This is a genomic window from Yersinia kristensenii (genome assembly GCF_900460525.1).
Classification (GTDB): Bacteria; Pseudomonadota; Gammaproteobacteria; order Enterobacterales; family Enterobacteriaceae; genus Yersinia; species Yersinia kristensenii.
The window spans coordinates 2478082-2593424 of sequence record NZ_UHIY01000001.1 but is presented as its reverse complement, the minus strand read 5'-3'; the positions used below and the strand labels follow the sequence as shown (position 1 = coordinate 2593424).

Sequence of the window (115343 nt, the reverse complement as noted above, 5' to 3'; positions counted from 1 at the left end):
ACGCCAGCTATCACGGCAGAATGGATAGACAAACAAGGCCAAGAGTGCCAATGCAATGACAATAACAACCTGCCCGATAACGTCATCTACCAAGCGAAGTGGGCTTTTTTCCCCCAAGGCAGACCAGAAGATAACGGGCAGCAATGCAACGCCCAAACGCACCATTTGACGTCGATAATGCGCACATCGGTCAGCCACTATCATAAAGTGCCGCTCAGTGATGCCGCCAGGCGATAGCATGCGATATGTCAGGTCAAATACCAGCCAGAATAGGGCCAGACGTTGGAAGAAGGTCCAGAATAAATCGCTGAGATTGAAGTCTGAACGTAAACACCAATAACCTACGCCCAAAATGACCAAAGCCCCAGGCAACACCTTCAGCAAGGTGAGTAGAATGGCTTTAGGCGTGTGCATTTGGCTATCATGCTTTAATTGCCCGACGTCAGAGGCCAACCTATCTAAATATTTATTAATCATGTTGTAGCGAGATCGGATCACCCCCACCACAATCAGCATCGGTATCAGGAATACCAACGACTTAATTAAACCGGCTAATACGTCATCCCATGATAGGGTGAAGTGAAAACTACTCAGTTCAGCTTTTAATGCACTCGGCAAAGCTTTCAGCCAAGACCAATCCATGGGTTTATTGCTACTGACCCAAAATATTTGTTGTGTCAACGTATGCTGCAGTGACTCATTGACACTCAATAATTGCTGCTGATTAATTTGCAGATTAATCGCCAGTGTCAGTTGGTTACCTAGCTGCTTATTCAGCTGGTCCAGGAGTTCACGTCGAATATCAACTATCTGCCCCAACGCGTCTTCTACATCAGGGCTGACTTTCTCTTTACTGTCCGTCATCAAGGATTGAATGTAGTCATCCCCTTGAAATAACTGATCTCGCTGCTGATTAATTTCAAATTGTTCGAGGCGCAAATCGGCAATGCGCGGCCCCATATTGGTAATTAAACCGGAGGTCGGCAAATTGAGCTGCTGCTGGTAGAGGATACGAGAAAGCAGCAAGCTGCCGCGTAAAACGGTAATTTGCTCCTTTAAATTGCGTTCAGACTGCAGAGCACGATCCAGCCAGTTTTTAACTCTGATATTCTGTTGTACCAGTGTGTTGCCTTCTTTAGTGGCATTAATCAACTGCTGGCTCAACTCTTTATTAATCGCCAATTCGCGGCTGACTAATGGATCATTCTGAATATCAGTTGCATCATCGGGGACTTGCGCTTCTTTGGCTGTCTTCTCTGAAAGAATTAAGCGTTTTCCGCTGACTACCTCTTGCAGTATTTGGACATAACGCTCCAGTTGGTTAATGTGCGCAGTGGTGTAATCGCGTTGTTTTTGCAGCAAATCTTGTAACGTCGTGTTAGCTTCCAGATTTTTACGTTGCAGATCCAGCTGCGCGTTTAGCATGACTTGCTCAGTCAATAGCGCTTGCTGTTGGGCTGGCCGCAAAACTTCTTGATTCGGAGCCAATCCATTGAGTTGATTGCGAATCTGCATTAAACGCATCGATGCGTTATACATCGCACTTTGCACGCGTTCTGGTTGAGTTTGCAGGGAAATTAGCTGGCTGTTATAAGCTGAAAGGTCTTCTTGGGCGGATTGTAAGTCATCCAGAGTTTCATTGAGACGTGATTCCAACTGGCGCAATGAATAGTTTGCCAAGGACTCTCGAGTCAGCGTATCTGCTGAATTGTTCTTAAGCGCATCCAACCCTTCCGTTGCCTGCCGTAACTTCGCCGGGGCCTGTGCTAATTGTTGTCTAAGTTGGCTCGCTTCCTGCTTAGTACGCTCAATAATATCAAGGTATTCCAGCGTTTTAGTCAGATCCTGTTGCGATAACTTTTCAGCTGGCGACAGTATTTTTTGCTTTGATAATGCATCTAGTTGGCTCAGCACGTCATTGCGCGTCGGCACATCTATATTCATTCCAGCAGCGAAAAGTGACGGCGAAAATAGCAATGCAATTATAAGCAGGGTAATGATTATTTGTAGACGTAATAAAAACGCGCCTGTTGACAAAGAAACCGGCAAAGAAAAGGGTAAAGAATATGGATGGTGAAATCTGCTGCTCATATTTGAACTTCATTTCAACAGAGAGGCTGAAATCGTATCACGTTCAGCCGCGAGTCATAATAAGAAAAGTCTTTCAGAGCGTGAATAGCTGTAGTAATGCGGGCAGCTACGCACTTACGTGTGAAATGTAACAACCCAAAATAGCGGTTGATCAGATTATTTAATGGGTATCTTTCTTTTGCTGTTCAAAACGTCAGAATTTTCTCGGCCGCCAGTGTCCATTGAGCCAGTTCAACCAAAGTCCCAATCTCTACGCCATCAACCAAGGCTAACTCACTAATACCACGGGCATCCGCACAGGTTTTACACAGTTTAACCGGGACATTTTGTGCCGTAAGGATTTCCAGCATCTGCTGTAAGTTATAACCCTCTCGGGGTTGCTGCCCATTAAGGCCGGCAATAACCGCATCAGACATTAAAAATAAGCGCAAATCGAGGTCTGTCTGCTGTTCTTTCAATGCGATGGATAGACGCAGCGCGTTAAATAACGATTCATTGCCATAGGCTGCTCCATTGGCAATAAAAACCATTGAATTCGTTTTCTCGCTCATATAAACATCTCCAGTTAGTCCTATATCTTTTTTAGCAATGAAACCCCATGGCTTAACATCTCCAGATAAGCATCAATTAATACCGGTGCCTCTTGTTTTATATCAAAACTTTCTGGCATAAAAAGCCAGTTTTCCATCAAACCTGTAATATAGGCTCTCATGATAATCGCAGCACGGCGGGTATCAAGATTGACGGGCAGCTGATTAGCATCAATACAGCCTTGCAAAACCGACTCAATTCGCTCATAACTAGCTAAATCAAGGACTTTACGTGCATCGTGGAAAGAGGTCATCTCCCCGACAAATTCGCATTTATGGAACACAATTTCCATCAATGCGCGTCGCCGGCAATCCTCTCGCGTAGAAACAAGCACATAAATGAGTATTTCACGCAGAATACGGAGTGGATTATCAGGATATTTTGCCTGATACTCTAATTCGAGCAGATCAACTTTAGACCCTGATAACTCCCAGACTTCGTTAAATAGGTCTACCTTATTCTTGAAGTGCCAGTAAATTGCGCCTCGGGTGACACCTGCGGCGACAGCAATATCAGTAAGTGAAGTACCTGAAACGCCGTGCGCAGAAAATTCCCGCACTGCGGCATCTAGAATGTGTTGCCGGGTCTCTTCGGCTTGCTGTTTGGTTTTTCGTGCCATAGAGTTGTTTTTTCGAGGGGGTGCGATTTACATACATTCACGAATGTATGTACCATAGCACGCACATATAACTTACGCAGCAATGGGTTTTAAAGCTTGTGATCCATTGAATTAAATTAAAAATCGGACACTTGAGGTTTATCTATGAGCAAAAACAGAGGGGTAATGCCTCTGGCTGCAATTCTGGTACTTTCAGGCAGCTTAGTACTTATAGGATGTAATGACAAAGATGCGGCGCAAGCCCATGCTCAACAGGCACCTGAAGTCGGCATTGTGACATTAAAAGCAGCACCACTGAATATCACAACCGAATTGCCTGGCCGCACGTCCGCATTTCGTGTTGCAGAAGTTCGTCCGCAAGTTAGCGGTATTATTCTTAAACGTAACTACGTTGAAGGCAGTGATGTCACCGCCGGAACATCCCTTTATCAAATTGACCCAGCCACTTATCAGGCTGCTTATGACAGCGCCAAAGGTGACTTAGCTAAAGCACAAGCTGCGGCTGAAATCGCTCGTCTGACAGTTAATCGCTATAAACCATTGCTGGGTACTAACTACATCAGTAAACAAGAGTATGACCAGGCGGTATCTAATTCTATGCAAGCTAATGCTTCCGTTCTGGCAGCAAAAGCAGCGGTAGAAAGTGCCCGTATTAACCTGGCTTATACTCAGGTGACCTCGCCAATCAGTGGTCGTACCGGTAAATCTTCAGTGACTGAAGGTGCTTTGGTGACCAGTGGCCAGGCAACCGCGTTGACCACAGTCCAACAACTTGACCCGATGTACGTTGATGTGACTCAGTCAAGTGATGAGTTCCTGCGCCTGAAAAAAGAGCTGGCTGATGGCACTCTGAAACAGGAAAACGGTAAAGCTAAAGTTCGCTTGTTACTGGAAAACGGCTCTGAGTATGCCGAAACCGGTACCTTGGAATTCTCTGGTGTGACCGTGGATGAAACCACCGGTTCTATCACGATCCGCGCTATCTTCCCGAACCCGAATGAAGCGCTGTTACCAGGGATGTTTGTCCGCGCCCGTCTGGATGAAGGTGTCCGCCCTGATGCACTGTTAGTGCCTCAACAAGGTGTGACGCGCAACCCACGCGGTGAAGCAACGGCCATGGTTGTTGGTGCTGATGACAAAGTTGAATTGCGTACACTGGTTGCTAATCAAGCCATTGGTAATAAATGGTTGGTGACTGACGGATTGAAAGCAGGCGATCGTCTTATTGTATCCGGCTTGCAAAAAATCAGACCGGGTGTGCAGGTAAAAGTGCAGGAAGTTACTGACCCGGCGCAAAAAGCAGCCCCGGCTGATACAGAGAAGAAGTCTTAAAAGGAGCCGGTAATTCATGGCTAAGTTCTTTATAGATCGCCCTATTTTCGCTTGGGTTATCGCTATCATAATCATGTTAGCGGGTACCCTTGCGATCATGAAATTACCTGTTGCGCAATATCCGACCATTGCGCCACCGGCAATTACAATCTCCGCCAACTATCCTGGCGCCGATGCGACAACTGTGCAGAATACAGTTACGCAGGTTATCGAACAGAACATGAACGGTATCGATAACCTGCTGTATATGTCTTCCAGCAGTGACTCCTCCGGTAACGTTCAGTTGACGTTGACCTTTAACTCAGGCACTGACCCCGATATCGCGCAGGTTCAGGTCCAGAACAAACTGCAATTAGCCATGCCATTACTGCCGCAAGAAGTGCAGCAGCAAGGTGTGAGCGTTGAAAAGTCTAGTAGTAGCTTCCTGATGGTTGCCGGCTTTATTTCTGAAGACGGTACCATGCAACAAGAAGATATCGCTGACTATGTGGGTTCTAACGTTAAAGATCCGATCAGCCGTACCGCAGGCGTAGGCGATGTTCAGTTGTTCGGCTCCCAATACGCGATGCGTATCTGGATGGATCCGCACAAACTGAATAACTACGGTTTGACGCCGGTTGATGTGATCAACGCGATTAAAGTACAGAATAACCAGGTTGCCGCAGGGCAATTAGGGGGCACGCCACCAGTACCGGGTCAAGAACTGAACTCCTCCATTATTGCTCAGACCCGTCTGACCAATGCGGAAGAATTCAGCCAGATCATGCTGAAAGTCAATACAGATGGCTCGCAGGTTCGCCTGAAAGATGTGGCTATCGTTCAACTGGGTGCTGAAAGCTATAACATCATTGCTCGTTACAATGGTAAGCCAGCGGCAGGTATCGGTATTAAGCTGGCGACAGGGGCTAACGCCCTGAACACCTCTGCTGCGGTAAAAGCGGAACTGGCAAAATTACAGCCGTTTTTCCCCGCAGGACTGAAAGTGGTTTACCCGTATGACACCACACCGTTCGTTAAAATCTCCATTAACGAAGTGGTTAAAACGTTGGTCGAAGCTATCATCCTGGTGTTCTTGGTCATGTATCTGTTCTTGCAAAACTTCCGCGCAACGTTGATTCCAACCATTGCGGTACCGGTCGTATTGTTGGGGACGTTCGCTATTCTTTCCGCCTTTGGCTTTTCGATAAACACCCTCACGATGTTCGGGATGGTGTTGGCGATAGGGCTATTGGTGGATGACGCCATCGTCGTGGTCGAGAACGTCGAACGTGTGATGCAAGAGGAAGGGCTACCACCGAAAGAAGCCACCAAGAAATCCATGGAGCAAATCCAGGGTGCATTGGTGGGGATCGCGTTGGTGCTTTCTGCCGTATTTGTTCCGATGGCCTTCTTCGGCGGCGCAACCGGGGCGATTTATCGTCAGTTCTCTATTACCATCGTTTCGGCTATGGTGCTCTCGGTTCTGGTGGCATTAATTCTGACCCCAGCACTGTGCGCCACCATGCTGAAACCTATCGCCAAAGGTGATCATGGCCCGAAAACCGGCTTCTTCGGTTGGTTTAACCGCATGTTCGAGAAAAGCACCCACCACTATACCGACAGTGTTGCCAATATCCTGCGCAGCACCGGTCGTTATTTGGTTATCTATCTGGCCATAGTGATTGGTATGGGCGTGCTGTTCCTGCGCTTACCTTCTTCATTCTTGCCAGAAGAAGACCAAGGTGTGTTCCTGACCATGGTGCAAATGCCTGCGGGTGCGACCCAAGAACGAACTCAGAAAGTCCTGAATCAGGTCACTGACTATTATCTCGACAAAGAAAAAGATGTGGTTAACTCAGTATTTACCGTTAACGGCTTCGGTTTCAGTGGTCAGGGTCAGAATACCGGTCTGGCATTCGTGAGTTTGAAAAACTGGGATGAACGCCCTGGTGAGCAAAACAAAGTTCCGGCCATTGTCGGGCGTGCCTCCGCTGCTTTCTCACAAATTAAAGATGGTTTAGTCTTCGCCTTTAACTTGCCTGCGATTGTGGAATTAGGTACCGCTACCGGCTTTGACTTCCAGTTAATTGACCAAGGTAACGTGGGGCATCAGAAGTTAACGGAAGCCCGTAACCAACTGCTAGGCATGGCGGCGCAACATCCGGATATGCTGGTAGGAATGCGACCTAATGGACTGGAAGATACACCTCAGTTCAAAATCGAAGTGGATCAGGAAAAAGCACAAGCGCTGGGCGTAGCAATTTCTGATATCAATACCACCCTGGGTTCCGCCATGGGCGGCAGCTATGTAAACGACTTCATCGACCGCGGTCGTGTGAAGAAAGTTTACGTGCAGGCGGATGCGCCATTCCGTATGTTACCGGGTGATATTGATAAGTGGTATGTGCGTAACAACGCGGGTCAGATGGTGTCATTTGCCACTTTCTCCACCGCCAAATGGGAATACGGCTCACCGCGACTGGAACGTTATAACGGCTTACCCTCCATGGAAATTCTGGGTCAGGCCGCACCGGGTAAAAGTACCGGTGAAGCTATGGATCTGATGCAAGAATTGGCCGCTAAATTACCAAGTGGCGTGGGTTATGACTGGACGGGTATGTCCTATCAGGAACGTTTGTCGGGTAACCAAGCACCCGCGCTATATGCCATCTCGCTGATTGTGGTCTTCTTGTGTCTGGCTGCGTTATATGAAAGCTGGTCAATTCCATTCTCTGTCATGTTGGTGGTGCCACTGGGTGTGGTCGGTGCGTTATTAGCCGCCTCTCTGCGTGGGCTGGAAAATGACGTTTACTTCCAGGTGGGGTTATTGACCACCATAGGGCTATCGGCCAAGAACGCCATCTTGATTGTTGAGTTCGCTAAGGATTTGATGGACAAAGAAGGCAAAGGTTTGGTGGAGTCAACTTTAGAAGCGGTGCGTATGCGTCTGCGTCCAATCTTGATGACCTCACTGGCCTTTATCCTTGGGGTTCTGCCGCTAGTTATCAGTAGCGGTGCAGGTTCTGGTGCACAGAATGCGGTTGGTACCGGTGTAATGGGCGGTATGATAACTGCAACAGTACTGGCTATCTTCTTTGTTCCGGTGTTCTTCGTGGTGGTTCGCCGCCGCTTTAGCCGGAAAAATGAAGATGTAGAACATGCCCATGCGGTTGACCATAAGGTGAAATAAACCTTATTCGCAATAAATAACGTCATACTAACAAGGCCGCTCAGTGTAAACTCAGCGGCCTTTTTTATCATTGGCCTGCACCCAAGATTGGGCCAGTAGAAAAAAGGGTATAAACACCACCTTAAAGCAGTCAATTCCGTCAAAGCGTTTATATTGTGATCAATATATCAAATAGCGAGTTGAACATTTGCAGCCAGGTAATAAATTACTATGATGTAAATATTCATAAAAATGAAGATAATGAACCAATGGAAACGAGATTAAAAATTTTATATGACGCGCAGGTTATTGATTCTGCGGTCTACTTCGGGATGCTCAATGTTCTCACTCGTTTGGAACACCACTGGCAATTATCTATTCGTCATCCCCAAGGAGAAATGCTGATTACTCACATGGCCAATGCGCTGATGCGGGCAAGTCAGGGACAGGTTATTCCGGCTATCGACGATGAAATATTAAAAGAGATCGAAGCCACAGCAATTTTTGCCAATATCAGGGAAATTAATAACGACTTACTCTCACTGTTTGTCTTTGAAGTCCCCAATCACGAATTAGGATACTTATTAGCAAACTTATATGGCCTGCATCTGGCCCAACAGACGGAGAGCAAATAATTTAGATAGTTATTAAATATTCAAAAAAATGAAAAATAAAAATATCATTTTACTCTAAATAGTTCGAGTTGCATGAAGCCGGTCAACACACATGCAGCTTGAAGTATGACGAGTATATTTAGGGATAAAATATGCTACTAAAAGCATTACAAAAACAGAACCCAGCGCTCATAGAAGCGGCACTTTTACTTTTGCAACAAGGGGTTATTAAACCTGATAGCTATGTTATTGATGTTGACCAGGTCAAACAAAATGCGCGTTTATTGCTGGAAACAGCAACACGTCATGGAATCACTCTTTATCTGATGAGCAAACAGTTTGGCCGAAATCCTCTGCTGTGTAAGATCCTGCTGGAATGTGGCTATCATGGTATTGTCGCGGTAGATTTCAAAGAGGCGCGCCAACTCTATCAACATAATTTGCCAGTGGCCCACATCGGCCATTTAGTCCAAATCCCCAGCGGGATGGTGGATGAAGTTGTATCCCATCACCCCGAAGTGATTACCGTTTACAGTGTCGCCAAAGCACGAGAAATTGCCGCTGCCGCTGTACGTCAGAATACAGAACAAGCACTGTTATTAAAGGTTTGGCATCACGCTGACCTTATTTACCCTGGGCAAGAAGCAGGATTCTCACTGGATGAGCTACCCAATATTATCAAAGAAATAAAAACAATCTCTGGTATTCGTTTGGTGGGTGTTACCCATTTTCCTTGTATGCTTTTTGATAGTGAAAAAGGCAAGACATTACCCAGCCCGAATCTCAATACCCTGATTGAAGCAAAAAACATCCTGAAGCAGCACGGCATACAGGTTGAACAGGTCAATGGCCCTTCTGCAACTAGCATTGAAAGCTTGCCACAACTGGCTAAGTGGGGCGTCACGCACGCCGAACCGGGCCACTCATTGACTGGAACTATGCCCTCTAACCAACAGGGTAACCAGCCCGAACATATTGCCATGCTATATCTGACAGAAGTTTCCCATTGCCATCAAGGTAAAAGTTATTGCTATGGTGGCGGTTACTATCGGCGCGGTCATTTGAGTCATGCACTGGTGTATGACCAACAATGGCATGCCAGTAAGGTACTGACTCCAGACCATGACAGTATCGACTATACCGTGAGTCTTACTCAACCCTTCGCCGTCGGTAGCCCAGTGGTGATGTGCTTTCGTACACAGATTTTCGTCACCCGCAGTGACGTGGTTCTGGTCGGCGGGATCCATTCTGGTCAGCCCACATTACTCGGGATTTATGATAGCCAAGGGAATACTATTCCAACGCCACCGGGCAGGAGAGGTTATGAGTAAGTTTATCGTGCTGGTCATTGACAGCTTTGGCGTAGGGGCTATGCCCGATGTCGCTGAAGTTCGTCCACAAGATATAGAGGCAAATACCTGCGCCCATATTTTGCAAACCTACCCCGAATTGCGTTTACCTAATCTAGAGAAAATGGGGCTCATCAATGCACTCCATATTGGCTCACCGGATTTTCACGCCAGTGTGATGCAAGACAACCCCGAGGCCAGTTTTGGTGTCGCGCTGTTGCAACATGAAGGCGGCGACACCTTTATGGGCCATCAGGAGATCATGGGCACCCTCCCCCGCTCACCTTTAAGCATGCCATTCTCCAGTGTAAAAACGCGTGTGGCTGATGCATTACGCCAGCAAGGTTATCAAGTTGAAGAGCACAGTGCGCCTAATGATAGCAGCAATTTACAATTTCTATGGGTCAATAACTGCGTCGCAATTGGTGATAATCTTGAAGCAGATTTAGGCCAAGTATTTAATATTTGTGCTAATTTAGATGCCATTAATTTTGAGCAGGTCGAAAAGATAGGTCGGATAGTGCGGGGTTGTGTAGAAGTGAACCGCGTCATCGCCTATGGGGGGGTGCTGATGAATAGTCACGCAATCATCAGTGCAGCTGAAGTTAAGCAGCAACATTATATTGGCATTAACAGCCCGAAATCAGGTGTTTACGATAATGGTTTTCAGGTTATTCACCTCGGTTATGGTGTTGATGCTGATGTTCAGGTACCTCATCAGCTTGAAAAAGTGAATATTCCCACAGTTCTGGTGGGCAAAGTCGCTGATATCGTTGCCAATCCGGCAGGACGAAGCTACCAACAATTAGTTGATTCACAAACAATTTTAGATATTACATTGGAAGAAGTGCAACGTGCGGGCAGTGCTTTCATCTGCACTAATATTCAGGAAACTGACCTGGCGGGCCATGGGCAGGATGTTGCGCGCTATGCAGAACGCCTGCAATTGGTCGATAACATGCTAGGCAAAATAACTGCCGCTATGGTGCAAGGTGATTGTCTGGTCGTGATGGCAGATCACGGCAACGACCCGACAATCGGCCATAGCAAACACACCCGGGAACAGGTGCCATTGCTGGTCTATCATGCGGGAATGGCGCAATCACCGCAAAAGGCCATTCGTCTGGGAACCCGGGAAACAATGTCAGATGTTGGTGCGACAGTCTGTGAGTTTTTTGCGGCAATCGCACCCCAAAACGGCCACTCTTTCTGGCGGCAGCTCACTGACGCCAGTAAATAATGGGATATATTCAGGTACTTAAGGGGAAGTAAGAATGCTTAAAATCGCTATTGGTGGGCAACTGAATAAAAACGAAATACGAGATTGTTTAGCTAAATATGGCGCAGATAAAATTTCCTGTGAAATATTTACCGACATGGATGCCGCAATGAAAGTCAAAAATGGCAGTTTCGACTATTACGTGGGCGCTTGCCAAAGCGGTGCAGGCGGTGCTCTTGCTATGGCTTATGCTCTGATTGGCCGCGATAAGTGCGCCACAATAGCGAATGCTCTGACACAGCCCTCGGAGGCCAGTATCAGCCAATTGATAGATCAGGGTAAAAAAGCATTTGGCTTCACCAATGATCGCGTTGAAAACTCTGTTAAAGCCTTATGTGCCGTTTTATTGGCAGACAAATAACGCTGCAAATATTTGGCGGTAAGTCACTTTGTCATATATCCCCAAGAAAGTTGAAGTTGCAGATAGGTTGCAAGCGAATAAATCCCGATGAGCTTACATCAAGTCAGTGATTCGGGTGTGTGAGTGTAGCTAGCCCCCTGCAACTTCAAATACGAAGGGTATAACAACAATAATAAACAAATTAGTCTGGGGCCTATTGGCCCCGATGGGGTCGTGATATGGAATCGTTTAATTTAGTTAAGATTATTCTTTTCTCTCTAATGGGGGGATATGCCACTTTTCTTGCCAACAAGTCTATCGCGGTTTATCACGATGGATTGCGGCCTATTATGCCGGAGTTTATGAACGGCAATATGAGCCGAAAAGAGCTAGCGGGTATCTCTTTTGCTATCAGTATTGGGTTCATTACCGGTTTCGCCATGCCAATTACGTTGGCAACTGGGATTATTGTTATTCATATTGTTTTGCTGACAGCAGATATTATTGGGGTATCACTGAATAATACTAAGTTAGCCGTATTAATTGGTACTGTTTATGGTGCGTTAATCACTATCGCACTGGATGGGCTGATTAAGGGCTTCAGTTATCTACCCGTCAATTTCCTTGATGCTCTCGCATCAGTCGGTGACCCAATAATTTATGCATTTGTCGCCTTCCCTGCCATTGCTGTCGGTTATCAATTCGGCAAAAAAGCGGGGTTAATTACCATTATTATCGCCTTCCTGGCCCGTGTTGTGATTGAACGAATTAACCCAGTCACTATTGCCGGTAATGAAGTGGCACTCAGTCCAGAAGGCATTGCGATGCTGTTTGGCATGATTTGCTTACTGTTTTTTGCTTCCCGTGATAAACGCCACGGTGAAGAAATGGAACATAGCTTGTTTGACGACAATATTAAGCGCATTCGGAAAAACGCGATTTATCTATTACCCATGGCGGCGTTGATCACCATCACAGCTCATTACCATTGGATTGCCGGTGAGCCAATTGCTGCGGCGTTACTCGGAAAAGGGCAAATTACCTCAGCGGCTATTGTCGCCATTGTTCAAGCTCTTGCTTTCATGCCACTGATTATTACCACCGCAATGATAAGTGGTGTGTATGGCACCAACGGTTGGTGTGACTGGTTCCTCGGCTTAGGTTATCTTGCGCCTAACCCAGTGGTTGCGGGCATACTCGGGGCCGGTGCTATGGGTGTGGAAATTACCAGTCTGAGCCGAATTGGCAAGGCGATGAACCGCTTCCCATCATTAAAAATGTCCGGGGATAATATTCGTACCGCCATGACGCAAATTCTTGAAATTGCACTTTTGGTGGGCGGAGTTAATGCCGCAAATCAAATCTGGCCTGGTACCGGTATTTTCGTGGTCGTCAGTTTGTATATCCTCAACGAAATTTGTGGCCGCCCGGTTATGAAATTAGCAGCAGGCCCTATCGCGGCTATTATCGTAGGTATATTGGCGAATATCTTTGCTGTTTTGGGGTTACACGTGGTCGCTTAAGCGCCAGCAAGCGCGTCACACACTTTAAAAAGCCTGCAAGCTTCGGTTTGCGGGCTTTTTTATTCATATTTGAAACTCGGACTTGAAACTGAAAAATGAATGGAGCATAATATTTGTTATGATATAACATAACAATGGAGTTCTCATGAAACTTGGCATCCACCCTAACTATCGGACTGTGGTTTTTCACGATACCAGTGCAGACACTTATTTCACCGTCGGATCAACTATCGCGACATCGCGAACCATTGAACGCGATGGACAGACCTATCCTTATGTCACATTGGATATCTCTTCGGCCTCGCATCCGTATTACACCGGTAAACAAAAAGAGTTTTCAAAAGAAGGCAGTACTGCACGCTTCCATAAGCGATTCGGCAGCTTCCTAACCCAAAAAGCCAGCTAATTCTGAGAGTTAATTATGCAAGTGTTAAGCTCATTACGGTCTGCAAAGAACCGCCATCCCGATTGCAAAATCGTCCGTCGCCGCGGTCGGGTGTATGTTATTTGCAAAAGTAATCCGCGTTTTAAAGCGGTTCAAGGAGGAACCCATAAGAAGCGGTGATATTAAGTATGTTATCTACCTATAAAAAGCCCCGTTGCTGCCCAACGGGGCTTTTCTTTATTGTCATCAAAGGCGTGAGAAATAAGCCCCAGAGTTCCCTCCGAGGCTGAGTCATTTTACTACTTCATGCTATCCACCATGGTGTCCACATTGTGTTTAAAAGCTTCCGCGTAAGTCGCCGCTGGCCCATCGGCTACAGATAATGCCTCCGGATAAAGTTCTCCGCCCGCTTGCGCACCACTGGCTCCAGCAATCTGTTTTACCAACCGCGGATCAGTTTGGTTTTCAATAAAATAGGTTTTTATTTTCTCTTTTTTAATTTGGTTAATCAGCGCAGCAACTCCACTGGCACTGGCTTCAGACTCAGTAGAGAAACCAACAGGTGATAAGAACTTAACCCCATATTCCTGGCTAAAATAACCAAATGCGTCATGGCTGGTTAGAACTTTGCGCTGCCCAATGGGGATCGCGGCAAATTGCGCTTTGGCATAAGCGTCCAATTTCTCCAACTGTTGAATGTATTCCCCCCCGCGCTTACGGAAATAATCGGCATCTTCGGGATCAGCGACAATCAATGCATTCATTACGTTGTTAGCATATTTAATACCATTCGCCATACTGTTCCATGCATGGGGATCAGTCACCATTTTACCTTCTTCATCCATCTTGCGGGTATCGACGCCGGTTGACGCGATGGCAACTTGCCCTTTATAGCCAGAGGCCGTGATCAGGCGTTCTAACCAGCCCTCCAACCCCAACCCACTGACAAACACCACATCAGCTTTGGACAATTGTTTACTATTTTTCGGCGTGGGTTCAAAACCATGGGGGTCACCATTTGGGCCAACTAAGGTCACCACATTGACATGCTCACCCCCGACCTGCTTAACGATGTCGCCTAAAATAGAAAAACTGGCGACAGCTTCAACCGTTTTTGCCATTGCCAGTGGGCTTGACAGCAGGGCAGCCACCGCCAAACTAATAGGTAAATACTTCATTTAACTCTCCTTTAATGACACGGGGTTCTCAATAATAAATAGTTCTCAACGGCGCGCAGTGGCTAAAACACCACCACGCGTTCCAAATAAAATAGATAAAAAGAAAATTAGGCTGGCACTCAGGACAATAGCTGGCCCGGCTGGCAATGAGGCGTAATACGACCAGAGTAGCCCGACCAGGCTGGCAATCATGCCAATCACCATGGCAATGCCCAATGTTTGAGGTAAGTTTTTGGCCCAAAAACGCGCACTGGCAGCCGGTAGCATCATTAATCCGACCGACATCAGCGTGCCCAGAATTTGAAACCCAGCGACTAAATTAAGCACGACCAATGACAGAAACAGTGCATGAACCACCATCAACCAACGCCCCATGCTGACCCGCAGGAAAACAGGATCAAATGACTCCACTACCAACGCGCGATAAATGGCCGCTAAAGCCAACATGGAGAAAGTGGTGATTACCCCAACCATGGTCATAGCGTTGGCATCAACAGCCAGAATAGAACCGAACAACACATGGAGCAGATCCATACTGGAACCCCGCAGAGAGACTAGCGTGACCCCTAAAGCCAAAGACCCCAGGTAGAAACCCGCAAAACTGGCATCTTCTTTTAACAGTGTTCGGCGGCTCACCCATCCCGACATCATGGCAACCGCCAACCCGGCAATAAACCCCCCGACCCCCATGGCCACCAGCGACATACCCGAAATCAGGTATCCGATAGCTGCCCCTGGTAATACTGCGTGCGACAGAGCATCACCGACTAAACTCATTCGTCGTAATAATAAGAACACCCCGAGCGGCGCAGAACTGAGTGACAGAGCTAAACACGCGACCAATGCCCGGCGCATAAAGCCAAAATCTAGAAAAGGATCAATAAATAAATGAAGCAATATCATGAATTAATTGCCCTTAAAGAGTTGGGCGGTGCGGGAAATGAACAAGATGAACCCTGGGAATGATGCCACTGGGCTAAAACCTGATCAGAGGATTGCCACCAATAGCCTTGAGATGTTAGCCACAATGCATGAGGAAAATGGTCCGCCACCATCGACATATCATGCAGGACAGCAATTATGGTTCTCCCTTCATTATGTAGCTGGTGAATAACCTCAAGTAACAGCTCAACAGTTTGGCTATCAATACCGGTGAAAGGTTCATCCAGCAAAATGAGTTGCGCTTGCTGTACTAAAAGGCGAGCAAATAACACCCGCTGCAATTGTCCACCCGAAAGCTCACCAACCGGCTGGCGAACCCTATCTTGCATACCCACCGCGCCTAATGCCTGTTTGATTCGTTGCCGTGATTGATGATTAATTCCGCCCAGTAATCCACTCTGTGGCCAGCACCCCATCGCCACTACATCTTGAACTACAATAGGAAACTGCCGATCTAACTCAGCTTGTTGAGGAAGATAGGCCATTTGCGGGGATCTCCCTCCAGTAAATGTCATTTCCCCCGCGACAGCCGGTTGTAAGCCCGCCAAAGTTTTAAGCAAAGTGGATTTACCTGCCCCATTCGCTCCGATAATCGCGGTAAGCGAACCGGCGGCAAAACACCCATTAATTGATGGTGTTAGGGCATGCTTTTCATATCCAATCTCAATATCTCTCAAATTTATCATGGCAATACATTCGCCCAATAAATGGCACACCACAGCAACACACAAAGTAAGGCAACACCGGCAATGCGCTGTAAGGAAGAAAGTGAAAACAACGTCCAATGTGGTAGCGGAGTAAACCGAGCAGAGAATTTATTCATGTCAGAGAAGAATAAGTGATTAAATGATACAATATAACATCACATTGATTGATTAAATTCAAGTGCGCATCTCTGCCACAGGCACTTCAAAGGTAACAATCCATGACGGGATATTGATACAGCGCCAACAGAAGTGGATAAAAATCCGGGGCTGCGGATAAAACAAGCCGTGCGAACATACTTAGTTACAGCACATTAAAGTATTTTTACTAATGCCTCACTGGTGAGAATGGGCATGATTTTGATACTCTGACAGCAGAACTCTTCGTTAACGCTCGCAAAATGATAATTTACACAATAAAAAACCGGCCTTACGGGAGTCCCTCCTCTTGATAAAACCTGCATAGCATTCTAAATTAATAGAAGTAGATTGAGCTAATCGTGAGTAATAACCTCAAATATGCAAATTTCTATTTAAGTTTTGTTATTTTATTGTCGAACAGTGTTATTGAGCCCGACCTGAATAATCTCGCTTTATGTTAACTAAACGGTTGAGTGGATAAATCTCATTAAATTAGAAATTTTTCATTCAAATCATGCAAGTAGTTACTGAAAACATATGCCATCGCATTTTTTGTAACAATGGCAATGTGTTAATGAATTAACCTTGTCACCATGAGCGGACAATTAATGAACAATGTAATAGCTGGGGACTTCTTCTCAGGGTGTTACCCGATTTCATTACTGAAGAATTTTATCAAAAGTAACATCGGTGAAATTGAAGAAAGCTTGGTTTCGGGGTTAATGTATTATTCGGAGAATGCCCAGTACACTCCTGGCTCATTAGATATTCTTGATATTACCGCACTGAAAGATAACTGTTATTCAATGACTTACTCTTATCAGTGGTATATTTTTAACCCTTGCTTAGATATCAATGCTGAAGAGTCCCTAACAAATACTGTAACATTTATTGTACATCCAGAAAAAATCACCTTTGATATAATTAACAATGACAGACCTTCAACCGCTGACGAATTGTAAGATTAAGTAATAAAGTTGCGCGGTGAGCGGAGAAATGATTTATATTTATAGCAAGAAAAGTTTATTTACTTTACCGATAAGCTTCTGCATTTATATGATTACCGATCTACTCACATTGTGTTATCAACACCGAATTAAGAGTTTACGGAGGGGATGATATGGATGAGTACTCACCGAAACGGCATGACATTGCCCAATTGAAGTTCTTATGTGAGAGTTTGTATGATGAAGGCATTGCCACCCTTGGTGATAGCCACCATGGCTGGGTAAATGACCCAACTTCTGCCGTAAATCTGCAACTGAATGATTTGATCGAGCATATAGCTTCATTTGTGATGAGTTTTAAAATAAAATACCCAGATGGCGGCGACCTTTCAGAGTTAGTGGAAGAATATTTAGACGATACATATACTCTGTTTAGTAGTTATGGGATCAATGATCCTGAATTGCGTCGCTGGCAAAAAACCAAAGAGCGTTTATTCAGACTTTTCTCAGGGGAATACATCTGTACCCTGATGAAAACTTAAAGGATAGTTCCACTATATTATTTTTATATCGAGAAGAAAATTCACCATGACAAAAACTGACTACCTGATGCGTTTAAGAAAATGTACAACTATTGATACATTAGAACGTGTAATTGAAAAGAATAAATACGAACTTTCAGATGATGAGCTGGAATTGTTTTACTCAGCTGCAGACCACCGTTTAGCTGAGCTCACAATGAATAAACTTTATGATAAAATTCCACCCACTGTTTGGCAACATGTGAAATAGTTTGCTTAACGCTGGTTAAGACACACAACGTTGAGCCGATAATCGTTATCGGCTTCAATGCAGCCAGCAGGTTGTAACTGTTTAATTTGAGATAAAACACCCAGGTATTGAAGGTTAACTTTAATCCCGCGTTATTGCGCATATGCGTTTAAATGAAGCGTGTTTAGATGAAGTGATGAGGTTTATCAGAACATTGAAGTGATGCTGTATTGTTGTACTATTTAATTTATTAAATCCACCTAATCGCTAATAATTTAGAAATATTCTTAATTATTGGTTAAATCTAAAACATAAATTAAAAATCCAACTTGCAAACAAATAAGAAGATTCTTGTATTAATTCTCAATAAATGGGCGATCAGTACTACGGACATTGGAGGGACAAGAAGATTTATCGCTGATAACGACGAGTTGATAACTATTGATTGATAACTACGGTGATTGATAACTACTGGCTAAGAGTGTCGATAAGCCAATCAATTTTGATACTGTGTGGATTCACCAAAATTGGTGGAGGCCCTGCCAGCTACATCCCGGCACACACCTCGCCTGCTACGGCTGCTTCCTTCCGGATCTGACCGAGTTCACAAGTTAGTGTTGCGGGAGAACCAACAGGACCTCCATTGACGTTAACGGCTCCTTGTACTCTGGAGCGGTGGGCATTATCGACTATGGACCTCGAAATAGCAAGACAACACGCGCTAACTGGTGGTTTCTTACCCACTCGGCTCTTAATTAATCCTATATCCTAAATAATTTGAGTTGCAGGAAAGCGACAAGGGAGATACAAATCGATCGGGAACCGATTTGAACAGCATTTATGCTAGCCCGTAGGGTGAGCCTCATTCTATTTATATCACTCTCATTTTCTCTATAGCACCACACTATTTGTTAACAGATAACGAATAAAAAAGAGGACGCAGTGACATCACCAAGAACAGAGCGATCAAACCCGGATAATGCTGAAATGCTAAATAACCCAACAGAACATAACCACCTACCCATAGTCGACAGCTTCCGTCAGCGAGTATTTCACGTTGTGGCGGCGATTCCATTTGGACAAGTCACCACGTATGGCGATATTGCCCGGCTGATAGGCTCACCCAGAGCCGCGCGGCAAGTTGGCGGTGTTCTGAAACGCTTACCGGAAGGCTCTACATTACCTTGGTATCGAGTGATTAATCGTCACGGGGAAATATCGTTAGTTGGAGAAGATTATCTCCGGCAGAAAAATGCATTGTTGGCTGAAGGTATTGAAATAAGTCCCGCAGGACGCATTGATTTACAGCAATATCGCTGGCGCTACAGTGAGCTTTAGCGCCACAGTTCAATGCTCTGCGGCGCATAAAAGCGACTTAAAATTACTGTATCGTCCCAGTACCAGTCGTTGTCGCTGTAGGTGCAGTTTCAATTGCAACAGAGGTCACTGGAACCAGCAGCAGATTAGCTTGAGTACCGGTACCGTTATTAATCACTTCTTGAATGGTATCTGTGATAAACAGCAGCTGACCATTACGGGTAATAGCCGCACTGACTATAATACGAGCATTTGGCTGGATTTCTGCTGGGTTAAACGGTAAAGCAAAATTAAACGGGGCCTGTTTACCCTCGGTACGAACCGCTTTCTGAGCAATAACCCGAGTAGGCGCATCAGCCAGTGAAGCATCCGACAGCGTCACCGTAACGATGGCATCAGGTGGCAAAGCAATACGCTCGCGGATATTCACTGTCCCCTGTACGGCAGGTTGAGCAATAGGTGCCGCAGTAGCTCCTGCGGGTGCCGGAACGGGAACATCAGCCCCTTTGTGGGCGCACCCTGCTAAACTGACTACCAATGCTGCCCCACCCACTGCCTGCCAGAATTTTTTTGATTGCCAAGGTTTCATAGGTCGCACTCCTTCTTATTATTAAGATGCCAGCTATTCACATAAAAGTTGGCGTTTAATAAGTGGCTTCAACCACCTAGCAAGCTAATTATAGCACAATCCTCTACTCCCTGCCGGTTCTCTCCCAATTGAGCCATTTATCAGACTATTCCTTATCCAGCTATCTTCAATCGTACAGCTGTTTCACAGCAATATATTGACGACTGCCCAATGGATTCCGCACACTGTGCATGAACTCAATCATCAGGGACTACAACATGAGCCAGGCACTAAACAAACTGCTCGATCTGCTCGATTTGGAGAAAATTGAAGAAGGGATCTTCCGGGGCCAAAGTGAAGATCTGGGCTTGCGCCAAGTATTTGGTGGACAAGTTGTCGGTCAGGCTATTTATGCGGCAAAGCAAACCGTCCCTACTGATCGGCTCGTTCATTCATTTCACAGCTATTTTTTACGCCCAGGGGATAGCAGCAAACCCATTATTTATGACGTAGAAACATTACGTGATGGCAATAGTTTCAGCGCCCGTCGGGTCAGTGCAATTCAGAATGGTAAACCTATCTTCTATATGACGGCGTCGTTCCAGAGTCAGGAAAATGGTTTTGAACACCAAAATACCATGCCGGATGTTCCACCGCCGGAGGGATTGATGTCGGAAACCGAGATTGCCCGCCAATTTGCCCATCTGATCCCTGAAAAAGTGCGTGAGAAGTTTATTGGCAATCAACCAATTGAAATGCGCCCGGTGAAATTCCACAACCCACTGCAAGGTTCGAAAGCGGAACCTAACCGCTACGTGTGGTTCCGGGCCAATGGCAAAATGCCGGATGACTTGCGGGTTCACCAGTATTTGTTGGGTTATGCTTCTGATTTCAATTTCTTGCCGACGGCTTTACAGCCTCATGGCATTGGCTTCCTTGAACCGGGCGTGCAAATTGCCACCATTGATCATTCCATGTGGTTCCACCGCCCATTCCGTCTTGATGATTGGCTGCTATATGCAGTAGAAAGCACTTCAGCCTCTGGATCCCGTGGTTTTGTTCGCGGGCAAATCTATAACCGCGAAGGGGTATTGGTCGCCTCGACCGTGCAGGAAGGTGTCATTCGTTTGCATCGGTAATCACCATCAATAAGAAGGGGCGATGTCGCCATCGCCCCATTGCTATTATCATTATTATTTATTGTACTGCCATTCTTAACTTACTGATTGTAGGCATTTTCGCCGTGGCTATTAACATCCAGACCTTCGCGTTCTTGCTCTTCCGGTACCCGCAGGCCAACCACCAGGTCAGCAATTTTGTAGGCAACGAAAGCAACGACACCAGACCAGACCAAACACACGCCCACGCTAAATAACTGTACACCGACTTGATGCCCCATGGTGACGCCAGCCGCGTAACCTGTACCGCCCAATGAAGCTGAGGTGAAAACGCCAGTCAAAATACAACCGATAATCCCGCATACACCGTGGACACCAAACACATCACAGGTATCATCTACCCGTAGCCATTTCTTCAGCAGAACTACACCCCACAGACCGGCAACTCCCCCCACCAGGCCGATAATCAGTGCGCCACCGACACCAACAGTCCCGGCCGCTGGTGTAATCGCAACCAAACCGGCGATACAACCTGAACACGCGCCTAACAGTGATGGTTTACCGCGTAAAATCCACTCAGCAAATACCCAAGAAAGAATAGCACCCGCTGTCGCGACAACTGTGTTCAAGAAAGCTAATGCAGCAATTTCGTTAGCAGCGCTGGCTGAACCGGCGTTGAAACCAAACCAGCCGATATACAGAATTGCAGTCCCGGTGAACACCATCGGTAAGTTGTGTGGTTTGAACGCTTCTTTACCAAAACCGGCACGTTTACCCAGCAAGTAAGCCCCTACCAACCCTGCAATCGCGGCGTTAATATGCACTACTGTGCCGCCCGCGAAGTCCAGTGCGCCGTCCAGTGCCAGGAAACCGCCGCCCCAGACCATGTGCGCCATTGGCAAGTATGAGAAGGTGAACCACAGTACAGCAAAAATAAGTACCGCGGAGAAACGGATACGCTCAGCAAATGAACCCACCACCAGAGCCACGGTGATACAAGCAAATGAAGCCTGGAACGCCACATGGATATATTGGTAGAAAGTGCCACTTAAACTCGTCAGGCCGATACCTTTGAGCATCGCCATATCAAAGTTACCGAAGAATGCATTGCCGGTACTGAACGCCAAACTGTAGCCATACAATATCCACAAAACACAAATCAGCGCAAAGGTCACCATGACCTGAGTCATCATCGATAATACGTTTTTGGAACGCAGCAGGCCGCCGTAGAACAGGGCAATACCAGGGACCGTCATAAACAGCACCAACGCGGTGCAAATCATCATAAAGGCATTATCTGCTTTGTCAGCTACCGCTGGTGCAGCAGCCATTGCCAAAGAGGGCAGCATTGCTACCGAACTCAGGCCCAACACGGATAAAAGTTTTTTCATCATCAACCCATCCCTATTCACTAAATTTGAGCCTGCAAATTACAGTGCTGCTTCGTCTGTTTCGCCGGTACGGATGCGAATAACACGTTGCAATTCAGCAACGAAAATTTTGCCGTCACCAATTTTGCCGGTATAAGCGGCCTTACTGATAACATCAATGACTTCATCCAATTGATCATCAGCAATCGCGATATCAATCTTTACTTTGGGTAAGAAGTTGACGCTGTATTCCGCTCCCCGATAGAGTTCTGCATGCCCTTTCTGGCGACCAAATCCTTTCACTTCGGTTACGGTCAGTCCTTGAATACCTACAGAGGACAAGGCTTCACGCACATCTTCCAGCTTAAATGGTTTAATAACCACGGTAACCAGCTTCATATTTGCCCCTTCTCGAATTAAGTCGAATTTATGTCGGCCACGAAACATTTATCTTCCACGAAATAGATAAAGCAAAGGCTATGCCATAAATAATATTGACGAGAATTTAATGCAAAAAGGGCGAGTTAATGGGGGTTGAGATGCCCAGCACCATAGCGGTGTAGCTAGGTAGAGAGGATTGAACAGTTTTTGCGCACCAAATTAGTGCGACACGCGTCACAAAAGTGCACCACGATATCTTCGCGCGATTGAGCTGCCTGATTATGGTGCGGCAACGCTTCTTGATAGGAATTCGCTGTGCTATTGCTGAAAGAAAGTAATAGAAATGACATGGAGAAAAGCGGGAAGCGGCGAGGACATAGCCCCGCAGCTTACTCTTTAACTTACCGCAGTTTCGATTTGGTCAATGGCCGCCAAATCTTCACTGACTAATTGCAATTGGTACATTTGATAATAACGCCCATGTGCCGCCAGCAACTCTTGATGCTTACCCTGCTCAACTGCTACTCCACGGTGCAAGACCAAAATAGTATCCGCCTCGACAATGGTCGAAAGGCGGTGAGCTATCACTACCAGGGTGGTATTTTTGCGGATCAACTGTAAAGCCCGCTGAATAGCTTGCTCGGTGCCAGAGTCAATATTAGCGGTCGCTTCATCCAAAATAAGGATCTGCGGGGCCTGCACCAATACTCGCGCCATCGCTAATAATTGCTTTTGCCCGACTGACAAGGTGTTGCCCTGCTCTCCAAGCAAACTGTGCACCCCATTTGGTAATGCGCGAACCAGCGGTGCCAATTGCACAGTTTCCAGCGCATCCCACACTTGCTGCTCACTAATATCACGGCCTAATGTTACATTGGCAAAAAACGAATCGGCCAATACCACCGGGTCTTGTTGCACCATAGCGACGCCCTGGCGCAATGTTTGATGTGATAATTCGCAGAGAGGCCGCCCATCGAGCAAAATCTCGCCTTGCTGCACCGGATAATAACCCATCAACAAATTTGCCAGGGTACTCTTGCCACTGCCGGTATGCCCAACCAGTGCGACAAACCCATGTGAAGGCACATCGAGGGAAATATTTTGCAGCACCATTTTATCGTTACGATAAGCAAAGCTGACATTATTGACTTGAATACGGCCGCTCGTCAGTGGGCGGTCATCCGTACCATAGCCTTGCTGGGCACTATCCATCAGCTCGAAAATACGCTCCCCCGCAACCACAGCCTGCTGCATGACCGACTGCTGCGATGTCAATTCAATCAATGGCTCATTGAGACGACCAAGGTAGTTAATAAATGCATACAGCACCCCTACCCCCACAGACCCTTCTGGGCTGAAGCCGAAAAGCAGCAATAAACCACATAGCACCATGGCTGAAAACAGGCTCAGCAATGGGCGCAATAAAAAGCCTTCCAGACGCAATGTTTGCATCCGCGCCTTATAATGAGCGAGATTGGTAGACGCCATGCGCTCGCCAAAACGTATCTGCTGACGGAATTGCTGAATAACGCCCATTCCGTTAATGACTTCATTAAAACCGTCGTTAATATCCGCTAAATAGGCTCGAACCCGGCGGACCACCGGTGTGCTATAACGTTGATAAATCGCCATAACCACCAGCACTGCGGGAAAAATACAAATCGAAATCAGCGCCATACGCCAATCCAGGGTGAACATTGCCACCAGCATCGCGCCAATTAACGCCGCACTTTTCAATACTGTCGATACCACCATCACATACAAATCTTTTATGACTTCAGTGTCGTTCGTTACGCGGGAGATCAATTGCCCGACCGGCTGGGTATCAAAAGCACTGAGAGGCTGGCGCAACGCAGCATCCATCACTTCAATGCGTAGCCGCTGAACCACACCCACCGCCGCGCGATTAAACAGCAATGCTTGAAAATAGTGCAATGCGGCTGCCAGCAATTGCAACAGCAAATAAGCTAAAGCCAGCCCACTAACTAACCCCAGCGGCAAAGTACCTTTCGCCACCACGTGGTCAATGAAATAACTGATCAACAGTGGGCCACTGACCTCAGCAGCCGCAGCAATCCACAGCATCAGAACCGCCAGCCCTAATGGCTTGCGATACGGGGAACCATAGGAAAGCAGACGTTTTAGTGTCGGCCAAAGTTGCTTAACTTTACTCATCGGTTTTGGCCCCCGACTCACCGTCATCCAATGCGGCCTCCAACTGTTGATAACGGTACATTTCCCGATACCACCCAGACTGATTCACCAAAACATTATGAGTACCGCGTTGCATCACCCCACCGTGCTGCATCACCAGAATTTCGCTAGCTTCAGTTAAGGCAGAAAGGCGATGTGCGCTGATAATCACCGTGCGATGTTCGCCCCATTCGCGCAGATTCTTTAAGATTTCATGTTCGGTCTGACCATCAACCGCAGAGAGCGCATCATCGAGGATTAGAATTTCAGTCTCCAACAGCAGCGCTCTGGCAATGGAAATCCGCTGTTTTTGCCCACCGGACAGCATCACTCCGCGCTCGCCCACTTCCGTGTCATACCCCTGAGGGAGACGTAAAATATCTTCATGCACGCTGGCTAAACGAGCAGCCCGCTCAATCTGATCCTGAGTCGCATCAGGTTTACCCAATGCAATGTTGCCCGCGACAGTATCAGAGAATAAAAATGGCGTTTGACTAACCACAGATAAGCGCCCACGCCAGTCATGTAAACGGATATCAGACAGCGGATGCCCTTGATAGCAAATCGTGCCGTCATCAATGTCAAATTGCCGTTGAATAAGCGCCAGCAAGGTGCTTTTACCGGAACCTGTTGGCCCACATAGCCCCAACATCTGCCCCGGTGCTAATTTCAGTGACACATCATGCAAAGCGGGTTGTTTGGCTTCTGGATAATAGAAATGGCGAATATTCACCGCTAAAGTGCCGCGCTCGCTCGATAGCTCAATGTCACCATCTTTCACGACTGGTGCTTCTTCCAACAAACTACGGATACGGCTATAAGCAGCACTGCCGCGTTCAACAATATTGAACATCCACGCCAACGCCAGCATCGGCCAAATCATTAACCCTAAATACATAACAAAGCTGGTCAACTGCCCCAAAGTGATGCTGTGGTTAACCACCATCCAGCTACCACCGCCAATCGCCAATAAATTTGCGACACCGATAGCAATATAAATTGTCGGATCAAAACGGGCATCAACACGAGCCACATACATATTTTTGGCCCCCGCTTCTTCGGCAACCTGCGCAAATTGTTGCGATTGATTTTCTTCCAAACCAAAAGCTTTAATCATGCGAATGCTAGTGAGGCTTTCCTGCGCCTGATTATTAAGAGCAGAAAATGCCCCCTGAGCTGATTTGAAACGCTGATGCAGTTGGTCGCCGTAATATTTGATGACCACCGCCATGACCGGCATGGGAAGCAATGACAGCAAAGTTAATTGCCAGCTGATTTGGGTGCTCATAACAATCAATACAGCACACCCCATCACCAACGAATCCACCAGCGTTAATACCCCTTCACCGGCGGCAAAGACCACGCGGTCGACATCATTTGTCGCTCGCGCCATTAAATCGCCAGTACGGTGACGTAAATAAAAACCGGGAGCCTGGCGGCTAAGTTGGCGATAAAAGTTGCCGCGTAACTCCACGGCCAATTGATAGGAAGCACCAAAAAGTAAAACGCGCCAGACGTAACGCAGTAGATAGACCACGATGGCCGTCACCAGCATCACGCCTACCCATACCAATAACATATTGGTCGACATCTGTTTTGTGCTGATGCCATCAACAATTACCCCTACCAATTTAGGGGGTAATAATTGCAGAATAGCAATAATGATCAGCAACAGCACCGCACCTACATAGCGACGCCACTCACGGCGGAAATACCAGCCTAATTGTGCAAACAATCTCACGCAGTTTTATTCCATGGTCTGACACCGAATCACATCGGTATTTGCTCGCTCAATGCGACTGGGCAGTATACCCGTCATACTTCAAGCTGCATGTATGTTGGCTACGCTCGTTACTCGGCCCGTCCATGGGACTCGCCTCTGCGAGGCCGCTACAAGCCGCGTTCAGATCTGCTCCCAGCAGATTTGTCACCCCAATCACTTACAAATGTAAGCTCATCAGGACTATCTCGTTTGCCGCCTTCCTGCAACTCGAATTATTTAGGGCCGTAGAATACCATCGTTAAAATGTTTTTTTATACCCAATAGATGCCAGGCAACCCACACTCCACAGTTTGAAAAATGGCAGGTAATCACTCAGGTACAGGCAACGCAGTGGTGTATTTGATTTTTTCCATTGCAAAGCTGGATGTTACATCAATCAACCCCGGCACACCGTTCACCATGCGTTTGTAAAAGTTGTCATAACTCTTCATATCGGCGACTTCAACCTGCATTAAATAGTCGTATTCCCCCGCCATGCGATAAAACGCCAGCACCTCTGGCATTTGCTTGGTGAACTCGACGAACTCCTGATACCAATCGCTATTATGCTGCTGTGTTTTGATCAGCACAAATGCAGTGAGTCCTAATCCTAGCTTTTCGCTATCTAACAATGCCACCCGCCCGCGGATAAACCCCTCATCCTCAAGGCGCTTCAAACGTTTCCAGCAGGGTGTCGAGGTCAAATTGACGGCTTCGGCCAGCACTTGCAGTGATTGCGTGCAATCTTCTTGTAACATACACAGGAGTTTACGGTCGGTTTTATCTAACATAGCGAGTAACCATAGAATAAATTTCTACTATTTGGCGATAAAGAAGTAAAAATGGCAACGTTTTTTTCTTTGATAACCGTTAACCTAGTCATCATTAGTTTACTACCTACATCGCAGGCCATAAAATGACCAATACTTGGGTGAAAAATGCTATCAGTGAAATAGAAGCCGATTTTCAACGCTCCGCTGATACCCACTTGATCCGCTTAAATCTACCCGCATTTCCCGGCATTTACCTCTATTTAAAAGATGAAAGTACACATCCGACCGGTAGCTTAAAGCACCGCTTGGCCCGCTCTTTGTTTCTCTATGGTTTATGTAATGGCTGGATCAAAGAAGACACTACGATAATAGAGGCCTCATCAGGGAGCACGGCGGTGTCAGAGGCCTATTTTGCCCGCCTGATTGGTTTACCCTTTATCGCCGTCATGCCAAGTTGCACTGCTCGACGTAAAGTGGAGCAAATCACTTTCTATGGTGGACGCTGCCATTTTGTCGACCATGCTGGGCAAATTTATGCTGCATCCGAGCAATTGGCTCGTGAGCTTAACGGCCATTATATGGACCAATTCACTTATGCTGAGCGGGCAACTGATTGGCGTGGGAATAATAACATTGCCGATAGTATCTTCCGTCAAATGGCCCGAGAACCATTCCCAATTCCTAACTATATTGTCATGAGCGCCGGGACTGGCGGCACCTCAGCCACTTTGGGCCGCTACATTCGCTATCAAGGGCATGACACCCAACTGATGGTGGTCGATCCGGAAAACTCCGTTTTTTATGATTGTTTCTGTCACCGTGACCGTACAGTCACAGGCAGTTGTGGTAGCCGAATTGAGGGGATTGGCCGGCCTCGTGCTGAGCCTTCATTCATCCCAGAAGTGATCGATAGCATGCTACGGGTTCCTGACGCCGCCAGTGTTGCCACCATCCATTGGCTAGAGGGTATATTGGGCCGTAAAGTCGGTGCATCCACCGGCACTAACGTTTGGGGAGCATTGCAATTAGCTAAACAAATGCGTGAGCAGGGCCAAACAGGTGCCATCGTGACGTTACTGTGCGATAGCGGTGAGCGTTATCTCGATACTTATTACGACCCTCAGTGGGTAAGCAACAATATCGGTGATTTAACACCCTATCGTAATGAATTAAATAATCTGTAATTCATTGATAAAAAGGGCCTTAAAACAGGCCCTTTTCGGAAGAAAAAAACCGGATGGTTATCCGGCTGGCTAATAGCTACACCCAACGTTCAGTTTAAAGAACCAAGGGCATATACCTCAGAATTCGGGGGAATAGGTGAGGTGTGGTGAACTTAGCCAATGTTGCAAATAGTGAGCTACGCCTTGTTCCTCGCAGCGGCCAATAACTTGTAACTGAGGTAACTCTTGCTTCAATTGCGGTAATGCATTTCCCATCACTAACCCACGGCCGACTCGCGACAACATTTCTTTATCATTCATCGCATCGCCAAACGCCATGCAATCAGCCAAGGTTAAATCAAGATGATGGCTTAATCGCTCTAAAGCTGCCCCTTTATTACAACCACGAGGCAACATTTCCAGGCACTCCTCGGCCGAGAAACAGAAATCCGCTTTGTCACCCATTTGCTGCTCAAGCTGAATCTTAAGTTCAGCTAGCTCTTGATGTGGCGCAATAAAGCAAATTTTGTGATTACCCGTCATCGGTAATGCATCCAGCGCAGTCAGTTGGAACTGAAAACTACTGGTTTTATGGGCCGCTAACAATGCGAGATCATTATAATCAGTAAACCAACCATCATCGCGAAAGATATGAACACTGGCAGTTGTCTGCCATGGGGTGCGCAGCACAAACTCCACCAGTTCCGCCGGTAAATCCATACCATCTAAGTGCACACCATCCATGTCACACACTCGCGTACCATTACCCGTAATTAAATAACCGTTAATACCTGAGTGAGACAGAATGCCTTTCATATCAAGGTAATGCCGCCCCGTAGCAAATGTCAGGATCATCCCGTTTTCCACTAACTGGTGTAACGCATTCAATGTCGCGCCACCAATCCTATGGTCGCGCATTAGCAAGGTTCCATCCATATCAAAAGCGGCTAAACGGTACATTTAAAACCTCATAAAGAGTGAAACGGGTGATATATATAAAATTATGACGTAGTATTTACGGAACTAATAGTGAACAAATAATTTAAACTATTCCGGATTTAATTATGCGCATAATACACCGACTCACCCAATATCAGCGCCTATACCAAAAGTTCGGAGACAACTTAGCGGCGACTACCGTAGGTGAAGTCGCTGGCCTGCTGTTTTGCAGCGAACGTCATGCTCGCACCTTAATACAGCAGCTACAGGCGAATGACTGGCTCAGTTGGCATTCACAAGTTGGCAGGGGAAAACGGGCACAACTGCAATGCCTAAAAACCCCCGATGCACTTCGGGCAACCTATCTACAGGAGTTTCTCGAACAAGGGGATAGCCAAGCGGCTCTCGAATTGGCGCAACTGGCACCCGATCGCCTACAAGCCTTGCTGAACCCTCATATGGGCGGACAGTGGCAAGCAAATAGCCCAGTGTTGCGTATTCCTTATTACCGTACACTTGAACCCTTAAACCCACTCACCGCCACTGGGCGAGCCGAACAACACCTGATTTATACCTTACACGCGGGCCTGACCCGGTTTAACACCGGTGACCCTCAGCCCAAACCCGATCTGGCCCACCACTGGCAAGTCAGTGAGGATGGTTTAACCTGGCAGTTCTTTTTGCGCAGCCAGTTGCGTTGGCATAATGGGGAACGTCTTCACGGCCAACAATTATTACAGACGCTGATGTTACTGCGGGAAAATACTCGCAGCCAACCCAGCTTTGCCAATATTTTAGCTATCACCCTACCCCACGCTTTATGCTTGCAATTTACCCTTTCTCAGCCGGATTACTGGTTAGCTCATCGATTAGCTGATTTACCCTGCCGCTTATTTCATCCAGACTATCCTCTATTGGGCGCGGGTCCCTTTAAGTTGGCGACTTTCGAGCAGCATCTGGTACGGCTGGAACAACATGAGTTCTACCATTTGCAGCACCCTTATCTGGAAATTATCGAATATTGGATAACCCCTAATCTGATGGAGCAATCAGCAGATGGGAGTTGCCAACACCCAGTGCGTATTACCATCGGACAGGAAGAGGACTTCCCTTTAGCACGCCCCGTTCAGCGCAGTATGAGCCTGGGATTTTGTTATCTGGCAATTAATCAGCACCACAGTAATATGACCCTTCAGCAAATAACCAACTTACTGATGTTAGTGCAAACTTCCGGCATATTGGAAGAGCTATCAATCCGGCGTGGAATCATAACCCCAAGCCATGAAATGCTACCGGGTTGGCCCATCCCGCAGTTTAAGGCTGATGAAGACTCGCCACTGCCAGCTCATCTGATACTGATATATCAACCGCCAATGGAGCTAAAAAGTGTCGCCGAGCAGCTAAAAACAGTGTTGGCGGCACATGGGTGCACATTAGAAATCCGTGCCAGTCACGATAAACAGTGGAAAGATACCCATCAAATCAAAAAGGCTGATTTATTATTAGCAGACCATTTAGTCGGTGAATCACCTGAGGCCGCCATGGAAAGCTGGCTACGGCTTGATCCACTGTGGCGTGGTATCCTCTCACCACCGCAGTGGGAACAACAGCAAGAAACACTGGCTCATATTCAGCAAATCGAACTGGCTCCAGAACGTTTCCGCCAATTGCGTGAACATTATAATAATCTGATGCTCTCTGGGCTGATTCTTCCGCTGTTCAACTATCAATATCAAGTCAATGCCCCACCACGAATTAATGGTGTGACGTTAACGGCTTACGGCTGGTTCGACTTCAGCCAGGCATGGTTACCCCCCGCGACGACCTGATAACCAAGCTCAGGCAGCTACCTTTTATTGCGCTATCTGAGTACCATACTGCCAGTTTTTAATTTTGCTGTGAGATTGACTCATTAAGACTCACAGCCTTACGAGGTAGCAATATGAAACGTGCTGTCGTTGTTTTTAGTGGTGGGCAAGATTCCACAACCTGCTTAATTCAAGCATTACAGCAGTATGATGAAGTCCACTGCATGACTTTCGATTACGGGCAGCGACACCGCGCAGAAATCGATGTTGCGCGTGATTTGGCGATTCAACTGGGTGCCAAAGCACATAAAGTGTTGGATGTGACGATGCTCAATGAGCTAGCAGTCAGTAGCCTGACTCGAGACAGTATTCCCGTACCAACCTACAATGAAGGCGACGGGGATTCACTTCCCAGTACATTTGTTCCTGGTCGTAATATTCTTTTTCTGACCTTGGCGGCTATTTATGCTTATCAGGTACAAGCTCAGGCGGTTATTACTGGTGTCTGCGAAACAGATTTCTCCGGTTACCCAGATTGTCGGGATGAATTCGTTAAGGCTCTGAACCATGCAATAGATTTAGGTATTGGCCGCGATATAGCATTCATTACCCCGCTGATGTGGCTGGATAAAGCCGAAACATGGGCGTTGGCGGATTACTATCAGCAACTCGATCGCGTCCGTCATGACACCCTAACCTGCTACAACGGGATTCAGGGTGATGGCTGCGATCAATGTGCTGCCTGCCATTTGCGGGCCAAAGGGCTAGAGTTCTATCTGGCTAATAAATCTAAAGTTCTATTAAGCCTAAAACAAAAGACCGGGCTAGTTTGATTTTTAACCTCTGAATGAGTATTTAACGCGATTCACTGCCCAGTTTTCACTACCTCGCTCAATCAGAGCGAGGTATATCGCAATTAATCACCGTGTCCTTTTAGCGCCCTCGATTCACAAATTCCTGAAGCTTTTCATGCAACTCCCCGTCGATAGGTAATGCCTTTTGGCTACGCAGGTCGATACAAACAAAAGTTAATTCTGCATCTGCTACCGGAATTAATTCAGGTTCCAGCGTGATAATTTGTTTCATCACACCACTTTTTCCATTCAGCTTTAATAGTTGGCTATCGATCCGCAATAGGTCCCCCAAAACTGCGGGTTTGCGATAGTTAATATTGATATTAACTACGATAAAAGCGATTTGATTTTCAGCCATCCATTGCGCGGCAGGCTCCCCATCAAGCCATTCCCAACGCGCTTCTTCGAGAAACTCTAAGTAGCGGGCATTGTTAACATGTTGAAAAAAATCAATATGGAAACCCCTAACTTTGATATGAGTATGCATGGCGACGAGCTTCTCCAAACAGTTAATCGTAATAATAAAGTGATAAACACAACTGGTATGACCTCGATAGAAAGACTAGCAGAGGAAAACCACTTCATAGCATGCTTACTATATAATTAGGATTAACGTCACAGTTTTACCGGACAGTTGTGCCTTAGATTATGAAATACTGGGCACTGTTCGTGATGAAAGAGCCAGACAAGTACTCACCAATACCCGCCTGACTATTTTATAATTGACGTTTACATTCTCAGCTTGCCACTATTTTTCTCTAAGAAAGAGGGACCAATACCCGGAACTTCGAGTAATTGTTCTGCATCAGTGAAAAAACCAAACTGCTCGCGATAGTTCACAATAGCTTCGGCTTTCTTTCTTCCTATCCCGTTGAGGGACTGTGCCAACTGCTCCGCATCAGCGCTATTAATATTTATTGGGTGTTGTACATCATCTGACGGATTACCCACTGTAGCTGTTACAGCCGTTTTATCATGTGTGGTTTTTACCGGGATTTGGGGCGCAACATGGCCTTTAGTCGGGGTCTTACCGGATGGATTGAGAGCTTTACCCTCCGAGGGGCTGGGAACGGCATATGCCACAGGTTGGATATTAAAACCTGCTAATAATGCAGCTATTACAAATAATTTTCCTATAAATTTCATGCTGTATCCTCCTTGTGTTTGACAGCATGTCTACCTTGCCTCAGCCTCCGATTTACCGCAAAGAGCAGATTTTAGATATGCGAAAGGTCGCCAAAGCGACCTTTCGTTGTTACATCGAATTGCAAATCAATGCGAGGTTTATTGAGGTTATGACTTTTTATTGAGGCTGCTGTTGCTCCGCAGGCCCCATCTTAATGGTCGCCTGTTTGCGCAGGTTCGCCATCAGCGCATCAAAGGTCACACCGCTAGCCCCTTCTTCCATCTTAGCGACGAAAGTCTTCATTTCACCTTCTGGCAATTTACCCGGTGTCACAGATAACAGTTCGATCAAGACGATGTTGTCTTGACGGTCCTGAGACAAGCCATACACCGGCTGGTCTTTTTGCGGATGAGGCAAGCTAAAGATAGTCTGTACTAATTGGTCATCATCTGGTGCCCGTGACAAGGTTTTCTTCTCACCAAAGCTGATACCAGCGGCTTTCATAGCTTCTTCGCCTTTGCCTTGTTTCAGCGCAGTCAGGATATTCTCACCATCAATGCGTGCCAATTGTTCTGCTTTCTGACGTTTTACCAGCTCGGCAACCTGATCACGAACTTGATCAAATGGCTCAATACCTTCAGGTTTGTGGCCGTCAATGCGGATAACAAAGGCTCGGTCGCCATCAACTGTGATGACATCAGAGTTGCTGCCAGGCGCGCCGTTCTCACCGACCAAACCGCCCTCAAAGATGGCTTGCACTACAGGTTTGAAATTAACCTCAGTTGGCACTGTATCGCGGGTAAACCAGCCGGTTTGCTTAGCTTTAGCACCTGCGGCTTCTTCCGCTGACGCCAGAGATTCGTTGTCGCTGGTAGCCGCTTCGCTGACTTTTTGCTGTAAGGCGTAATAAGCATCAACTGCTTTTTCCTGCTTAACCTGTTTAGCCAGTGCATCATGAACTTCTGACAACGGTTTTACCTGTGCAGGTTTGATATCGTTAAGACGAACAATCAAGTAACCCACAGAAGATTTCACCACATCAGACAACTGACCTTTCTCGGTCAGATTGGCTTGTTTCAGCTCATCCGCCGTAGTTTCCGGTTCCAACCACCCCAACTCACCGCCATTTTTGCGGGAAATGATGTCAGTTGATTTCTCTTTTGCCATAGCGGCGAAATCAGCACCTTTTTTCAGCTCATCCAATGCAGTTTTGGCTTCAGCTTCAGTTTTAAACTGAATAACACTGTAGTTACGTTGCTCAGGCTGGGTATAGGTGCTTTTATGCTGTTCGTAATACGCGGCGATATCTTCTTCAGTAATCGTGATTTTATCCTGCATCGCAGCGGCATCCATCGCAATGAAACTGATTTTCATCTGTTCCGGCGCAATGAAGCTATTTTTATTCTGGTCGTAATACGCTTGCAGCTCTTCATCAGTGACTTTCTGCTGCGCTTGAAGTGCTTTGAGGTCTAGCGTTGCCAGACGGACTTCACGTTGCTGCAAAATCAGCTCTGACATCGCCTGTGCTTCGATAGGCAGTACAAAACCAGTATCACCAAAGGCTTGTAATAATTGCTGATTAATCAACTGCTGGCGCTGTAATTGAGCGAATTGGTCTGGGGTGTAGCCCATGCGATTAACCAGCTCAAGATATTTGCTGTTGTCGAACTTACCATCAGTCTGGAAATAAGGTGCCTGGCGGATGGCATCTTTCACTTGTTCGTCACTGGCAGTCAGACCTAATTTTTTAGCATATTGGTCGAGCAACATATTGTTGACCAATTGCCCAAGTACCTGCTGACGCAGTTGTAACATGTAGCCTTCATTCGCAGCCAATGCGGAGAACTGTTCACCTAATTGCTGTTGCAAGCGGCCACGTTCACTCTGTACAGCCTGTTCTAACTGACCACGACTAATCTCTTGGCCATTAACTTTAGCTGCAAAGTCGTTGGAACCGCCAATCAAATAGCTGCCAACCCCAGTCAGGATAAAGGACAACATGATCAAGGCCAGAATGATTTTGAGCACGACGTTATTAGCAGCCGCGCGTAAATTGTCCATCATAATGTGACAATACTCCGCTGTAATATGGATAAAAACTGTTGCGCAGGTCTAAATAAACCCAGCATTCCTTGCGACAGCCCTTCGTGCTGCTGCGCGAAAAAAAAGCGCATCATTAACGATGCGCCTTGTATCTTACCTTACCAGCTCAACTGCGTCAGGTTATTGTTTAACACAAACAATATTCGGCTACAGGTGATAATTGGCGCAGCAATCAGTTTACAGCGTCTTTCAAGCCTTTACCGGCGCGGAAACCTGGAACTTTAGCGGCTGGAATACTGATTTCTTTGCCGGTCTGAGGGTTACGGCCAGTACGTGCAGAACGCTCACGTACTGCAAAAGTACCAAAACCAACCAGAGCTACGTCATCCCCTTCTTTCAAAGATTCAGTAACAGAAGCAATAATTGCGTCCAACGCGCGCCCAGCGGCCGCTTTAGAAATATCAGCACCTGCGGCAATTTTGTCGATCAGTTGTGACTTATTCACTCTTTCATCCCCTTTAAAATTCTATTGTCGCGCCGAAAATCCCTACGGACAACACGACAGCGCAGCTGTTATATCAATCCTGTCCAACCTTAGCAAGCAGCCCAAAGGCGTAAACTTTTGTCAGACAGACGAACTAACTTAGCGGCACAAAAAATAGCTGGCAAGTAGCATTTCACTTACCAGCATCAGTTTTATCAATACTTCTTGCGATCCGTCACTATTTTGACGCTACCGGCTGTGCCCCGAAGGCAGGATTTTGCAACGCAATGGCTAAAACATCATCAATTCGTTTTACCGGATGGATCTCCAGATCCGCGATAACATTGTCTGGAATCTCTTCCAAATCACGTTTGTTATCATCTGGAATCAGCACCACTTTGATCCCACCACGGTGAGCGGCCAACAATTTTTCTTTCAAACCACCTATTGGCAAGACCAAGCCACGCAAAGTGATTTCGCCGGTCATAGCCACATCAGCCCGCACCGGATTGCCCGTCAGACAAGAAACCAGCGCGGTACACATCGCAATACCTGCGCTTGGGCCATCTTTCGGCGTCGCCCCTTCAGGCACGTGCACGTGGATATCGCGTTTTTCGTAGAAATCAGGGTTAATACCTAATTTATCCGCACGCGCACGCACCACGGTCAATGCAGCCTGAATGGATTCTTGCATGACTTCACCCAGTGAACCGGTATAAGTCAGTTTGCCTTTGCCCGGCACACACGCGGTTTCGATGGTCAGTAAGTCACCGCCCACTTCAGTCCACGCTAAGCCCGTCACTTGCCCTACACGGTTTTCAGTGTCAGCACGACCATAATCAACTTTCTGTACACCCAAGAAGTCTTTCAGGTTGTCGCCATTGATTTCAATGTGCTTAACCGTTTTATCCATCAGCAGATTTTTGACTGCTTTACGGCACAGTTTAGAGATTTCGCGCTCCAGACTACGCACCCCAGCTTCACGGGTGTAATAACGGATAATGCTCATGATCGCGCTGTCATCGATGGTCAGCTCGCCTTTCTTAATGGCGTTGCGCTCAAATTGTTTTGGCAGCAGATGCTGCTTGGCAATATTGAGTTTCTCATCTTCGGTATAACCAGACAGGCGAATCACTTCCATACGGTCCAGCAACGGCGCCGGAATATTCATGGAGTTAGAGGTCGCAACAAACATCACATCTGACAAGTCATAATCCACTTCCAGATAGTGATCGTTAAATGCCACGTTTTGTTCTGGATCTAACACCTCCAGCAAAGCAGACGCTGGATCGCCGCGCATGTCGGATGCCATTTTATCGATCTCATCCAACAGGAATAGTGGGTTTTTTACCCCGACTTTCGCCATCTTCTGGATCAATTTACCCGGCATAGAACCGATATAGGTACGGCGGTGACCACGGATTTCCGCTTCATCACGTACCCCACCCAATGCCATACGCACATATTGGCGACCGGTTGCCCGGGCGATAGATTGCCCCAAAGAGGTTTTACCCACCCCTGGAGGCCCTACCAAACACAGGATTGGCCCTTTGATTTTGCTGACCCGGCTCTGGACTGCGAGGTATTCTAAAATACGATCTTTAACGCGTTCCAAACCGTAATGGTCGGTATCCAGAACTTCCTGCGCTTTTACCAAGTCTTTTTTCACTTTGCTGCGACTGTTCCACGGCACCTGCAACATCCAATCAATGTAACCACGAACCACAGTGGCTTCAGCCGACATCGGCGACATCATTTTCAGTTTTTGCAGTTCAGCTTCGGTTTTTTCGCGTGCATCTTTCGGCATTTTTGCCGCTTCGATTTTGCGTTTTAGTGCTTCATGCTCATCAGGTGCATCGTCCATCTCGCCCAGTTCTTTCTGAATGGCTTTCATTTGCTCATTCAAATAGTACTCACGCTGACTCTTTTCCATCTGCTTTTTGACACGATTACGAATCCGTTTTTCGACCTGCAATAAATCGATTTCAGATTCCATCATTGCCATCAGATATTCCAGACGTTCAGTCACATCGAACATTTCCAGAACAGCTTGTTTATCATTTAACTTCAACGGCATATGAGCCGCGATAGTATCAGCCAGGCGCGCTGCATCATCAATACTGTGCAACGAAGCCAGGACTTCCGGTGGGATCTTTTTATTCAGCTTGATGTAGCCTTCAAACTGATTAATCGCCGTGCGCACCAACACTTCCTGCTCACGGTCATCCATCACTGGCGATTCAAGATATTCCGCTTGAGCCGCAAAATGCTCGCCGCTGTCGGAAAGAGTGGTGATACGCGCACGCTGTAGCCCTTCAACCAGCACTTTTACCGTACCGTCAGGCAATTTCAGCATTTGCAAAATCGAGGCTACGGTGCCGACTGAAAACAGATCATTGATACCAGGCTCATCCGTCGAGGCTTCTTTCTGCGCAACCAGCATGATTTTTTTATCATGGTCCATTGCCGCTTCCAGGCACCGAATCGACTTTTCCCGGCCAACAAACAGTGGGATCACCATATGCGGATAAACCACCACGTCGCGCAGAGGCAATACGGGGATTTCTATGCGTTCGGAACGCTCAGGGTTCATAGAGCTCTCTCTTAGTTTAGCTTCCGCCAGATTACTGGGAATCTCGTGAAACACGAGTCATCACGAGTTTCACTAAATAGGTAATTGAGTATATGGGGACGAATGTCTTACATTCAACGATTACAATGCGAGGAAAAAGAAATGGGGGATAAAATCCCCCATTGTCATACTAACCATCTGGATTATTTGGCTAATTATTCGCCAGAAGCTTGGGCTTCCGGTTGGCCATAAATCAGCATTGGGGCAGATTGACCAGCGATAACTGACTCATCTACCACCACTTTTTCCACACTGTCCATTGACGGTAAATCGTACATGGTATCCAGCAAAGCACCTTCTACGATAGAGCGCAGGCCACGAGCACCGGTTTTACGTACCATTGCTTTTTTGGCAATCGCCGTCAGCGCTTCATCACGGAACTCAAGTTCCACACCTTCAAGATTGAACAATGCCTGATATTGTTTAGTCAGTGCATTTTTCGGTTCTTTCAGAATCTGAATCAGGGCGTCTTCGCTCAATTCACTCAAGGTTGCAACCACTGGCAAACGGCCAATAAATTCAGGGATTAAACCGAATTTAATCAGATCTTCCGGTTCAGCCTGGCTCAATAATTCGCCTTCTGTCGCTTTTTCTGATTTGCCTTTTACCGTAGCGCCGAAACCAATACCCGTTCCGGTGTTAATGCGCTGCCCGATAACTTTGTCCAAGCCCGCAAAAGCCCCACCACAGATAAACAGAATTTTAGAGGTATCAACCTGTAAAAATTCCTGCTGTGGATGCTTACGACCGCCTTGTGGTGGTACGGCAGCAATAGTCCCTTCGATCAATTTCAGCAAGGCCTGTTGCACACCTTCGCCCGAAACATCACGGGTGATCGATGGGTTATCAGACTTACGTGAAATCTTATCAATTTCATCGATATAGACGATACCGCGTTGCGCTTTCTGAACGTCGTAATCACATTTCTGCAATAGCTTCTGAATGATATTTTCAACGTCTTCGCCCACATAACCCGCTTCGGTCAGTGTGGTCGCATCTGCCATGGTGAATGGCACATCCAGGAAGCGAGCCAATGTTTCCGCCAGCAGCGTTTTACCACTACCCGTCGGGCCGATCAGCAGAATATTACTTTTACCCAACTCGATACCATTGCTGGTGTCGCCATTGCGCAAACGCTTGTAATGGTTATATACCGCAACAGCCAACACTTTTTTCGCCGGTTCCTGCCCAATGACATAATCATCAAGATGGCGACGAATTTCATGCGGCGTTGGCAGCGAACTACGCTCCCGGTGCGGCGCAACTTCTTTGATCTCTTCGCGAATAATGTCGTTACACAAATCGACACATTCATCGCAGATATACACTGACGGCCCGGCAATTAGCTTACGCACTTCATGCTGGCTTTTGCCGCAGAAAGAGCAATACAGCAGCTTTCCAGAACCGTCTTTGCGCTTATCTGTCATCAGTAAACCTCTTCTTCAGTATCTGTCACACTAAAAACCATGCGGCAGGGAGACTATTCTCGCTATTACTGTACGCCACGTTAGCTTGTAACGGACAGCCGATATAATGAGTAGGGTACAAACAATACGCAATTGGCTTTATGCAGCGCTACGATTTGTTCTTTTTACATTCACTATCTATTTACATTAACTATAGTATATCGGCTCACAGAAATAAGTCGTTAGTCACGACGGGTGAACACAGAATCAACTAAACCGTATTCTACAGCCTGTTCGGCTGACAGGAAACGGTCACGCTCAGTGTCTCTCTCTATTTCTTCAAGAGATTTTCCCGTGTGAAGTGCCATTAGCTCATTCATGCGCGATTTCACTTTTAAAATCTCTCTGGCATGAATTTCAATATCTGTAGCCTGGCCCTGGAAACCGCCCAACGGTTGATGAATCATGACCCGTGAATTCGGCAAGCAGAAACGTTTACCCTTAGCGCCCGCGGTCAACAGAAATGCCCCCATTGAACACGCCTGGCCCATACAGATAGTGCTAACATCAGGCTTAATGAATTGCATGGTGTCATAAATTGACATCCCGGCAGTAATCACCCCGCCTGGCGAGTTGATATACAGGAAGATGTCTTTTTCTGGGTTCTCTGCTTCCAGAAACAGCATTTGTGCTGTGATCAAATTGGCCATATGGTCTTCGACTTGGCCAGTCAGAAAAATAATACGCTCTTTAAGCAGACGGGAGAAAATATCGTAAGAACGCTCTCCACGTGAAGTCTGCTCAACCACCATAGGCACCAGAGCCATGTTAGGTGCAAATTGATCTCGTTCGCCACTGTATGACATTACCGTCTCCTAATAGAATTTACTTTGGCGCCATTCATAACCGATTCTACTTGAGATAAGCAATGATGACTATGTTCATGCGTGCAAACAGCCCGGTTATACCCGTCATACTTCAAGCTGCATGTGCGTTGGCTACACTCAATAACCCGAATCACTTACGACAGTAAGCTCATCGGGGTTATCTCCCTTGCTACCTTCCTGCAACTCGAATTATTTAGGGTAGATACAGACTCATTCGACGGTGGTAATCAGCCAGTGTTTCATCAACATCTTATATGAACGTCTGTTAGATGAATTGGGGGATTAATATTCATTTTCAAGCCCCAATGACACTTTTTTTAGTCTAACAATCCTCTTTTTAACCTGAAACTCGCCCACCATCACTGCTGTAGTCCCGACACTCTAGTGTTTATTTACCTGTTAGCACTTTTCAAATATAGCGCAAATTACAGCTAAAGATGTCAGATTAATCATACTATTGAAGGATTATTGTTACTAAAAGAAAAAGCCCGCGGCCAGAAGGCTACGGGCTTTTTCAATACACCAGATAAATTATATCCAGTTTGATGCGCTAAAAAACATTACGCGGTAGTGGTCTGATTCATCAGCTCACTAAAGGTCGTTGGTTTTTCAGTTACTTTGGCTTTCGCAAGCAGAGTTTCTACTGCTTGTTCTTCCAGTGCAACATTACGCATATTGTTCATCAGCTCTTTGTTCTTGCTGTAGAACTCAACAACTTCTTGTGGATCTTCGTAAGCAGACGCCATTTCTTCGATCAGCGCTTTAACACGATCTTCATCCGCTTTCAGTTCGTGCTGGCTGATAACTTCGCCCAGCAACAGACCAACAACAACGCGACGTTTAGCTTGTTCTTCGAACAATTCACGTGGCAATTCAGCAGCTTGTTTCTCGTTACCACCGAAACGCTGTGCAGCCTGACGGCGCAGAACGTCGATTTCACTTTCTACCAGTGCAGCTGGAACGTCGATTTCGTTAGCGCTAACCAGACCGTCGATTGCCTGAGTTTTAACACGGTTGCGTACCGCGCCTTTCAGCTCGCGCTCCATGTTTTTACGCACTTCAGCACGCAGACCTGCTACTGAACCATCAGCAACGCCGAAACGTTTGATGAATTCTTCAGTCAGTTCTGGCAACTCACGCACTTCAACTTTCTTCAACACGATGTCGAATTTAGCTGATTTACCTTTCAGGTTTTCTGCGTGGTAATCTTCTGGGAAGTTTACGTCGATGGTGAACTCTTCACCGGCTTTGTGGCCGATTACACCTTCTTCGAAACCTGGGATCATACGACCCTGGCCCATTGCTAATACGAAATCAGTTGCTTTACCGCCTTCGAAAACTTCACCGTCGATAGAACCGGTGAAATCCAGAGTTGCGCGATCTTCAGCAGTTGCTGCGGCGTCAGTTTCTTTCCAGGTTGCTTGTTGCTTACGCAGAGTTTCCAGCATGGTATCAACGTCAGCGTCGTTTACTTCAACAACTGGCTTTTCTACTTCAATGCTTTCCAGATCTTTCAGCTCAACTTCCGGATACACTTCGAACTCAACGGAATAAGTAAAATCTTCACCCTCTTTGTACTGGCCTGGCACATAGTTAGGTGCGCCAGCTGGGTTGATTTTTTCTTTAATGATCGCATCAACGAAATTACGTTGCATCAGATCACCCAGAACGTCCTGGCGAACAGATGCGCCGTAGCGCTGCTCAACGATGTTCATCGGCACGTGGCCTTTACGGAAACCGTCGATACGAACATTTTTAGCGGCTTTCACTAATTCGCTTTTTACGGCTTTTTCAATGCTGTCAGCAGCAACAGTAATTGTTACACGGCGGCCAAGGCCTTGGGTGGTTTCAACAGAAACTTGCATCTTGTTACCTCAAAAAAATCACAGTGCTCGGTCAACTCCAGAAGCTGCCAACGAAGCAGCACCACACCCTTTCCAGGAATGATGCAAACTTTGAAAACACCCTCTAAGAACCGGGACGGCCGCATTATACAGAACCGAGTATCCCAGATGTCAGAAGCGTCCCGAAACCATTCCGGAAAAATAAGACGCGACATTATAGCGGCGCACAGGTTATGAGTCGAGGAAAGCAAGCGAATGTTGTCGCGGTAAAATTCACGCGTGAATCGTTCCCTCGGCTAAAACTCCTGTAGCGCACTAATAAAATAAAGGTGTCGCCTATACAGAAACACAAGCGGCCCTAAGGCCGCCTGCAAAATTCTCATCTACTAATACCCTAAATCAGGCCAGAATGACTACTGTTATCAAGCTTGATTTAATTTATCTGACCGTTTAAGCCAATGTTCCTGCTCCGCGGCAAGAGGGTGAAGCCGGTACGGTATCTTGTAATCCAGCCCACTCTTTCAGGGTGTAAGTGTGCAAAGCCAGCGCATGAACCGTACTCGCTAACTCTTCAGCCAACGCACTATAAATCGCGCGGTGGCGAGTAAGAAAGCGTTGGTCTTGAAATTTATCGCTAACGATCACAATTTTAAAATGACTTTCCGAACCCGCAGGAACATTGTGGCGATAACTTTCATTAATGACCTCCAGATGAGCCGGTTCGAATGCCGCTTTTAGTTTTTCTTCAATTTGTTCTCGAATCAAAATCATCATGATCTCCTTACTGCTAAGGCAGAAAACCGCCTACTCTCTATTACAATTAGGTTCTATTGCAATACAGGTTCTATTGCAATATTAGTGTATTTTCGCTGTTTTATAACATTTCAGATACAAAATATCCTGAATATCTCACCGCTATCGGCTCAAACGAAGGGGCTAATCTCCTCATTCAACCCAAATGCTATTTGTAAGAACTTTGAAGTAAATAAAAGGTCACTTGGGGGAAAACGTATTTTTTGGTGAAATTCTCTACATCAGGATCTTCCACCAGCCACTCGCAGTGCTATGATGTCGCAACTGCAAACTCGCAAAATAACATGGCTGCTATCCCGCTCTGATTATTAAAGAATTCCATAACTATTGAGAAAGTGAACATGCTAAAGAAAATTCTTTTCCCGCTGTTGGCTGTTTTTATTCTGGCGGGCTGTGCTGCCAGTAACAACACCTTGAATGTTACTCCGAAAGTGGTATTGCCACCGCAAGATCCAACCCTGATGGGGGTGACTATCAGTATTAATGGTGCCGATCAGCGCCAAGATGCTGCGTTGGCTAGAGTGAATCGTGATGGCCAGTTGGTGGTATTAACGCCGTCGCGTGATCTGCGTTTCCTGTTACAAGAAGTGCTCGAAAAACAAATGACGGCTCGCGGCTATATGATTGGTACTAATGCGCCAGTTGACTTGCAAATTGTTGTTAATCAACTCTTTGCTGACGTACAGGAAGGTAATCTTCGCTATAACATTACCACTAAAGCCGACATTTCTATTACTGCTACCGCGAAAAATGGCAACAAGCAGGTTAAAAACTACCGTGCCAGCTATAACGTCCAGGGCGCCTTTACTGCCACCAATGAAAAGATCACTGATGCCGTTAATACTGTGTTGAGTGATGTGATTGCAGATATGGCACAAGACACCAGTGTCAGTAGCTTTATCAAACAAAATGCCCGCTAGTTTGCCGTTTGCTTAATATCATTATTACTGCTTAACAGAATGCTCTGCCCCGCTGATGGGGTGGAGCATGTAGGTCTCACATGCCCAATCGCTATTCGAACCTTTTTACCCAACGTAATTCTCTTGTTCTTTTGTTGTTGGGATTTGCCTCAGGTCTCCCTTTAGCCCTGACTGGTGGGACATTGCAAGCTTGGATGACGGTTGAAAACGTCGACCTAAAAACCATTGGTATTTTTTCTTTGGTTGGCCAAGCCTATGTATTTAAGTTCCTTTGGTCCCCATTAATGGATCGCTATACCCCTTCATTTCTGGGGCGCCGCCGGGGTTGGTTGATAATCAGCCAATTACTATTAATCATCGCCATTATCGCCATGGGCTTTATGGAACCGGCTAAACATTTATGGTGGCTGGCTGCTATTGCTGTGCTGGTTGCATTCTGTTCTGCATCGCAAGATATTGTTTTTGATGCTTACAAAACCGACTTACTCACGGCAGAAGAGCGCGGTACAGGGGCTGCGGTTTCCGTGCTGGGGTATCGCCTTGCCATGTTGGTATCTGGCGGGCTGGCACTGTGGATAGCGGATCGCTATCTCGGCTGGCAATCCACTTACTGGTTGATGGCGGGATTGATGCTCATTGGGGTATTTGCCACTCTAGTGGCCCCTGAACCCAACATTCGTATTGCTCCACCGAAAACACTCGAACAGGCAATCGTCGAACCATTGCGCGATTTCTTTGGTCGTAACAATGCCTGGCTCATTCTACTGCTGATCGTACTGTACAAAATGGGCGATGCCTTTGCCGCCAGCTTGAGCACCACTTTCTTGATTCGTGGCGTGGGATTTGATGCTGGAGAGGTTGGGCTGGTCAATAAAACCCTGGGATTAATCGCCACTATTATTGGCGCACTGTATGGCGGCCTGCTGATGCAGCGCCTGAGTTTATTCAGAGCATTAATGATATTCGGTATTTTACAAGCCATATCCAATATTGGTTATTGGCTGTTATCCATCACAGACAAAAATATATTCTCCATGGGTAGCGCCATTTTCCTGGAAAATCTGTGTGGTGGGATGGGGACTGCGGCATTTGTAGCTCTGCTGATGACGCTGTGTAATAAATCTTTCTCCGCCACACAATTTGCTTTGTTATCAGCATTATCCGCGGTGGGACGTGTATATGTTGGCCCGATCGCCGGATGGTTCGTTGAAACACATGGCTGGCCTCTCTTCTATTTATTCTCCATTGCTGCAGCTATTCCCGGCCTGATATTGCTTTATATCTGCCGCCAGACATTAGAACATACGCAGAAAACAGATGAATTTATGCCGCGAACGGCGTTTAAAACCGCTTATCGTTGGGCATTACGCTTTTTGACTATTGGCTGCGTATTATTAGCCGCATGGCTGATTTTACTGATAAGTAACGCACTAGATTGGACCGCCGCTCACCAAGTGGCTGATATGCTGCTGTTGCGGGGTATTCAGCTCAGCGTGCTCGGCATGGTTCTCGGCGGGGTATTGGATTATCTCGCGCTCAGGCGTGATAAATTAGCTTAATAAGCCATATCAAAGGATAAAAGCCGGTACTTATACCGGCTTTTTTTATGGCTACAAAATAAGCCACCTAAATACCTCCTTGTCGATTTATTGAACTTAATCACAAATCATAGCAACACTTGCAAAATATTATTCACAAAACGAGATCTACATCACTTTCGACTATTTATCCTTTCGTGCTCTGAGACTATGATGAGCGCACTTTTTGTTAGGGATTGTGTCCTTTTATTTTTCCTGACATCTTTCAACCACACAGAGGCATTTATGCGTAAAATTCTTATCGGTGCTGCAGCGCTAGCTGCGATCACCTTGGCTCCGGCTGTGCAAGCTGAATACCAATGGGGATTTGCTAATATCAGCATGAACTACCTGGACTGGACGCGCAGTACCACGCATAAATCAGGTAATTCTTCGCATAAAGATGACTTCGCATATATTGAGTTGGAAGGTGGTGCAGGTTATAGCTGGGGCGAGGTCTACGGCTTCTTTGATTTAGAAAACCCATTCAATTCAAAAACAGCACAACCGGGTGATAACCAGCGCTACACTTTCAAAACAACTGGCCGCTACTATTTGGGCGATTCTGGCTTCAACCTTTATGGCCACATTTATGGTACTTACTCACTGCCAAGTGCTGAAGGCAACAATTATAGTAACTTCCATGAAGTGAATACCTTATACGGCATCGGCTATAACGCCACAGTTGCTGACGTATGGTTGAAACCTTTCGTTGCACTGCACTATGTTGATCAGACCTATTACTCAGGCAATAACGGTTATGTCGTCGGTTGGGTTGCAGGTTATGACTTTACTGCATTCGATGAAAACTTCAGCATTACCAACTGGAATGAACTGGAGTTCAACCGGGCTGAGCGCTACGCCGCAGGTAACGGTGGCCGTAATGGGGTGAACGGAGCCATTGCGCTGTGGTGGACACCCATTAAACAATTCACCACGGGTATTCAGTACCGTTATGCTTATAACAAATTAGGCGAAGATTTTTTACAAGATGGTATCGTTTATTCCATTAAATATAATTTCTAACTAAATGATCCCGGGACGACTATTTTAGCGTCCCGGAATAGTTTTTAATTTACCGCACCATCACATATTATTTACATAAAATAAGCCTGCGCAATAAATAAAAATCAGTATTTCCCGTAAATAAAAGCGTAATAACCGTTATTTTTCCTTAACATCCGCAGTTTTACACCAATCTGTTTGCGCCAACATATTGTTGCTATTAGTAAATTGTCACGCAAGGTAACATCTGTGACCCCCTTAACATAAAGTGTCAACAAGCCGCTGACACAATATTAAGCATGTTTACAGTCCTGCAACCTTCCCGTAAAATGCCCGCACACATGAAACGACAATAGAGCCCTTTTGTAATTGAGGTCGTTAGATGAGACTTAAGAAATACATTAAAAATATGGGTATGTTGTCTTTATTAGCAGCCACAGTAATGCTCAGTGGTTGCGATATGGTATTGATGAATCCCAAAGGCGCAATCGGAGTCGAGCAAAAAACACTGATACTCACTGCTATCGGTTTAATGTTGATCGTCGTAGTCCCGGTTATCTTTATGGCGTTTGCTTTTGCATGGAAGTACCGCGCGTCCAACAAAAGTGCGACCTACACCCCAAACTGGTCCCATTCCAACAAAATTGAGCTTGTTGTTTGGGCTGTTCCAATCATTATCATTGCTATTTTGGCAACGATAACCTGGAAAACCTCCCACGAACTTGACCCGTTCAAACCTATCGAAGTGGCCGGTAAAGAACCGATCACCATTGAAGTAGTTTCTCTTGACTGGAAATGGTTGTTTATCTACCCAGAACAAGGTATCGCTACAGTAAATGAACTGGCTTTCCCTACTGATGTTCCGGTGAACTTTAAAATCACCTCCAACTCAGTAATGAACTCGTTCTTTATTCCTCAGTTAGGCGGGCAGATTTATGCAATGGCTGGGATGCAAACCAAATTGCATCTGATTGCTAACGAAGCCGGTAAATACAATGGTATTTCCAGTAGCTTCAGTGGCAAAGGCTTCTCTGGTATGAAATTCACTGCGATCGCAACACCGACGCAAGAAGACTTCAACCAGTGGGTCGCACAGGTGAAAAAATCGCCGAACACCCTGAATACCACTGACGATTTCAATAAACTGGCTGAACCGAGTGAAAATAACCCGGTTGAGTATTTCTCCAGTGTTAAACCGGAGCTGTTTAAAGGAATTATTGGCAAATTTATGGGCGATATGAACATGCACAAGAAAGGCGATGATACCCATAAAGGTATGGATATGAGCCAGGGCATGGATATGGGCGAACACGCCGCTCACGCCGGAGCCGAGGAATAAAACGATGTTGGGAAAATTAACACTTGATGCGGTTCCGCTACACGAACCAATCATTATGGTTACCGTTGCTGCAATTGTTCTGGGTGGAGCGGCTCTTGTTGCCCTCCTGACCTATTTCGGCAAGTGGAAATGGTTATGGAGCGAATGGCTGACTTCGGTTGACCATAAAAAAATCGGTATCATGTACATTCTGGTCGCCATGGTCATGCTATTGCGTGGTTTTGCCGACGCCATCATGATGCGTAGCCAGCAAGCACTGGCTTCCGCCGGTGAGGCCGGGTTCCTACCGCCTCATCACTATGATCAGATTTTCACCGCTCACGGCGTTATCATGATTTTCTTCATGGCGATGCCTTTCGTGGTCGGCCTGATGAACGTGGTGGTACCGCTACAAATCGGTGCTCGTGACGTCGCATTCCCGTTCCTGAACTCCCTGAGTTTCTGGTTCTTTGTGGTCGGGGTGGTGTTAATCAACATCTCTCTGGGGGTCGGTGAATTCGCGCAAACCGGTTGGTTGGCCTATCCGCCACTGTCAGGTAAAGAGTACAACCCAGGTGTCGGGGTCGATTACTGGATCTGGAGTCTACAGATTTCTGGTTTAGGGACTTTGCTGACCGGTGTTAACTTCTTCGCCACTATTTTGAAAATGCGTGCGCCTGGCATGTCGATGATGAAGATGCCTGTCTTCACATGGGCGGCACTTTGCACCAACATTTTGATTATCGTTTCTTTCCCGATCCTGACTGTGACTGTCGCGTTACTGACTCTGGACCGCTACCTCGGCACCCATTTCTTTACCAATGATATGGGTGGCAACATGATGATGTACATCAACCTGATTTGGGCCTGGGGCCATCCGGAAGTGTACATTTTGGTTCTGCCGGTATTCGGGGTATTCTCCGAAGTTACTGCGACCTTCTCCAAAAAACGTCTGTTTGGTTACACCTCTTTAGTGTGGGCAACCATCGCGATTACCGTACTGTCGTTTATTGTTTGGCTGCACCACTTCTTCACCATGGGGTCTGGTGCCAACGTTAACGCCTTCTTCGGTATCGCCACGATGATTATTTCTATCCCGACCGGGGTGAAAATATTCAACTGGCTGTTCACCATGTACCAAGGTCGTATTCAGTTTAACTCTGCAATGCTATGGACTGTTGGCTTCATCATCACCTTCTCTATTGGTGGGATGACCGGCGTTCTGTTGGCGGTACCGGGCGCAAACTTTGTACTGCATAACAGCTTGTTCCTGATTGCCCACTTCCATAACGTGATTATCGGTGGTGTGGTATTCGGTTGCTTCGCTGGCCTGACTTACTGGTGGCCTAAGTCATTCGGCTTTACGCTGAATGAAAAATGGGGCATCCGTGCATTCTGGTTCTGGATTATCGGCTTCTTCGTTGCCTTCATGCCACTGTATGTGCTGGGCTTTATGGGTATGACCCGTCGTTTGAGCCAGGACATCAACCCAGAATTCCACCCGATGTTAATGGTGGCAGCAGGCGGTGCAGTGCTGATTGCTTGCGGTATTTTGTGCCAAGTTATCCAAGTGTTCGTCAGTATCCGTGACCGCGAACAAAATCGCGATCTAACTGGTGACCCATGGGGTGGCCGTACGCTGGAGTGGTCTACCTCTTCCCCACCGCCGTTCTATAACTTCGCAGTTGTTCCTGAAGTGACAGATCGTGACGAGTTCTGGGATATGAAAGAGAAAGGCGAAGCATACAAACGCCCAGCGAAATACGAAGAAATCCACATGCCGAAGAATACCGGTGCAGGTGTGATTATTGCTGGCTTCAGCTTGATCTTTGGCTTTGCCATGATCTGGTACATCTGGTGGCTGGCCATCGTTGGCTTCGTCGGCATGATTGTGACCTGGATTGTGAAAAGCTTCGACGAGGATGTTGATTACTATGTGCCGGTTGCAGAAGTGGAGCGCATTGAAGATCTTCATCATGAACAAATCAGCAAAGCAGGCGTGAATCATGTCAACTGAAACTCTGACTAACCACAACGTCGCCCATGCAGAGCACGGGCATCACGATGCAGGGGCGACGAAAGTCTTCGGCTTCTGGATCTACCTGATGAGCGACTGTATTTTGTTTGCGACACTGTTCGCAACTTATGCAGTGCTGGTAAACGGGACCGCTGGCGGTCCTTCAGGCCGGGATATCTTCGACTTGAACTTTGTTCTGGTTGAAACCTTCCTGTTGCTGTTCAGTAGTATTACTTACGGCATCGCTATGCTGGGCATGAACAAAGGCCACAAAAACCAGGTTAACACCTGGTTAGGTCTGACCTTCCTGTTCGGTCTGGGCTTTGTGGCAATGGAAATCTATGAATTCCATCACCTGATTGCTGAAGGCTACGGCCCGGATCGCAGCGCGTTCCTGTCTAGCTTCTTCGCGCTGGTTGCCACCCACGGTATTCACGTTACCGCTGGCTTGGTTTGGATCATCATTATGATGATCCAAGTAGCAAAACGCGGCCTGAATGAAACGAACCGTACCCGCCTGATGTGCCTGAGCTTGTTCTGGCACTTCCTGGATGTGGTCTGGATCTGCGTATTCACCGTTGTCTATCTGTTAGGAGCTATGTGATGAGCCATCCAACATCTAGTCATTCAACAACGACTCACGGTGGAGCCAGTCACGGTAGTTTGAAGTCATATATTATTGGTTTCATTCTGTCGGTCATTCTGACTGTTATTCCATTCGCTATGGTGATGAGCGGTACCGCCTCCCATACGACTATTCTGGCCACAGTGGTCGGCTTAGCCGTAGTGCAGATTATCGTGCACCTGGTGTACTTCCTACATATGAATGGATCGTCCGAGGAACGTTGGAATCTGGTGGCTTTCCTGTTCACCGCTATGATTATCGCCATCGTTGTTGTGGGCTCACTCTGGATTATGTACAACCTCAACATCAATATGATGGTTGACTGAAGAGCTGCATGTGATGATTAAGCAATACCTGCAAGTAACTAAACCAGGAATTATTTTCGGCAATTTAATTTCTGTCGTTGGGGGATTTCTCCTCGCTTCCAAAGGCGTGATTGATTACCCCCTTTTTCTCGCCACCCTGTTCGGTGTCTCGTTAGTTGTTGCCTCCGGGTGCGTTTTTAACAACTATATCGACCGTGATATCGACCGCATCATGGAGAGAACGAAGAATCGTGTCCTGGTAAAAGGGCTTATCGATCCGAAAGTGAGCCTGATTTATGCTTCGGTACTGGGTATTGCTGGCATGCTGCTGCTCTATGTCGCCGCTAACCCGTTAGCCATGTGGCTGGCTGTGATTGGTTTCGTGATTTATGTCGGGGTTTATAGCCTCTATATGAAGCGCAAATCCGTCTACGGCACATTGATTGGCAGCTTGTCAGGTGCCGCCCCACCGGTGATTGGTTACTGTGCCGTCACCGGGCAGTTTGATATGGGTGCCTTGATCCTGTTGCTTATTTTCAGCCTGTGGCAAATGCCACATTCCTACGCCATCGCGATTTTCCGCTTTAAGGATTATCAAGCTGCCAACATTCCGGTTCTGCCGGTGATAAAAGGAATATCGGTCACCAAAAACCATATTACTCTTTATATTTTGGCATTTATGGTCGCCACCTTGATGCTGACCTTAAGTGGCTATGCCGGTTACAAATATTTGGTTGTAGCTGCTGCGGTGAGTGTCTGGTGGTTGGGTATGGCATTACGCGGTTACAAGGCGACCAATGACATCGTATGGGCGAGGAAACTATTTGTCTTCTCTATCATTGCGATTACGTCATTGAGCGTCATGATGTCGGTTGATTTCAATGTCCCTGCCTCGGCTGGATTACTGACTTACGTCGGGTAATTTCAATCCTGTTGCTCTGAAAATGGCTGTGACCTACAGCCATTTTTTATTTCTCTCCCCTCCCCTGCTGTTAGCTAAAAACTCGCCTGTAATACATTCTAAACATCAATAGATTTACTGGCTGTGCCCAACATCATTACAATGGGAAAGAATGTTTTTTTGAGGTGGTAATGAACGACAATAAAATGACCCCGCTGGAGCTTCGGGCTACTTGGGGGCTGGGTACGGTATTCTCTTTGCGCATGCTCGGCATGTTTATGGTTTTGCCGGTTCTCACCACTTATGGCATGGCGCTTTCCGGTGCCAGCGAAGCACTGATTGGTATCGCTATTGGTATCTATGGACTGTCCCAGGCCATTTTCCAGATCCCATTCGGGTTGGTTTCTGATCGTATTGGCCGTAAGCCGCTGATTGTTGGTGGCCTACTGATATTTGCACTGGGAAGTGTGATTGCCGCACTGAGTGATTCTATCTGGGGCATCATTCTGGGCCGCGCACTGCAAGGCTCTGGAGCTATCGCCGCTGCCGTCATGGCGCTACTGTCTGATTTAACTCGTGAGCAAAATCGCACTAAAGCGATGGCATTTATTGGTGTCAGCTTTGGCGTCACTTTTGCAATCGCCATGGTGCTCGGCCCAATTGTCACTCATGCCCTTGGCTTGCAAGCCCTGTTCTGGGGGATAGCCATCCTGGCGCTATTAGGTATTGTTATTACCTTAGCTGTGGTGCCAGATGCCGATAGCCATGTGCTTAATCGCGAGTCCAGTATCGTCAAGGGCAGTGTGAGCAAAGTGCTCAACAATAGCCGGCTACTCAAACTCAACTTTGGCATTATGTGTTTGCACATCTTATTGATGTCGAGCTTTGTGGCTTTGCCACAGATTATGACCAGTGCGGGCTTAGCGCCAGCCCAACACTGGATTGTCTATCTGGTGACCATGTTGGTCTCCTTCGCCGCAGTCGTGCCGTTCATTATTTATGCTGAAGTCAAACGCCGCATGAAACAGGTCTTTATGGGCTGTGTCGCAGTGCTGTTTGCCGCCGAAGTGGTGCTGTGGTCTGCCGGGCAACAGCTGTGGATCATCATTGCTGGCGTGCAACTATTCTTTATTGCTTTCAATGTGATGGAAGCCATATTGCCCTCATTGATCAGTAAAGAATCGCCAGCAGGCTATAAAGGCACTGCAATGGGAATTTACTCCACCAGCCAGTTTATTGGTGTAGCTATCGGCGGCAGTTTAGGTGGCTGGATATTTGGTATGGAAGGGGCAAGTATGGTGTTTGCGGGTGGTGCAGTTATTGCGCTGGTGTGGTTTGGCGTCAGTGCCACCATGCAAGAGCCACCTTATGTCAGTAGTCTGCGTATTACCTTGTCAGAATTGGCGGTAAAAGATTCAGCTTTAGAAGAGCGAATCAGAGCACAACCCGGTGTCACGGAAGCCGTCGTGGTGAGAGCCGAGCGCAGTGCTTACGTCAAAATAGATACAAAAAAAACCAATCGTAATCAGCTAGAAGAATTAGTTAACGCAATATAGCCAGGCTGAGTGATATAAACTACAGCAGGTGCAAAAGTGATGAATACCTTTGTACCTGCTTTAGCTATGAATCAGTCGCGGAAGTTATTGAACTGGAATGGTTGGCCCAGGTCTGCACCACGAATCAATGCCATCACACCCTGCAAATCATCACGAGCTTTACCGGTAACCCGAACTTGTTCGCCCTGAATCTGTGCCTGAACTTTCAGCTTGCTGTCTTTAATCAGCTTAACCAGCTTCTTGGCCTGAGCACTTTCAATCCCTTGCTTTAATTTGGCATCCACACTGTAGGTTTTGCCACTACGGTCCATCTCTTCCGGGATTTCTAATGCCGCCCCTTCAATGCCGCGTTTGGTCAATTGAGCGCGCAAAATATCCAGCAACTGCTCAACCTGGAAATCAGATTCACTGGCCACTTTGATACTTTCATTCTTTTCATTTAACTCAAAACTCGCGGGAACATTACGGAAATCCCAACGGTTTGCCAGATCACGGGTGGCGTTTTCCACTGCGTTACGCACTTCTTGCATATCAATTTCAGATACGATGTCGAAAGATGGCATATTCCCTCCTCCTGATAAGATGAATGGTAAGCATAATAACCGCTTTATCCCAACAGACAAAGCCAAGTGCAGACAATTGATTTACTCACCGGTGATTTTTAGCAAAACCAATGCGCAGCTAACTCTGCGTTTTATGACCAAAAAGTCTATAATCAAAGCATAATACTGAGAAAAAAACAGTGTATTTCCGCCCACACCAAGGAGGCCTCAATGAAAATTACTGTGCTTGGTTGCGGAGCTCTCGGGCAGTTGTGGTTATCAGCGCTATATCAGCAAGGCCACGATGTACAAGGCTGGCTTCGCGTGCCACAGCCCTACTGTTCAGTTAATGTCATATTGTTAGGTGGCGAAGCATTCAATCAGAATCTCCCCACTAATGATCCAGAGCATTTGTCAAAAAGTGAATTATTATTGGTTTGCTTAAAGGCATGGCAAGTGTCCAGTGCAATCACCGCCCTACTGCCTAAGCTTAACCCCGAATGTAAGATTTTACTGTTACACAATGGGATGGGCACGCAGGAGGAATTACCACGGGATGACCATCTGTTTCTCCATGGTGTTACCACTCATGCTGCGCGCCGGGATGGCAACACCATCGTCCATGTCGCCAGCGGTATTACTCATATAGGCCCAATGTCCCCCATTGCGACCGACATCAGCCAGTTAGCCGACATTTTGCATCAGGCCTTGCCGGACGTAGCCTGGCATGACGATATTTCTGCGGCATGTTGGCAAAAACTGGCGGTAAACTGCGTGATTAATCCGCTTACCGGCCTATATAACTGCCGCAATGGTGATTTACAGCGCTACCCAGAGCTAATTGAAAGGTTATGTGCTGAGGTCGCCAGTGTGATGGAGATGGAGGGCTACCATACTTCAACCAGCAGCCTGTTAAGTTATGTAAATGATGTTATCCAAAGTACCGCTAATAACATCTCATCACTATTACAGGATTTACGCTGCCAGCGGCACACCGAAATAGACTACATCACCGGCTATTTACTGAGGCGCGCGCGCAGTCACGGCATGACCTTGCCGGAAAATGCCCGGTTGTATGACTTAATTAAACGTAAGGAAAACGAGTATGAGCGTATCGGCGCTGGTTTGCCTGGCTCCTGGTAGTGAAGAAACCGAGGCTGTCACAACAATTGATATTCTGGTGCGTGCGGGCATTAACGTCACGACCGCCAGTGTTGCTAGTGACGGCGCACTGGAAATTGTGTGTTCACGCGGCGTCCGGTTACTGGCTGATACTCGCCTGGTGGATGTCGCAGATCAAAAGTTTGATGTGGTGGTGCTGCCCGGCGGGATTAAGGGAGCGGAATGCTTTCGTGACAGCCCATTGTTAGTCGCCACTGTAGAACAAACACATAAAGAAGGCCGTTTGGTCGCCGCCATTTGCGCCGCACCCGCCTTAGTCCTTGAACATCATAACTTATTCCCGGTTGGGAATATGACCGGTTTCCCGGCATTGAAAGATAAAATCGCCCCAACAAAGTGGATGGATCAGCGGGTGGTCTATGATCGGCGGGTAAATTTGGTGACTAGCCAAGGGCCTGGAACGTCCATCGATTTTGCGCTAAAGATCGTTTTCTTGTTGCTCGGGCGGGAAAAAGCAGAAGAAATTGCCTGGCAGTTGGTACTACCGCCAGGGATTTATAACTATACCCTTCGGACTTGAAGCCGCAGTAGCCGTTAACATCCTGCAACGGAGCGTACACGCAGTACGTGACGGCGGCGAGCACTGCGCAAGCCCAGAGTGGCAAAGCGCAGTAGCCGTCAATTTATCACCTTTAGGGGCGGTACACTTTCACATTGGTATAGCCCTGCTCGCGTAGATAAAGCGCCTGTAAACGGCTCATCACACCGCGATCGCAGTACAACAGATAGCTTTTGCTCTGATCCAAATCGGCAAACTGAGAACTCAGTTTATAGAACGGCAGCGCCCGGACTTCAATCCCGTCTAACTTCAGCGGCTTTTCATCTTGCTCATCGGGCGCACGAATATCCAGCAACACATCGGTATCCGCCAGCTCGGCGACGGTTTCAACTTCAACCACCTGCTCACGGCTTTGTTCAGCAATTTCACGGATATCGACGTTTTTAGCTTCATTGACTACTCGGTCCAAAATGGAGAAATCAAAGTGAGATTCCTCTTCTTCAATTTTGGCTTTGACCGCTTTCACCGTCGGGCTTTTTGAAATCACACCGCAATATTCTGGCATGGTTTTAGCAAAATCTTCGGTGCCGATTTCACGCGCCAGATTGATGATGTGCTCTTTATCATGAGAAATAAGTGGCCGTAAAATCAAGGTGTCAGAGGCATTATCAATTAAACGCAAATTGGTCAGTGTCTGGCTGGAGACCTGCCCTAGGGCTTCACCGGTGACTAACGCCTGCACGCCGTAACGTTCTGCAACCTGAGACGCCGCGCGCACCATCATGCGTTTTAACACCACGCCCATCTGGCCATCTTCGACTTTCTCGAGAATTTCGCCCACCACTGGCTCAAAATCAATAGCAACAAAACGCACCCGATGGGAGCTACCAAAACGGTTCCACAGATAATGAGCGACTTGCTTCACCCCAATTTCATGGGCTGAGCCACCAAGGTTGAAGAAGCAATAATGCACGCGGCAACCACGGCGCATCAGCATATAGCTGGAGACACCCGAGTCAAAACCGCCTGAAATCAGAGATAAAACATCTTCCTGCGTCCCAATCGGGAAACCACCCAATCCTTCATGACGCGCCTTGATCAGTGTCAGTTTGTCCTGATCAACTTCTAAATGAACCGTTACCTGAGGATGAGTCAGTTTAACTTTTGCACTTTCAATATGTTGATTCAGACCGCCGCCAACATATCGCTCAACATCACCCGATGAAAACTCATGTTTACCACGGCGTTTCACCCGAACACAGAATGTTTTCCCGATCAGAGTTTCACGATAAGCTTCCAGCGTTTGCTCGAAAATATTGTGCATATCAGTGTAGCTGCGATCTTCCACTTCGAGAATATGGTGGATCCCTGGGACACGGGTCAGAGCATCACAAATCTGTGGGCCAAGATTGTCATCTTTAGTACGGATTTCAATATGATCCCAGTGACGGACTACCGCGAGGGTATCGTCCTCAAGGTTTTTCAATACATTGCGGATATTGGTTGTGAGGATCTTAATGAAGCGCAATCGCACAGATTGACTCTTGATGGTGATTTCTGGGAACAATTTAATGATAAACTTCATGGCGGTCTTTAGTTGTCTGGTTATGGAGTGATGGCGTTGCTAGTGAGAGCAACAGTCAAAAGTGTTAGCGAAAACATGCAAGCCGAGGAGTATATCACTATATGATGCGCTGCTGCGTACTAAAAACCGGACTTAAACGTCACGATTTCCCCTTCATTATCCGCTAGAATAGCCGGTAATAAACTTTTGACCTGAAGTTGACCTGAAGAGTTGCTCTCTGTAAGCAGGGAGACGTTACGCGCCATCAAGGTTACGTTTCATAAAAATACCGAGTCGAATAAAAACTATGCCGAAAAAAGCCGCATCACCTGAAACCAAAGCCGCCAGTTTTGAGACATCGCTCAGTGAACTGGAACAAATTGTTACTCGCCTGGAGTCCGGCGAGCTTCCGCTGGAAGAGGCGTTAAATGAGTTTGAGCGCGGGGTGCAGTTAGCACGTATTGGGCAACAAACCTTGCTGCAAGCTGAGCAACGCGTGCAAGTTCTGTTGAGCGACGATGTTGATGCGCCATTAACCCCTTTCACTCCAGATACCGAGTAGCCTTATGTCTAACACTCACTCCTCAGTGGACTTCAATCAGCAGCTTGCCGCGCACCAGCAGCGAATCAACCAAGCTCTATTGGATTACATTGCGCCACTTCCCTTTGGCAACAGTGATTTGGTTGAGGCGATGCGCTATGGTGCCGTGCTGGGTGGTAAGCGGCTGCGCCCTTATTTGGTTTACGCCACCGGCCAAATGTTCGGCCTGTCGCTGACCAGTTTGGATGCCCCTGCGGCGGCAATTGAATGTGTCCATGCTTATTCATTAATTCATGATGATTTACCGGCGATGGATGACGATGATTTGCGCCGTGGGCAACCCACTTGCCATGTGAAGTTTGGTGAAGCCAATGCGATTTTGGCCGGTGATGCATTGCAAACACTGGCGTTTTCTATCCTGGCAGAAGCTCCAATGCCCGAAGTTGCAGATAAAGACCGGCTGTCGATGATTGCCGAATTAGCCTATGCCAGCGGTGTTGCTGGCATGTGTGGCGGTCAGGCGTTAGATCTCGAAGCCGAAGCGCGCCAAATAACACTTGATGAGCTGGAACGTATCCACCGCCATAAAACCGGCGCATTAATTCGTGCCGCCGTTCGTCTCGGCGCGCTGGCAGCGGGTACCCCTGGCCGCGAAGTTTTGCCATTACTTGACCGTTATGCCAATGCTATCGGCCTGGCCTTTCAGGTACAGGACGATATTTTAGATGTTATCGGCGATACCGCTACAATTGGTAAGCGCCAAGGGTCAGATCAGCAACACGGAAAAAGCACTTATCCGGCACTTCTGGGGCTAGATTGCGCTAAAGCCAAAGCCATGGACCTTTATCAGGAAGCCGTTAGCGCCCTGAATGCGCTGTCGGAGCAATCCTATAACATAGCGCCACTACAGGCGTTAGCCTGTTTTATTATTGAGCGTGATAATTAGAACTATACTGGCAGTCCGTGAATGCCTACTTAAACTTTTGATATGAGCATCGAATGAGTATTGATATAGCCAAATACCCGACATTGGCACTTGCGGAAAATCCTGAAGAACTGCGCATGTTGCCGAAAGAAAGTCTGCCGAAGTTATGTGATGAATTGCGGCAGTATTTGCTTGCCTCTGTCAGCCGATCCAGTGGGCATTTTGCTTCTGGATTAGGCGTGGTGGAGCTCACTGTCGCGTTGCATTACGTCTACAATACGCCGTTTGATAGTCTGGTGTGGGACGTTGGTCATCAGGCTTATCCGCATAAAATATTAACCGGTCGCCGCGAGCAGATAGGTACCATTCGCCAGAAAGATGGTTTACATCCTTTCCCATGGCGCGGCGAAAGTGAATATGACGTGCTTTCGGTGGGTCACTCCTCAACCTCCATCAGTGCTGGCTTAGGCATGGCGGTTGCTGCCGAACGTGAAGGTAAAGACCGGCGTACTGTGTGTGTGATTGGCGACGGTGCCATTACTGCGGGTATGGCTTTCGAAGCGATGAATCATGCCGGGGATATTCATTCAGACATGCTGGTTATCCTTAATGATAACGAAATGTCCATTTCAGAAAACGTAGGCGGCCTGAACAACCATTTAGCCCAGTTATTATCTGGCAAACTCTACGCCAGCCTACGAGAAGGCGGGAAAAAAGCATTTTCGGGTTTACCGCCAATTAAAGACTTGCTGAAACGCACCGAAGAACACTTGAAAGGCATGGTAGTACCCAGCACCTTATTTGAAGAGTTGGGCTTTAATTATATCGGCCCGGTTGATGGTCACGATGTGCAGGCGTTGACACAAACATTGAAAAACATGCGCAGCCTAAAAGGCCCACAGCTGTTGCATATCATGACCAAGAAGGGCAAAGGCTACGCGCCAGCGGAAAAAGATCCCATTGGCTGGCACGCTGTACCTAAATTTGATCCGGCCGCTGGCACCTTGCCGAAAAGTCAGGGTAACTTGCCCACTTACTCTAAAATCTTCGGCGAATGGTTATGTGAAACCGCCGCTAAAGACAGTCAGTTAATGGCAGTAACACCTGCAATGCGTGAAGGTTCGGGGATGGTGCGCTTCTCGCGTGAATATCCGCAACAGTATTTCGATGTCGCGATAGCTGAACAACACGCCGTGACTTTTGCTGCTGGTTTAGCTATTGGTGGCTACAAGCCGGTCGTGGCTATCTACTCGACTTTCCTGCAACGGGCTTATGATCAGTTGATCCACGATGTTGCTATCCAGAATCTGCCGGTATTATTCGCCATTGACCGCGGTGGTTTAGTAGGGGCTGATGGTCAAACCCATCAGGGCGCATTTGATTTATCATTCATGCGTTGTATCCCTAACATGGTCATCATGACTCCAAGTGATGAAAACGAGTGTCGTCAAATGCTACACACCGGTTATCACCACCATGGGCCTGCGGCAGTACGTTACCCACGAGGCAATGGCACCGGCGTAACACTAGAGCCATTAGAAATAATGCCAATGGGTAAAGGGATCGTACGTCGCGAAGGTAAAAAAATTGCCATCCTGTGCTTTGGAACATTGCTGGCACAGGCGCAAATTGTAGCCGACAATCTTAATGCCACATTGGTAGATATGCGTTTCGTTAAGCCATTGGATGAAGAGTTGGTACTGGAGCTGGCAGCCAGCCACGAGGTACTGGTTACTGTAGAAGAAAATGCCATTATGGGCGGAGCAGGCAGCGGTGTGAATGAATTGCTGATGGCAAAACGTCAGTTAGTACCAGTGTTGAATCTCGGTTTGCCAGACCACTTTGTTCCACAAGGTGAACAAGATGAAATGCGTGCTGAATTTGGTCTGGATGCTGGCGGAATTCAGCGCCAGATTGAAGCCTGGTTGGAGTAACTCAGACAGATAACACCGTGAGCCAAGGGCGACCACTCCTACGGGCCCGCTACGACCCGAACGGAGTGTTTCCCTTGGTTCGGCTTTTAACTGCAATTTTAAAAATGACCACACATATACCCTATAGATTTCAAGGTGCAGGAAGGCGGCAAGTAAGCGTATCCCGATGAGCTGACATAAGTCAGTGATTCGGGTAAGAGAACGCAGCCAACACACCTGCAATTTGAAAGATGACCACACATATACCCTATAGATTTCAAGGTGCAGGAAGGCGGCAAGTAAGCGTATCCCGATGAGCTGACATAAGTCAGTGATTCGGGTGAGAGAACGCAGCCAACACACCTGCAATTTGAAAGATGACCACACATATACCCTATAGATTTCAAGGTGCAGGAAGGCGGCAAGTAAGCGTATCCCGATGAGCTGACATAAGTCAGTGATTCGGGTGAGAGAACGCAGCCAACACACCTGCAATTTGAAAGATGACGGGTATCAGTAGAACAAATCGATTGGCCAGTAGTGCCCGATGACAAAAATAATCGCGGCAGCAACCACACCGGCAATAATATCATCCACCATGATGCCCATGCCGCCATGAACGTTGCGATCAAACCAGCGAATCGGCCAAGGCTTCCAGATATCAAAAATACGAAATGCGACAAAACCAGCGGCGACCCATTGCCAATCATTGACCGGCAATGCCATCAAAGTAATCCACATCCCAACAAATTCATCCCAAACGATACTGCCGTGGTCATGAACTTGCATATCTTTGGCGGTACGGTGACAGATATAAACACCAATGCAGATGCTAAACATCACGGCCAGAGAATAGAGTTGCCAGGGTAACTGAATCAATAACAGCCAGAAAGGAATGGCAGCAATAGACCCCATGGTGCCCGGAACCCACGGCGATAATCCGCTGCCAAAACCCGTCGCCAACAAGTGCCACGGATTAGATAATCGCAGACGACGTTTGGCTTCATCCATGCTATTACCTACCATGAGGGTTACCTGCTGAGAAATGATCAAAACCACGCAAATTCATCTCAACCGCCTTACCCTCACGGAAGAATTTAACCCCTTCCGTTTGTGGCCCAATCTGACCAATACAGGTGTAATTTGCGCCCGTGTGACTCAATGCGACTTTCAGCGCCCCCCGGTTTATCTCCGGTACGGTAAAGCATAGTTCGTAGTCTTCACCGCCGCTCAACGCCCAGCGCAGAGCTTGCTCGGCATCTACCTGATTTTTTAGTGCATCAGAATACGGCAAAGCATCCAGCTCAATACGTGCGCCGCAATGACTGGCTTTCAGAATATGTTGTAGGTCAGAAATGAGACCATCAGAGATATCAATCGCCGAGCTGGCAAGATCGCGCAAAGCCTGTCCCTGCAAGACTCGGGGCTGTGGACGCAAATGGCGATGAACTAGCGTCGCCCTGTCTGTCTCATCATCAACCCGCAACTCATTTTGTAAAATTGCCAGACCAGCGGCACTGTCGCCTAATGTACCGGTTACATAAATCCAGTCACCAATCCGAGCGCCAGCGCGTTTCAATGCTCGCCCTTCAGGGACTAAACCTTGAATGGTCAATGTCAGGCTTAGCGGCCCACGCGTGGTGTCACCGCCGATCAATTGCATACCGTAATAATTAAGTTGATCAAACAAGCTATCACTGAATGATTGCAGCCAATCTTCATTGACATTAGGGAGAGTCAGAGCAAGAGATAACCAAGCAGGATCAGCTCCCATAGCCGCTAAATCGCTAAGGTTTACTGCTAAAGATTTGTATCCGAGATCAGCCGGATCGATATCCGGAAGGAAATGAACACCCGACACCAGTGTATCTGTACTGATGGCCAACAGCTGTTTCTCTGCCACTGTAAGAAGTGCGCAGTCGTCTCCAATACCCAGTTCTACATCCCGGCGATTACTTCTGAACCGGTCAAAGTAGCGGGCAATGAGGTCAAATTCGCCACATGCCATAATACAATTCCAGAAATGTTAACTGATCAATAAATTAAGGCCGGAATCCGGCCCCAATTCAAGTCGTTAATGCAACGAATTATTTTCGTTTACGCACCATCGGAGCCACCTTATCCAGCACTCCGTTGACGAACTTATGGCTATCTGCAGCGCCGAAAGTTTTGGCTAATTCGATCGCTTCATTGATTGCCACTTTATAAGGGACATCATCACGTTTGCTCAGTTCAAACAGCGCAATACGCAGAACCGCTCTTTCAACCTGACCTAATTCTTCGAGCTGGCGGGAAAGAACAGGCGCCATTAGCGCATCCAGAGATGCGGCATTAACGGCAACCCCGGACAGCAATTCGCGAAAATAGGCGATGTCTACATCTTTGACATCCTGCTCAGACAGGAACTGTAATTCAACATCAGCGATGTCGTTTTTAGACAACTGCCAAGAGTAGAGCGCTTGAACAGCGCACTCACGAGCGCGGCGACGAGCAGCAGGTTTCACGGAATTCCCCTTAACTTAACTAAATTCAGCCTTTAATAGCTTTGATTACATTAATCATTTCAAGCGCGGTCAGGGCAGCTTCTGCACCTTTATTACCCGCTTTAGTACCCGCACGCTCAATTGCCTGCTCAATACTTTCTGTGGTCAGCACACCAAAGGCTACCGGGATATCGCTGTTCATGGCCACACTTGCCAGACCAGAACTCGCTTCACCAGCAACATATTCAAAGTGCGCAGTGCCCCCACGGATAACTGTACCTAGCGCAATTACCGCATCGTAACGATTTGTTTTTGCTAACACATTAGCAACCAGCGGCAGTTCATAAGCACCCGGAACCCAAACAACAGTGATGTTGTCGTCGGTTACCTGACCAATGCGCTTCAGGGCATCAATCGCACCTTCCAGCAGGCTGTCGTTGATAAAGTTGTTAAAACGCGCAATTGCAATCGCCACGCGGGCATTAGGAGTAGCAACAACACCTTCGATAACGTTCATAGCTTTCCTCAATATAGGTTCATACCCCGCAGGGGGGCGGATTCTATCATATTCTTTCACGCCCCGCCCCTGCGCATTTGTAAAACGCGGGCAAGACTATGATTAGCAGAGTGAATCCCTGCCGGATAATTCATTAATACTTCGGTTTCAAGCGCAGGCGCAAGTCTGGCCCCAACTGGCGTACATCACTGAATACAAACTCTGGAGCATCTGAGAGGCTGGTTAACCCCGCCAACTGGCATAATCCTCGGGCATCACTGCCTAACAATTTGGGCGCGATATAAAGAATTAACTCATCAACCACACCAGCCTGCAACAAAGCACCGGCGAATTGTGGCCCAGCTTCAACCCAAACAGAATTAATTTGCCGCTTACCTAATTGCATCATTAATAAGACTAAATCGACCCCATTGCCATGACGTGGTAGCAACAATTGCTCGACATTGTTAGGCCATGACTGCTCATCTGCCTCAACTCGAGCTAACCAGCACGGGCCGTCTTGCTGTATGACTTTATGCTCTGGCGTCACGCGGTTATGGCTATCGACGATAACGCGAACCGGCTGGCGCAGTGTATCTTGAGGATAGCGTGCTTGGGTGTCTGCATCTAATTCCTGCCAGCGCACGGTAAGCGAAGGATCATCGGCCAACACAGTGGCACTGGTACTGAGGATGGCGGAGCTTTGCGCCCGAAAACGCTGCACATCCTGACGCGCCTGTGGTGAAGTAATCCACTGGCTCTCGCCGGAAGCCATCGCCGTGCGGCCATCCAAGGATGCTGCCATCTTTAGTTGCAGATAAGGAAAACCGGTGCGCATACGCTTCAAGAAACCGAGATTGACGGCTTCGGCCTCTGCCAGCATCAAACCGTGGTCGACTTCAACCCCAGCCTGTTTTAATTTATATAACCCGCGCCCGGCAACTTGCGGATTAGGGTCCTGCATCGCGGCTACCACGCGTTTTACACCGGCAGTAAGCAAAGCATCAGCACAGGGTGGCGTACGCCCATGATGGCTGCATGGCTCAAGAGTGACATAGGCGGTAGCGCCACGCGCTTTCTCACCCGCCATACGCAGGGCATGCACCTCGGCATGAGGCTCACCGGCACGCAGGTGATAACCTTCACCAACAATCTCGCCGTCCCGCACCACCACACACCCGACATTCGGGTTAGGTGACGTGGTAAAACGCCCTAACCGCGCCAACTCAAAGGCACGGGCCATATAAAACTCATCGGGCTGCATGGCTTTCCTTAGTTTTATGCGGTGACAATTAGCATAGTGCTAACGGCTTTACGGCTACCGCGGCTAGTCCTGTAAACGGGCAATTTCTTCGCCAAATTCGCGAATATCTTCAAAACTGCGATACACCGAAGCAAAACGGATATACGCCACTTTATCCAAGCGCTTTAGGGCTTCCATCACCAGATTACCGACCATTTTGGTCGGGACTTCACGTTCGCCGGTGGCGCGCAACTGAGATTTAATATGACTGATTGCCGTTTCGACATCATCAGAGCTGACAGGGCGTTTTTCTAATGCTTTCAGCATGCCGCGGCGTAATTTCTCTTCATTAAAGGGTTCGCGCACCTCATCACTTTTAATCACGCGCGGCAACACCAGTTCAGCCACTTCGAAAGTGGTGAAGCGCTCATTACAATCTAAACACTGGCGGCGACGGCGCACTTGCGAACCATCGCTCACCAGACGGGAATCAATGACTTTGGTATCCACAGCGGCACAAAAAGGGCAATGCATAGCGCTTCCTGATGGGTGAGCTTAAACTTAGCGACAGTTTACCGCGAACTGCCGCGACAACAAAGGGCGGAAGCGGCAGTTTATGTCGATCAACTATGACGAAAGCTTTGGTTCATCGGATTTAGGTTCAAGAGGCTTCAACCATTCCTTTTGCAGTTCTAGCCAAACTTTACGGTCTGGGGATAACACGCCGAGAGGATCGAAAGGGTATTGGGCTGGTGTGCCCTTAACTAACATCTGAGTCACTAATCCATAGAACCACTTTGCTTTCATCAGGTTTTCATAGCCTGGTTTATGACTTAAATCAGTTATTAGCTCCTTCAAATTTATTATGTTTCCCACGAATTGCATTTTTTCACTCTCTCTGTTTTTAAATAAGTTGGGAAATAGAAAAGAAGCAATAATATTAACAACCCGAGTCCTGATAGTTTTTTCTTTATAGGATAAACTTTCTATCAGAGTGTTTATCATTTTCGCTGCATCACGAACACCCTCATTTTTAACAGACTCTAAATTCTCATGGAATTTTGGCAGTTCTTCCATATTCAAATACATATTATCGATATAAAGTTTCTCCAGTCCATCCAACTGTTCAATATGTTCTTTAAGTTCTATTAAACAACTTGAGTCTATATTTTTACTCTTCAAAAAATCGTGTTTCTTTTTTATTTTATCTGAACCTGAGAATGTTTTACATTCAAATACTACATCACTAACTGCGACTAAACCACGGAATATAGTATCTCGATGTTCTAACTCTCCCAAATTGTTATTGATACGTTCTATTTCTTCTTTTAGTTCTTTCTTTTCTTGTAACTCTTTTTTTATCTTTTCCTCATTAATTATTCTATCATTCTGCTTTTGTATTTGACTCTCTTTGTATCTAACTTCCTCATTAACTTCAGATGAACATACATCATCCACGACATATTTTCTGTCGATGAATTGATACAACCCGTTACTATGCTTTTCTAATTTATAATTTTTATTAAGTTCCGAATTTTGTTCTTTTTCTATGTTTGAAATGAACAGATTACATCTGTCTGTATCTTTACTTTTCTCTAGGTATTTATTTACACTAATTATTACATCTTCCAGCGTCGTTACATTTGTATTTCTTTTTATTAGATTACTTATTTTTGATTTTGCATCATATTCCATCCCCGTAAAAGCAGTCACTATCTCTAGTTTTATTTTTTCCAACGTAATGTTATTGCTATCAGGCTTATCCTTTTGATCATCATTAGAAATTACAACTTGAGTATTACTCGTAGCACTCGAAATAACGGTCATTACCCCCCCTTAAATTTCAATGTAAACCTTAATATATAAAACACGTCTGTTACCGCCTAAACAATCGGTTAAAATTGAGTGGTTAGATATTAAATAAAGGGAAATACTCATAAAAAAAACAACTTAATGACTTATTATCCTTATTGATTTCACATGACAATTAAAATAAAAAATACATTTACACAGCAAATAATTAAAACAGTAATATATTTTAATAGAAGTGCTAAAAGGAAATCATATAAATTAATGGATAATGAGTTTTACTGTAAGGAAATAACCGCAAAATCACTAAAACCACAACAAAAAGCCCTGATACCGGCTATACCAGTATCAGGGCTTTAATCTTGTATTCTATCGATTACAAGCTATTACGGCAGGATTGAAGGCTGATCTGCACCTTCTTTCTCAACTTTTTGCTGCAACATATGCTCACGTTTCATACCCAGTTTCAACGCCAGCGCAGAGGCCACGTAGATGGATGAAACTGTACCGATGGAAACACCGATCAGCATCGTCAGTGAGAAGCCTTGCAGCATCGCACCCCCGAAGATAAACAGCATCAATACCACCATCAGCGTAGTTGCAGAGGTCATGATAGTACGGCTTAGGGTCTGGGTCAGAGACACGTTCATGATTTCATAAGGCGTACCGCGGCGGATCTTGCGGAAGTTCTCACGAATACGGTCTGATACCACGATACTGTCGTTAAGTGAGTAACCAATAACCGACATCAATGAAGCAACGATGGTCAGGTCAATCTCAATATGGAACAACGACAAGATCCCCATGGTAATGACCACGTCATGCGCCAAGGCGATAACCGCCCCCAGCGCCAGACGCCATTCAAAACGGAAACCGACATAAACCAGAATACTCAGCAACGCGACCAACAATGCCATCCCGCCTGCTTGGGCTAAATCACTGCCCACACTCGGCCCGACGAATTCGATGCGCTTTACCGATGCATTCTTATCAACTGACTCATTGATAATCGAGATGACTTTGTTACCCAATTCCTGCCCGGCAGTGCCGGTTGCAGGTGGCATACGAATCATAACATCACGGCTGCTACCAAAGTTTTGCAGGATCGGCGATTCAAAACCCGCCGTTTCCAATGTGTCGCGCAGTTGATCCAGATCCGCCGGTTTTTCCAGGTTAATTTCAATCACCGTACCACCGGTGAAATCCAGACCCCAGTTAAACCCTTTAACGGAGATAACCGCAATGGATGCTACCAACAGCAGCAACGAGATACCAAAAGCGACGTTATCCCAGCGCATAAAGTCATAGACTTTACGACCATAGTTCAGTTGTTCAACAGTATAATCCTGTGCCACAACGTACTCCTCAAATAGACAGCTTGTTAATGCGCTTGCCGCCGTAAAGCAGGTTGACGATGGCACGAGTACCGACTATTGCGGTGAACATTGACGTTATAACACCGATTGCCGTTGTAATGGCAAAGCCTTTAATCGAACCAGTACCCACAGCATATAGAATAATCGCCGTGATCAGTGTCGTTACGTTCGCATCGACGATACTCGAGAAGGCACCTTTGTACCCTTCATGAATCGCTTGCTGGATCGTCCGCCCGTTCCTGTACTCTTCTTTTATTCGCTCATTAATCAGCACGTTAGCATCAACTGCTACCGCCAGCGTCAATACGATCCCGGCAATACCCGGCATGGTTAATGTCGCCCCTGGTAACAGAGACATCACGCCCACAATCAACACCAAGTTAGCCAACAGTGCAGTACTGGCAATCACACCAAACTTACGGTAGTAAACCACCATAAACAGGATAGAGACCGCCAAGCCCCACAAGCAGGCTTCCAGACCTTGGGTAATGTTCTGAGAACCCAAAGTTGGCCCGATAGTGCGCTCTTCTACAATCTGGATTGGTGCAATCAATGCACCCGCACGCAGCAGCAGAGAAAGCTGACGAGCTTCAGCCGGGTTATCAATGCCGGTAATACGGAAACTGTTACCTAAGCGCGACTGAATGTTGGCGATGTTGATAACTTCTTCCTGCTTAACCAGAATCGCTCGGCCGTTCGCATCTTTTTTACCGCTGTCTTTATATTCTACAAACAAAGTCGCCATCGGCTTGCCGATATTGTCTTTGGTAAAATTAGACATAACAGCCCCCCCCGCACTATCGAGCGAGATATTAACCTGAGCCTGGTTATATTCGTCGGTGCTGGAGGTTGAATCGGTAATATGATCACCGGTCAGGATGACGCGCTTGTACAAGACAACCGGACGGCCTTCACGGGTATTTTTGACTTCGGAATCGCCCGGTACACGACCGGAGGCTGCAACAGTGGCGTCAACATTGCTGTTTACCAGACGGAATTCCAGAGTCGCGGTCGCGCCAAGAATTTCTTTAGCCCGTGCTGTATCCTGAATACCCGGTAACTCAACCACAATACGATCTGACCCTTGGCGCTGAACCAACGGTTCGGCTACACCTAATTGGTTAACCCGGTTACGCAGAATAGTAATGTTTTGTTGAACGGCATATTCGCGCGCTTCCCGCAGACGATCATCGCTCATCACAGCTTTTAATGTATTGCTGCCATTGGAGCCAATCACCAAGTCGCGGTGGCGAGAAGAAAGGTAGCTGATAGCATCATCGCGAGTTTTATCATCGCGGAAACGCACTTCAACACCATAGTTATCTAGCTTACGCACAGTGGCATACGGGATATTTTTCTCACGCAAATCACTGCGCAGGGTATCCATCGTTTGCTCTTGCAGCTTGCCCAGCGCGGTATCCATGTCCACTTCCATCAAGAAGTGCACACCACCACGTAGGTCAAGACCAAGCTTCATCGGCTCTGCACCCAACTTAGCAAGCCAGGATGGCGTTGCCGGAGCCAGGTTTAAGGCGATAACGTATTTGTCTCCCATTGCTTCCATCAGTGCCTCACGGGCACGCAACTGGACATCGGGATCTCTAAAGCGAGCCAGGATTGCACCGTTTTCCAGCGCAATGGACTTGCTCGCTATGTTGTCTTTTTCTAAAACGTCACGGACTTGGACCAGCGTTGTTTCACTGGCGGCGATTCCTCGCGCACCAGTGATTTGAACAGCCGGATCCTCACCATAAAGGTTGGGAAGTGCATATAGCAGACCGATGAAGATCACAGCGATCAGCATCAGATACTTCCACAAAGGATAACGGTTTAACACGGCAATTCCCTTCGGGAAAATCGAAAATTACAGAGCTTTCATTGTACCTTTCGGTAAAACGGCAGCAACGAAGTCACGTTTGATCATCACTTCAGTGGTGTCGTTCAGCGCGATGACGATGTAGCCCGTTTCCGCAACTTTAGTAACACGACCCAGTAAACCACCGGTGGTTAAAACTTCATCACCTTTACCGATAGAATCCATCAGTTTTTTGTGTTCTTTGGCACGTTTTTGCTGTGGACGCAGGATCATGAAGTAGAAAATCAGACCAAATACCACCAGCATAATCACCAGGGAGTACGGGCTGCTCTGAGCCGGAGCCCCAGCGGATGCGACAGCATCGGAAATGAAAAGACTCATTAAAATTCCCTCATTGTTATCAATATCAGTAGTGTGAAATCAGTGCGATAAAACAGAAACGGTGAATCGTAACTGTTAGACCGACAAATACAAAGGTAATAATTTTAAAATCAAACGCTTACTTGTGAAGATAATGGTGGAACAGGTTTCCCTATCCGACCATAGAAATCTTCAACGAAGTTCTCTAATTTACCCTCTTCAATAGCCTGACGTAAACCCGCCATTAAGCGTTGGTAGTAACGCAGATTATGAATGGTATTCAGTCGTGCACCCAGTATTTCGTTGCAACGGTCAAGATGATGCAAATAGGCACGGCTATAATTGCGACAAGTATAACAATCACAATGCTCGTCCAGCGTTGCTGTATCACTCTTGTGTTTGGCATTACGGATTTTTACAACTCCGTCAGTAACAAACAAATGACCGTTGCGGGCATTACGTGTTGGCATTACACAGTCAAACATGTCGATGCCGCGACGTACACCTTCAACTAAATCCTCAGGTTTCCCCACGCCCATCAGATAACGGGGTTTATCCTCAGGGATCTGTGGGCAAACATGCTCCAGAATACGGTGCATATCTTCTTTTGGCTCACCTACCGCCAAGCCGCCCACAGCGTAACCATCAAAACCGATATCTACCAGCCCTTTTACCGATACATCACGTAAATCTTCGTAAACGCCGCCCTGAATAATACCGAACAATGCATTTTTATTGTTCAGTTCATCAAAGCGTTGACGACTACGGGCAGCCCAGCGCAATGACATTTCCATCGAACGCTTCGCATAATCCCAGTCTGCTGGGTAGGGTGTGCATTCGTCGAAAATCATCACGATATCAGAACCGAGATCATTCTGGATTTCCATCGATTTTTCTGGGCTGAGAAACACTTTATCGCCGTTGATAGGGTTTTGGAATGTCACCCCTTCTTCTTTAATTTTGCGCATCGCCCCCAGACTGAATACCTGGAAACCGCCTGAGTCAGTCAGGATAGGGCCGTGCCACTGCATAAAATCATGCAAGTCGCCGTGCAGCTTCATGATTTCCTGACCCGGACGCAACCACAAATGGAAAGTGTTTCCCAACAAAATTTGCGCACCGGTTTCAGCAACTTCTTCCGGCGTCATCCCTTTTACTGTGCCGTAGGTACCAACAGGCATAAATGCCGGGGTTTCTACGACACCGCGTTCAAATACCAGACGACCACGACGGGCACGCCCATCCGTTTTTTGTAATTCGTACTTCACATAACCTCCAGCATCAGAGAAACAGTCTGATGTTGCTATTGCCCGATCACATGCTCTATATCTGACGATATACAGTCTATGTGACCTAAAATTTACGGGGTGACCGGCTCTTGCGGTGCCCGTGGATTACGGCTGATAAACATGGCATCGCCGTAACTGAAAAAGCGATATTGCTCTGCAACCGCCTGCTGGTATGCATTCATCGTATTTTTATAACCAGCGAAAGCAGAAACCAACATTATCAATGTTGATTCAGGTAAATGGAAGTTGGTTATTAATGCATCCACAATCTGATATTGATAGCCCGGATAAATAAAGATGCGGGTATCACCAAAGAAAGGGGCTATCAGGCCGTTATCGCTGGCCTTGGCGGCACTTTCCAATGAACGTACTGATGTTGTACCCACTGCGACGACGCGATTACCACGAGCCTTACAGGCCAAAACCGCATCAACAACTTCTTGCGGCACTTCTGCATATTCAGAATGCATGATGTGATCTTCAATGGTCTCTACTCGCACTGGCTGGAACGTCCCCGCTCCGACATGCAAAGTAACAAAAGCCATCTCGATGCCTTTTTCCCGCAATGCCGCCAACATTGGCTCATCAAAATGTAAACCGGCGGTTGGCGCTGCGACTGCCCCGGGGCGCTGGCTGTATACCGTTTGGTACAGTTCGCGGTCAGCATCTTCATCAGGGCGATCAATATAAGGAGGCAAAGGCATATGGCCGACTGCATTCAAGATAGTAAAAACATCCCGCTCATCGTCAAAGCGCAACTCAAACAGTGTGTCATGACGTGCCAGCATGGTGGCCCGAATGCTCTCATCGTCGCCTAACAGTAACTCAGTACCGGGTTTAGGCGCCTTTGACGCTTTGACATGAGCCAAAACACGGTGGTCATCCAAAACACGTTCCACGAGAACTTCAAGTTTACCCCCACTGGCTTTGCGACCAAATAAACGCGCAGGAATAACCCGCGTGTTATTGAACACCAGTAGATCACCGGGCACCAGTTTATCCAGCAAATCAGTGAAAATACCGTGCGTTAATGTTCCCGTGGGGCCATCCAGTGACAATAAACGGCAACCGCTACGCTGGGGCTGGGGGTAATGGGCAATTAAAGATTCTGGGAGCTCAAAAGAAAAATCGGCAACACGCATGGCTTTCCACTTCATATCAGAACAGACCCGGCCAACAGATATCAGAGGCCGGTTCACAAAAACAGGCGGCTAGTCTAGAGCCCTCAAGGGCTGGCTGCAAGAAATAAGCATATTTAGCCTTTATTTGCATTATACTCAGCGGATGAATTTTCTTGCTCACCTCCATCTTGCAACACTGGCTGACAGCTCTTTATTGGGCAATTTGTTGGCTGACTTTGTGCGCGGTAATCCACAAGGGGAATACTCCCCTGAGATAGTCGCTGGCATCATGATGCATCGGCGCGTTGATGTCATGACAGATACATCGCCACTCGTTAAAGAGGCCCGAGGCTATTTCAGTGCAGATTATCGCCGGGTTGCACCAATTACTCTGGATGTACTGTGGGATCACTTTCTGGCTCGCAACTGGGATAAACTGATGCCTGCCTGTTCGCTGCCTGACTTTATTGAGCATGCGCAGTGCCAAATTTTGCCACATTTATCACTGACACCGGCCCGTTTCCAGAACCTTAATGCCTATCTGTGGCCAGAGCGTTGGCTGGAACGCTATGCTGAACTACCCTTTATAGCTGATGTATTACAAGGTATGGCTAACCGCCGACCTAAATTAGCCGCACTTGCAGGTTCTTTTCACGACATAGAACAACACTATCAGCCACTAGAACAACTCTTTTGGGCTTTTTATCCTGCGATGATGCAGCAGGCACAGCATAAACAAATTTAGACAAAAACATCTTTATCTATATGGTTATTGGCTCTAAGTCACTTGCGCTTTCTGCCAGAATGGGTATCTTAGCAAGAGTAAGAAACTAAAATCGTTGTAACAATAGGTAAAAGCTATCACAGCGATTGGTATTTATCTCTTTATTGATTGCGTTTAAATACCTATGCTGTGCCAAGACTTTTGAGACAAATGGTTTATCCATCCCTAATTAACAGGAGTAATTTATGGTTCTGGTAACTCGTCAAGCCCCTGATTTTACAGCAGCTGCTGTTCTTGGTAGCGGCGAAATCGTTGAAAACTTCAACCTGAAAAAGCACCTGAACGGCCGCCCTGCCGTCCTGTTCTTCTGGCCAATGGACTTTACTTTCGTTTGTCCTTCAGAGTTGATCGCTTTCGACCACCGTTACGAAGAATTCCAGAAACGTGGCGTTGAAGTTGTTGGTGTTTCTTTCGACTCCGAGTTTGTACACAACGCATGGCGTAAAACTCCGGTTGATAAAGGCGGTATTGGTGAAGTTAAATACCCAATGGTTGCTGATATCAAACGTGAAATTCAGAAAGCCTACGGCATTGAGCACCCAGAAGCGGGTGTTGCGCTGCGCGGTTCTTTCTTGATCGACAAAAACGGCATCGTTCGCAGCCAAATCGTTAACGATCTACCAATTGGTCGTAACATCGACGAAATGATCCGTACCGTTGACGCACTGCAATTCCACGAAGAACACGGCGAAGTTTGCCCTGCACAGTGGGAAAAAGGTAAAGCAGGTATGGGCGCATCTCCAGATGGCGTTGCTAAATATCTGTCTGAAAACGCCTCTAAACTGTAATAACAGTTTATGCCGCCCCTGATTGACTCAGGGGTATCAAGCCAGTCAGTTCACACTGACTGGCTTTTTTATTCTGATATAGAACCTGACGACAGCATATCAATATACTGATGTTGGGTAATACTCCAATATTATCAATTAGTTACTTGCATCCACCTGAACTTTAACTGAATGAAAATCACCCTATCAGTTTCAGTAAAACTCTCTCTTCCCCTCCTGTCGCCAATTAATTAGCAGCCATAAACATTAATTCTGCTATTAATTATTACTGGCGTGTGTTTTGCACACACCATAAGCAGCGCTTTTAAGCTGCCAGACAAAAATGACCGGATAACCCCCGGCGGGCAGGAAATAACAGGAGTCAGAATGCATCTGCAAAAATGGAACAAACCCTTGGCTGTATTGACTTTACTGGTCAGTGGAGCACTGCATGCGGCCTCAACACCCGCAGTGGAAGCGAAAAATGGCATGGTGGTGACATCCCAGTATCTGGCTTCACAGGTTGGGACAGACATTTTAAAAATGGGCGGGAATGCAATTGATGCTGCGGTGGCCGTGGGTTATGCCCAGGCGGTAGTAAACCCTTGCTGTGGCAATATCGGCGGTGGCGGTTTTATGACCATTCACCTTGCAGATGGGACGGATACATTTATAAACTTCCGTGAAACCGCCCCCGCCGCCGCCAGCGCCGATATGTATTTGGATAAAGAGGGTAAAGTCACCAAAGATGCCAGTCTGTATGGCTATCTGGCCGCGGGCGTTCCCGGCACAGTGTTGGGAATGGACAGCGCACAGAAAAAATACGGCAAATTAACTCGCCAGCAAGTCATGGCGCCAGCAATCAAACTGGCACAGGAAGGCTTTGTGTTAACCCGCGCCGATACTGACATTTTGGACACAACAGTCAAACGCTTCCGTCAAGATCCTGAATCGGCTCGTATTTTCTTACGAAAAGACGGGGAAGCCCTGCAACCGGGTGACCACCTTATTCAAGCTGACCTGGCTGAGACTCTGACGGCTATCTCACAGAAAGGACCGGATGCTTTCTATCAGGGGAAAATACCGCAAGCCGTTGAAGCCGCAGCCAAAAAAGGCGGAGGTATCTTGACCGCTGCCGATTTTGCCAACTATAAAATCACCGAAACCGCCCCTATTACCTGTAGCTACCGTGGCTATAAATTCGTTTCTTCTCCTCCACCTAGCTCCGGTGGCGTGACCTTGTGCGAAACTTTAAATGTCCTTGAGGGCTATGACCTGAAGAGTATGGGTTTTAACTCCGCCGCTTACATCCATACGCTGACAGAAGCGATGCGCCATGCCTATATGGACCGCAATACTTTCCTCGGTGACCCTGAGTTTGTTAAGAACCCGACCGACCGCCTGCTGAGTAAAAGTTATGCCGCTGATATTCGTAAACAAATCGTCGCCAACAAGGCCACGCCATCAGTAGAAGTTCAGCCGGGCATGCAACCGCATGAAAAACCTGAAACAACACATTATTCCATCGTCGATCATGATGGCAATGCTGTTTCCACCACCTATACCGTGAATGGCCGCTTTGGTGCGGTAGTGATTGCACCCGGTACAGGATTTTTCCTGAATGATGAAATGGATGATTTTACCGTCAAAGTTGGTGAGCAAAATCTGTATGGTTTGGTTCAAGGAGCGACCAACGCTATCGCCCCCGGTAAGCGCCCACTATCGTCAATGAGCCCGACATTAGTGACCAAAGACGGTAAGACATTTATGGTCTTAGGCTCACCGGGTGGTTCGCGGATTATCACCATTACCTTGCAAACTGCATTGAACGTCATTGACCACGGAATGGCGCCGCAAGAGGCCGTAGATGCACCTCGCATTCATCATCAATGGTTGCCCGATGAGGTCTATTATGAACAGCGTGGTGTGTCCGCAGATAGTCTTAATTTATTGAAAAATATGGGATATAAAATGGTCGAACAGAACCCATGGGGTGCTGCTGAACTCATTTTGGTCGGTTTAGCGGGGGTTGAGGGCGTCAGCCCTGCTAACTCGGGTAATGATTCGGCAGTCTCAGGGAAAGTCCGCGAGGGTTACCTGTATGGGGCTAATGATGTTCGCCGCCCAGCGGGAGCGGCTATCGGCTACTGATAGCGATTGATTACCAAGGTCATTCCCCCATCAATATATCGATGGGAGAATTTACCACTTTATTCATACCCTAAATAATTCGAGTTGCTGGAAGGCGGCAATCGAGAGACAAATCGGTCGGGAACCGATTTGAACAGCATTTATGCTAGCCCGCAGGGTGAGCCTCAAGGATGAGGCTCATTAATCCCGATGAGCTTACTCAGATAAGTGATTCGGGTGACAAATCTGCCGGGAGCAGATTTGAACGCTGCTGGCAGCGGCCTCAACGAGGAGAGGCCCACGGATGGGCCGAATAACGAAAGCAGCCAACTCACATGCAGCTTGAAGTATGACGGGTATAAATCACCACGGCAATGTATGCCCTTGATAATCAATAAAGCCGTGACCGCCCTTGCCGGAAGCGCGCTCGATTTGGTCGACAACCCCCCTCACACTGGTCGCAATCGTCAATGGCGCAGCGTCCCCGCCCATATCTGTTTTCACCCAACCCGGATGAATGGATAACACCGTCAGCGATGGGTCTGCTACCTCAGCAACCAAATTGCGCGTCATCATATTCAATGCTGCTTTACTAGCTGAATACAAAGGCTTATGGCCGGAAGCATTATGCCCAAGACTCCCCAACTGCGAAGACATAAAGGCTAATACACTGTGTTTTGGATTGCGCTGGGCCAGCAAGTGCTGGGCAATACGGATGGGTGAAATCGCATTGGTTTGAAACAATTCGAGGATCTCTTCTGGTTTGGCATCAACCGCTGATTGATGTTCTGGCCCAGAGATACCGGCATTAACAAAGATCAAATCAAAGACCTGCCCCTGCACCTGTGGTAAAAACGCTTTAATACTTTCAGGTTGGTTAATATCCAATGTTAACCAATGGGCCGCGTGTGCCGCAGTGTCTTTTGCTACACCGCGCGTCGTCGCCGTCACTGACCATCCCCGTCGGTTAAGTTCATCAACCAACCCCAGACCCAAGCCCCGAGAGGCCCCGATAACCAATGCCTGTCTTTTAGTTGTGCTCATTATATTTTCCCTTCGGTGGATTTACCTGACAACTTGTGCCTGACATATACATCATATCTCACTCAAAGAAAAAGCGGCGCTTAGCCGCTTTTAATCTCTTACATTATCTTAGTTAGCACTCACTATGGCTAATAGCTAAGATTGACCGCACCACAATGTAATACTCTCACCAGACAATTGCAGATTGATACCCGCGTCAGTGATATTCAGCTCGGCCGCCCCTTCCAAACGTTGCCATTGCGTAATATTCAGTAATGGAGAAACCGGCAAGAAGATATCACTGGCGTGATTGCGTTGTATCGCGACCATCACCCGCTCGCGCTGATAACTGCGAATAAAGACCAGGGAATCACCGTTGGCGTGAATAACCTGACAGCCGCCGCGCCGCAGTGCCAAACTTTTGTGCCGCAAGGCCGCCATGCGCTGACATAATTTCAGCAGGTCACCATCCCACTGCGCCTCATCCCAAGGGAAAGGTTTACGGCAGAATGGGTCATTGCCGCCATCCAGGCCGATTTCATCACCATAAAATAAACACGGTACGCCAATCCAGCTAAACAGCCATATCAGCGCCATTTGCATACGCGTTTTGTCGCCATTCAACAAAGTGATAAAACGGGCGGTATCATGGCTATCCAACTGGTTAAATGCTCGCAACTGATGGCCATGAGGCAATCCGGCGCGGTATTCATCCATCCAATAGGCACAATCCTCGGCGCTGAGTTTTATGGGATGATAGGCAACATCACATCCCGCCAGGAAACTGCGTACCGGCAAGGCAAATCCCATATAATTCATTGCCGCGTCTTCCACTCCGGCATGTAACCAATTTCGTGCATCGCCAAAGTGTTCGCCCAGAATATAGGCTTGAGGATTTTCCTCTTTCGCCGCCTGATAAATACCCGCCAGATGATGTAAATTCCCTTTTGCACCGCCGTCTTCCCCCAGCATATGCACCACATCCAGCCGCCAGCCGTCAATACTGTAAGGCGGCTTCAACCAATGGCGCACCACACTGTCTTCAGCGCGATAAATTTGATTGACCACCTCTTCATTAGCGAAGTTAAGTTTTAGCAAGCTGGCATGACCTTTCCAATCCAGTGCCCGCCCATCGGGGAAGAAATTAAACCAACCCCGATAAGGTGAGTCAGGGTGATGACAAGCACCATTTTCCCCTTGCTGATGGCGATCAAACCAATGATGGGAATCCCCGGTATGGTTAAACACGCCATCGAGCACCAATTTGATACCAGCATCACGAGTGGCGCTGCGTAGTTGCAGAAAAGCACTCTCGCCGCCCAAGTAAGGATCAACCTGATAATAATCTTGCGTATCGTATTTATGCACACTGGGCGCGGTGAAAATCGGGTTGAGATACAGCGCAGTCACCCCCAACTGTTGCAAATAGGGGAGTTTTTGGCTGATACCGGCTAAATCGCCGCCATAGAATGTTGAAGCAGCATTCACATCATCCAGTGGCTGTTGCCAGTCACGGCGTGTGACCGGCTGACCGGCGGCATGATGAATATAACTGCCATTTTGCACCCCATGCTCACCCTGGCTGCTGGCAAACCGGTCGGGGAAGATTTGATAAAAAATCTGGTCGGCAACCCAGTCCGGGCCGCTATCAGGTAGCTCAATAGCAAACTGAGCCAATTGCGCCGGAGGCACCACCGAAAATCCTAATGGGCCGAACCACTGTTGGTCGTCATTCCACAACAGTTTGAAGCAATAACGCCGCGCGGGCTGGCCCTCATGCAACGGCAATTTCGCGCGATAACACCAGAAACCATCACGAAGCTCGCCTTTCATGCTAAGCAGCCATTCTTCATTATCTGGCTCACAGCGCAAGAAAACCTGTTCCGGTAAATTATCCCCCTGTAACCACTCTCCATGTAACCACAGTGTGATATGTAATGCATCGCCGCGCTGACGGACAAAAGGCGCGACCGGTAAATGCCAACCACTAAGCATAAAACTCTCCTGCTTTAACCAAAACGCTTGCTGTTAAGGCTATCTGGTGCAGACATTAACGCCGCGACACATTCACCTGTATAAATAAATCGGTATAAACAATGCCATGTTGTGAATGAGTATCCCTCATCTATCAGCATAAATATTGAGGATGAGGGCGGGGGCGGAGAGAGCCAAATGAAAAATATCAGTTTAAAAAATAAAAAAAGCCGGGACATTTCCCGGCTTGATATTCGGTATTGATTCCGTGTTACTCTGCGGTTTTCAGCAACGCCGCTTTCTTCTTCTGATGGTTGACCTTGAAGTAATACCCCACCAGCAACAGGACAATCCACACCAGCCCGACATACAATGAAATGCGCGTTGCTGGGAACCAACCAATCAGCCCAATGATAAACAACAAGAAAATGATAGCCAGCACTGAAGTAAAGGTGCCGCCACGCAGTGGGAAATCCAGCGCCTTAACTTGATCTTTGCTCAACGAGCGGCGGAAACCGATTTGGGAGAAGAGGATCATAATCCACACCCAGACAGTCGCAAAAGTCGCAAGCGAGGCGATCACCAGGAACACATTTTCCGGCATAATGTAGTTGAGATAAACCGCCGTGAGCATAGCGCCCATCATCACCAACACCGTGACCCACGGCACCCCGCGTTTAGAAATGGCGGCAAAAGCTTTTGGCGCGTGGCCCTGTTCGGCCATCCCGTTAAGCATACGCCCCACTCCGAACACATCACTGTTAATGGCGGATAATGAGGCGGTGATCACCACAAAGTTCAGAATACCCGCCGCCACAGTAATCCCCATATGCTGGAAAGTCAGGACAAACGGACTGCCGTTGGTGCCCACTTGGTTCCATGGGTAAATAGACATGATGACAAACAAGGTGCCGACGTAGAACATCAGAATACGCCATGGCACTGAGTTGATGGCTTTCGGAATAGACTTTTTCGGGTCTTCAGCTTCACCGGCAGTAATACCGATAATTTCAATACCACCATAAGCAAACATCACCAGTTGCAATGATAGGATCATGCCGACAAAACCGTTGCTGAAGAAGCCGCCGTTAGTCCATAAGTTATGAATACCGGTCGGCTGCCCGCCATTACCAATACCCCAAACAATGATACCAATACCGGCCAGAATCATGATGATGATGGTGGCAACTTTGAAGAATGAGAACCAGAACTCCAGCTCGCCGAACACCTTAACACTCATCATATTGACGGCACCAATGATGAGGACAACACTCAGCACCCATATCCAATGCGGTACATCCGGGAACCAGACCCCCATATAGATACCGAACGCGGTCACATCAGCAATAGCCACAATCAGAATTTCAAAGCAATAAGTCCAGCCGGTGATATAGCCCGCCATTGGCCCAAGGTAATCTTGTGCATAACGTGAGAAAGAACTGGCCTGCGGGTTATTGACTGACATCTCGCCCAGGGCGCGCATGATGATAAATGCCACCACGCCACCAATCAGGTATGCCAATAATACACTCGGCCCCGCCATTCTTATCGCATCAGCCGAACCATAGAATAAGCCGGTACCTATTGCTGACCCCAATGCCATAAAGCGGATGTGGCGTGTCGTCAGGCCGCGTTTCAGCTTATTTTTGACTGGTAATTCCATGAACTTTATCCCGTCTTTTTTCAGCAAAAAGCCACGGGGATGAGCCGTGGCTAAAAATATTCGATAACTGTGCAGTTATTGCTTGGCAGCAACTTCCTGGCGACAGCACAGGCGATCGTACAACCCTATGACGACGAATACCAGTAGGGATGGTGATAACCACGCCAGACCTTGCTCAGCTAATGGCAGGTTCTGAGTCCACTCCGGCAGGAAATAGGCAAAAGTCGAGGCTTTTACCGCATCAAGGATACCAAACAGTAAGCTTATCAACATCACCGGAGCGACAATACGTGAGGCATGGTTCCACCAACGCAAAGTGAAACTCATCAGCACTAACACAATGCATGGTGGGTAAATTGCTGTTAACACTGGAATTGAGATCTGAATCAAATGGCTCAGCCCCAGATTCGATACCATCATCGAGAAGATACCGAGGATAAACACCAGTGTGCGATATGACAGCGGCAAGTACTGAGCAAAGAATTCAGCACAGGCGCAGGTCAGGCCCACGGCGGTCACCATACAAGCGATGAAAATCAATGCAGCCAGGAACACGCTGCCCAAACCACCAAAGGTGTGCTGAACATAGGCATGCAATACCACCGCCCCATTTTGGGCATCAGGTACCAAAGCACCGCTGCTTGAACCCAGCTTAAACAAGCTCAGGTAGACCAACGTCAGACCAATACCGGCAATCAAACCCGCCCAAATGGTATAGCGCGTCAGTAATCCTGCAGAAACCACCCCACGAGATTTGGCAGCATTGACGATGACGATACCGAACACCAAAGCGCCCAAGGTATCCATGGTCAGATAACCATTAACGAAACCCGAAGAAAACGCGGCATTCTGATAAGCATCCGTCGCCGGAATCAACGGGCCTGCGGGCCAAATCAAAGCGGCAAGACCTAAAAGAGCCAACGCCAGAATCTTCATTGGGGCCAAGATATGCCCGACCGTATCGAGCAAACGCCCAGGGTACAAGGAAATCCCGATAACCAACGCGAAGTAAACCACACTGTAAATAAACAGTGGCAGCGGGCCATCACCCGTTAAAGGCGCAATGCCTACTTCGAAAGAAACTGTTGTGGTACGAGGGATAGCAAACAGAGGGCCAACGGCCAGATAGCAGACAGTCGCCAGCACCAGACCGGCACTGCGGCCAATGGGAGAACTCAGAGCATCAATCCCCCCACCAACTCGAGCCAGCGCGATGACGGTAATGACCGGTAATCCAACAGCGGTAATCAAAAAGCCCACTGCTGCCCACCACACATGTTCACCCGACTGTAAACCAACCATCGGCGGGAAGATGATGTTGCCAGCTCCAACAAATAAGGCAAAGGTCATAAAACCTAATGCAATAATATCTTTAGATGATAAACGATGACTCATAGTGATGTGTGTTGCCTAGTTAAATGATCAAAAGAAAAAGTCCTTGAGTTGTGGTCTTTCCTACATGATCGAAACGATACAAAGCTCTGATAAACGCAAACTCCGGCGGTTAATAAGCAATCTATTTCGTCAGTATGCAGTGTTTTTGGAGTTATTTGCAGATGGAATAGGCCAACAACGGCGGTAAGTAGAACGTTTATAGCGGAGAAAGGCAAGTCAGGATCACAAAAGCAGAGTCTTCATCCATACAATCTCCACAAACCAGTTAATCGTGCCAGTTTTAGAGAAATACACACCATATGATTTGTATCATTTATATCCAACTATTAACAATTTACGGCAGATACTCTCGAACTCCCCCAACCAACTTAATAGGCGAAACCTAACTCTTTTCGCGTCTGATTCAGGACATCTGGCGGTAAGGGTAAATAGCCGTCATGAGTCACGCGCTGTTGCCCTTCTGGCGATAAAACGCGCTCAAGAAAGGCGGCAGTCAGCGGTTCTAGCGGCTGGCCGGGAGCTTTATTGATATAAATATACAGGTAGCGCGATAAGGGATAGCGGCCATCTTTGACATTCTCGGCGGTCGGCATCACATAATCCTGGCCATCCGCCGACAATAACAAGGGTTTAACACCACTGTTGCGAAAACCAATACTGGCATAACCCATGCCATTTAATGAACCGGCGACAGCTTGCACCACGGAAGCAGAACCAGGTAATTCATTGATATTATTTGTAAAATCACCATCACATAGCACTCGCTGCTTGAAGAAACCATAGGTACCTGAAGCTGAGTTTCGGCTATAGCGTTGCAAAGCGCGAGCCGCCCATGGCCCTTTCAAGCCCAGTTCGCCAAAGCGCTGGATCGGATGGGATGCTCCACACAGGCGATTTTGCGAAAAAACAGCATCAAGCTGAGATAAAGTGATTTTATTCAGTGGATTATCGCGATGGACAAAAACCACTAAAGCATCCACTGCCACGGGAACAGCCAGTGGTGGATAGCCATAACGCTGAGTGAATGCAGTGATTTCGGCTGCTTTCATTGGCCGGCTCATTGGGCCGAGTTGAGTTGCCCCTGCCGCCAATGCTGCAGGAGCAGTAGAAGAACCTGCCGCCTGTATTTGCAAATTAACGCCGGGGTAATGATGATTAAAATCATCAGCCCATAAAGACATCAAGTTCGCTAAGGTGTCTGAACCGACACTGGAAAGATTACCGGACAGAGTATGTGGCTTTGGCGATTGAACCTCTGTAGCAGGTGAAACCGCTACAGATTGCGCTAAAACGCCGTAGCTAAACCCGAGCAGGGCATGCAGCAGCGCCAGTTTTCCCCATCTCATCAGCTTAGTGTCCATGCAGTCTTAGGATTTGACTGCATTCTCGGTTAAAACCGTCGGAACAATCAATCGATTCGGCAAGGTAAAAATAAATCTCGTCCCCAAGCCGATTTCACTCATGACATCCAAACGCGCGTCATGGTGGCTCAGAGCATGTTTTACAATTGCCAGCCCCAATCCACTCCCCCCCGTTTGCCTTGAGCGGGCCTTATCCACCCGGTAGAAGCGCTCAGTCAGGCGCGGCACATGCTCAGGGCCAATTCCCGGCCCATTGTCACTGACCTGAAACTGTGCCCCTTGCGCAGTTTTCTGCCAACACACCTCAATTTTAGTGCCATCAGGCGTGTGATTGACCGCGTTATAGACCAGATTAGAAACAGCACTGCGCAGTTGGTCTTCGTTACCAAATACTTTCAGTTGATCATTAACCCGGAAAGTAATTTCATGACGCCCACCACTCAGCGCTTGCACCTCATGCTGTAATATCTTGAGCATCCGAGGAATATCAACTTGTTCATTCATATCTACATTAGGAGCCGCTTCAATTCGCGACAACGTCAATAATTGCTTGACCAGCCCATCCATTCTCTTGGTCTGTTCCTGCATCGTTCCCAGCGCTTTATCCCGTAATGGCCCCGCCAATTCTTGGTCGTGCATCATTTCCAGATATCCCTGTAACACCGTCAGGGGGGTGCGCAGCTCGTGGCTGACATTGGCAAAGAAATTGCGCCGAGCCCCTTCCAACTGACGCATCTGGGTAACATCACGGGCGACCATCAATAATTGCCCTTCTGAATAAGGCATGACGCGGAACTCAACATAATAGCCATTATTGAGTTGCAGGGTCAGTGGGCGGGAAAACTCTTGCTGCTGCAAATACTGGCTGAATTCGGGATAGCGCAATAAGTTAAGAATATGCTGTCCATTATCCTCCGGCCAGCGGAACCCCAGCAATTGCTGAGCCAAACCGTTGCACCAGAAAATGTTACCGTCAATGGTGGTCATCACCACAGCATCGGGTAAAGATTCTGCGCCACTGCGGAACCGTTTGATAAGTAAGGCCAATTCTCGCCGACGCCGCCGATTTCGCAGTTGCATCTGATATAAGCCATAAAATAAAGGTTCCCAGCTCCAACGCCCTGACGGCGGAGTCATGCTGCGGTCCAACCACAGCCAGTGAGATAATTTGAGTTGGTTATAAAAATTCCACACCAGCGCGGCAACTACTGAGACTAGCAATAACCAAGGAAGGTACCCGATAAAGGCACCTAACAGTAATGCAGGCAAACAAAAAAGAGCCAGCTCTAAAGCCAGCGTTTTCCATGATAAACGTTCTAACACAACGAATTCTCCGGCACTGAAAACTCAGTAGCGCGTTGAGAAGCGGTACCCGGTTCCCCGGACAGTTTGTACCATTCTGTCATGGCCATCAGTTTCAAGTGCCTTGCGTAGCCGACGAATATGCACATCAACGGTGCGATCTTCTACATAAACGTTAGTGCCCCAGACATAATTAAGCAACTGTTCACGGCTATAAACTCGCTCTGGATGGGTCATAAAGAAATGCAATAATTTAAATTCGGTCGGCCCCATATCCAGCGCTTGCTCATTGGACATCACCCGATGTGAAGAGGGATCAAGACTCAGTCCTTGCATTTCAATCACTTCTTCCACTGCCATTGGCGATATCCGGCGCATGACTGCTTTAATACGCGCCACCAGTTCTTTGGGTGAAAAAGGCTTAGTAATATAATCATCAGCACCCACCTCTAAACCGCGAACTCTGTCTTCCTCTTCACCACGGGCGGTCAGCATCATCACCGGGATATCCCGGGTCAGAGCTTCGCGTTTCATATGCTTAATAAACTGAATCCCCGAGCCCCCCGGTAACATCCAATCCAACAACACTAAATCAGGGTAAGGCTCTGATAAACGGGTTACTGCGCTGTCATAATCCTCGGCTTCTAACGGTTGGTAGCCATTTTGTTCCAACACAAAGCACACCATCTCACGGATTGGGGCTTCATCTTCCACTACCAGTATGCGTCTTGCCATCATCAACCCTGCCAGTAAGTTAGTGGTCACTATTTGATTTCGGGAGCCATTATGCGTCAGTTTTGTGACATTTTTATGAAAAACATCGCGCTCTTGCAAGCAATAAGCATAGTGATAAATTTCATGATAATTGCAAAATGCAGCACTCAAGTTTGCGAAGCGTCTCGGAGATTTCACTCACACTCTTTTTTTAGCCGCGACATCCGGCGGGCAGTGTTTATAATCAGCGCCATTATCTTTGGAATACCACCTGCCCTAGCGGGAGATTTATGCGCATTATTCATACCTCTGATTGGCACTTAGGCCAGCATTTCTTCACCAAAAGCCGTGCGGCTGAACATCAAGCCTTTCTGCACTGGCTCATTGAACAGATCAAAGAAAATCAGGTAGATGCGCTGATTATAGCCGGTGATATTTTTGATACCGGTTCCCCACCCAGCTATGCCCGTGAGTTGTATAACCGCTTCGTGGTCGAACTCCAGCCGACAAACTGCCAGTTAATTGTTCTGGGGGGGAATCATGATTCAGTATCAACGCTGAATGAATCTCGGGGTTTGCTTTCTTATTTGAATACCACGGTGATTGCCTGTGCTGGTAATGATTTAGCCCAACAAGTTATTATTTTGAAAAACCGTCAGGAGCAACCTGCGGCCTTGCTGTGCGCGATTCCCTTTTTGCGCCCACGCGATTTAGTCACTAGTCAGGCCGGAGAATCCGGTGGGCAAAAGCAACTGGCATTACAAGAAGCAATTGCTGCTCACTATCAAGCGCTCTATCAGCGAGCCGTTGAGCTGCGCGCTGAGTTAGGGCTGCCCTTACCAATTATTGCCACCGGACATTTAACCACCGTGGGGGTCACCACCTCGGACTCGGTTCGTGATATTTACATCGGCACATTAGATGCGTTCCCAGCCCAAGCTTTTCCCCCGGCAGATTATATTGCTCTGGGCCATATTCACCGCGCACAGCAAGTTGCTAAAACCGAGCATATTCGCTATAGCGGCTCGCCAATCGCCTTGAGTTTTGATGAGTTAAGTAAAGAGAAAAGTGTTTATTTAGTGGAGTTTGCCCAGCAAGCATTAGTCTCAGTGACCCCGCTATTCATCCCACAATTTCAGCCGATGCAGTTAATCAAAGGCGATTTAGCGCAAATAGAGCAACAGTTGGCTGAGTTTGCCGACCATCAAGGCTTACCGGTATGGCTGGATATTGAAGTTGCCACACAAGACTATCTCACTGATATTCAAAAACGAATTCAGGCACTAGCCGCAGAGCTTCCGGTAGAAGTGGTGTTATTGAGGCGCAGTAAAGAACAGCGCAATAACAGCATTGAGCGGCAAGAAAAAGAAACACTCAATGAGCTGAGTGTCACTGATGTATTTGAACGCCGGTTAGCACTAGAAGCAGATTTAGCCGAACCCCGCCAACAACGTATGCGCCAAATGTTCAATCAGGTAGTTGAGGACATCTCGCAAGATAAAGATGCCGCAGAGGAGAGACCAGCATGAGAATTTTAAGCCTGCGTCTAAAAAACATTAATTCTCTACAGGGCGAATGGAAGATTGATTTCACTGCTGAACCCTTTGCCAGCAATGGTTTATTCGCTATCACCGGCCCTACAGGGGCAGGTAAAACCACCCTGCTCGATGCTATTTGTCTCGCGCTGTACCACCAGACTCCGCGTTTGACTGTCACACCTAGTCAAAATGAACTGATGACCCGCCATACTGCAGAGTCGCTAGCTGAAGTTGAATTTGAAGTAAAAGGCACGCGTTATCGGGCATTCTGGAGCCAGCGGCGCGCTAAAAATAGCCCGGAAGGGAATTTGCAAGCTCCTAAAGTTGAATTAGCACTGTGCGAAAATGGCAAAATCCTGGCCGATAAAGTACGCGATAAACTCGATATGGTGGCGGCAATCACCGGGCTGGATTTTGGCCGTTTTACCAAATCCATGATGCTGTCACAGGGGCAATTTGCTGCTTTCCTCAATGCCGATGCCAATGACCGCGCTGAATTACTGGAAGAGTTAACCGGTACTGACATCTACGGGCGGCTCTCTGAATATGTCTTTGAACAACATAAACTGGCTAAGACTGCGCTAGATGTATTGCACCAACGCGCTAATGGTATTGAGTTGCTAAATGAAGAGCAGCGTTTAGCTCTGGCAGAACAATTAAACTCACTCGAAGGACAAGAAAAGCAGCTTTCCGCAGAACAGCGGGTAAATCAAAACCAAATAAATTGGCTCGCCAGTTGGCAGCAGCAGCAAAAAAATGTACTGGAATATCAACAGCAACAGAAGCTTATTGAGCAAGAATATCACCAGGCACAGCCTGAATTGCAACAATTAGCCCGCAGTGAGCCCGCAGAAAAGCTGCGCCCTCTATTACATGAGCGCTCGCGCAGCCTACAGGATTTGCAGCAAATACAACTGCGCATCACTACACTGGCGGGGCAACAGCAACAACTTCAAACGCAACTCACGCCACTGGCTCGGGCGCTGGAGCAAGCCAATCTTGCTCGCCAACAACAAGCAGCTGAGCAGCATGAACAAGAAATACTGATCGAGCAAAAAATCATTCCGCTGGATAATCTTATTGCTCAGCAGCAACACTCATTAATGCTGCTTGGCACGCAATTACAACAGTTACAAAGTAAAGAACGGCAAGGTAGACAACAGCTTGAGCTGAACGAGCAACAGTTAAAGCAAACCCAACAGCGCCTGCAACAACTGACTGAATACACCCATCAGTATGCCCACCATCAGCACTGGGAAAAGAATCTGCCTTTATGGCGTGAGCAGTTCCGTCAATTACAAATACAGCAACAACAAGCAGTTGACAGTGAGCAGCAGCGACAGCAACAAGTGACGTTACTCACGGCCTTACAACAGCAAATAGACACGCTGAATAAACAAGATAAACAGCAGCAAACGGCATTAGTACAAGCCCAATCACAGACAGGCAGCATTCAGCAACAATTGACCGCACTTGAACAACAGCATCCCTCGGCGCAGCTACGCCAACAACTCTTCATGCTCCAGCAACAACGGCCTGTGCGGCAACAATTAGCAGCATTATCGCCATTGGTGCAGCAAATTCAGGCGCTGCATGATAAACAGCAACAGCAAGCAGCGAGCCAGCAACAGCAGCTCATCCTGCTCGAACAACAGTTGGCCGAAAAACGTCAGTTATATAAACAACAAAAACAACATCTGACGACGCTGGAAACTTTGCTGGAACGCGAAAAACAAATAGTCCGCTTAGAAGCAGAAAGAGCCAAATTGCAACCGGGAGAAGCATGCCCGCTCTGTGGTGCATTGGATCACCCGGCCATTACGGAGTATCAGGCAGTAAAGCCCTCAGAGACAGCTATCCGTGTAGAGGAACAGCGCCTACAAGTTGAGCGGCTATCAACTGAGGGTTCCGAACTAAATGCCCAGACTCAAAGCCTGCTACAACAGCTCAAACATCTGGAACAAGAGTTACAACACAGCAATCAGCAGTTGATCGATTACCAACAGCAATGGCAAACACTGACCCAGCCATTGGAGCTGACATTTGCTTTAAATGAACCTGCGGCCTTAACAATCTGGCTGGAGCAACAGGAACAATCAGAGCAAAGTTGTCAGCTAAAACTGGCGGAATATGAACGGCTGAATCAGCAATATCAACAGACCAAAGATATTCTGACTCAAGCAGAACAACAGCAACAAAAACATCAGCAGCAATTGGCATTAATCTTTCAACGTCAGCAAGATGCGCAAGAATCTCAGCAAAAGTCACTGGCACAACATCAGCACCAACAGGCTGAGTTAGCAAAAATGCGTCAAGACGTTAGCCATGCTCTGGCTGAGCTATCACTCTCCCTACCTGAAGCAGATCAGCAACAAAGTTGGCTGGCATCACGGGAAGAAGAGAATCAGCGCTGGCACCAATATCAGCAAGAACAACAACAGTTGGCGCTGGGGCAAAAAACACTGGAAACGCAGATTGAAAATGAACACCGTCATTTACAAGAATGCGGGGAACAGTTATCTCTGCTAACTCAACAACATCAACAAACTGAAGCCCTGTTACAACAACAAAAGCAACAACGCCTCGCGCTGTTTGGTGACGGCAATGTAAGTGAGGTACGTCAGTTATTACGTCAACAACAGCAACAAGCTGAGCTAGCACAGCAAAATGCAGCACAAGCCCTGCAACAAGCGCAATCTCAACTTAATTTACTCTCTGGTGAGCTCGCTGGCCTGGAACAGCAGCAATGCCAATATCAGCAGCGCGCGGCTACTGCTCAAACTGAATTGCAACAAGCACTGGCAAGCAGTGAATTCGACGATGAGGCTACCTTAACCGCCGCGCTGTTGAGTGAAGAGGAAAGGCAACGTTTGCAGCAATTGAAACAACAATTGAGCGAGCGGCAACAGCAGGCGCACATCCGCCAGCAGCAAGCCAGTGAAGCAATGGCACAACTAATACAATCCTGCCCAGTTGGGGTCAGCCAAACATCTGAACTGGCTGTATTACAACAACAGTCTGAGCAATTACTCACCCAACTAAAAGCCAATACATTACGGCAAGGTGAATTACGCAATCAGTTAGAAAGCGACACAGTTCGCCGTAGCAACCAACATGCGCTGTTTGAGCAAATTGAACATAGCCAGCAACAATATGATGACTGGAGCTATCTCAATCATTTAATTGGCTCCAAAGAAGGTGATAAATTCCGCAAATTTGCACAAGGTTTGACCCTCGACCATTTAGTTTATCTGGCAAATAATCAACTCAGTCGGCTGCATGGCCGCTACCAATTACAGCGTAAAGCCAGTGATGCGCTGGAGCTGCTAGTGGTGGATACCTGGCAAGCCGATGCTATCCGTGACACTCGCACATTGTCAGGAGGGGAAAGCTTCTTGGTGAGTTTAGCGCTGGCTTTGGCGCTATCAGATCTGGTTAGTCACAAAACCAGTATTGACTCATTATTCCTTGATGAAGGCTTTGGTACGCTGGATGCTGAAACACTGGATATTGCGCTTGATGCCCTTGATAGCCTGAATGCATCGGGTAAAACCATTGGTGTTATCAGCCATGTTGAGGCGATGAAAGACAGAATCCCCGTGCAAATTAAGGTTAAAAAAGTCAATGGATTGGGGATTAGCCGGTTAGATAATGCCTTCCGAGTCAATCAAGACTGAGTATAGGCCATCCATAATGATGATCATCAATCCCGAATCACTAAATCAAATAAGTGATTCGGGTGCATGAGCGCTCTAACAACACTGCGCCATCAAGGCCGAAAGTACCACCCAAAGTCATTGGCGTTGCAGCTAGGCTGCAAGCGAATAAATCCCGATGAGCTTACTCAAGTAAGTGATTCGGGTGCATGAGCGCTCTAACAACGCTGCAGCGTCAAGGCCGAAAGTACTACTCAAAATCATTGGCGTTGCAGCTAGGCAGCAAGCGAATAAATCCCGATGAGCTTACTCAAGTAAGTGATTCGGGTGCATGAGCGCCGCTAACAACGCTGTAGCGTCAAGGCCGAAAGTACTACCCAAAGTCATTGGCGTTGCAGCTAGGCTGCAAGCGAATAAATCCCGATGAGCTTACTCAAGTAAGTGATTCGGGTGCGTGAGCGCCGCTAACAACGCTGTAGCGTCAAGGCCGAAAGTACTACCCAAAGTCATTGGCGTTGCAGCTAGGCTGCAAGCGAATAAATCCCGATGAGCTTACTCAAGTAAGTGATTCGGGTGCATGAGCGCCGCTAACAACGCTGTAGCGTCAAGGCCGAAGGGTAGGCCACAACCAGGCGGCACCCCGTACACCACTAGAATCCCCATGCAAAGCTTTACGAATTGGGGTTTCGCACTCGCCACCAAATACCCAAGGGCTGATTAATGTAGGCAATGTTTTATACAGGCGATCAACGTTACTCATTCCCCCGCCTAACACCACGATATCAGGGTCAAACAGGTTAATGACATGAGCTAATGACTTAGCCAAACGTCTCTCATAGTTAACCACCGCCTGTTCAGCCAGCACATCACCCTGTTCAACCAACGCCATGATTTCATGCCCATTGAGTGGCTGCCCGCTCAAACGAAAGTAATCAGTGGCAAAACCAGTGCCGGAAACAAAAGTCTCAATACAGCCTTTTTTCCCGCAATAACAAGAGACTTCCTGCTGATATTGTCGCTCTTCATCATCTTGCCAGGGTAGCGGATTATGCCCCCACTCACCGGCAATACCATTGCCGCCAGCATGTACACGCCCATCAATGGCAATACCAGAGCCACAGCCAGTCCCAATAATGACACCGAATACCAGATGCTTTCCGGCGCCAGCACCATCCGTTGCTTCAGAAACAGCAAAACAGTTAGCATCATTAGCCAGATGCACCTGACGAGAGAGTAACCTTGACAGGTCTTTATCTAGCTCTTTCCCATTCAGCCAAACAGAATTGGCATTTTTTACCTTGCCAGTGAAAGGAGAAAGCGTACCCGGAATACCCACCCCAACACTGCCCTGTTCCCCAGTAGCCTCTTCTGCGTCAGCGACTAACGCCGCGATCGCCTGCAAAGTTTTTTGATAATCATGGCGCGGGGTGGAGACCCGTTTACGAAAAAGCTCCTGCCCATTATTTGCTAAAGCAATAACTTCTATTTTGGTACCACCCAGATCTATACCAATGCGCATAGCGCCTTACCTCATCGACAAGATTGTTTGTTGTTTATGGTAACTGATTTTAACGATAAACATACTTCGATATACCAAGACAATGACGATAATAAAAGCCTTATCCTTACAGTTTGTGACAGTGCGCTGTAACGCCACAATATTTGTCACCCGCGATTGGGTATTCGATGGTGATTGAATTCCAATCAAGAGGAATAGGGTTCTGCAAATTGCGAGCTGGCTCTGTTTTTTTCTTATTCTTTTTACTAGGGACAGACGCGTCAATTCGTTATCATGCCGCACTGCGTCTGATTAACTCGCGTGCATAAAGCGCGCCCGAGCCAGGGATAACACTATGTTGTGGTTTAAGAATTTAATGGTTTACCGTTTGAGCCGGGAAGTTTCGCTATCTGCGGATGAAATGGAGAAACAGTTAAGCGCCCTCAGTTTCACACCCTGTGGTAGTCAGGATATGGCAAAAACAGGTTGGGTATCACCGATGGGTTCACACAGCGATGCATTGACCCATACGGTTAATGGTCAAATCGTCATTTGTGCGCGAAAAGAAGAGAAAATATTGCCATCGCCGGTGATTAAGCAAGAATTACAAGCCAAAATTGAGCGCCTCGAAGGTGAACAACATCGCAAACTGAAAAAGACTGAAAAAGACTCATTAAAAGATGAAGTTTTGCATAGCTTATTGCCGCGTGCATTCAGTCGCTTTAACCAAACCTTCTTGTGGATTGATACCGTCAATGATTTGATTATGGTCGATGCCGCCAGTGCGAAACGTGCTGAAGATACCCTGGCATTGCTACGAAAAAGCTTGGGTTCCTTGCCGGTGGTGCCACTAACATTAGAAAACCCGATTGAGTTAACCTTAACTGAATGGGTTCGTAGCAAAGAATTACCTGCTGGCTTTGCACTGATGGATGAAGCTGAACTGAAAGCCATTTTGGAAGACGGTGGCGTGATCCGCTGTAAAAAACAGGATTTATTCAGTGATGAAATTGCGGTGCATATTGAAGCCGGTAAGCTGGTCACTAAGTTGGCATTGGATTGGCAAGAACGTGTTCAGCTAGTTCTGTCCGATGACGGCTCGCTGAAACGCCTAAAATTCTCTGACACCCTACGTGAGCAGAACGAAGATATCGATCGGGAAGATTTTGCGCAGCGATTTGATGCCGATTTTATTCTGATGACCAGCGAGTTAGCTGCGCTGATTAAAAATCTGATTGAAGCTTTGGGTGGCGAAGCTCAGCACTAATATCGCCTGGCATCAAGAACGATAAGTATCGCCCTCTCCATATTTGAGAGGGCAAGTTCAAAGAGTAAATTAGCTCAAATATTTACACAAATATGAAGATGCTTCAGCAACTTGCAAGTTAAATTCACTTTCCGCTGGGATATAGAAAGTCTCGCCTGGTTTGAACACTTCCCAACCTGATGAACCCGGAATCAGTACTTTTAAGCTACCGGTGATCACTGTCATTTCTTCCGCTTTCGCCGTACTGAAAGTGTACTCGCCCTTTTCCATCACCCCAACGCTAGCTGGCCCAATACTGTCACTGTCAAAACCAATAGATTTCACTTTCCCGGTAAAATACTCATTAAATTTCAGCATAGTTTTGCACCCGCGTCTTAATCAAGATTGAGCTTTCATATTAGGGTCACTATAAATGTTCTGTCACTGATTATTATAGCGAAATGCGATCATAACCGAATTCACTGCGACGGTTGCGGATAAAGCATACAATTTTGCCTCTATCGGGCCTTTACCCAGCGGTAAAAAGTAGCTACCAGGCTACGACAAATCCCTTCACAGCAAAGGGTGAAGGTTGATAAGTCGAAAATGAGGAGATATTAGAGATTGCGAAGTATGTACAGCGCCAGCGAAGTTTCAAAAACAACAATCAATATTGACCAGAATGCTGGCATAAAATTGGTATGTTGCTGGATAAACGATTTGAAGGTTTTCATCGGCCCGCCTTGGTGGCCTGCCTTAAGTGGCATTAATTGACGCAAATAATTTACGTCGAAATGATTACATAGGTGATAATTGTACGCTTCGTATAATTATCAGGCAATCAGATAGGCGAGCAATTACTGGTATAAATAGCAAATTTTACAATTTCAATTAAAGGCCGATTGGGCCGCCCGATTACCTCACCTTTTCATCGGCCAAAATCTGCAAAATATGTTCAACAACCTCTTCAGGGGATTGAGTGGCATCCAGCATATGATGAGCAACTTCCTGATATAGTGGCTCCCGACTGGCTAGTACATCCTGCATTTCTTCAACAATTGGTTTACCCGTCAAGCTTGGTCGCTGAGCATCCTCCGGATCTTCCGCCAGACGTTCTGCCAATACATTGGCTGATGCTCGAAGATAAAGAACCACCCCGTGTTGGCGCATAAATGTACGATTATCAAGAGATAACACCGCGCCTCCCCCAGTAGCAACCACCGTTTTAGGCGCGGTTACGGTCTGTAGGGCGATGCTTTCTCGCAGACGGAAACCGTCCCACCCTTCACGGGCGACAATTTCGGCCACGCTCGACTGCAAAGTTTGCTGCATAAATAAATCTGTATCGATAAAACGATATCCCAACGCCTGTGACAACGCTTTCCCTATTGTTGTCTTACCTGCACCGCGCGCGCCGACCAAAAAGATAGTCTGTGTCATTACTTGAAAGTCCTTTCGCATCCGCTTTTGAGGATAAATTCTCGACATCAAAAAACTGGTCACTCTGATTGACCGGTTAAACTGGATAACACTCAGCCCTACGCTGTAGGTGCAAATCATACCGATAATTGAGGGTAGTGCAAACTTTACAACATCGTAAAATTAATGATACAGACCATGGATAGTATATTGCGTCACTACCCGATGTGCAGTATCAATTTATATCGGGTAGTGACTGTAATTAGAAATCAACACTGGCACGCAAAACAAATTGCCGAGGTTCACCAACAGCAACTCGCAAATTACCGCCACTGGATGGGTAATAGGTTTTATCAAAGAAGTTCTTCACATTGAGTTGCCATTTTACCCGATAATTATTAATCGGTAATGAATAGGAAATAAAGGCATCGGCCACTGTGTAATCATCCAAAGTAAAACTGTTCGCTGCATCGCCGGCTCGCCGCCCGACATAACGTGCTCCCGCGCCAATCCGCAAATCATCACCGCCCTGCCAACCTGTAGACCCCAATGCTTGGGTCATGAATATAGACGCACTATTACGCGCCACATTAGCCATTTGATTACCTTTATTATCAGGATCTTCCGTAACTCTGGCGTCAATATAGGCATAAGTAGCAATCGCACTTAAGCTATCCGTTAACTGCCCTGCGACATCGAATTCAACTCCCTGCGAACGTACTCGGCCCGCGGTGCGTGTTATGGTTTCACCATTCACTAATTCATTGACCATGACATTTCTTTTTGCAATATCAAACAATGCCAAAGTCCCCGTCACCCCATTAACTAACTCCACTTTGCTACCGATTTCCCAGGACTGGCCTTGCTCCGGCGGCAGAGAATCTATTTGGGTAGCGATAGATGAATTAGGCTTGAAAGACTCACTGTAACTGCCATATAAAGAAACTTCAGGGGTCAGCTTATAAACCACGCCAGTACGGGGAACTAATTTGCTGTCAGAACTATCAGTGTTGGTGATAAAAGGCCGGCCTTTACCCGCGAACACATCAAAACGATCGTAACGTAAACCTGCCAGTACAATCCATTTATCCGTCAGCTCAATGGAATCTTGCATAAACCAACCGTAACTTTTCAGATTTTCGCGCTGGTCACTGTCTTTAGCACTGATAGCGGTTGAAGGTGGCATCAAACCGTATACCGGGTGGTAAATATTAAAGTCTGAGTCCTTTTTACCGCGAATCATATCGCCACGATATGTACGGTTATCTTCATAGTCGAAACCCAAAAGCATCTGATGGCCCATGCCCCCCAAGTCCAAGTCACCATTAAGGGTCATTTGTACTGCCTGGGCTCGGCTAACAGCACTGGCCGTTGCATCCGCTTGACGGGTCAACACCCCGGTAATCGGATTGAGTAATAATGCCCGAGCTTGATTATCACTATAACGATTGCGGTTATAAGCGTATGTCAGTGAGCTTTTCCAATTATCACTGAGCACCTGATCAATTTGCAGGGTGATATTATCTTGATCGCCACGGGTCGCATTATAAGCTTCGTCAAAACGGCGATCGCGCGGCGTATCTACCGGTTTACCCGTCCGGCGATCAATAATGGTGCCGCGATCAAAGGGCGTGAGATACTCCATATGTTCGTAAGCAACACGCACTGTGGTGGTTTCACCCAACCACATGACCGATGGCGCGACGACAGTTTGACGATTCCGGCCAAAGTTGCGCCAATAATCCGTTTCATCGTGATCAACAATCATCCGGTAAGCAAAACCAGATTGCCCTAAGGGGCCGGTGACATCCAACTGACCACCGCCGCCTTTAAAACTGCTGCCCCACCCTTCAATATGTGTTTGCTGCACTAACTGTGGTTTCTTGGTAATCATATTGATCACCCCACCCGGTTCACCCATGCCATATAACATGGAGGCAGGGCCTTTTAAGACTTCGACCCGCTCAGTGGTGGGTGTGAAATTGCGTGCTTGCGCCGAGCGCACGCCATCGCGCAGGATGGAACCATCACGGTTATCACCAAACCCGCGCTTCATCACAGCATCTTGCGTGCCACCCAATGTATTTGATTGAGTGATGCCACTGACGTTGTACAGCGCCTCATCAATGTTTCTTACCGCCTGATCGCGCAATACTTGCCGTGGGACCACGTTAACCGCCTGCGGCACATTTAACAGATTGGTTTCAGTGCGTGTCCCGGTGATACTGGTCGTTGGCTGGTAGCTTTGCGAATCAGCTTCCCGTTGCTGACCAATAACAACTATTTTGTTTTTTTCTTCGCTATTTTTAGTTGCTGCTTGAGAATCAACAGCTTGGGCGGCTGACCCCATAACAAGCAGCGGCAGGCTGCACCAGTACCTATGCTGGTGCTTAATTATTTTCATTTTCTAACTGACTCCAATAAATCCCTGAGAAAGGTAACGGCAAAAATTGTTGATATAATTGTTGGAAAGTTTGTTGCGGATTGATATCGGCAAATAGATCAGGGTAGAAAGCTTTTGCGAACATTTCTACCGCCACAACGTGGTAGGGGCTGAGGTAGAAATTGTGCCAGATACTGTAGGCCCGCCCCTGTGTTACGGCATTAAGATGAGAAAGAATCGGTTGTCCTGATAGCACCTGTTGAAAGCTGTGCTGCGCTTGTTCGGTATTAACCAACGGCCCTAATTGTAAGCTGGAGAAGCGTTTTCCAGTCGGGCCTGCCATGCCAGTTGCAATATAAATATCGGGATTGGCTTGCAGCACATTTTCCGGATTCAGCTCACCATAAACAGTATTAATACGAGAAATGGCGATATTGTCGCCACCAGCGAAAGCAATCAAATCACCCAGATTGCCCTTAGAAGCGGTGGTACAACAGCTTTCCCGTCGCCCGAGATGCAAGTGCAACATGACCGTCGGTTTTCGCCCTTGATAATGAGCCAAACGCTGCTGGATAAGCTGCATATGCTGTTGATAAAAATTGATAAATTTTTCAGCACGGGCTTGGCGATTGAGTACCTCGCCCAAAAGTTTAATACTGGGAATCGTGTTTTTTAATAAATCGACCCGCAAATCCACATAGATAACCGGAATACCGGCTTTCGTTAGAGCAGCAAGCGTCCCATCATCGCCCTCAGCACGGGCAAATCGCGGAAAAATAATTAAGTCAGGCTGTAATTGAATGAGGCGCTCAACATTTATCTGACGAATGTTTCCACTGCCGATTATTGGGATCTGGGCGATTTCAGGAAATTTTTGGGTGTAAAGCTGCCAACTTTGCGCATCAAACCGCTCAAGATCTGCAGGCCAACCAATAATCCGTTGTGCGGGATTATCGGGTTCCAATAACGCCAGCGTATATAACATCCGGCTTTCACCCAGAATAATGCGCTGTGGGTTATCCGGCACGGCCACCTGACGCCCGAGAATATCGGTGACATTTTTTGCCTGGCTATTGAGAGAGAGAGTTAACAGGAAAAAAACCGATATAAATTGAAAATAACGCATGCTCTTCACATCATCAAAAAGAATATGCGCATGATAATCATTATCATTGATATTTTCAATTAAATTGGTTGTTGCATTGGGATATGAGGAAAAAGTAGCTGAAAGTCCCCCTCAGCACACCCCCTAATTAATAGAGAAAATTGTGCTTTTCGCCTGATAATCCGCTGACAAACCAGAGAGAATAGTGCAATTTAGCTGAGGGTAATAACCAAACTGAGCCTCTAACGAGGCTGACAAATATAGACCAAAGCCGGCGGGAAATTACGCACAACGCGTATCTTTTTCCAGGTGAAATAGCGGGATAATAGAGGCTCGGAAAGGTGGCTGTACTGGAATAACACCAAAACGCCCTGATTGGCTCGCAAGCGCTGCTGGGCCTGCTGTAATATCTTGATACTTATCTTGGTCGGGATTGATAATAGTGGCAAACAGCAAAACACCACATCGTAATCTTGATCCAATTGTTCAGCAGATCGGAAAGCGACCTGCAATCGAGAGTCATTAATCTGATGCAGAGAATGCACAAAATGAGGCTGGATTTCGTAAGCCTGCAAGCGCGAGCTTTCTGACATGTGCGACAAAATACGCTTGGTGAGCACCCCATCAGCCGCCCCTAGCTCAGCGATATTAAGGCTTTTTTCCCAATTTACCTGGTTCAACATCGCCTGACATAACCAAGGCGAAGATGGGGCCAATGTACCCACGGTGCGTGGCGAGGCAATAAAACGCTGTAAGTATGAAAACTGACTTTTAAAATTACGCCGGACAGTGTTTAGCATGGCCACTCCTCGGAAACCCGGATGGACTACAATAACACCTTATTTTCCTTAAGTTCTCATTAAGATTGCTCTAATAGTTAACTATTTTCTGCATATCAATAGAAGAAATTTGTCTTTATGAATACCAGCAGAGCTGAAACAATCAAGCCCGATAAAACAATGAATTACCATTGTCATATCGGGCTTATAATCAATACCAATACTGTATCTAACTATTTCATTAACGTTCACTTAGGGTGCAAGATTAACGGTAAATCTCAGCACTGGCACTGTAATTACTCGAGTCACCAGGGTTACTAATACCAATGACACGGTAGTGGCTCGCGCCATCAGCATCCGCTTTTGCATTCAGGGCCGACTCCACATCTGTCGGTGAACCACTGATATTAGAAAGAGAGATAACCCCCATGCTTTGCAATTTAGTCGCTTGTGCTGGGCTGACTTCTTGTGCAGCCATAGTGGCGAATGAGGCGGTAGCAATAAGTGCAGCGGCGATGATAGGTAATAGTTTCATAATATGCTCCAACTAACGGGTGATATATAATGTCTTTGTGAGGTTAATTATGAGCGAACCAATGCAAGGGGGCGTAATGCTATGTAAAGAACATCAATCATTGTGAGGAGAATAAGGAGGAAATAAATTAATCTATGTCGCACGGAAAAATAAAGAGGAATAACCAAGTGTGGGCGTCGATATAATATACCGCCACCCAATTTTTGATATATTTAGCTACGTTTTGCAACAATCATCATAATATCGCTGGTAAAAGAACCATCAGCTTGAATCTCATAATGGTTAATCACGCCATCAGAGGCTAATTTCTGTAACTCTCTAATTGCGTTAGAAAAATGTGCTGGGGTACGCATTCTGGCAATCCAACTACTGAACTCCAAATATAACCGATCGGAAGTCACTTCATTAATAGCCAATCCTGCTTCGGTAAACAGCGCCAACCACTCACCCGGTGAGTAATTACGGACATGCGAAGTATCACGTAGCACCTCCACCGTTTGTAGATAAATATCTAAGACTGGATGACCGGGGGAAACCACGTCCATAAAGATAACTTTGCCACCGGGCCGTAATACCCGCTTAACTTCGCGCAAAGCCTGGCCGACATCATGCCAGTGATGGGCTGAATAGCGGCTGATGACAACATCAAAGCTCCGATCATCAAAAGGCAATGATTCTGCTAACCCTTGTTTTACCTCAATATTCGTCAGTTTTTTATCCGCTGCCGCTTGACTGACGACTGTCAACATTTGTGCGGAGAGATCATAAGAAACCACAGATTTAACCACGGCCGCAGCGGCAAAGCTGGCATGTCCGGCACCACAACCGAGATCAAGCAGACGGGCATCACTATGGGGTTGCAGTAGAGTCGCCAGGCGCTGTAAATCTTTACCCTGAGCATGCACCGCACTGGTCAAATAGGCATTTGCCTGATCACCAAACTGCCTTTCAACTGCATTTTTATGGCTATTTTGTGTTGTCATAACATTCCCATCAATGATTTAACTATCTGATTTATTTTATATATTTTTTTACCTAAAAAGCGTTACTCTACATTTACTCAGTTAAATCTACCCGACTCAAGACTGAATAATCACAATAGCGCGTTTTATTAGGAAAAACATCATGGTCACACTCAGAGCAATGCGTACTGACGAACTCACCGTCTATCGGAATTTATTTATTTCCGAATATGCACAAGATTTATCATCCAACAGCAGCTATAGCACCGAACAGGCCGTTGCTCACGCCACACATCTCTTTGATAGCTACCTACCAGACGGCGTTAATAGCTCTGGCGATCATCTGTTTTGTCTCGAGAATAAAGATAACACCGAGCTCAATGAACAACTGGTGGGCTACTTGTGGTTTGGTTTGGGGCCAAATGATAATGCGGCCTTTATTAAAGATTTCTATGTGCTGCCACAATGTCAGCGGCAAGGTTATGGCTCAGCCTGTTTACAGGAATTAGAAAAACTGCTGGTTGCCCAAGGGATATTTGAAATAAAGCTGCGCGTCGCGGCAGATAATCCGCAGGCGAAGAGACTATATGAGCAAATGGCATTTGTAGTGACGGGATTTAATATGTCTAAATCGCTGAAATCGACTGACAAGTCATAAGTACGATAAAGGCAATAAACAGAATGCGCTTGCAAGAGTGCAAACGAAAATAGGGGAAAAGGCTGAGAATCACAGTTCATCAGGTATTGCACCTGCTCTGCTTCTGATCAATCAGTCTAATTGATGTGTGGGTATGAGATTACACCATTTTATCATCGCCCATCTGTTGCAGCTGATTCTTATAAGATTTCACTTTCTGGCGTTTTTTCATCCAAATTGAGAATGACACCAAAAAAATCCCACCCGCTAAGGTTAATACACCCAATTCATGCTGGTAAAACAGCATAATAACGAAATAGACAGCAGAAATGATTGCTACCCATTTAGCCGAATGACCAATCGAGCTTTTCTCATCAGTCAGACGGCGGATACTCTCTTCTTCGCTGATCCCCATACTTAATTCTCCTTATTATTCTTCTTATAATATTGGGTCAGTTGCATGATAATTCAACATATTTTTTAGCTTTTATTTTGTTAAGTCGAGATAGCGCTGATTGACTCTTCTATCGAATCAGTCATACCTACCTCGACTCAGTTAATAACCGCTACAAAATGATAATCAGTTCGTACTCCCCCCCATCCAGCGCAACCCGTAATCCATCAGGCTGATAGGCGAGAGGAGAGCCATTCAATGTCGCTGAACTGATCCCCTGACAGCGCTGTGCCGGGCTTTCGACGCGGATAGCATAGCGCGTATTGGCAAGGTTAATCGTCACGTCAAAACCCGGCCAACTGGCTGGAATACAAGGATTAATCACCAATTCTTTCCCTTCGCGCCGGATACCCAGAATACCTTCAATACCCGCACGATGCATCCAACCCGCTGAGCCGGTATACCACGTCCAACCGCCGCGCCCAACATGCGGTGCAACAGAGTAAACATCAGCGGCCACGACATAGGGTTCAACTTTATAACGCGCAATCCCCTCAGAGCTATCGCCATGATTTATCGGATTAAGTAAGGCAAACAAATCATGTGCTTTATCCCCCTCCCCCAACTCGGCAAAAGCAAGAATCACCCACATTGCAGCATGACTATATTGCCCGCCATTTTCACGCAATCCCGGTGGATAACCTTTGATATAGCCAGGATCATCCGGCGTTTTATCAAAAGGAGGAGTGAACAACAGCGCCATCCCATCATTAGGGCGAATGAGATGCTGCTCCAGCGAGGTCATGGCCTGCACAGCCCGCTGGGGATCGGCTGCTCCGGATAACACCGCCCATGATTGCGCAATAGAATCTATGCGGCATTCTTCGCATTCTTTTGAACCTAACCAACGGCCGTTATCAAAAGTGGCACGTCGATACCAATTACCGTCCCAGGCTTCCCGTTCCAATGCCGCAATTAAGCCCGTGAGGTGGTGCTGCCACTGGCTGGCCCGCTGCGGATCACGTTCTTTTGCCAACGGAATAAACATTTTCAGGGTCGCCACCAGCAACCAACCTAACCAGACACTTTCTCCTCTTCCTTCTTCACCGACCCGATTCATCCCATCATTCCAGTCGCCCGTCCCCATCAATGGCAGACCCAGCTCGCCGGTCAGTTCAATGCATTGATCCAGCCCTTTGGCACAGTGTTCAAACAGAGAGGCGGTTTCCTGCGCTACTAATGGCTGGAAGAAAGCATCGTGTTCGCCCGGATGCAATATCGGCCCCTCGAGGAAAGGCACGATTTCATCCAATACCCCAGCATCAGCGCTGGCAAGTATATAAGTGGCCGTCGCATAAGAGAGCCAAACCCGATCATCAGAGATTCGGGTGCGTACCCCCTGCCCTGAATGCGGTAACCACCAATGCTGAACATCGCCTTCAATAAATTGCCGCCCGGCCGCCCGCAACAGATGGTGACGCGTGGTCTCCGGTAGAGCAAAGGTCAGCGCCATACCATCTTGTAGCTGATCACGGAAACCATAAGCGCCACTGGCCTGATAAAACGCCGACCTTGCCCAGACCCGGCAGGCCAGTGTTTGATACAGCAGCCAACCATTGAGCATGATATCCATTTGTCTGTCTGGCGTTTTCACCTGAACCGCTTCCAACACCGTGCGCCAATAATCAATCACTTCCGTCAGCACCGCATCCAGATTTGCAGCGCGGTAGTGCGTAATCAATGCTTGCGCGTCACTCACGGAGGGGCTCTGGCCCACAAACCAAACCACTTCTACCTGCTCACCGGCGGCCAGTTCAAGGGTCTGCTGTAGCGCGCTGCACGGGTCAAACCCCGCCCCTGTCGTACCTGATAGCGGTATTTTTTCACGCAATGAAAGCGGCGCGGCGCTATTGCCATAATGGCCAAGGAACTCGCTGCGGTCCGCCGTCCAACTGTTTTGCTGACCATTGAGGTCGGCAAAAGAAACTCTGCCGGGGAATGCGGTGCTCCAAGGATTACGCGCTAACATCGCGCCGGTAGATTCATCTATCTCGGTGATGATAAATGGCCCAGTAGCACCGCGCGACGTCGCTAAGACCCACTCGGCGTAGGCCGTGACGGAGATACGCCGTGGTTTATCCGACATATTATGCAATGTCAGTCGAGATATCTTAATAGGGTCCGCCAGCGGCACATATTGCAGCAACGTCATACCAATACCATTAGCCTGATGCTCGAACCGACTGTAGCCATGACCATGGCGGGCAATGTAAGTGCCGCCATCACGGATTGGCTGCGCTGTCGGGCTCCACACTTGGCCGGAATCTTCATCACGCAGATACAGGCATTCACCAGACGAATCAATGACCGGATCATTCAGCCACGGCGTTATCTGGCTTTCCCGACTATTTTCGGCCCAAGTATAGCCACTGCCCGTCGCGGAAACCTGGAAACCAAAGGTTTGATTTGAAATAACATTGATCCAAGGCGCTGGCGTGCTCTCCCCATCATTGAGGTAAATGACATACTCCCGCCCCTGTTGACCAAAACCGCCCAGCCCATTGAAGAACTCCAGATTGTCAGGCCGCGGTAACAATGTTTTCGATAACGGCAACGGAGAGGTTGTCGACAAATTTGCAGATTTAATCAGGGAAAACCCTGTTTTTTTATCTTGTGCAATTAATTTCTTATCAGTTATGAATAACTTTTTATCTGATGCAAATAGCTTTTTATTGGACGGAACCACTTTTTTGTCGAGAGTGAACAAGAGATGATTCAGTTGATTACCCAAAGTGCCATAACGAGCGGAAAGCACCACCCGTGCAACCGAATGTAATAACGCGCGCGTTTCGGCACTCATCAAATCAGCCCGCAAAGCATATGCCGACCCTTGGCGAAGCTCATCACCAAAACGAGGGCGCGATTGGCTACTGCGCACCGCGGTTTCAATAGCAATTTGCAAATCTTGCACATAAGAAGAGGCCCGCTCATTGATGATAACCAAATCAACGGCCAGCCGTTTCATACGCCAGTATTCATGTGCGCGCAGCAATTGCCGAACTTGCTCAATGTCCTCAATATCTTCAATACGTAGCAAGACTATTGGCAAATCGCCGGAGATTGATTGCGCCCATAACATTGACTGGACCCCCGCCCCACGCATGATAGTTATGGACGGCGAGCGGAAGCGAGCATCGGCATACAGAATCGGCGCTGCCAATTGCTGAAAATCGGCCGCTTCTTCCGCTTTGATTTCCAGATGGCGCAATTGTACCTGAGCCTGAGTCCAGGCCAGTGTTTTGGCCCGGTCATAGGCGCTGCGGTCACGGTGTCTATCTACACTGTCCAGCAACGCTTCTTTTGATGATGCAATCAATGTCCAGAAGGAGACGGTGACCGTCTTACCAGCCGGAACCAGTAAGCTTTGGCGCAATGAGAATATCGGGTCAAGCACCGTCCCCACCGTATTCGACAGTGACTCGCCCACTTGCATCGCGGTTGAGGTCGCGACCCGGTTACCACGGCCAATAAATTTCGCGCGGTCGGTTTCATATTGCAATACCGATACCGGCAAACCATCGGCCACCGCGAAATGTGCTGCCCAGACCTGAGGCTCTTGCGCCGTGCGAGGCCGCCGCGTAGCAATTAATGCCCCCAGTTCCGGTAAGAATTCGGTGACCACAAACATTTTGGCGAATGCCGGATGGGCATGGTCGGTAGCCGCCGCAGTGAGCACCACTTCAGCATAAGAAGTCAGTTCAATCTCCCGCGCGCGGCGGCCAGTGTTCAGCAACGAAACGCGGCGAACTTCACCATCGTCTTCACTGGAGATCAACACATTCATGGTGCTGGTGAGTGTGCCGTCGCGGCAGATAAACTCAGCATGATCCTCACCAAAAATGACCTCGCGATGCGCATTATCGCTGGCGGCTAATTGTGCCCCCGCCGACCAACTGCGGCCACTGCGCAAATCTCGCAGGAAAATAAAGGAACCGTCATCATCACTGGTGGCATCCTCCCGCCAGCGGGTGACCGCGACATCCAACCAGCGGCTATAACCGGCACCGGCAGTGGTCAACATCACGGCATAACGACCATTGGATAACAGATGAGTGATAGGCGGCCCGATAACTGGCGAAGAGAGGCGGCGTACGGTGGGCAATGCACTGTCTGCTACAGCGGAAAGCAAAACTTCCTCGGTACGCGGGTAAGCAATAGCCACATTGCGCGGCATACGTTCTTGGAGCAATAACTCACAGGCTTGAATCATCGGCTCACGATGGAAGCGGTTGCGCATCCGCCCCTGCTGCACAGTATTGGCGATAGACACAATGGTCATCCCCTGATGGTGTGCCATATAATTGCGAACAATCACTACCGACTGATTTTCCGGCAATCGGGAGCGGGTAAAGTCCAGTGCTTCATAAAAACCATAGCGCCCCAGCGCGCCCATCTTGGCCAGCCGCTCATAATTTTGTAATGCGCCATGGGGGTCAATCATAGTAGCCAAACCAGTGGCATAAGGCGCGATGACAGTGTTTTCTGATAAGCCGCGTTTTAGCCCCAACCCCGGCACACCGAAGTTAGAATATTGATAGGTAAACTCGATATCACGCGCACTGTATGCCGATTCAGATATCCCCCACGGAATATTCAAACTGCGCCCATAAGACTGTTGCCGTTCCACCACTAACTGATTGGTTTGCTCCAATAAACTCCCCGCTGGCGCTCGCATCACCAATGACGGCATCAAATATTCGAACATCGAACCCGACCATGAAATCAGCGCCGCGCCGTTGCCAATCGGGGTGGCTGCCCGCCCTAAACGGAACCAATGCCGGGTAGGAACATCCCCTTTGGCGATAGCAAACAAGCTGGCGAGCCGGGCTTCCGACGCCAGCAAATCGTAGCAGCTCGGGTCAAGGCGGTTATCTGCCAACGAATAGCCGATAGACAGTAATTTGCGTTCAGGATCGAGCAGGAAAGCAAAGTCCATCGCCAACGCCAAATGGCGAGCTTCGGCTGCCAATTTGAGCAACCGGTCAGCAACTTGCTCCTGCATCTCTTGGGTTAATTGCTGGTCATATTCATGTTCTGCGGCGGCCACAATCAATGCTTCAATCCAATAACTTAAATCAATAAATGCATTGTCATCGATTGGGCGAGCAACGCCATGCACCATCGCAGAAGCTTTTGCCAACAAAGGTTTCAATGTCAGCGGCAGCATTTCAGCTTCACCGACATTTTTTAAATCCATGCGAATTTGTGCCAGGACCGCCCAGAGTTTGCGTTTAAAATCATCATCCCCCGGTGGTAATTCGCTAAATGCGGCTTTCGCTAATAGCAGGTTATCCATCAACCCGTTAGCGCCGTTAGCCGCTAGCGGCTCTGCCGCCCACTCTTCACAGGTATTGGCCAATACAATTAAATGCCCGGCCAGATTCCCACTGTCGACGGAAGAAACATAAACCGGTTCCAGTGCTCGCAAGTCCTGCGTGCCATACCAGTTAAAGAAATGCCCCCGAAAACGGGCCAATTTATGAAAGGTTTCAAACGTGGTTTCCAGCCGTACCAAAGTGCGATACGTCCCTGCCCAACCAAAATCACGTGCCACCACGGTCGAAAGTAAATACAGGCCCATATTGGTCGGCGATGTCCGGTGCGCCACTACCGGTTTTGGGTCTTCCTGAAAATTATCAGGCGGCAGCATATTTTCATCTGGTGTGACAAAGGTTTCGAAGAAACGCCAGGTGCGGCGGGCGATTAAGCGCAATTCAGGAATATCGTCCGCGGTCATCGGATGATGTTGCGCCACCTGATGAGCACGGCTAACCCACAATGCCATCGCGGGCGCAAACAGCCAAAGTGCGGCAAAAGGCAAGATCAGCGGCCAGGCATGGGGGGAGACAATCAGTGCAACGGCAGCCATTAGTAAGCTGAATAATGTGCCGCCAGCCATATGGCGATAAAAACCCGCTAAACCGGGCCGTGGCTTCCCTGCGGATTGAGCTGCGGTCGTCCATTCCAATAGATTCCGATGCGTTATAAACAGGCGAATCAGTGTTCGGCCAATAGCATCCGCCATTTGCCAGGCATGGTCGGCCAGAAAAACCAACGAAAGTAAGGTCTGGCTACCGGCGCGTTTGGCATCGTCTAATAAGGAGCGTAAATGGTTACTAAGTCGGGTATTTGGGGCTGGCCAAAGTGAGAACAAAATCGGCAAGAAAGAGGGCAACGCGGTTAGCACGATCACCAGCAACACGCCGATCCACGCGGCAGGCATGGGTAGCATCCAACTGATCCCCAGCAGCAGCAAGGTAAAGGGCGCAACTAATGAACGCCTCAGGTTATCAACCATCTTCCAACGGCCCAACAGCGGGACACTGTTACTCTCTTTGTTATTTCCAACAATCCAGGGTAACAACTGCCAGTCACCCCGAGTCCAACGGTGTTGGCGTTTGGTCACCACGTCATAGCGCGCCGGTGACTCTTCAACCACTTCAATATCGGAGGCTAAGCCAGCCCGCGCAAAAACCCCCTCAAACAGATCATGACTGAGTAATGTATTATCCGGCACTCTGCCCGCTAATGCCGCCTCAAAAGCATCAACATCATAAATACCTTTACCGGTGTAAGAGCCTTCACCAAACATATCCTGATAAACATCCGACACTGCAGCGGCATAAGGATCCATACCTCCGGGGCCGGAAAAAATCCATTGATACAATGAACTTCCTTTACCCATTGGCAATGCCAACGTCACTCGCGGCTGGAGAATGCCGTAACCATCAACCACCCGTTGTTGGTCAATACTAAAACGCGGCCGATTCAGCGGATGCGCCATTTTGCCAATCAAACGCAGTGCAGCATCACGGGGAAGGCGGGTATCGGCATCCAGTGTAATCACATACCGCACATCCGCAGGCACCAGTGGCTCACCGGCGGCGGTGGCAATAAATGAAGTATCCGTGGCTCCGCGTAACAGGCGGTTAAGCTCATGCAACTTACCCCGCTTGCGCTCCCAGCCCATCCAGCGATTTTCGCTTTCATTAAATATCCGCTGCCGGTAGAGCAACAGGAAACGCGGGCCCGCCGGGCCGGGGCCATATTGTTGATTAAGCCGGGCAATAGCTTCATTAGCCAAAGCCAAGAGCGGGCCATCACTCGCGACCACCTGAGTATCTGCATCCACCCCATCCAGCAATAGGGCAAAAGTAAGAGAGCCGGTCGTGCCCGACAAATGATGAACTTCTAGTTGGTCAATTTGCTCCAGTAAATCTGCCTTACTGGTCAGCAACGTCGGCACCACCACCAAGGTACGCAACTCATCGGGTACGCCGTTGGTCAATTCCAGCCCCGGCAAAATCGTGGCACCGAAGCTCCAGGTAATAATGCGATTTATCAGTGCAGTCGCGACTTCAGTGGCCGGAATAAAGCCAATTAAAGCCAATAACACGAGCCATCCGGTCGCCAAACCGGGGAAAGAGATCGCCCACAGTGCCAATGCCAGTAATCCAGCCGTGACCAGTAAAATCGCCCCCATATAGCCGCCAACACCGAGTCGAATGCTCAAACGACTAAACCACAATCGCATTGATGGGCTGAATCTGATCTGATTTTCCAGTTCACGCCGCCCGGCACCAATCAAGTGATAACCGGGGTCACGACAGCGGTCGACATTTTCAGGTTCAGCCGTGGCGGCTCCATTCTGTGCTGCTTGCAAAGCAAGACTGGCAACCTCCAGTTCAGTGAAAGTCGAGCCACGGCATAATTGTTCGATAGCGCTGCGGTACAGATTGCGGGTTTGAAAATCCATGCAGGCAAAGGCACTTCCCTGCCGTAAGCATTCGTCTACCAAGCTGACACTCTCAAACAAATCAGCCCAATCAATATCCGAAATCAACCGCATACTGGTAATCACATTTCGCACTGAAACGTTGGAAGCACCTTGCCGTAATTGGGCATGTTGCACCACTTCGCCGACCGTTACTCCTTGTAATTTCAGGCGATCTTCCAGCCATCCTAACGCGGGGGTGGTGCGTGGATCTTGGTCTCGTAGCCGCTTCGCCAACTGAGATGCAAATTGCTCAGATAGGGGCTCCGTAGAACGCATCGCAATATCGGACTCCAGCGCTAATCGGCTATCCCCGGTTTTTAATAACCTATTTGCCAGCGCCTCAGCATCGGCACGCGCTTTACGCCCTTGTGTTATCTGATCAGCCAGGCGACGTAAGTTCTCTATCAACACGATACGCAGTGTGATAGCGACCGCCCATAACTCGCCGATGGTCAGCGGTTGAACTCGCTGATACGCCATAATAAAACGGCATAAGATTTCAGGATCCAAGTGACTGTCGGTATGCGCCACAAATGCCCAAGTAATGCCCAATACACGCGGATAGCCAGCAAAGGGCCCGTCGGCCAATTTAGGTAATTGACGATAATAACCCGGTGGCAAATCGTCACGAATCTCGCGGATTTGCTCTTCGACCAGATGATAATTATCCAGCAACCACTCTGCCGCAGGGACTACTGCGCGGCCCATTTCCAACTCTGCAGCACTGGCCCGATACGCCGCCAACAATGTATTGGCGTTATCATCCAGACGAGCATGCAAAGTGGACACCCGTGGCGGATGGGTAGTTATCGACTGCGCTTTAGCAAGGCTTTCAGCATGTTGCTCCAACCGTTCCACACTGAATAATTCCTCCCTTACCGGAGCAAAATCATGCCAGGGAGTGACTGTCGTTCGTGCTCCCCACAGGGGGCGCTGTCCAAGAATAGTCTTAAGAAATAATTTCATAGATACCTTCTGGTCCGGTGCTCATACAGTTTTATGGCAGTCTGCATAACAAAAAATCGGGGATAGCTGGAGAAAAACCTATCCAAACGAATGACTCAGGTGAGCCTCCTGAGTGGTGCGAGCCGCGTGATATTGAGCAGAAAACTCCCCTGTAGGCAGAATGCTGTCAAAATGCTGAGTGAAGGTGGAAAACAAAAGGCTGACACGTAAAAACGTTCAGTCAAAAAAGAGGCGAGTAAAAGCTGTCAATACGTATAAAGATGCAACAGCAATAAAGCTGAAAGATATTAATTATAGCCCAAAGAAAAAAACAGGGATCCGGGCATGAAATGAGAAAGAAAAAACAAACGGTTATAAACATAACCAGAAAGGAAATTGAAATACCTGCTGCCTGCCTACTATTACACAGACCGCAGGTAATCACCCTATAGTTTCAGAAACTAAATACCATCCTGAAATTTTCGGGCTTTGGCGGTTTGCTGTTTTTCCAGTTCAAAAATAGCCCGTTGCAATCCTTTTTCCTGAATTGGGCTTAAACGAGAGAATTTAAAACTCAGTCGCTGCACAGTGAGGGTTTCACCTTTGTTATTTACCACTTGTTTATCGATGGCTCGGATAAACTGTAAATCCAATTTAAAAATACCAAAACCACACAAATCAACTGACACATCACGTAGAATGCCACACCCTTGTACCGGGAACTCGCTGCCTTTGATGGCATATACCCCCATCCCCCCCAAAGAAACATCCGCTAATGTATAGGAGAATTTCGTGCCGTTGGCAAATTTCCCTGCGCAATAATAAGCAGGCCATTGAGGAATACTTACCCGGAAATATTCCCGACGTTGAATAAAATAAAGGCTGTCAGGAATGAAGGTGCTGAAAGCGGGTAAAGATAAATACGCGATTTCTTTCAGTGGATTGCAGGTAAATTCAATTTTAGCGCCGGTAGGTTCTGCAATAATTGTCAGTTGGTTAGCAGCCAGTGCAGCGATGTTTTCATGAGTGACACTGCCAAAATCAAAAATAAACTGATTCGAGTCAGGAAGCACATCCAGAATACGGCTAATAAACTGCCCGCGAGCATGAGTGACCATCACTGCGGTGTCGTTCTTCTTTAGATCACGAAGAATTGCACAGATCGCTAATTTGTTGGTTTTTACAAAGTTCTCTTTAGACGTTTCGCTCACCTGCCATTCCCCATCTTTAATTTATTGCCCTGGCTAACCAGATTATTATTAAAAGCATATAAATATCAGACACCAGTATCGGCAAGCTGTAGAAATACTTTAATGATTTTTTTATAAGTCGTGAGTCCTTGGTGTTGGCCTCTCGCGGATCTGGTACACCGTTACAGTCCCCCGTCATGCTGCAAGCAGCATCCAAATTTGCTCCTGGCATTAAGTATTAATAGAAGTTGTCACCCTAGTCACTGGCTCGTGTAAGCTTGTGGGGATGAATGAACCTCATCCTTGAGGCTCACTCTGCGGGCTAGTTCAACGTCCAGTAAGCTTTATTGGCTTCAATTAAATCATCTAAAATCAACCTCGCCACTTTGGCACTTGGAATAGTTTTAGATAATGTCAATGCTTGCCACAGTTTTTGGTAGGATTTTTCAATCCAAGCATCTACCACTAATTTTTCTACTGCATGTTGCTGATATAACAGGCCACGCTGGAAAGTCGGAATATCGCCAATAGCCAATGGCTCGACCCCTTCCGCGCCCACCAGACAAGGCACCTCAACCATCGCATCATGATCAAAATTACTGATGACACCTTTATTAGGCACAATCAATAACATGCGGCGCTTGGTATTAAATGCAATAGCCTGTGCCAAATCAACGATATAGGACGCATGTTCATCAATTTTAAGTTGAGTGTTTTCCGCACTGCCCTCAGCAATAATTTTGCGACACTCATCAAACACAAATTTTTCCCGGCCTTCCATGACTTCATTTGCACGGGAATGGTCTGGTGAGGTATGCGCCACCATATCGTCGCCGTACAGATAATATTGCAAATAGGTATTTGGGAAGCTGCTGGGATCTAGCGCAAAACTATCGCGAGCTTTAGCAAAAGTTTCATTCCAACTTATTTCTTCTTTGCCCTCGCCGTGCTCATCAGCATAACCATACTTCCTTACGTGCTCAGCCAATTTCGGCATTAAATCTTCGCCGGTAGTTTTATCACGCACAGAACTCCACCAGCCAAAATGATTGAGTCCGTAATAACGAGTTTCTAAATCTTCTGCGGAAGGATAGTGCAGTATTTTAGCCATTGCCTCTTCAATACTGATAGGCATATCGCAAATATGATAAATACGTGCTGTAGGGCGTAAGCGCCGAGTCGCCTCAGCAACAATAGCGGCCGGATTAGAGTAATTGAGCATCCAGGCATTGGGGGAATACTCTGTCATATAATCAAGAATTTCCAGCACCCCGCTAATAGAGCGCATACCATAAGCAATTCCCCCAGCACCACAAGTCTCTTGCCCAACACAGCCGTATTTCATTGGGATTTTTTCATCTTTTTCACGCATCGGAAGTTTGCCCTGCCGAATATGTGCCATCACGAAATCAACCCCGCTAAAAGCGGCTTGGGGATCAGTAGTGTAGGAGAACTTTATTCCGCTGGATTGTTCACGCAGAATAATCTCGCAAGCTTTACCGACAATTTCTTGGCGTGAGCCATCATTGTCATACAGTTTTATTTCCGAAATAGGGAAACGGTGTAAATTATCCAACAGCATAAGAATAATGCCATGGGTATAGGTTGAACCACCACCAGCAATCAAAATGGATGATTTTTTCATCTAAAAACTCCTTAATTCATCAACTCTGCAAATTGTTCATAAATATGCGTCACATTGTTGCCAACAATCACCTGCACATCATTACCATTTTTATAAACCTCAATCGCGGAATAGGCTTTGAATGCTGTACTAGGTTGAACACGGCTAATGTCCTTTACAACTAATCTCAAACGGGTAAAGCAGTGGGTATAGCTGGCAATATTGTCTTTCCCACCTGCTGCTTCTAAATAAGCACTGGCGCGCTGTTGGAACTCATCGCCCTGACTTTCGCCTTTCTGCTTGTAATCTTGTTTTGAATAAAGCTTGAGATCACTGTCTTCACGGCCCAATGTTTTGAAATTAAATTTGAGAATCAAAACACGGAATATCAGGAAGTAGATGCCACTGAAAATAACACCAACAATAACTTGAGTTATCATGACATTGGCATGGTTACTGAACATCGGTATCCAGTTTTGTGTTGCCCACTCAAGTATTCCAGAACCAAAGTTCCCTACAACACCCAAGCTATACATCACGACTGTCATGGTGGCTGAAAGCATGGCATGCACCACAAATAGCGCCGGGGCAATAAACAGGAAGGTGAAGTCCAGCGGTTCAGTAATACCGATAAACATGCTGGTAATTGTTGCCGGAATCAGCAAGCCCGCCACTTTGGCTTTATTTTCCGGTTTTGCGGTGCTGTATATTGCCAACGCCATCCCCAAACCACCAAATACCGCACCATTACCCTGCATGGCGAAACCACCTGCCGGGAAAAGCTGTTTTAAAGGTTCAGTAGATTGGCTGAATTCTTGTAAATGGGTGAGCCAATACAGGGTAGTGCCACCAGGTACAGCAACATCAGTATATTGGAAAGGACTATAAACAAAGTGATGAAGACCGGTAGGCAGTAAAATCTTTTCCAGGAAGATATAACACCAGATCCCAAAATTACCGGCATGCAGAATAAAACCTTGCAATGAAATCATGCCTAATTGCACTTTTGGCCATAGCATTAATGTTATAAATGCCAGCGGTAACATGACAATAAAACCCAGAATGTTAACGAAAGCCGCACCCTGGAAGATACTGATATAGTCAGGTAATTTGGTTGAGTAATAACGGTTATGAATCCAGGTAACCAAGCTGCCACATAGAATTGCACCAATCACACTGGTATCCAGTGTTTTAATACCACCAATCATCGCCAGGCCACTGGTACCACCTGTTTCTTGTGCGAAATTAACTCCCCAATGTGCGCCCCAAACTTCACACATTGCCCCAAGAAAAGCATTGAAGGTCAGATAGGTAATTAAAGAAACCAAACAGGCTGATGCTGGCGCTTTATTTGCCAATTTAATCGGTAAGCCAACAGCGAATAACAGCCCCATATTGTTAAAGACAGTCCAGCCACCGGATTCAATGATTTTTAATAATTGGAAAAATAAACCGTCTGGACTAGCAAAAGTCGGGTTTTGCAGCACCAAAGATAGGCCGACTATCATCCCAGCAAAAGGAAAGAGTAGCACCGCACCGAGCATTGCCCCGCCAAACCGATTAAACGAACTTAACATGACAGTTTCCCTCTTGAATGTGAATAGTCATCACTCTATGGAATAGACAGGTTATGATTTGGCGATTGATAAAAATATGTGATCGAC

Annotated in this window: 94 protein-coding genes and 1 other RNA gene (1 of these 95 running past the window's edge); 38 read left to right on the top strand and 57 right to left on the bottom strand. The window is 47.3% G+C overall.

Features of this window, described 5'->3' with window-relative positions; translation table 11 throughout:
* The 3 genes from mscK to acrR form a co-directional block, all read right to left on the bottom strand.
* Positions 1-2091 carry the 5' portion of a mechanosensitive channel MscK gene (gene mscK / locus DX162_RS11795; protein ID WP_004392625.1) on the bottom strand. The gene continues 1371 nt to the left of window position 1, outside the view, so 2091 of the gene's 3462 nt are visible here — the first part of the coding sequence; the start codon lies at positions 2089-2091; the stop codon falls past the left edge of the window.
* A 185-nt stretch (positions 2092-2276) separates the two neighbouring features.
* Positions 2277-2642: a DsrE/DsrF/TusD sulfur relay family protein gene (locus DX162_RS11790; RefSeq protein WP_032820898.1), complete on the bottom strand. Its 366-nt coding sequence runs from the start codon at positions 2640-2642 to the stop codon at positions 2277-2279.
* Between the two features lie 20 nt (positions 2643-2662).
* Entirely contained in the window at positions 2663-3301 is a 639-nt protein-coding gene (acrR, locus tag DX162_RS11785; RefSeq protein WP_004392628.1) for a multidrug efflux transporter transcriptional repressor AcrR, read from the bottom strand.
* A gap of 144 nt (positions 3302-3445) precedes the next feature.
* On the opposite strand from acrR, the gene acrA reads away from it, so the two are divergent.
* The 9 genes from acrA to ykgO all read left to right on the top strand — a co-directional run bounded on the left by acrA (position 3446) and on the right by ykgO (position 13451).
* The gene (gene acrA, locus DX162_RS11780; RefSeq protein ID WP_032820899.1) at positions 3446-4633 is read left to right on the top strand and encodes an efflux RND transporter adaptor subunit AcrA; all 1188 of its coding nucleotides are present in this window, start codon (positions 3446-3448) and stop codon (positions 4631-4633) included.
* 16 nt (positions 4634-4649) lie between these two features.
* Entirely contained in the window at positions 4650-7802 is a 3153-nt protein-coding gene (gene acrB / locus DX162_RS11775) for an efflux RND transporter permease AcrB (RefSeq protein WP_049557750.1), read from the top strand.
* 248 nt (positions 7803-8050) lie between these two features.
* Positions 8051-8416 (top strand): PRD domain-containing protein, encoded by a 366-nt coding sequence (locus DX162_RS11770; RefSeq protein WP_032820914.1) that lies wholly within the window; start codon positions 8051-8053, stop codon positions 8414-8416.
* A gap of 131 nt (positions 8417-8547) precedes the next feature.
* Positions 8548-9726, top strand: a complete 1179-nt coding sequence (locus tag DX162_RS11765; RefSeq protein WP_004392632.1) for a YhfX family PLP-dependent enzyme — start codon at positions 8548-8550, stop codon at positions 9724-9726.
* Positions 9719-10984, top strand: a complete 1266-nt coding sequence (locus DX162_RS11760) for a phosphopentomutase (protein ID WP_032820901.1) — start codon at positions 9719-9721, stop codon at positions 10982-10984. The genes DX162_RS11765 and DX162_RS11760 overlap by 8 nt, the downstream gene beginning before the upstream one ends.
* Before the next feature lie 34 nt (positions 10985-11018).
* Positions 11019-11384 carry a DUF2620 domain-containing protein gene (locus DX162_RS11755; protein ID WP_004392634.1) on the top strand — a complete coding sequence of 122 codons (366 nt, stop codon included), beginning with the start codon at positions 11019-11021 and terminating at the stop codon, positions 11382-11384.
* Between the two features lie 218 nt (positions 11385-11602).
* On the top strand, positions 11603-12886 hold the full coding sequence (locus DX162_RS11750; RefSeq protein ID WP_004392635.1) for a YhfT family protein: 1284 nt from the start codon (positions 11603-11605) through the stop codon (positions 12884-12886).
* Positions 12887-13031: 145 nt separating this feature from the next.
* Positions 13032-13292: a type B 50S ribosomal protein L31 gene (locus tag DX162_RS11745; protein ID WP_032820902.1), complete on the top strand. Its 261-nt coding sequence runs from the start codon at positions 13032-13034 to the stop codon at positions 13290-13292.
* A 15-nt stretch (positions 13293-13307) separates the two neighbouring features.
* On the top strand, positions 13308-13451 hold the full coding sequence (ykgO, locus tag DX162_RS11740; protein ID WP_002208618.1) for a type B 50S ribosomal protein L36: 144 nt from the start codon (positions 13308-13310) through the stop codon (positions 13449-13451).
* 119 nt (positions 13452-13570) lie between these two features.
* On the opposite strand, the gene DX162_RS11735 is transcribed toward ykgO, so the two are convergent.
* Genes DX162_RS11735 through DX162_RS11725 form a run of 3 tightly spaced genes read right to left on the bottom strand, consistent with a single transcriptional unit; the run spans position 13571 to position 16077 of the window.
* Positions 13571-14449, bottom strand: a complete 879-nt coding sequence (locus DX162_RS11735; RefSeq protein ID WP_004392637.1) for a metal ABC transporter solute-binding protein, Zn/Mn family — start codon at positions 14447-14449, stop codon at positions 13571-13573.
* Between the two features lie 45 nt (positions 14450-14494).
* Entirely contained in the window at positions 14495-15352 is an 858-nt protein-coding gene (locus DX162_RS11730; RefSeq protein ID WP_032820903.1) for a metal ABC transporter permease, read from the bottom strand.
* Positions 15349-16077, bottom strand: a complete 729-nt coding sequence (locus DX162_RS11725; protein WP_032820916.1) for a metal ABC transporter ATP-binding protein — start codon at positions 16075-16077, stop codon at positions 15349-15351. The genes DX162_RS11730 and DX162_RS11725 overlap by 4 nt, the downstream gene beginning before the upstream one ends.
* Positions 16078-16844: 767 nt before the next feature.
* Between DX162_RS11725 and DX162_RS11720 the strand changes: the two genes are divergently transcribed.
* From DX162_RS11720 to ymoA, 3 genes are all read left to right on the top strand, one after another.
* Positions 16845-17198, top strand: a complete 354-nt coding sequence (locus DX162_RS11720) for a hypothetical protein (protein WP_032820904.1) — start codon at positions 16845-16847, stop codon at positions 17196-17198.
* Positions 17199-17356: 158 nt separating this feature from the next.
* Complete coding sequence (gene tomB / locus DX162_RS11715) at positions 17357-17725, top strand: Hha toxicity modulator TomB (protein WP_004392643.1); 369 nt, start codon at positions 17357-17359, stop codon at positions 17723-17725.
* 46 nt (positions 17726-17771) lie between these two features.
* On the top strand, positions 17772-17975 hold the full coding sequence (ymoA, locus tag DX162_RS11710) for an expression modulating protein YmoA (RefSeq protein ID WP_002208622.1): 204 nt from the start codon (positions 17772-17774) through the stop codon (positions 17973-17975).
* A gap of 516 nt (positions 17976-18491) precedes the next feature.
* On the opposite strand, the gene ffs is transcribed toward ymoA, so the two are convergent.
* Positions 18492-18588: signal recognition particle sRNA small type (gene ffs, locus DX162_RS11705), an RNA gene on the bottom strand.
* A gap of 353 nt (positions 18589-18941) precedes the next feature.
* Between ffs and DX162_RS11700 the strand changes: the two genes are divergently transcribed.
* The gene (locus DX162_RS11700; protein WP_004392645.1) at positions 18942-19292 is read left to right on the top strand and encodes an MGMT family protein; all 351 of its coding nucleotides are present in this window, start codon (positions 18942-18944) and stop codon (positions 19290-19292) included.
* A gap of 43 nt (positions 19293-19335) precedes the next feature.
* Here DX162_RS11700 and DX162_RS11695 read toward each other — a convergent pair whose 3' ends face one another.
* A complete protein-coding gene (locus DX162_RS11695) occupies positions 19336-19860 on the bottom strand; it encodes a YbaY family lipoprotein (protein ID WP_098081175.1) in 525 nt (174 codons plus the stop codon).
* A 257-nt stretch (positions 19861-20117) separates the two neighbouring features.
* Here DX162_RS11695 and tesB point away from each other — a divergent pair, with 257 nt between their 5' ends.
* Positions 20118-20978 (top strand): acyl-CoA thioesterase II, encoded by an 861-nt coding sequence (gene tesB / locus DX162_RS11690; RefSeq protein WP_049557780.1) that lies wholly within the window; start codon positions 20118-20120, stop codon positions 20976-20978.
* Positions 20979-21058: 80 nt separating this feature from the next.
* On the opposite strand, the gene amtB is transcribed toward tesB, so the two are convergent.
* From amtB to DX162_RS11665, 5 genes are all read right to left on the bottom strand, one after another.
* Positions 21059-22348 (bottom strand): ammonium transporter AmtB, encoded by a 1290-nt coding sequence (gene amtB / locus DX162_RS11685; RefSeq protein WP_032820917.1) that lies wholly within the window; start codon positions 22346-22348, stop codon positions 21059-21061.
* A gap of 39 nt (positions 22349-22387) precedes the next feature.
* On the bottom strand, positions 22388-22726 hold the full coding sequence (glnK, locus tag DX162_RS11680) for a P-II family nitrogen regulator (protein ID WP_002208627.1): 339 nt from the start codon (positions 22724-22726) through the stop codon (positions 22388-22390).
* A gap of 378 nt (positions 22727-23104) precedes the next feature.
* Positions 23105-24883 carry a SmdB family multidrug efflux ABC transporter permease/ATP-binding protein gene (locus tag DX162_RS11675; RefSeq protein ID WP_032820909.1) on the bottom strand — a complete coding sequence of 593 codons (1779 nt, stop codon included), beginning with the start codon at positions 24881-24883 and terminating at the stop codon, positions 23105-23107.
* Positions 24876-26642: a SmdA family multidrug ABC transporter permease/ATP-binding protein gene (locus tag DX162_RS11670; protein WP_050119307.1), complete on the bottom strand. Its 1767-nt coding sequence runs from the start codon at positions 26640-26642 to the stop codon at positions 24876-24878. The genes DX162_RS11675 and DX162_RS11670 overlap by 8 nt, the downstream gene beginning before the upstream one ends.
* Positions 26643-26992: 350 nt before the next feature.
* Positions 26993-27454 carry an Lrp/AsnC family transcriptional regulator gene (locus DX162_RS11665; protein ID WP_032820910.1) on the bottom strand — a complete coding sequence of 154 codons (462 nt, stop codon included), beginning with the start codon at positions 27452-27454 and terminating at the stop codon, positions 26993-26995.
* Positions 27455-27579: 125 nt separating this feature from the next.
* Here DX162_RS11665 and DX162_RS11660 point away from each other — a divergent pair, with 125 nt between their 5' ends.
* Positions 27580-28620, top strand: coding sequence for a PLP-dependent cysteine synthase family protein (locus DX162_RS11660; protein ID WP_004392656.1), 1041 nt, complete (start codon positions 27580-27582; stop codon positions 28618-28620).
* Between the two features lie 117 nt (positions 28621-28737).
* Here DX162_RS11660 and cof read toward each other — a convergent pair whose 3' ends face one another.
* Positions 28738-29559 carry an HMP-PP phosphatase gene (gene cof / locus DX162_RS11655; protein ID WP_004392657.1) on the bottom strand — a complete coding sequence of 274 codons (822 nt, stop codon included), beginning with the start codon at positions 29557-29559 and terminating at the stop codon, positions 28738-28740.
* Positions 29560-29663: 104 nt separating this feature from the next.
* On the opposite strand from cof, the gene DX162_RS11650 reads away from it, so the two are divergent.
* On the top strand, positions 29664-31367 hold the full coding sequence (locus DX162_RS11650; protein ID WP_004392658.1) for an SgrR family transcriptional regulator: 1704 nt from the start codon (positions 29664-29666) through the stop codon (positions 31365-31367).
* Positions 31368-31480: 113 nt separating this feature from the next.
* Positions 31481-32179, top strand: a complete 699-nt coding sequence (gene queC, locus DX162_RS11645) for a 7-cyano-7-deazaguanine synthase QueC (RefSeq protein ID WP_004392659.1) — start codon at positions 31481-31483, stop codon at positions 32177-32179.
* A gap of 100 nt (positions 32180-32279) precedes the next feature.
* Here queC and DX162_RS11640 read toward each other — a convergent pair whose 3' ends face one another.
* The 9 genes from DX162_RS11640 to bolA all read right to left on the bottom strand — a co-directional run bounded on the left by DX162_RS11640 (position 32280) and on the right by bolA (position 43393).
* Positions 32280-32687, bottom strand: coding sequence for an acyl-CoA thioesterase (locus DX162_RS11640; RefSeq protein ID WP_004392660.1), 408 nt, complete (start codon positions 32685-32687; stop codon positions 32280-32282).
* A 242-nt stretch (positions 32688-32929) separates the two neighbouring features.
* Positions 32930-33346 (bottom strand): ComEA family DNA-binding protein, encoded by a 417-nt coding sequence (locus DX162_RS11635; protein ID WP_098081171.1) that lies wholly within the window; start codon positions 33344-33346, stop codon positions 32930-32932.
* Between the two features lie 157 nt (positions 33347-33503).
* Positions 33504-35390, bottom strand: a complete 1887-nt coding sequence (gene ppiD / locus DX162_RS11630) for a peptidylprolyl isomerase (RefSeq protein WP_032820912.1) — start codon at positions 35388-35390, stop codon at positions 33504-33506.
* Positions 35391-35601: 211 nt separating this feature from the next.
* The gene (hupB, locus tag DX162_RS11625; protein ID WP_004392663.1) at positions 35602-35874 is read right to left on the bottom strand and encodes a nucleoid-associated protein HU-beta; all 273 of its coding nucleotides are present in this window, start codon (positions 35872-35874) and stop codon (positions 35602-35604) included.
* A gap of 217 nt (positions 35875-36091) precedes the next feature.
* The gene (gene lon, locus DX162_RS11620; RefSeq protein ID WP_004392664.1) at positions 36092-38446 is read right to left on the bottom strand and encodes an endopeptidase La; all 2355 of its coding nucleotides are present in this window, start codon (positions 38444-38446) and stop codon (positions 36092-36094) included.
* A gap of 194 nt (positions 38447-38640) precedes the next feature.
* Complete coding sequence (clpX, locus tag DX162_RS11615) at positions 38641-39912, bottom strand: ATP-dependent protease ATP-binding subunit ClpX (RefSeq protein ID WP_004392665.1); 1272 nt, start codon at positions 39910-39912, stop codon at positions 38641-38643.
* A 221-nt stretch (positions 39913-40133) separates the two neighbouring features.
* A complete protein-coding gene (gene clpP / locus DX162_RS11610; RefSeq protein WP_004392666.1) occupies positions 40134-40757 on the bottom strand; it encodes an ATP-dependent Clp endopeptidase proteolytic subunit ClpP in 624 nt (207 codons plus the stop codon).
* Between the two features lie 581 nt (positions 40758-41338).
* Positions 41339-42643: a trigger factor gene (gene tig / locus DX162_RS11600; RefSeq protein WP_004393494.1), complete on the bottom strand. Its 1305-nt coding sequence runs from the start codon at positions 42641-42643 to the stop codon at positions 41339-41341.
* A 429-nt stretch (positions 42644-43072) separates the two neighbouring features.
* Positions 43073-43393, bottom strand: coding sequence for a transcriptional regulator BolA (gene bolA, locus DX162_RS11590; RefSeq protein ID WP_072076219.1), 321 nt, complete (start codon positions 43391-43393; stop codon positions 43073-43075).
* A 383-nt stretch (positions 43394-43776) separates the two neighbouring features.
* Here bolA and DX162_RS11585 point away from each other — a divergent pair, with 383 nt between their 5' ends.
* The 9 genes from DX162_RS11585 (at position 43777) to DX162_RS11545 (ending at position 53659) form a co-directional block, all read left to right on the top strand.
* Entirely contained in the window at positions 43777-44355 is a 579-nt protein-coding gene (locus DX162_RS11585; RefSeq protein ID WP_004393496.1) for a lipoprotein, read from the top strand.
* Between the two features lie 80 nt (positions 44356-44435).
* The gene (ampG, locus tag DX162_RS11580; protein ID WP_032821253.1) at positions 44436-45914 is read left to right on the top strand and encodes a muropeptide MFS transporter AmpG; all 1479 of its coding nucleotides are present in this window, start codon (positions 44436-44438) and stop codon (positions 45912-45914) included.
* A gap of 264 nt (positions 45915-46178) precedes the next feature.
* Entirely contained in the window at positions 46179-46958 is a 780-nt protein-coding gene (locus DX162_RS11575) for a nucleoside-specific channel-forming Tsx family protein (protein ID WP_004393499.1), read from the top strand.
* A 361-nt stretch (positions 46959-47319) separates the two neighbouring features.
* Complete coding sequence (cyoA, locus tag DX162_RS11570) at positions 47320-48276, top strand: cytochrome o ubiquinol oxidase subunit II (protein WP_032821254.1); 957 nt, start codon at positions 47320-47322, stop codon at positions 48274-48276.
* Positions 48277-48280: 4 nt separating this feature from the next.
* Positions 48281-50272 (top strand): cytochrome o ubiquinol oxidase subunit I, encoded by a 1992-nt coding sequence (gene cyoB, locus DX162_RS11565; RefSeq protein WP_004393501.1) that lies wholly within the window; start codon positions 48281-48283, stop codon positions 50270-50272.
* Positions 50262-50876, top strand: coding sequence for a cytochrome o ubiquinol oxidase subunit III (locus DX162_RS11560; RefSeq protein WP_005163525.1), 615 nt, complete (start codon positions 50262-50264; stop codon positions 50874-50876). Before cyoB ends, DX162_RS11560 begins: the two co-directional genes overlap by 11 nt.
* Positions 50876-51223 (top strand): cytochrome o ubiquinol oxidase subunit IV, encoded by a 348-nt coding sequence (locus DX162_RS11555; protein ID WP_005163527.1) that lies wholly within the window; start codon positions 50876-50878, stop codon positions 51221-51223. Before DX162_RS11560 ends, DX162_RS11555 begins: the two co-directional genes overlap by 1 nt.
* A gap of 13 nt (positions 51224-51236) precedes the next feature.
* Complete coding sequence (gene cyoE / locus DX162_RS11550; protein ID WP_004393504.1) at positions 51237-52124, top strand: heme o synthase; 888 nt, start codon at positions 51237-51239, stop codon at positions 52122-52124.
* Between the two features lie 170 nt (positions 52125-52294).
* Positions 52295-53659: an MFS transporter gene (locus DX162_RS11545; protein ID WP_172460433.1), complete on the top strand. Its 1365-nt coding sequence runs from the start codon at positions 52295-52297 to the stop codon at positions 53657-53659.
* A gap of 71 nt (positions 53660-53730) precedes the next feature.
* Here the strand turns inward: DX162_RS11545 and DX162_RS11540 are convergent, their stop codons facing one another.
* Positions 53731-54222: a YajQ family cyclic di-GMP-binding protein gene (locus DX162_RS11540; RefSeq protein WP_004393506.1), complete on the bottom strand. Its 492-nt coding sequence runs from the start codon at positions 54220-54222 to the stop codon at positions 53731-53733.
* Positions 54223-54432: 210 nt separating this feature from the next.
* Between DX162_RS11540 and panE the strand changes: the two genes are divergently transcribed.
* Entirely contained in the window at positions 54433-55344 is a 912-nt protein-coding gene (gene panE / locus DX162_RS11530; protein ID WP_032821255.1) for a 2-dehydropantoate 2-reductase, read from the top strand.
* Entirely contained in the window at positions 55307-55903 is a 597-nt protein-coding gene (gene yajL, locus DX162_RS11525; RefSeq protein WP_032821256.1) for a protein deglycase YajL, read from the top strand. Before panE ends, yajL begins: the two co-directional genes overlap by 38 nt.
* Before the next feature lie 112 nt (positions 55904-56015).
* On the opposite strand, the gene thiI is transcribed toward yajL, so the two are convergent.
* Positions 56016-57467 carry a tRNA uracil 4-sulfurtransferase ThiI gene (thiI, locus tag DX162_RS11520; protein ID WP_004393510.1) on the bottom strand — a complete coding sequence of 484 codons (1452 nt, stop codon included), beginning with the start codon at positions 57465-57467 and terminating at the stop codon, positions 56016-56018.
* A gap of 286 nt (positions 57468-57753) precedes the next feature.
* Here thiI and xseB point away from each other — a divergent pair, with 286 nt between their 5' ends.
* Genes xseB through dxs form a run of 3 tightly spaced genes read left to right on the top strand, consistent with a single transcriptional unit; the run spans position 57754 to position 60846 of the window.
* A complete protein-coding gene (gene xseB, locus DX162_RS11515) occupies positions 57754-58008 on the top strand; it encodes an exodeoxyribonuclease VII small subunit (protein ID WP_004393512.1) in 255 nt (84 codons plus the stop codon).
* A 4-nt stretch (positions 58009-58012) separates the two neighbouring features.
* Positions 58013-58933, top strand: a complete 921-nt coding sequence (gene ispA / locus DX162_RS11510; RefSeq protein ID WP_032821257.1) for a (2E,6E)-farnesyl diphosphate synthase — start codon at positions 58013-58015, stop codon at positions 58931-58933.
* Between the two features lie 53 nt (positions 58934-58986).
* Entirely contained in the window at positions 58987-60846 is a 1860-nt protein-coding gene (gene dxs / locus DX162_RS11505; RefSeq protein WP_004393514.1) for a 1-deoxy-D-xylulose-5-phosphate synthase, read from the top strand.
* Positions 60847-61338: 492 nt separating this feature from the next.
* Here dxs and pgpA read toward each other — a convergent pair whose 3' ends face one another.
* The 12 genes from pgpA to queA all read right to left on the bottom strand — a co-directional run bounded on the left by pgpA (position 61339) and on the right by queA (position 72839).
* Positions 61339-61836: a phosphatidylglycerophosphatase A gene (pgpA, locus tag DX162_RS11500; protein ID WP_004393187.1), complete on the bottom strand. Its 498-nt coding sequence runs from the start codon at positions 61834-61836 to the stop codon at positions 61339-61341.
* 4 nt (positions 61837-61840) lie between these two features.
* Positions 61841-62833: a thiamine-phosphate kinase gene (gene thiL, locus DX162_RS11495; protein ID WP_032821118.1), complete on the bottom strand. Its 993-nt coding sequence runs from the start codon at positions 62831-62833 to the stop codon at positions 61841-61843.
* Positions 62834-62912: 79 nt separating this feature from the next.
* Positions 62913-63329, bottom strand: coding sequence for a transcription antitermination factor NusB (gene nusB, locus DX162_RS11490; RefSeq protein WP_004393185.1), 417 nt, complete (start codon positions 63327-63329; stop codon positions 62913-62915).
* Between the two features lie 25 nt (positions 63330-63354).
* Positions 63355-63825 carry a 6,7-dimethyl-8-ribityllumazine synthase gene (ribH, locus tag DX162_RS11485; protein ID WP_004393184.1) on the bottom strand — a complete coding sequence of 157 codons (471 nt, stop codon included), beginning with the start codon at positions 63823-63825 and terminating at the stop codon, positions 63355-63357.
* 133 nt (positions 63826-63958) lie between these two features.
* Positions 63959-65068, bottom strand: coding sequence for a bifunctional diaminohydroxyphosphoribosylaminopyrimidine deaminase/5-amino-6-(5-phosphoribosylamino)uracil reductase RibD (gene ribD / locus DX162_RS11480; protein WP_004393183.1), 1110 nt, complete (start codon positions 65066-65068; stop codon positions 63959-63961).
* Positions 65069-65131: 63 nt separating this feature from the next.
* On the bottom strand, positions 65132-65581 hold the full coding sequence (nrdR, locus tag DX162_RS11475) for a transcriptional regulator NrdR (RefSeq protein WP_004393175.1): 450 nt from the start codon (positions 65579-65581) through the stop codon (positions 65132-65134).
* 93 nt (positions 65582-65674) lie between these two features.
* Entirely contained in the window at positions 65675-66874 is a 1200-nt protein-coding gene (locus tag DX162_RS11470) for a hypothetical protein (protein WP_004393173.1), read from the bottom strand.
* A 368-nt stretch (positions 66875-67242) separates the two neighbouring features.
* On the bottom strand, positions 67243-68211 hold the full coding sequence (gene secF, locus DX162_RS11465) for a protein translocase subunit SecF (RefSeq protein ID WP_004393171.1): 969 nt from the start codon (positions 68209-68211) through the stop codon (positions 67243-67245).
* Between the two features lie 10 nt (positions 68212-68221).
* Positions 68222-70069 (bottom strand): protein translocase subunit SecD, encoded by a 1848-nt coding sequence (gene secD, locus DX162_RS11460; protein ID WP_071777722.1) that lies wholly within the window; start codon positions 70067-70069, stop codon positions 68222-68224.
* Between the two features lie 27 nt (positions 70070-70096).
* The gene (yajC, locus tag DX162_RS11455; protein ID WP_005166605.1) at positions 70097-70429 is read right to left on the bottom strand and encodes a preprotein translocase subunit YajC; all 333 of its coding nucleotides are present in this window, start codon (positions 70427-70429) and stop codon (positions 70097-70099) included.
* A 110-nt stretch (positions 70430-70539) separates the two neighbouring features.
* Positions 70540-71676, bottom strand: a complete 1137-nt coding sequence (gene tgt / locus DX162_RS11450; protein ID WP_049557847.1) for a tRNA guanosine(34) transglycosylase Tgt — start codon at positions 71674-71676, stop codon at positions 70540-70542.
* 92 nt (positions 71677-71768) lie between these two features.
* Entirely contained in the window at positions 71769-72839 is a 1071-nt protein-coding gene (gene queA / locus DX162_RS11445; protein WP_004393163.1) for a tRNA preQ1(34) S-adenosylmethionine ribosyltransferase-isomerase QueA, read from the bottom strand.
* Positions 72840-72981: 142 nt separating this feature from the next.
* On the opposite strand from queA, the gene DX162_RS11440 reads away from it, so the two are divergent.
* The 3 genes from DX162_RS11440 (at position 72982) to ggt (ending at position 76520) form a co-directional block, all read left to right on the top strand.
* Positions 72982-73563, top strand: coding sequence for an acyl carrier protein phosphodiesterase (locus DX162_RS11440; RefSeq protein WP_004393161.1), 582 nt, complete (start codon positions 72982-72984; stop codon positions 73561-73563).
* Positions 73564-73787: 224 nt separating this feature from the next.
* On the top strand, positions 73788-74390 hold the full coding sequence (locus tag DX162_RS11435; protein ID WP_004393160.1) for a peroxiredoxin C: 603 nt from the start codon (positions 73788-73790) through the stop codon (positions 74388-74390).
* Between the two features lie 366 nt (positions 74391-74756).
* Entirely contained in the window at positions 74757-76520 is a 1764-nt protein-coding gene (gene ggt, locus DX162_RS11430; protein WP_004393159.1) for a gamma-glutamyltransferase, read from the top strand.
* A 342-nt stretch (positions 76521-76862) separates the two neighbouring features.
* Here ggt and DX162_RS11425 read toward each other — a convergent pair whose 3' ends face one another.
* From DX162_RS11425 to phoB, 7 genes are all read right to left on the bottom strand, one after another.
* A complete protein-coding gene (locus DX162_RS11425; protein WP_004393158.1) occupies positions 76863-77543 on the bottom strand; it encodes an SDR family oxidoreductase in 681 nt (226 codons plus the stop codon).
* A gap of 135 nt (positions 77544-77678) precedes the next feature.
* Complete coding sequence (gene malZ / locus DX162_RS11420; RefSeq protein WP_004393157.1) at positions 77679-79517, bottom strand: maltodextrin glucosidase; 1839 nt, start codon at positions 79515-79517, stop codon at positions 77679-77681.
* A gap of 250 nt (positions 79518-79767) precedes the next feature.
* Complete coding sequence (gene proY / locus DX162_RS11415; RefSeq protein ID WP_004393151.1) at positions 79768-81159, bottom strand: proline-specific permease ProY; 1392 nt, start codon at positions 81157-81159, stop codon at positions 79768-79770.
* 75 nt (positions 81160-81234) lie between these two features.
* Positions 81235-82554, bottom strand: coding sequence for a branched-chain amino acid transport system II carrier protein (brnQ, locus tag DX162_RS11410; RefSeq protein ID WP_004393150.1), 1320 nt, complete (start codon positions 82552-82554; stop codon positions 81235-81237).
* Positions 82555-82922: 368 nt separating this feature from the next.
* Positions 82923-83900: a PstS family phosphate ABC transporter substrate-binding protein gene (locus DX162_RS11405; protein ID WP_032821116.1), complete on the bottom strand. Its 978-nt coding sequence runs from the start codon at positions 83898-83900 to the stop codon at positions 82923-82925.
* A 21-nt stretch (positions 83901-83921) separates the two neighbouring features.
* A complete protein-coding gene (gene phoR, locus DX162_RS11400) occupies positions 83922-85238 on the bottom strand; it encodes a phosphate regulon sensor histidine kinase PhoR (RefSeq protein WP_004393148.1) in 1317 nt (438 codons plus the stop codon).
* 24 nt (positions 85239-85262) lie between these two features.
* Complete coding sequence (phoB, locus tag DX162_RS11395; RefSeq protein ID WP_032821119.1) at positions 85263-85952, bottom strand: phosphate response regulator transcription factor PhoB; 690 nt, start codon at positions 85950-85952, stop codon at positions 85263-85265.
* 269 nt (positions 85953-86221) lie between these two features.
* On the opposite strand from phoB, the gene sbcD reads away from it, so the two are divergent.
* Positions 86222-87460, top strand: a complete 1239-nt coding sequence (gene sbcD / locus DX162_RS11390) for an exonuclease subunit SbcD (RefSeq protein ID WP_004393137.1) — start codon at positions 86222-86224, stop codon at positions 87458-87460.
* On the top strand, positions 87457-91146 hold the full coding sequence (locus DX162_RS11385) for an AAA family ATPase (protein WP_098081159.1): 3690 nt from the start codon (positions 87457-87459) through the stop codon (positions 91144-91146). The genes sbcD and DX162_RS11385 overlap by 4 nt, the downstream gene beginning before the upstream one ends.
* 583 nt (positions 91147-91729) lie before the next feature.
* Here the strand turns inward: DX162_RS11385 and mak are convergent.
* A complete protein-coding gene (mak, locus tag DX162_RS11380; RefSeq protein ID WP_098081156.1) occupies positions 91730-92644 on the bottom strand; it encodes a fructokinase in 915 nt (304 codons plus the stop codon).
* Between the two features lie 334 nt (positions 92645-92978).
* Between mak and rdgC the strand changes: the two genes are divergently transcribed.
* The gene (gene rdgC / locus DX162_RS11375; protein WP_004392281.1) at positions 92979-93890 is read left to right on the top strand and encodes a recombination-associated protein RdgC; all 912 of its coding nucleotides are present in this window, start codon (positions 92979-92981) and stop codon (positions 93888-93890) included.
* A gap of 69 nt (positions 93891-93959) precedes the next feature.
* On the opposite strand, the gene ppnP is transcribed toward rdgC, so the two are convergent.
* The 7 genes from ppnP to DX162_RS11340 form a co-directional block, all read right to left on the bottom strand.
* Positions 93960-94247 (bottom strand): pyrimidine/purine nucleoside phosphorylase, encoded by a 288-nt coding sequence (ppnP, locus tag DX162_RS11370; protein WP_004392282.1) that lies wholly within the window; start codon positions 94245-94247, stop codon positions 93960-93962.
* A gap of 537 nt (positions 94248-94784) precedes the next feature.
* Entirely contained in the window at positions 94785-95309 is a 525-nt protein-coding gene (gene aroL / locus DX162_RS11365) for a shikimate kinase AroL (protein ID WP_004392284.1), read from the bottom strand.
* Between the two features lie 241 nt (positions 95310-95550).
* Positions 95551-97692, bottom strand: coding sequence for a TonB-dependent siderophore receptor (locus tag DX162_RS11360; RefSeq protein WP_032820728.1), 2142 nt, complete (start codon positions 97690-97692; stop codon positions 95551-95553).
* Positions 97679-98797 carry an ABC transporter substrate-binding protein gene (locus DX162_RS11355; protein WP_098081153.1) on the bottom strand — a complete coding sequence of 373 codons (1119 nt, stop codon included), beginning with the start codon at positions 98795-98797 and terminating at the stop codon, positions 97679-97681. Before DX162_RS11355 ends, DX162_RS11360 begins: the two co-directional genes overlap by 14 nt.
* Before the next feature lie 221 nt (positions 98798-99018).
* The gene (locus DX162_RS11350) at positions 99019-99576 is read right to left on the bottom strand and encodes a class I SAM-dependent methyltransferase (RefSeq protein WP_098081149.1); all 558 of its coding nucleotides are present in this window, start codon (positions 99574-99576) and stop codon (positions 99019-99021) included.
* Between the two features lie 244 nt (positions 99577-99820).
* Positions 99821-100090: a YdgH/BhsA/McbA family protein gene (locus DX162_RS11345; RefSeq protein WP_004392288.1), complete on the bottom strand. Its 270-nt coding sequence runs from the start codon at positions 100088-100090 to the stop codon at positions 99821-99823.
* A gap of 212 nt (positions 100091-100302) precedes the next feature.
* A complete protein-coding gene (locus DX162_RS11340) occupies positions 100303-101073 on the bottom strand; it encodes a class I SAM-dependent methyltransferase (RefSeq protein WP_004392289.1) in 771 nt (256 codons plus the stop codon).
* Between the two features lie 142 nt (positions 101074-101215).
* On the opposite strand from DX162_RS11340, the gene DX162_RS11335 reads away from it, so the two are divergent.
* Positions 101216-101710, top strand: coding sequence for a GNAT family N-acetyltransferase (locus DX162_RS11335; protein WP_004392290.1), 495 nt, complete (start codon positions 101216-101218; stop codon positions 101708-101710).
* Positions 101711-101849: 139 nt separating this feature from the next.
* Here the strand turns inward: DX162_RS11335 and DX162_RS11330 are convergent, their stop codons facing one another.
* The 5 genes from DX162_RS11330 to DX162_RS11310 all read right to left on the bottom strand — a co-directional run bounded on the left by DX162_RS11330 (position 101850) and on the right by DX162_RS11310 (position 115256).
* Positions 101850-102104, bottom strand: a complete 255-nt coding sequence (locus tag DX162_RS11330; RefSeq protein ID WP_004392291.1) for a hypothetical protein — start codon at positions 102102-102104, stop codon at positions 101850-101852.
* Between the two features lie 151 nt (positions 102105-102255).
* The gene (locus DX162_RS11325) at positions 102256-110886 is read right to left on the bottom strand and encodes a GH36-type glycosyl hydrolase domain-containing protein (protein WP_004392292.1); all 8631 of its coding nucleotides are present in this window, start codon (positions 110884-110886) and stop codon (positions 102256-102258) included.
* A 440-nt stretch (positions 110887-111326) separates the two neighbouring features.
* Positions 111327-112076, bottom strand: a complete 750-nt coding sequence (locus DX162_RS11320) for a flagellar brake protein (RefSeq protein WP_032820732.1) — start codon at positions 112074-112076, stop codon at positions 111327-111329.
* A gap of 301 nt (positions 112077-112377) precedes the next feature.
* Positions 112378-113700, bottom strand: a complete 1323-nt coding sequence (locus tag DX162_RS11315) for a 6-phospho-alpha-glucosidase (RefSeq protein ID WP_004392295.1) — start codon at positions 113698-113700, stop codon at positions 112378-112380.
* A gap of 11 nt (positions 113701-113711) precedes the next feature.
* Positions 113712-115256, bottom strand: coding sequence for an alpha-glucoside-specific PTS transporter subunit IIBC (locus DX162_RS11310; protein ID WP_004392296.1), 1545 nt, complete (start codon positions 115254-115256; stop codon positions 113712-113714).
* Between the last annotated feature and the right edge of the window lie 87 nt (positions 115257-115343).

Coding starts and splice junctions, on each gene's coding strand:
- DX162_RS11660 (WP_004392656.1), top strand. CDS start 27,580: ATGACCAATACTTGGGTGAAAAATGCTATCAGTGAAATAGAAGCCGAT.
- ykgO (WP_002208618.1), top strand. CDS start 13,308: ATGCAAGTGTTAAGCTCATTACGGTCTGCAAAGAACCGCCATCCCGAT.
- acrR (WP_004392628.1), bottom strand. CDS start 3,301: ATGGCACGAAAAACCAAACAGCAAGCCGAAGAGACCCGGCAACACATT.
- bolA (WP_072076219.1), bottom strand. CDS start 43,393: ATGATTTTGATTCGAGAACAAATTGAAGAAAAACTAAAAGCGGCATTC.
- ggt (WP_004393159.1), top strand. CDS start 74,757: ATGCATCTGCAAAAATGGAACAAACCCTTGGCTGTATTGACTTTACTG.
- DX162_RS11345 (WP_004392288.1), bottom strand. CDS start 100,090: ATGAAACTATTACCTATCATCGCCGCTGCACTTATTGCTACCGCCTCA.
- DX162_RS11585 (WP_004393496.1), top strand. CDS start 43,777: ATGCTAAAGAAAATTCTTTTCCCGCTGTTGGCTGTTTTTATTCTGGCG.
- thiL (WP_032821118.1), bottom strand. CDS start 62,833: ATGGCATGTGGCGAATTTGACCTCATTGCCCGCTACTTTGACCGGTTC.
- DX162_RS11755 (WP_004392634.1), top strand. CDS start 11,019: ATGCTTAAAATCGCTATTGGTGGGCAACTGAATAAAAACGAAATACGA.
- mak (WP_098081156.1), bottom strand. CDS start 92,644: ATGCGCATTGGTATAGATCTGGGTGGTACCAAAATAGAAGTTATTGCT.
- sbcD (WP_004393137.1), top strand. CDS start 86,222: ATGCGCATTATTCATACCTCTGATTGGCACTTAGGCCAGCATTTCTTC.
- DX162_RS11540 (WP_004393506.1), bottom strand. CDS start 54,222: ATGCCATCTTTCGACATCGTATCTGAAATTGATATGCAAGAAGTGCGT.
- DX162_RS11545 (WP_172460433.1), top strand. CDS start 52,295: ATGAACGACAATAAAATGACCCCGCTGGAGCTTCGGGCTACTTGGGGG.
- DX162_RS11360 (WP_032820728.1), bottom strand. CDS start 97,692: ATGAAAATAATTAAGCACCAGCATAGGTACTGGTGCAGCCTGCCGCTG.
- ampG (WP_032821253.1), top strand. CDS start 44,436: ATGCCCAATCGCTATTCGAACCTTTTTACCCAACGTAATTCTCTTGTT.
- DX162_RS11440 (WP_004393161.1), top strand. CDS start 72,982: ATGAATTTTCTTGCTCACCTCCATCTTGCAACACTGGCTGACAGCTCT.
- DX162_RS11745 (WP_032820902.1), top strand. CDS start 13,032: ATGAAACTTGGCATCCACCCTAACTATCGGACTGTGGTTTTTCACGAT.
- DX162_RS11760 (WP_032820901.1), top strand. CDS start 9,719: ATGAGTAAGTTTATCGTGCTGGTCATTGACAGCTTTGGCGTAGGGGCT.
- DX162_RS11315 (WP_004392295.1), bottom strand. CDS start 113,700: ATGAAAAAATCATCCATTTTGATTGCTGGTGGTGGTTCAACCTATACC.
- DX162_RS11335 (WP_004392290.1), top strand. CDS start 101,216: ATGGTCACACTCAGAGCAATGCGTACTGACGAACTCACCGTCTATCGG.
- DX162_RS11310 (WP_004392296.1), bottom strand. CDS start 115,256: ATGTTAAGTTCGTTTAATCGGTTTGGCGGGGCAATGCTCGGTGCGGTG.
- cyoB (WP_004393501.1), top strand. CDS start 48,281: ATGTTGGGAAAATTAACACTTGATGCGGTTCCGCTACACGAACCAATC.
- DX162_RS11640 (WP_004392660.1), bottom strand. CDS start 32,687: ATGCATACTCATATCAAAGTTAGGGGTTTCCATATTGATTTTTTTCAA.
- DX162_RS11665 (WP_032820910.1), bottom strand. CDS start 27,454: ATGTTAGATAAAACCGACCGTAAACTCCTGTGTATGTTACAAGAAGAT.
- amtB (WP_032820917.1), bottom strand. CDS start 22,348: ATGAAAAAACTTTTATCCGTGTTGGGCCTGAGTTCGGTAGCAATGCTG.
- phoB (WP_032821119.1), bottom strand. CDS start 85,952: ATGGCAAGACGCATACTGGTAGTGGAAGATGAAGCCCCAATCCGTGAG.
- DX162_RS11405 (WP_032821116.1), bottom strand. CDS start 83,900: ATGAGATGGGGAAAACTGGCGCTGCTGCATGCCCTGCTCGGGTTTAGC.
- DX162_RS11725 (WP_032820916.1), bottom strand. CDS start 16,077: ATGATAAATTTGAGAGATATTGAGATTGGATATGAAAAGCATGCCCTA.
- DX162_RS11700 (WP_004392645.1), top strand. CDS start 18,942: ATGCTAAATAACCCAACAGAACATAACCACCTACCCATAGTCGACAGC.
- ribD (WP_004393183.1), bottom strand. CDS start 65,068: ATGCAGCCCGATGAGTTTTATATGGCCCGTGCCTTTGAGTTGGCGCGG.
- proY (WP_004393151.1), bottom strand. CDS start 81,159: ATGGAATTACCAGTCAAAAATAAGCTGAAACGCGGCCTGACGACACGC.
- cyoA (WP_032821254.1), top strand. CDS start 47,320: ATGAGACTTAAGAAATACATTAAAAATATGGGTATGTTGTCTTTATTA.
- DX162_RS11635 (WP_098081171.1), bottom strand. CDS start 33,346: ATGAAATTTATAGGAAAATTATTTGTAATAGCTGCATTATTAGCAGGT.
- DX162_RS11470 (WP_004393173.1), bottom strand. CDS start 66,874: ATGACCGTTATTTCGAGTGCTACGAGTAATACTCAAGTTGTAATTTCT.
- acrA (WP_032820899.1), top strand. CDS start 3,446: ATGAGCAAAAACAGAGGGGTAATGCCTCTGGCTGCAATTCTGGTACTT.
- malZ (WP_004393157.1), bottom strand. CDS start 79,517: ATGCTTAGTGGTTGGCATTTACCGGTCGCGCCTTTTGTCCGTCAGCGC.
- nrdR (WP_004393175.1), bottom strand. CDS start 65,581: ATGCATTGCCCTTTTTGTGCCGCTGTGGATACCAAAGTCATTGATTCC.
- xseB (WP_004393512.1), top strand. CDS start 57,754: ATGCCGAAAAAAGCCGCATCACCTGAAACCAAAGCCGCCAGTTTTGAG.
- lon (WP_004392664.1), bottom strand. CDS start 38,446: ATGAACCCTGAGCGTTCCGAACGCATAGAAATCCCCGTATTGCCTCTG.
- queA (WP_004393163.1), bottom strand. CDS start 72,839: ATGCGTGTTGCCGATTTTTCTTTTGAGCTCCCAGAATCTTTAATTGCC.
- DX162_RS11695 (WP_098081175.1), bottom strand. CDS start 19,860: ATGAAACCTTGGCAATCAAAAAAATTCTGGCAGGCAGTGGGTGGGGCA.
- acrB (WP_049557750.1), top strand. CDS start 4,650: ATGGCTAAGTTCTTTATAGATCGCCCTATTTTCGCTTGGGTTATCGCT.
- DX162_RS11355 (WP_098081153.1), bottom strand. CDS start 98,797: ATGCGTTATTTTCAATTTATATCGGTTTTTTTCCTGTTAACTCTCTCT.
- aroL (WP_004392284.1), bottom strand. CDS start 95,309: ATGACACAGACTATCTTTTTGGTCGGCGCGCGCGGTGCAGGTAAGACA.
- DX162_RS11560 (WP_005163525.1), top strand. CDS start 50,262: ATGTCAACTGAAACTCTGACTAACCACAACGTCGCCCATGCAGAGCAC.
- DX162_RS11555 (WP_005163527.1), top strand. CDS start 50,876: ATGAGCCATCCAACATCTAGTCATTCAACAACGACTCACGGTGGAGCC.
- yajL (WP_032821256.1), top strand. CDS start 55,307: ATGAGCGTATCGGCGCTGGTTTGCCTGGCTCCTGGTAGTGAAGAAACC.
- DX162_RS11330 (WP_004392291.1), bottom strand. CDS start 102,104: ATGGGGATCAGCGAAGAAGAGAGTATCCGCCGTCTGACTGATGAGAAA.
- DX162_RS11650 (WP_004392658.1), top strand. CDS start 29,664: ATGCGCATAATACACCGACTCACCCAATATCAGCGCCTATACCAAAAG.
- cyoE (WP_004393504.1), top strand. CDS start 51,237: ATGATTAAGCAATACCTGCAAGTAACTAAACCAGGAATTATTTTCGGC.
- glnK (WP_002208627.1), bottom strand. CDS start 22,726: ATGAAGCTGGTTACCGTGGTTATTAAACCATTTAAGCTGGAAGATGTG.
- DX162_RS11720 (WP_032820904.1), top strand. CDS start 16,845: ATGAACAATGTAATAGCTGGGGACTTCTTCTCAGGGTGTTACCCGATT.
- ppiD (WP_032820912.1), bottom strand. CDS start 35,390: ATGATGGACAATTTACGCGCGGCTGCTAATAACGTCGTGCTCAAAATC.
- ymoA (WP_002208622.1), top strand. CDS start 17,772: ATGACAAAAACTGACTACCTGATGCGTTTAAGAAAATGTACAACTATT.
- DX162_RS11730 (WP_032820903.1), bottom strand. CDS start 15,352: ATGATATTGCTTCATTTATTTATTGATCCTTTTCTAGATTTTGGCTTT.
- tomB (WP_004392643.1), top strand. CDS start 17,357: ATGGATGAGTACTCACCGAAACGGCATGACATTGCCCAATTGAAGTTC.
- DX162_RS11675 (WP_032820909.1), bottom strand. CDS start 24,883: ATGAGTAAAGTTAAGCAACTTTGGCCGACACTAAAACGTCTGCTTTCC.
- cof (WP_004392657.1), bottom strand. CDS start 29,559: ATGTACCGTTTAGCCGCTTTTGATATGGATGGAACCTTGCTAATGCGC.
- pgpA (WP_004393187.1), bottom strand. CDS start 61,836: ATGGATGAAGCCAAACGTCGTCTGCGATTATCTAATCCGTGGCACTTG.
- clpX (WP_004392665.1), bottom strand. CDS start 39,912: ATGACAGATAAGCGCAAAGACGGTTCTGGAAAGCTGCTGTATTGCTCT.
- dxs (WP_004393514.1), top strand. CDS start 58,987: ATGAGTATTGATATAGCCAAATACCCGACATTGGCACTTGCGGAAAAT.
- DX162_RS11340 (WP_004392289.1), bottom strand. CDS start 101,073: ATGACAACACAAAATAGCCATAAAAATGCAGTTGAAAGGCAGTTTGGT.
- ppnP (WP_004392282.1), bottom strand. CDS start 94,247: ATGCTGAAATTTAATGAGTATTTTACCGGGAAAGTGAAATCTATTGGT.
- DX162_RS11385 (WP_098081159.1), top strand. CDS start 87,457: ATGAGAATTTTAAGCCTGCGTCTAAAAAACATTAATTCTCTACAGGGC.
- queC (WP_004392659.1), top strand. CDS start 31,481: ATGAAACGTGCTGTCGTTGTTTTTAGTGGTGGGCAAGATTCCACAACC.
- yajC (WP_005166605.1), bottom strand. CDS start 70,429: ATGAGTCTTTTCATTTCCGATGCTGTCGCATCCGCTGGGGCTCCGGCT.
- clpP (WP_004392666.1), bottom strand. CDS start 40,757: ATGTCATACAGTGGCGAACGAGATCAATTTGCACCTAACATGGCTCTG.
- DX162_RS11435 (WP_004393160.1), top strand. CDS start 73,788: ATGGTTCTGGTAACTCGTCAAGCCCCTGATTTTACAGCAGCTGCTGTT.
- brnQ (WP_004393150.1), bottom strand. CDS start 82,554: ATGAGTCATCGTTTATCATCTAAAGATATTATTGCATTAGGTTTTATG.
- rdgC (WP_004392281.1), top strand. CDS start 92,979: ATGTTGTGGTTTAAGAATTTAATGGTTTACCGTTTGAGCCGGGAAGTT.
- panE (WP_032821255.1), top strand. CDS start 54,433: ATGAAAATTACTGTGCTTGGTTGCGGAGCTCTCGGGCAGTTGTGGTTA.
- DX162_RS11770 (WP_032820914.1), top strand. CDS start 8,051: ATGGAAACGAGATTAAAAATTTTATATGACGCGCAGGTTATTGATTCT.
- DX162_RS11425 (WP_004393158.1), bottom strand. CDS start 77,543: ATGAGCACAACTAAAAGACAGGCATTGGTTATCGGGGCCTCTCGGGGC.
- tig (WP_004393494.1), bottom strand. CDS start 42,643: ATGCAAGTTTCTGTTGAAACCACCCAAGGCCTTGGCCGCCGTGTAACA.
- DX162_RS11765 (WP_004392632.1), top strand. CDS start 8,548: ATGCTACTAAAAGCATTACAAAAACAGAACCCAGCGCTCATAGAAGCG.
- thiI (WP_004393510.1), bottom strand. CDS start 57,467: ATGAAGTTTATCATTAAATTGTTCCCAGAAATCACCATCAAGAGTCAA.
- ribH (WP_004393184.1), bottom strand. CDS start 63,825: ATGAACGTTATCGAAGGTGTTGTTGCTACTCCTAATGCCCGCGTGGCG.
- DX162_RS11750 (WP_004392635.1), top strand. CDS start 11,603: ATGGAATCGTTTAATTTAGTTAAGATTATTCTTTTCTCTCTAATGGGG.
- ispA (WP_032821257.1), top strand. CDS start 58,013: ATGTCTAACACTCACTCCTCAGTGGACTTCAATCAGCAGCTTGCCGCG.
- tesB (WP_049557780.1), top strand. CDS start 20,118: ATGAGCCAGGCACTAAACAAACTGCTCGATCTGCTCGATTTGGAGAAA.
- DX162_RS11350 (WP_098081149.1), bottom strand. CDS start 99,576: ATGCTAAACACTGTCCGGCGTAATTTTAAAAGTCAGTTTTCATACTTA.
- DX162_RS11735 (WP_004392637.1), bottom strand. CDS start 14,449: ATGAAGTATTTACCTATTAGTTTGGCGGTGGCTGCCCTGCTGTCAAGC.
- DX162_RS11575 (WP_004393499.1), top strand. CDS start 46,179: ATGCGTAAAATTCTTATCGGTGCTGCAGCGCTAGCTGCGATCACCTTG.
- DX162_RS11325 (WP_004392292.1), bottom strand. CDS start 110,886: ATGAAATTATTTCTTAAGACTATTCTTGGACAGCGCCCCCTGTGGGGA.
- DX162_RS11790 (WP_032820898.1), bottom strand. CDS start 2,642: ATGAGCGAGAAAACGAATTCAATGGTTTTTATTGCCAATGGAGCAGCC.